Genomic DNA, 115,343 nt, shown 5'->3' with positions numbered 1-115,343 from the left:
CAAAGCGTCCGCCAATGAAGCCGCTTGCGCCGGTGACCAGAATTTTCATGTAACGCTCCGATGTCTTTCGTTTACCTGATACGTCTTTCTTGACGCTGACCATCAGCCCAAGGGCACCAGCCAGCGCGGTGAAGAACGTAGCAATTGCTCGGTCAGCAAGGCCAGCAGCTGACCGCCATTGCGCCAATGATGCCAGTACAACGGCACATCGATCGGTTTATCTGGCAACAGTTCGCGCAATACGCCGCGTTGCAGCTGATCACGCACTTGCAGTTCCGGCACCAGGCCCCAACCGAACCCGGCTTCGGTCAGACGCACAAAACCTTCGGAGGACGGGCACAAGTGGTGCTCGAAACCACCGTCGACACCAAGCGATGCGAGGTAGCGATGCTGGAGAAAATCGTCCGGGCCGAACACCAGCGCCGGGGTGCGCGGCAGCTGCTCGGCGCGCACCCCGTCGGGGAAATGCCGCTCGATAAACGCCGGACTGGCCAGCGCCCGATAGCGCATCGCCCCGAGCAACACGCTACGCGCACCGGCCACCGGGCGCTCGCTGGCGCAGACACACGCCGCCACTTCCCCGGCACGCATGCGCTTGAGGCCGACGGTCTGATCTTCCACCACCAGATCCAGCAATAAATGCTGCTCGGCGCAGAAATCGCCCACGGCTTCGGCCCACCAGGTGGCGAGGCTGTCGGCGTTGATGGCGATGCGCAAACGCTCCGGCAGGCCTTCTTCGTCGAGCGCCGGCACCAGGGTCTGCAAGTCACGTTCGAGCAGGCGCACCTGCTGCACATGGTTGAGCAGCCGCCGGCCAATTTCCGTCGGCGATGGCGGCGTGCCGCGTACCAGCACCGGTTGGCCGACCCGCGCTTCCAGCAATTTGATCCGCTGGGAAATCGCCGATTGCGACAAGCCCAGCACCTGCGCGGCGCGTTCGAATCCGGCCTGCTCGACCACAGCGGCCAGCGCGGAAAGTAATTTATAGTCGAACATCAGTTTTCCTAATGAGCGATCAGCACTATTGGTTTTTCTTATACCGCTTTCGACCGGAGAATAGCCAGCAAGCACTCTTTATCAAGGAACACGGCAATGGCTGGCGAAACCTCACTCACAACTCTGCTGCGCAGCATGAGCCCGCAGCTCAACGCCGGCGAATATGTGTTTTGCACCCTGCGTGACGGCCAGTTGCCGAGCGGTGTGGAGATTGTCGGCAGCTTCCGCGAGCAGGAAGGCCTGACCGTGATTCTGGAGCGCTCCCAGGCCGAACGTGCCGGGTTCGCTTTTGATTATGTGGCGGCGTGGATCACCCTCAATGTGCATTCGGCGCTCGAAGCCGTTGGCCTCACCGCCGCGTTCGCCAGCGCGCTGGGCAAGGCCGGAATCAGTTGCAACGTGATCGCCGGTTATTACCACGACCATTTGTTTGTCGGTCAGGCCGACGCCGAGCGCGCCATGCACGTGCTGCGCGATCTCGCAGCCAACGCGGAGTAACTCTTATGTGGCAAAGCTATGTGAACGGCCTGCTGGTGGCCTTGGGGCTGATCATGGCGATCGGTACGCAGAACGCTTTTGTGCTGGCGCAGAGTCTGCGCCGTGAACATCACCTGCCGGTGGCGGCGTTGTGTGTGGCGTGCGATGCGCTGCTGGTGGCGGCCGGGGTGTTTGGCTTGGCCACCGTGTTGGCGCAGAACCCGACATTGCTCGCGGTGGCACGCTGGGGCGGCGCGGTCTTTCTGATCTGGTATGGCAGCCAGGCGCTGCGAAGGGCGTTCTCGAAACAGAGTCTGGATCAGGGTGAAAACCACACCGTACGCTCGTTGCGCGCGGTGATGCTCAGCGCGCTGGCAGTGACACTGCTCAACCCGCACGTTTATCTCGATACGGTGCTGTTGATCGGTTCTCTCGGCGCACAGCAGTCGGTGCCGGGCGCTTATGTAGTGGGCGCTGCCAGTGCCTCGCTGCTATGGTTTTTCACCCTCGCCCTCGGTGCCGCATGGCTCGCGCCGTGGCTGGCTCGGCCGAGTACCTGGCGGATTCTCGATCTTCTGGTGGCAGTGATGATGTTCACGGTGGCAGGGCAATTGATATTGGCGCAGTGATTTATTCCAAACAGCTCTGGAACCTCTATCCCACACAGTTGTTGCGTGGTTAAGCCTTGACCCCGGTGCTATGATCCGAACCCTGCGCCGCAAAGAGTAAAAACTCGTCGGTGCATTTCTGGCCGCCCGTGATCGGCCTTGCGCTCACCGCAACAGACCTGATTAGGAGAATCATCATGGCTTTCGAATTGCCGCCGCTGCCTTACGCACACGATGCCCTGCAGCCGCACATTTCCAAGGAAACCCTGGAATTTCACCATGACAAGCACCACAACACCTATGTCGTGAACCTGAACAACCTGGTGCCAGGCACCGAGTTCGAAGGCAAGACCCTGGAAGAGATCGTCAAGACTTCCTCGGGCGGCATCTTCAACAACGCCGCTCAGGTCTGGAACCACACTTTCTACTGGAACTGCCTGGCGCCAAACGCCGGCGGTCAACCAACCGGCGCACTGGCTGAAGCCATCAACGCGGCTTTCGGTTCGTTCGACAAGTTCAAGGAAGAGTTCAGCAAAACCTCGATCGGCACCTTCGGTTCCGGCTGGGGCTGGCTGGTGAAAAAGGCTGACGGTTCCCTGGCCCTGGCCAGCACCATCGGCGCCGGTAACCCGCTGACCAGCGGCGACACCCCGCTGCTGACCTGCGACGTCTGGGAACACGCTTACTACATCGACTACCGCAACCTGCGTCCGAAGTACGTTGAAGCGTTCTGGAACCTGGTCAACTGGAAGTTCGTCGCTGAGCAGTTCGAAGGCAAAACCTTCACCGCTTAAGCTACGCGCCAGATAAAAAACCCGGCTACGGCCGGGTTTTTTTATGCCTGCTTTTTTTTCACGATGAACGATGGCTCCGGCCGCTTGCCGGTGCAGCACAGCGGGCTACCATCAAATCAGCGAAAATTTGTTCCAGACTGCTCAAGTTGAGGGCCGAAACTACCGACACAGTACAAATAGAGCTGAGACTCCAGACAGCAGTATTTCGGTCAAGGCAACGGGCAAATGTTCCGAGGCTTGATTGTCCCTTTGACTGCCAACACGGGATTGCCAATACTCATGGCAACTTGACGCTACCCGCACGGAACAAGGAATAACCCTTTGAAGCTGGAACTCAAGAACAGCTTGTCGGTGAAGTTGCTCCGGGTCGTGCTCCTTTCGGCATTGATCGTCGGCGTGGTCTTGAGCTGCGCCCAGATTGTTTTCGATGCCTATAAAACCCGCCAGGCGGTGGCCGGCGACGCCCAGCGTATCCTCGACATGTTCCGCGACCCATCCACTCAGGCGGTCTACAGCCTCGACCGGGAAATGGGCATGCAGGTGATCGAAGGCCTGTTCCAGGACGACGCGGTGCGCCAGGCTTCCATCGGCCATCCCAACGAAGCGATGCTCGCGCAGAAATCCCGTGAGTTGCAGCACTCCAACAGCCGCTGGCTGACTGATCTGATACTCGGTCAGGAACGCACCTTCACCACTCAATTGGTCGGTCGCGGTCCCTACAGCGAGTATTACGGCGACCTGAGCATCACCCTCGACACCGCCACCTATGGCGAGAGTTTCATCGTCAGTTCGGTGATCATTTTCATTTCCGGCGTCTTGCGCGCCCTGGCCATGGGCCTGGTGTTGTATCTGGTTTATCACTGGCTGCTGACCAAGCCGCTGTCGCGGATCATCGAGCACCTGACCGAAATCAATCCCGATCGCCCCAGCGAGCACAAGATTCCACAGCTCAAGGGTCACGAAAAAAATGAACTCGGCATCTGGATCAACACCGCCAACCAGTTGCTCGAATCGATAGAACGCAACACCCATCTGCGCCACGAAGCGGAAAACAGCCTGCTGCGCATGGCCCAGTACGACTTCCTCACCGGCCTGCCGAACCGCCAGCAATTGCAGCAGCAACTGGACAAGATTCTGGTCGACGCCGGCAAGCTGCAACGCCGGGTCGCGGTGTTGTGCGTAGGGCTGGATGATTTCAAAGGGATCAACGAGCAGTTCAGCTACCAGACCGGCGACCAGTTGCTGCTGGCGCTGGCCGACCGCCTGCGCGCCCACAGCGGTCGCCTCGGCGCCCTCGCCCGTCTGGGTGGCGACCAGTTCGCGCTGGTGCAGGCCGATATCGAACAACCTTATGAAGCGGCAGAGCTGGCGCAGAGCATCCTCGATGATCTGGAAGCGGCGTTCGCCCTCGACCATCAGGAAATCCGCCTGCGCGCGACCATCGGCATCACCCTGTTCCCCGAGGACGGCGACAGCACCGAGAAGCTGTTGCAGAAGGCCGAGCAGACCATGACGCTGGCCAAGACCCGCTCGCGCAATCGCTATCAGTTCTACATCGCCAGCGTCGACAGCGAAATGCGTCGGCGTCGCGAACTGGAAAAAGACCTGCGCGACGCACTGATTCGCGACCAGTTCTACCTCGTCTATCAGCCGCAGATCAGCTACCGCGATCACCGCGTGGTCGGGGTCGAAGCGCTGATTCGCTGGCAGCATCCGGAACACGGTCTGGTGCCGCCGGACCTGTTCATTCCGCTGGCCGAACAGAACGGCACGATCATCGCCATCGGCGAGTGGGTGCTGGATCAGGCCTGCAAGCAATTGCGCGAATGGCACGATCAGGGCTTTGTCGATCTGCGCATGGCGGTCAACCTGTCCACCGTGCAACTGCACCACGCCGAGTTGCCGCGAGTGGTCAACAACCTGCTGCAGATCTACCGCCTGCCGCCGCGCAGCCTCGAACTGGAAGTCACCGAAACCGGCCTGATGGAAGACATCAGCACCGCCGCCCAGCATCTGCTGAGCCTGCGCCGCTCCGGCGCGCTGATCGCCATCGACGACTTCGGCACCGGCTACTCATCACTGAGTTACCTGAAAAGCCTGCCGCTGGACAAGATCAAGATCGACAAGAGCTTCGTTCAGGATCTGCTGGATGACGACGATGATGCGACCATCGTTCGCGCGATCATTCAACTGGGCAAGAGCCTGGGCATGCAGGTGATCGCCGAAGGCGTGGAAACTGCCGAGCAGGAGTCCTACATCATCTCCGAAGGCTGTCACGAAGGTCAGGGTTACCACTACAGCAAACCGCTGCCTGCCCGGGAACTGACGGCCTACCTCAAACAGGCGCAGCGTAGCAACGCGGCGATCCTTTGATGCCGCGCATAACAACCGGCTAAATAAGAAATATTTCCAGCCACAGCCCTTTACACATAATGCGAAAGATTTGCATTATGTCGCAGCTTTGCGCACCCCCGCGCCCTGTCCATTCCATTACCGAAGCAGGATGTTCGCCATGATTCGTATGCCTCTGGCTACCGCCAGTCTGCTGGCCATCGCTATTTCTCTCGCCGGTTGCGGCGAAGGCAAAGACAAGGCTGCCGCCCCGGCCGCGCCGACGCCGGCCGCCAGCACCGCCGCCGCTCCAGCACCTGCCGCTGCCGGTAAAGTCGATGAAGCCGCCGCCAAGGCTGTGGTCGCGCATTACGCCGACATGGTCTTCGCCGTCTACAGCGATGCCGAATCCACAGCGAAAACCCTGCAAACCGCGGTCGACGCGTTCCTCGCCAAGCCGAACGCCGATACCCTGAAAGCCGCCAAGGCTGCCTGGGTCGCTGCGCGCGTGCCTTACTTGCAGAGCGAAGTGTTTCGCTTCGGCAACACCATCATCGACGACTGGGAAGGTCAGGTGAACGCCTGGCCGCTGGACGAAGGCCTGATCGACTATGTCGACAAATCCTACGAGCATGCGCTGGGCAACCCGGGCGCCACCGCCAACATCATCGCCAACACTGAAGTGCAGGTCGGCGAAGACAAGGTCGATGTGAAAGACATCACCCCGGAAAAACTCGCCAGCCTCAACGAGCTGGGCGGTTCCGAAGCCAACGTCGCCACCGGCTACCACGCGATCGAATTCCTGCTCTGGGGCCAGGATCTGAACGGCACCGGCCCGGGCGCCGGCAACCGTCCGGCGTCGGACTACCTGGAAGGCGCTGGCGCCACCGGCGGTCACAATGATCGTCGCCGTGCCTACCTCAAAGCCGTGACCCAACTGCTGGTCAGCGACCTGGAAGAAATGGTCGGCAACTGGAAGCCGAACGTGGCCGACAACTACCGCGCTACCCTGGAAGCCGAGCCGGCTGAAAGCGGCCTGCGCAAAATGCTCTTCGGCATGGGCAGTCTGTCCCTGGGCGAACTGGCGGGCGAGCGCATGAAGGTTTCCCTGGAAGCCAACTCCCCGGAAGACGAACAGGATTGCTTCAGCGACAACACCCACAACTCGCACTTCTACGATGCCAAAGGCATTCGTAACGTGTACCTGGGCGAATACACCCGCACCGACGGCACCAAAATGACCGGTGCCAGCCTGTCGTCGCTGGTGGCCAAGGCCGACCCGGCTGCCGACACCGCGCTGAAAGCCGATCTGGCCGCTACCGAAGCGAAAATCCAGGTCATGGTCGATCACGCCAACAAGGGTGAGCACTACGACCAGTTGATCGCTGCGGGCAACACCGCCGGCAACCAGATCGTGCGTGACGCCATCGCCGCACTGGTCAAGCAGACCGGTTCGATCGAAGCCGCCGCCGGCAAGCTGGGCATCAGCGACCTGAACCCGGACAACGCTGATCACGAGTTCTGATCAACGCTGACTGCACAAGAAGGCGACCTCCGGGTCGCCTTTTTCATGCCTGCCGTACACAAAACCCTGTGGGAGCGGGCTTGCTCGCGAAAGCGCTGGGTCAGACACAGATGAATTGACTGACACACCGCTTTCGCGGGCAAGCCCGCTCCCACAGGCGGACTGCGTTTCTCCAAATCACTGCGCCATATCAAGCAAACGATAATTCCTCTTATTCAAACTCACTCGCCCTGTTAGACTTTGCGCCTTTGTTTTCGCTCGTCCGCAGGATGTCTGATGCCCTCGCTGCCGCTTCGCTTGTCCGCACTGTTTCTGGCCCTGGGCCTGAGTGCCTGCGATGACGCCCCGCGTTTTACCAAGGCTGAGCCCGGTGAAGCGCGTTCGGGCGGGGCGGCGACCGTGCGCAAGACCGATCAGAACGCATTCTCGCTACCTTCGGCCAATCTGCCGCCGTCGCGTCGGGTCGACTTCAGTGTCGGCAACAGCTTCTTCCGCAGTCCGTGGGTGATCGCCCCGTCAACCACCACCGCCCGCGATGGCCTCGGCCCGCTGTTCAACACCAACGCCTGCCAGAACTGCCACATCAAGGACGGTCGCGGACACCCGCCAGCGCCGGATGCGACGAACGCGGTGTCGATGCTGGTGCGTCTGTCGATCCCTGATTCACCGGCCTATGCCAAAGTCATCGAGCAACTCGGCGTGGTGCCCGAGCCGGTCTACGGCGGCCAGTTCCAGGACATGGCCGTGCCCGGGGTCACCCCGGAAGGCAAGGTGCGCGTCGAGTACACCCCGGTGCCGATTCGTTTCAAGGACGGCACCGAAGTGGAGCTGCGCAAACCGGTTCTGCAATTCACTCAGTTGGGCTACGGCCCGATGCACCCGGACACGCGTTTCTCGGCCCGCGTCGCACCGCCGATGATCGGCCTCGGCCTGCTCGAAGCCATTCCCGAAGAAGCGATCCTCGCCAACGCCGCCGCGCAGGCCAAAGAGAACAACGGCATTAAGGGTCGCGTAAATCGGGTCTGGGACGATGAGTTACAGAAAACCGTGGCCGGCCGTTTTGGCTGGAAAGCCGGACAACCGAATCTCAATCAGCAGAATGTCCACGCGTTTTCCGGGGACATGGGCCTGACCACCAGCCTGAGACCCTTCGATGACTGCACCGACGCGCAAACCGCGTGCAAGCAGGCGCCGAATGGCAATGGCCCGGACGGCGAGCCGGAAGTCAGCGACAACATCCTGCGTCTGGTGCTGTTCTACACACGCAACCTCGCAGTGCCGGCACGTCGTGGCGTCAACGACGAACAAGTGCTGGCTGGCAAGAATCTGTTCTTCCAGGCCGGTTGCCAGTCCTGCCACACGCCGAAATACACCACCGCCGCCAACGCCGCCGAACCTGAACTGGCCAATCAAGTGATTCGCCCGTATAGCGATCTGCTGCTGCACGACATGGGCGACGGTCTGGCCGACAACCGCACTGAATTCCAGGCCTCCGGCCGCGACTGGCGCACCCCGCCGTTGTGGGGCATCGGCCTGACGCAGGCGGTCAGCGGCCACACTCAGTTCTTGCATGATGGCCGCGCCCGCAATCTGCTTGAAGCCGTGCTCTGGCATGGCGGCGAAGCGCAGAAGGCGCAGCAACAGGTTTTGTCTTTCAACGCCGAGCAGCGTGCCGCGCTGCTGGCGTTCTTGAACTCACTTTAAACACTTAAAAGAATCGGGAGCCCGACATGTTCCGTCCCAAGTTGTTGTTCACCAGCCTTGCCGCACTCGCCCTCGGCGCCTGCTCGCCGCAGGATCCGCAAGCGGTCACGTCGGCGGCCATCGCCAAATCGGTGATCCTGCCGACTTACACCCGTTGGGTCGAAGCCGACAAGCAACTGGCCGTGAGCGCCCTCGCCTACTGCCAGGGCAAGGAAACCCTGGAAACCGCCCGCGCCGACTTCCTGCACGCGCAGAAAGCCTGGGCCGAGCTGCAACCGCTGCTGATCGGCCCATTGGCCGAGGGCAACCGTTCGTGGCAGGTGCAGTTCTGGCCGGACAAGAAAAACCTCGTCGGCCGTCAGGTCGAGCAACTGGTCGTCGCCCAGCCGCAAATCGACGCCGCCGCCCTGGCCAAATCCAGCGTCGTGGTGCAGGGTCTGTCGGCTTACGAATACATCCTGTTCGACGAAAAGCCAGACGTCGCCAATGCTGATCAGAAGGCCAAATACTGCCCGCTGCTGATCGCCATCGGCGAGCGTCAGAAGCAACTGGCCGAAGAGATTCTGCAGAGCTGGAACAACACCGACGGCATGCTCGCGCAGATGAGCAAATTCCCTAACCAGCGCTACGCCGACTCTCACGAAGCGATCGCCGATCTGCTGCGTGTGCAGGTCACCGCCCTCGACACCCTGAAGAAAAAACTCGGTACGCCGATGGGCCGTCAGAGCAAGGGCGTGCCGCAGCCGTTCCAGGCTGATGCGTGGCGCAGCCAGTCGTCGCTGACCGCGCTGGAAGCCAGTCTGGCTGCAGCCAAAACCGTCTGGGAAGGCGTCGACAACAAAGGCCTGCGCGGTCTGCTGCCGGCCGAGCAGAAGCCCCTGGCGGACAAGATCGACGCCGCCTACGCCGCGTCGCTGAAACTGTTTGACAGCAGCCAGCGCTCGCTGACCGAAATGCTGCAGGACGACGCCGGTCGTCAACAACTCAACGATCTCTACGACAGCCTCAACGTCGTCCATCGCCTGCACGAAGGCGAACTGGCCAAGGCGCTGGGCATCCAACTGGGCTTCAACGCCAACGACGGTGACTGATGAGGGCAAGTGCCATGCTGCGACGCCAGGCTCTGACTTTAGGTAGTTTGCTGCTGGGAGCAGTGACACTGGGCGGCTGGACGCTGTTCAAGCGCAAGGATCAGAGCCCGTTGTTGCTCTCGGCGCGGGACGACACCGACGGCAAGCATTACGCCGTCGGTTATCGGCTGGACGGTACGCAGGTGTTCGCCACCGAGGTCGGCCAGCGCTGCCACGACATCATCAACCACCCGACGCTGCCGATCGCGCTGTTCGTCGCCCGCCGCCCGGGCACCGAGAGCTACCTGATCGATCTGCGCGACGGGACGTTGCTGCAAACCGTGACGTCGCAGCCGAACCGGCATTTCTACGGTCACGCCGTGGTGCACAAGGACGGCGAATACCTGTACGCCACCGAGAACGACACCACGGATCCGGGGCGTGGCCTGCTCGGGGTGTACAAGTTCGAAGGCGAGCGGCTGGTGCACAGCGGCGAGATTTCCACCCATGGCCTCGGCCCGCATCAGGTGTCGTGGATGCCCGATGGCGAAACCCTGGTGGTGGCCAACGGCGGGATCCGCACCGAGGCCGAAAGCCGCGTCGACATGAACCTCAACGCCATGGAACCGAGCCTGGTGCTGATGCAGCGTGACGGCACCCTGCTGAGCAAGGAAACCCTTTCCCAGCAGATGAACAGCGTGCGTCACCTGGGCATCGCCAGCGACGGCACCATCGTCGCCGGCCAGCAGTTCATGGGCGCCTCGCATGAGCGTTCCGAGCTGTTGGCGATCAAGCGTCCGGGCCAGCCCTTCGTGGCATTCCCGGTGCCAGAGCATCAGTTGCAGTCGATGGGTCATTACACCGCCAGCGTCGCAGTGCACAGCGATCTGCGGCTGGTGGCGCTGACCGCGCCGCGTGGCAATCGCTTCTTCATCTGGGACCTGGACAGCGGCGAAGTGCGCCTCGACGCGCCGCTGCCCGATTGCGCCGGTGTTGGTGCGGTGCAGGACGGTTTCGTCGTGACCTCGGGTCAGGGCCGCTGCCGCTACTACGATTGCCGCCAGGATCAACTGCAGGCCAAGCCGCTGGAGTTGCCGGCAGGGCTCTGGGATAACCATCTGCACTTGATCGCATAATCCACCTGTTCTGAGTACGACTCATAACCTGTGGCGAGGGGATTTATCCCCGATCGGCTGCGCAGCAGTCGCAAAACCATCGCACACGGTTCAATTGACAGACCGCGGTTTCAGGTTTTGGGGCGGCTTCGCCACCTATCGGGGATGAATCCCCTCACCACAGGTTCAGTGTTTAGACTTCCTCACTCCGTCCTCCCCTGTAATAACTGCCAGTTGGAATCCCCACCTGACTCGGAGTAATGTGCCCGCCTGTCTCACCTGATTTATCCAAGGAACTGGAAATATGCTGCGTCGCCGCATGCTGATCATGTTGGGTGTTGTCTTGCTGGTCGTCCTGGTATTGGGCGGGTACAAAGCCTTTTCGATCTACACCATGATCCAGGGCTTCTCCAAACCAAAACCGCCGATCAGCGTCGCCGTGGCTCGCGCCAGCGAACAGCCGTGGCAGATGCGTTTGCCCACCGTCGGCTCGCTGAAGGCCTTGCAAGGCGTCGAGCTGAGTCTTGAAGTCGCCGGCACCGTCACCGAACTCAAATTCGAATCCGGACAGAAGGTCAAGGCCGGGCAACCGCTGCTGCAGCTCGACAGCGCGGTCGAGACCGCCCTGCTGGAAACCGCCAAGGCTGACCTGGGACTGGCGCAACTGGATTTCGGTCGCGGCAGCCAACTGGTCGACAGCCGCGCGATCTCCAAAGGCGAGTACGACCGTCTCTCCGCCGTGTTGCAAAAGAACAAGGCCACGGTCAATCAGCTCAACGCTTCGCTGGCGAAAAAACGCATCCTTGCGCCATTCAGCGGCACCATCGGCATCCGTCAGGTGGATGTCGGCGACTACCTCGCCAGCGGCACCAAAATCGCCACCCTGCAGGATCTGAGCAGCCTCTACGCCGACTTCTATGTGCCCGAGCAATCGGTGCCAAAACTGGCCATCGGGCAACCGGTGCAGATCGGTGTCGCAGCCTATCCCGGGCAGAACTTCCCCGGCGCCATCAGTGCGATCAACCCGATTGTCGAGAGCACCACGCGCAATATTCTGGTGCGCGCGACCCTGGCCAACCCCGACGGCAAATTGCTGCCGGGCATGTTCGCCAGCCTCAACGTGTTGCTGCCCGACCCGCAGAAACACATCGTGGTCCCGGAAAGCGCGATCACCTACACCCTCTACGGCAACTCGCTGTACGTGGTCGGGCAGAAAAAGGCCGAGGACGGCAGCGTCGAAAAAGACGACAAGGGCCAACCGGTACTGATCGCCGAACGTCGCTTCATCGAGACCGGTGAGCGCCGCGATGGCCTGGTGATGATCAACAAGGGCGTGCAGAGCGGCGAACAAGTAGTGACCGCCGGCCAGATCAAACTGGACAACGGCGCACACATTGCCATCAGCGACGACAAGACCCTCGGCGAGCAGAACAGTCCGCCTCGCGCCGACTGATCAAGGAATCCCCATGGCTTTTACCGATCCGTTCATCCGCCGCCCGGTGCTCGCCACCGTGGTCAGCCTGCTGATTGTGCTGCTGGGTTTCCAGGCCTGGAGCAAACTGCCGCTGCGCCAGTACCCGCAAATGGAAAACGCCCTGATCACGGTGACCACCGCCTACCCCGGGGCCAACGCCGAGACCATTCAGGGCTACATCACTCAACCGATGCAACAGAGCCTGGCGAGCGCCGAAGGCATCGACTACATGACCTCGGTCAGCCGCCAGAACTTCTCGGTGATCTCGATCTACGCGCGCATCGGGTCCAACACCGACCGTTTGTTCACCGAACTGCTGGCCAAGGCCAATGAGGTGAAGAACAAACTGCCGCAGGACGCCGAAGACCCGGTGCTGAGCAAGGAATCGGCCGACGCCTCGGCGCTGATGTACATCAGCTTCTTCAGCAAGGACTTGAGCAACCCGCAGATCACCGACTACCTGTCGCGGGTGATCCAGCCGAAACTGGCGACCCTGCCGGGCATGGCCGAGGCGGAGATTCTCGGTAATCAGGTATTCGCCATGCGCCTGTGGCTCGACCCGGTGAAGCTCGCCGGTTTCGGCCTCAGCGCCAGCGACGTGACCAACGCCGTGCGCCAGTACAACTTCCTCTCCGCCGCTGGCGAGGTGAAGGGCGAGTACGTGGTCACCAGCATCAACGCCAACACCGAACTGAAATCCGCCGAAGCCTTCGCGGCGATTCCGCTCAAGGTCAGTGGCGACAGCCGCGTGCTGCTCAGCGATGTCGCGCGGGTCGAGATGGGCGCGGAAAACTACGACTCGATCAGCTCGTTCGGCGGCACGCCGTCGGTGTACATCGGCATCAAGGCCACGCCGGGCGCCAACCCGCTGGACGTGATCCGGGAAGTGCGCAAGCTGATGCCGGAGCTGGAAGCGCAATTGCCGCCCAACCTCAAGAGCGAGATTGCCTACGACGCCACCCAGTTCATCCAGGCCTCGATCGACGAAGTGGTGAAAACCCTGTTCGAAGCGGTGCTGATCGTGATTGTGGTGGTGTTCCTGTTCCTCGGCGCGTTGCGCTCGGTGGTGATCCCGGTGGTGACCATCCCGCTGTCGATGATCGGCGTGATGTTCTTCATGCAGATGATGGGCTACTCGATCAACCTGCTGACCCTGTTGGCGATGGTGCTGGCCATCGGTCTGGTGGTGGATGACGCGATTGTGGTGGTGGAGAACATTCACCGACACATCGAGGAAGGCAAGACGCCGCTGGAGGCCGCGCTGGAAGGTGCGCGGGAAATCGCCATGCCGGTGGTGTCGATGACCATCACCCTGGCGGCGGTGTATGCGCCGATCGGCTTCCTCACCGGGCTGACCGGGGCCTTGTTCAAGGAGTTCGCCCTGACCCTGGCCGGCGCCGTGGTGATCTCCGGGATCGTTGCACTGACCCTGTCGCCGATGATGTGCGCCCTGCTGTTGCGCCATGAAGAAAACCCCAGTGGCCTGGCGCACCGCCTCGACCGCATTTTCGACGGTCTCAAGCGCCGCTACCAGAGCATGCTCCACGGCACATTGAACACGCGGCCGGTGGTGCTGGTGTTCGCGGTGATCGTGTTGTGCCTGATCCCGGTGTTTCTCAAGTTCACCAAGTCGGAACTGGCGCCGGACGAGGATCAGGGCATCATCTTCATGATGGCCACGGCCCCCCAGCCGACCAACCTCGATTACCTGAGCACTTACACCGACGAATTCATCAAGATCTTCAAGGAGTTTCCGGAGTACTACTCCTCGTTTCAGATCAACGGCTACAACGGTGTGCAAGCGGGCATCGGCGGCTTCCTGCTCAAGCCATGGAACGAGCGCAGCCGCACGCAGATGCAGATCCTGCCCGAGGTCCAAGGCAAACTGGCGAGTATCCCCGGCCTGCAGATTTTCGGTTTCAACCTGCCCTCCCTGCCTGGCACCGGTGAAGGTTTGCCGTTCGAATTCGTGGTCAATACCGCCAACGACTACGAATTGCTGCTGCAAGTGGCCGACCGGATCAAGAAACGTGCGATGGAGTCGGGCAAGTTCGCCTTCGTCGACCTCGATCTGGCGTTCGACAAGCCGGAAGTGGTCGTCGATATCGACCGTGCCAAAGCCGCGCAGATGGGCGTGTCGATGCAGGATCTGGGCGGCACCCTGGCGACGCTGCTGGGTGAGGCGGAAATCAACCGTTTCACCATCGAAGGCCGCAGTTACAAAGTGATTGCCCAGGTCGAACGACCGTACCGCGAAAACCCTGGCTGGCTGAACAACTACTACGTGAAGAACACCCAGGGCGAGCTGCTGCCGCTGTCGACGCTGATCAAGGTCAGCGACCGGGCGCGACCGCGCCAGCTCAACCAGTTCCAGCAACTCAACGCGGCGAAGATTTCCGGATTCCCGTTGGTCAGCATGGGCGAGGCCATCGACACCGTGCTGCAGATCGCCCGGGAAGAAGCGCCTGCCGGGTTTGCCTTCGACTATGGCGGCGCCTCGCGCCAGTACGTGCAGGAAGGCAGCGCTCTGTGGGTAACCTTCGCCCTGGCGCTGGCGATCATTTTCCTGGTGCTGGCGGCGCAGTTCGAGAGCTTCCGTGATCCGCTGGTGATTCTGGTGACGGTGCCGCTGTCGATCTGTGGTGCGTTGATTCCGCTGTTCCTTGGCTGGTCGAGCATGAACATCTACACCCAGGTCGGACTGGTGACCCTGATCGGGCTGATCAGCAAGCACGGGATCCTGATCGTCGAGTTCGCCAACCAACTGCGCAAGGACAAGGGCCTGACCGCGCGCGAAGCGGTCGAGGAAGCGGCGGCAATCCGCTTGCGCCCGGTGTTGATGACCACGGCGGCGATGGTGTTCGGCATGGTGCCGTTGATTCTGGCGACCGGTGCGGGCGCCGTGAGCCGGTTCGATATCGGCACCGTGATTGCAACGGGGATGTCGATCGGCACCCTGTTTACGCTGTTTGTGCTGCCGTGCATCTACACCCTATTGGCGAAACCCGATCCGAAATAACAGCGATTTACCCTTGTGGGAGCGGGCTTGCTCGCGAAAGCGTCAGGTCAGTCAACAGCAATGCTGAATGTGCCGGCCCCTTCGTGAGCAAGCCCACTCCCACCCTTGATCGCGGCCAGCCCCCCCAATCCTTCATCCACCACAGTCCCCTGTGGCAGCGGGCTTGCTCGCGAAAGCGTCAGGTCAGTCAACAGCCATGCTGAATGTGCCGGCCTCTTCGTGAGCAAGCCCACTCCCACCCTTGATCGCGGCAAGCCCCCCAATCCTTCATCCACCACAGTCCCCTGTGGGAGCGGGCTTGCTCGCGAAAGCGTCGGGTCAGTCAACAGCAATGCTGAATGTGCCGGCCCCTTCGTGAGCAAGCCCACTCCCACCCTTGATCGCGGCAAGCCCCCCCAATCCTTCATCCACCACAGTCCCCTGTGGGAGCGGGCTTGCTCGCGAAAGCGCCAGGTCAGTCAACAGCAATGCTGAATGTGCCGGCCCCTTCGTGAGCAAGCCCACTCCCACCCTTGATCGCGGCCAGCCACAAACCTGCCATCCATCGCCGATCCCACAGGGGAATGGTGTGATCCCTGGAACACGCGCAATAAAAAAGGCCTCGCATCTGCGAGGCCTTTCATTTTGGCTTCAATCGGTTCAACTCTGTGGCCTCATCCCTTGAGAAAGTCCGAACATGAACAACAACAGATCATGGTCAGGTTTAGTGGCCACGGAGGCTTTCGCCACCCGTGGTACTGCGCAGTGAGCATCGCCTGTGGTAGCACCGATCACCTGCATGCGGGGCTGCTCCCAGGCCGCCACCGCCAATGAAGCAACTGCCAAGGCTCCAACCAAAAACAAACCTCGTGCAATTTCGAGTTTCATCGCTATAAACCTTTGATAGCGCTGCCAAACGCCGTCTCATAAAAGTAGACGAGTTTTTTCCAGTCCGTGTCGCTGAACGACGAATGGCGACGCAATTGCTTCATGTCATGGGAGGCCGCGCGATAAGCGGTCAGACGCTGACGGCATTTCTCCAGATCGATCAATGCCACTTCGACCTGAGCCGAATCACCTTCGCCGGTCACCCGTACAAAAACGTGTTTGATGTAGATACAGCTGTGCTGCCAACGGCCCTTGTGCATGCGCGCGAGGTTTTCGGCCAGGTCTTTGAGGACGCGCTCGTAAACCGCTTCGCCATATTGGGCACGGCCACCGGCGGCTTCCCACTTCTCGAGTTCGTCGAAACCGTCCAGCGACTTGGTCACCAGCAGCGCACGCCACTTGTGTTGCGGATCGGGCTGCGCACCGCAGAAGACGATTTGCGGGACGCGTACGCCGAGGCGGCTGACACCGGTCAGGGCATCCAGCTCTCGCAAGACTGTCGGCCGGCCGAAGGGATGCAGCCAACTGCGATAGATATGTCCGGTCTGGCGCTTGGCATACAGTAACTGGCCGTCACGGCCCACGACTCGTTGCACACCACTTTCCCCGCCACGGCGCACGTTGGGTTCTTCCACCCATTCACCGCGCTGGTTCCAGTAGTAGTCGAAGCGATCTTGGGGAGCGACTTCCGTTTCTGCTGCTATTTGCACCGCCATCCTGTTACCTCTTGCGTAATACGTAAACCCGCCACATGGCATAGAGCGGAATGAAGTCCAGTTGTTCCTGAATGCGAAAACCTGCCTCTTCGAACTCTTTTTCTACTGTCACAGCCGGTAACACAAACCGGTTTTGGTAACCTTCCTGCCCGCGCCGCTGTTCAGCGCGTTTGCGTTTCCAGGCCTTGAAATTACCGTCCACCCACAACGAAATGATTACGCTGTCACGGGTGACACGCTCGAATTCGCGCAAAATCGTCCGCCGATGTTCGGCTTCACCGATGTGATGCAGCAAACGCATGCAGAAAATGCTGTCGACGGCGTTATCCGGCAAGGCAATGTCGAACGCTGACGTGTGCAAAGGTTGTACCCGTTTCACCACATCAGCCGGCTGCGCCTGCAGCGCGGTCTTGATCATAGACTCGGAATTGTCCGCGCCAATAATCACCCGATTGGGTTTTTCCGCCAGCAACGGCCAGAAACGCCCTGCACCACACGGCAGATCCAGAACCAGCCCCGGCTCGCCCGCCAGCGTCAACGCCCTGCGGGCCAGTTGCTCGTCCCGCCAATGTGACAACCGACGACCGAGACCGTCCTGATGCTTGCGCAAATATTTTTGTGCATGCTGGTCATCATACTTTTCGGAAAAATCGAGCTTGATCGGTCTGCTCATTTTCAGGACTCCTGAATAACTGATGCCCCTACCATAGGTAGTGGCATGTCAGCGTCAGGTCGTTCCTTTGTGAAAATTACGTCAGGTAAACCGGCAAACTATTACAGGGTTTTACAGGGAGAAAGCAATAGCGCGGGGCCATCAGCGACCGTCAGCACGGCCCAGCGTCACCTCAAAGCGGCAACCATTGGGCTGCATGGTGCTCAATGTCACCTCCCAGCCCTGGTTCTCGCAGATCCGCTGCACCAGCGACAAGCCCAGGCCCAGGCCTTCGCCGCGCTTCTCATTGCCGCGCACGAAGGGCTGGAACATGGCCTCGCGTTTTTCCTCGGGAATGCCGACGCCCGAATCTTCGACGACGAAGCCGTTGTCGTTGAGCGTCAGGCGGATGAAGCCCTGCTCGGTGTAGTGGCAGGCGTTGCGCAACAAATTGCCCATGACCGCGCTGAGCAGAGTCGCGTTGAAGCGAGTGTCCGGCGGATTGCCCGGCTCGAACATCAGCCGCAGCCCTTTCGATTCGATCGGTTCACGCCAGATACTCAACAAGCCATCGGCCACCTGACTGATGTTCTGCTGCGGTGCCGAACCGGCGTCTTCACGCTGGGCGCGGGCGAGCATCAGGAAGGTCTGCACCAGTTCACGCATTTCTTCGCTGGCGCGGGCGATGCGCTCGACCTGGGCACGACCGCGTTGATCCAGCCCCGGATTTTCCAGCAGCAGTTCGCAGGAACTGGCCAGCACCATTAACGGCGTGCGCAGTTCGTGGCTGACATCGCTGGTGAACAGCCGCTCGCGGGTCAGCGCCTGACGCAGACGACCAAGCGTTGCATCGAACGCCACCGCCAGTTCGCCGACTTCGTCAGCCGCATAGTCCGGCGCCAGTGGCGGCGCCAGACCGAGCAACTGATCGCGATGCCGTACTTGCCGTGCCAGGCGCACCACCGGCGCCATGACCTTGCGCGCCAGCACCCAGCCGAGGAATACCGCCAGCGCCAGACTGAGCACAAAGCCCACCAGCACCACGGCAAACAGCACGCGCTCGCGTTCTTCGAAATCGCTTTGATCCTGCAGCAGCACGTAGCGGCGACCGTCGACGATCTCGACCATCGCGTGATACGACAGCTGCTCGCGGAACACTTCGTGGAACCCCGCATCGAGGTGACGCAGATCCTTGGGCAGCTCGAAATCACCCGGTCCGCCGCTGAAATAGAACAACTGGTCCGGTTCCGGGCGATGGCTCCAGTCCGAGACGTTGTCCATCAGCAGCAGACGCTGCAGGTCGCCGCCCAGCCCCGCCGAAATCAGTTTTTCCTCCACCAGGTGCACGGTCGCCACGATGCCCATGGCGAAGGCCCCGGCCACCAGCGCACTCATCAGCGCAAAGGCGATGATGATCCGCTGGGAAAGGCTTTGCTTAAACTCCATCACGCCCCTCGGCCAGGCGGTAACCCACGCCGTGCACGGTTTGCAGCAACGGCTTGGCGAATGGCTTGTCGATCACCTGACGCAATTGGTGGACGTGGCTGCGCAGGCTGTCGCTGTCCGGGCAGTCATCGCCCCACAGCGCTTCTTCGAGAATTTCCCGGCGCAGGACATGCGGACTCTTTTGCATCAAGACTGCCAGCAGCTTGAGGCCGACCGGGTTGAGCTTGAGCAGCTTGCCCTCGCGGGTCACTTCCAGCGTGTCGAGGTCGTAGGTCAGGTCACCGACCTGCAGCGCGCGACGGCCGCCGCCCTGGGTGCGACGCATCACGGCTTCGATGCGTGCCGCCAGTTCCGACAGGGCGAACGGTTTGACCAGATAATCGTCGGCCCCGGACTTGAAGCCCTGCAGCCGGTCGTCCAGTTGATCGCGGGCGGTGAGCATGATCACCGGCGTATCGCGTCGGGCGTCTTCACGCAGGCGCTTGCACAGGGTGTAGCCGTCGATCCCCGGCAGCATGATATCGAGCACGATCAGGTCGTAATGCTCGGTGGCAGCCAGATGCAGGCCCGACAAGCCGTCCTGGGCGCAATCGACGGTATAGCCTTTGAGCCCCAGGTAATCGGCCAGGTTGGCCAGGATATCGCGGTTGTCTTCGACCAATAGAATTCGCATTGGCATCTCCTCCGTACACAGTTACGGCCGTCATGGCCCGCGCAGCTTAAGGCCAACGCCGTTTCAGGGCTAGGGCCGGCAGGCACGCCGATCCATTTGCCTAACCAAATTAAATATTTAACAAAGTTTTCACTATGGATTCACAACCTGATTACAGTGGCGCCGTGACACTCGCGCGCCATTGATATAAGGAAAACGAGACAATGGACCCTTTCAAGACTGCGCCCATGCGCTTTCTGCTGCTCATCACCGGCGCCTGGCTGGTCATCTTTCTTCTGACTCGAGCGGTACTGCTGCTGACTCACCTGGATGAGGCCGGCGGCTTCGCCCTGTCGGTGTTCGGCATCGGCGCGCTCTACGACCTGGGTTTCCTGGCCTATGCGGCATTGCCGATGGGCTTGTACCTGCTGCTCTGCCCGCCGGGCCTGTGGCGTCGTCGTGGGCATCGCGGGTTCCTGCGCGCCCTGCTGACCATCAGCCTGTTCGCCATGCTGTTCGTGGCGGTGGCCGAATGGCTGTTCTGGGACGAGTTCGGCGTGCGTTTCAACTTCATCGCCGTCGATTACCTGGTGTATTCCGACGAAGTGCTGAACAACGTCCTCGAGTCGTACCCGATCGGCAAACTGCTGAGCCTCCTCGCGGTACTGGCCGTGGTTATCAGCTTTGCCTTGGGCAAGCCGTTCAATGCTGCCATGAATGCCCCGCTGCCAGCGCTGCGCGGGCGTCTGCTCAGTGCCTTGGGCCTGTTGATCGTCGCGGGTCTGAGCCTGCAACTGCTCAGCCAGGACGCCCCACGTGCCCAGGGCGGCAACGCCTACCAGAACGAACTGGCCAGCAACGGCCCGTATCAGTTCTTCGCCGCGTTCCGTAACAATGAACTCGACTACACCCAGTTCTACAAGAGCCTGCCGGCAGAAAAAGTCGCCAGCCAGATCCGCGCCGAGCTGAGCGAAAGCGACGCGCGCTTCATCGGCAAGGATCCACAGGACATTCGCCGGGTGATCGACAACCCGGGCACCCCGCGCAAGCCGAACATTGTGCTGGTGACCATCGAAAGCCTGAGCGCCAAGTACCTGGGCAGCAATGGCGACGGTCGCAACCTGACGCCAAACCTCGACGCCTTGCGCAAGCAGAGTCTGTACTTCAACAACTTCTACGCCACCGGCACCCGCACCGACCGCGGTCTGGAAGCGATCACCCTGGCCATCCCGCCGACGCCAGGCCGCTCGATCGTCAAGCGCATCGGCCGTGAAAGCGGTTTCGCCAGCCTTGGCCAGCAGTTGAGCGCGGTGGGTTACGACAGCGTGTTCGTCTACGGCGGACGCGGCTACTTCGACAACATGAACGCGTTCTTCAGCGGCAACGGCTATCGTGTGGTCGATCAGAGCAGCGTCGATGAAGCCGAGATCCACTTCAAGAACGCCTGGGGCATGGCCGACGAAGATCTGTACCGCCAGACCCTGAAACTGGCGGATGCCGACTACGCCAAACAGCAGCCGTTTCTGCTGCAACTGATGACCACCTCCAACCATCGCCCTTACACCTACCCCGACAACCGGATCGACATCAAGTCCGGCAACGGTCGTGATGGCGCGGTGAAGTACACCGACTACGCGATTGGTCAGTTCCTGGAGCAGGCGCGGCAGAAACCGTGGTTCGACAACACCATCTTCATCTTCGTCGCCGACCACACCGCGGGCAGCGCCGGTAAAGAAGACTTGCCGATCGCCAACTACCAGATCCCGCTGTTCATCTACGCGCCGAAAATGATCGAAGCTCGCGAGAGCGCGCAACTGGCCAGTCAGATCGACCTGGCGCCGACACTGCTGGGCTTGCTCAACCTGGATTACACCTCGACGTTCTTCGGTCGCAACCTGTTGCAGGACAACCCGCTGCCACCGCGCGTGGTGGTCGGCAACTACCAGCACCTGGGCCTGTTCGACGGCAAGGATCTGGCGATCCTCAGCCCGCGCCAGGGCTTGCGCCGGCATGACGATGCGCTGACCGAAAGCCGCGAGTCGCGGGTCAGCAGCGACGATCCGCTGGTCAGCCGGGCCATTGCGTATTACCAGGCGGCCAGTTATGGCTTCAAACAGCAGTTGTTGAGCTGGAAGCCGGCGAAGGACAGCACTGTCCAGGTCAGCGAGCAGTAACCGACGGTGGTTCAGGTCAGGTCAGTCAAGCTTTGTGTCGACTGCTCTGACGCCATCGCTGGCAAGCCAGCTCCCACAAGGATTGCGCTAAACCTGTGGGAGCTGGCTTGCCAGCGATGGCCCCACCTCGGTATAGCGCCAACAACAAATCGAAGGCAATAAAAAACCCCGCCTGCTCATCGCAGGCGGGGTTTTTCGTTACAGGGGTAAGGCTGGCTTACATCATGCCGCCCATGCCACCCATGCCGCCCATGTCTGGCATACCGCCGCCAGCTGCACCTTCTTTCTTCGGTGCATCAGCAACAGCTGCTTCGGTGGTCAGGATCAGACCGCCGATCGAGGCTGCAGCTTGCAGAGCGGAACGGGTTACCTTGGTTGGGTCCAGGATGCCCATTTCGATCATGTCGCCGTATTCGCCCGAAGCAGCGTTGTAACCGAAGTTACCTTTGCCGTTCTTCACTTCGTTGACGACTACGCTTGGCTCGTCACCGGAGTTGGCAGCGATCTGACGCAGCGGTGCTTCAACAGCACGACGCAGTACAGCGATACCGACGTTCTGGTCAGCGTTGTCGCCGGTCAGTTCGGTCAGGGCTTCCAGAGCACGGATCAGCGCAACGCCACCGCCAGGTACCACGCCTTCTTCAACGGCTGCACGGGTTGCGTGCAGGGCGTCTTCAACGCGGGCCTTCTTCTCTTTCATTTCAACTTCGGAACCAGCGCCAACCTTGATCACTGCAACGCCGCCGGACAGCTTGGCCAGACGCTCTTGCAGTTTTTCACGGTCGTAGTCCGAGGAAGTTTCGGCAACCTGGGCGCGGATCTGAGCGATACGGGCTTCGATGTCGCCTTGTACGCCAGCACCGTCAACGATGATGGTGTTTTCCTTGGACAGGGTCACACGCTTGGCGTTACCCAGGTGCTCCAGGGTGGTGCTTTCCAGGCTCAGGCCGATCTCTTCGGAGATCACAGTACCGCCGGTCAGAACGGCGATGTCCTGCAGCATGGCCTTGCGACGGTCGCCGAAGCCTGGAGCCTTGACGGCTGCAACCTTGACGATGCCACGCATGTTGTTCACGACCAGAGTCGCCAGGGCTTCGCCTTCAACGTCTTCGGCAACGATCAGCAGTGGACGGCCGGCTTTGGCAACGGCTTCCAGCACTGGCAGCATTTCGCGGATGTTCGAGATCTTTTTGTCGACCAGCAGGATCAGCGGGCCGTCGAGCTCGGCAACCATGGTGTCCGGCTTGTTGACGAAGTACGGGGACAGGTAGCCACGGTCGAACTGCATGCCTTCTACAACCGACAGTTCGTTTTCCAGGCCCGAGCCTTCTTCAACGGTGATCACGCCTTCTTTACCGACTTTTTCCATGGCTTCGGCAATGATGTCGCCGATGGAGTTGTCGGAGTTGGCGGAGATGGTACCTACCTGAGCGATGGCCTTGGTGTCAGCGCATGGCTTGGACAGGGCTTTCAGCTCTTTGACGATCGCGATGGTCGCTTTGTCGATACCGCGCTTCAGGTCCATCGGGTTCATGCCGGCAGCGACAGCTTTCAGGCCTTCGTTGACGATCGATTGAGCCAGAACGGTAGCGGTGGTAGTACCGTCACCAGCGTCATCGTTGGCACGGGAGGCAACGTCTTTGACCAGCTGCGCGCCCATGTTTTCGAAGCGATCTTCGAGTTCGATTTCCTTGGCGACGGAAACGCCGTCCTTGGTGATGGTCGGAGCGCCGAAGCTCTTCTCGAGAATCACGTTACGGCCTTTCGGGCCCAGGGTCGCTTTTACCGCGTCAGCCAGAACGTTGACGCCTTTGAGCATCTTGGAGCGAGCGGCATCGCCGAACTTAACTTCTTTAGCAGCCATGATCGATATTCCTTAAATACTTTGTAGTAACGGGAAAATGAACGGGGGGTATCAGCCTTCGATAACAGCGAGGATTTCGTTCTCGCTCATTACCAGCAGGTCTTCGCCGTCGACTTTCACAGTGTTGCTGCCGGAGTAAGGACCGAACACAACCTTGTCGCCTTCCTTCACGGACAGTGCACGCACTTCACCGTTTTCCAGAGCCTTGCCCGGGCCTACAGCGAGAATCACACCGTGGTTGGCTTTTTCAGCAGCCGAACCTGGCAGGACGATACCGCCAGCGGTTTTCTTTTCTTCTTCGCTGCGACGGATGACGACGCGGTCATGCAGAGGACGAAGCTTCATTGTCGATCTCTCCTAATTGTGGTTTTCATCGGCCGGTGTAGTCCCGGCGGGTTTAACAAATCCGGCCTGCGCCGGTTGCGGTTCGTCGAGCGAACCGCGGAAGTCTGTCCGACTCAAATGCCGGAAACCTTTCGGTGACCGATACATAAGGGCGCATATGCTTATTACAAGGGTGGGGGGCAAAAATTTTTCATCGATTTGCCCCTTGAATGCCGCGCATAAAGAAACGGCACCCGAAGGTGCCGTGTCGATACAGGGGTTACTTGCTGTCGCGATGTTCGAACTCGCCTTCGATCACATCACCCTCGCGGCCCAGAGGCTGGCGCGGTGCAGGACCGCCACGGGGCTGCAGGTCGTCGGCGAAGGCCCGCTGACGCATCGCCTGCTCTTCAGCGCGCTGACGCATTTTATTGGCCAGCAGACGACGGGTGAACGGCAGCAGCATCACCAGACCGACCACGTCGCTGATGAAGCCCGGCAGGATCAACAGGCCACCGGCCAAGGCGAGCATCAAGCCTTCAAGCATGGTCTGTGCGGGCAACTCACCGCGATTCAGGCTTTCACGGGCACGCAGTGCCGTGGCCAGACCGGCGATGCGCAGCACGAACACGCCGAACATCGAGCCGAGAATGATCAGCAGCAGGGCCGGGAAAAACCCGATCGCCCCTGCCACTTTGACGAATACGAACAGCTCCAGCACCGGAAACAGCAGAAAGAGCAACAAAAAAGGGCGCATCAAAGATTCCTCAACGCAAGAAATGCCTTGCAGTAAGCCTTAGATGACGTCGCCCTTTCGTGAATTCAAGCGTCGGCCACCGCATTTTTTGGCCAGACCTCGGCGTGAGCCAGAGAAACCAAGGCTTCGCGCACTTGTATCGGCGTATGACAAGGCGCTGGAAACGGCAGCCAATACAGTGCCTGACCGATGCGCAAGTGCATGCCTTCGCTGTCGATTCCGGCCAGTTGCGCCGGTACGGTTTTCGGCAACCCGCTGAGCTCCACGTAGTGGGCGATGGCTTTGGCGTGATCGCAGTTCATGTGCTCGACCATGCTGATTTCCGCCTTGCCGGCAAACGGGTTGGCCAGGGTTACTTGATCGACCCAGTGAATCGCACCGAAACCACCGATGTAGCGGTGACGCACCGGATTGAGCACCCAGAAATCAAAGTCGTGGGCCTTGTGGTAGTTCTGCGAGTCGGGGAAATACCGGTAATAACGCTCGGCGGCGGCTTCGATGGCAGCCGGGTCTTCGAGCTTCTGCGCTTCGGCCAGATAGGTCAGGCGACCAACGGCCTGCACGTCGTCGGCCTCGCGCTCGCCCACCAGTAGCGAACATTTCGGGTCCTTCTGCAGGTTGTGGGTGTGCTGGGCGATGCGGCTGATCAGGATCAGCGGGCGGCCCTGCTCATCCAGGCAATACGGCACCACTGAGCCAAACGGGAAACCGGGCATCGATTTGGAGTGGGTGGACAATACGCCACGGTATTCCTTGAGAAGCAATTCTCGGGCATTCTTGGCCGCTTCAACGCTCAATTTATGACTCCTTAAATAGAATCCGTCGAAAAAACGGACAGGCGCCTGGGGATAGGTCCCGGTCACGCCATCGGGCAATGCTCATGTGCAGTCTGGCCATAACCGGTACGGATCGAGCGTCGCCAATAACAAAAACCACTCAGACCGGCTATCGGGGCATGCGAATGCAACTCAACGACAAAATAATCATTATCACCGGCGGTTGCCAGGGTTTGGGCCGTTCCATGGCCGAGTATTTCGCCGGCAAAGGCGCGAAGCTGGCCTTGGTGGATCTCAATCAGGAAAAACTCGACGACGCGGTCGCAGCCTGCAAGGCCAAAGGCGTCGAGGCGCGCAGCTATCTGTGCAACGTGGCCAATGAAGAACAGGTTGAGCACATGGTCGCGCAGGTTGCCGAAGATTTCGGCGCGATCCATGGCCTGATCAACAACGCCGGGATCCTGCGGGATGGTCTGCTGCTCAAGGTCAAGGACGGCGAAATGACCAAGATGAGTCTGGCCCAGTGGCAGGCGGTAATCGACGTCAACCTGACCGGCGTGTTCCTGTGCACCCGTGAAGTGGCGGCGAAAATGGTCGAGCTGAAGAACAGCGGCGCGATCATCAATATTTCTTCGATCTCCCGAGCCGGTAACGTTGGCCAGACCAACTACTCTGCCGCCAAGGCTGGCGTGGCCGCAGCCACTGTGACCTGGGCCAAGGAACTGGCGCGTTATGGCATTCGCGTGGCAGGCATTGCGCCGGGCTTCATCGAAACCGAGATGACCCTGGGCATGAAGCCGGAAGCGTTGGAGAAGATGACCTCGGGAATCCCGCTCAAGCGCATGGGCAAACCGGAAGAGATCGCCCATTCGGCGGCGTACATCTTCGAGAACGACTACTACACCGGGCGGATTCTGGAGATGGATGGCGGGTTGCGGATCTGACTGCCAACACAGAAACCAATGTGGGAGCGAGCCTGCTCGCGAAGGCGGTGGGTCAGACAACATTTTCGTCGACTGACACACCGCCTTCGTCGGAACGCCGCCCGGAGCAAGCCCGCTCCCACAGTTGATTGTGTTTCAGGCTATCAATCGTCGCTGATGCTGATATTTGGCATCGCCAGTGTCGCCGCTTCCTGCAGCACAATGCGCGCGCCGACGTGGCGAGCCAGTTCCTGGTAGACCATGGCAATCTGGCTGTCCGGCTCGGCGATCACCGTTGGCTTGCCGCCATCGGCCTGCTCGCGGATCAGCATCGACAGCGGCAGCGAGGCCAGCAGTTCGACGCCATATTGGGTCGCCAGCTTTTCGCCACCGCCCTCACCGAACAGATGTTCGGCATGTCCGCAGTTCGAGCAGATGTGCACCGCCATGTTTTCCACCACGCCCAGCACCGGAATGTTGACCTTGCGGAACATTTCCACGCCTTTGCGCGCGTCCAGCAACGCCAGATCCTGCGGAGTAGTGACGATCACCGCACCGGCCACCGGGACTTTCTGCGCCAGGGTCAACTGGATGTCGCCGGTACCTGGGGGCATGTCGATCACCAGATAATCCAGGTCACCCCACGCGGTTTGCGTGACCAGTTGCAGCAGTGCGCCGGAGACCATCGGCCCGCGCCAGACCATCGGCGTGTTGTCGTCGGTCAGGAACGCCATCGACATGACTTCGACACCGTGGGCCTTGAGCGGCACGAACCACTTCTGATCCTTGACCTCGGGGCGGGTGCGCTCGGGGATGCCGAACATGATGCCCTGGCTCGGGCCATAGATGTCGGCGTCGAGAATCCCCACCTTGGCGCCTTCACGGGCCAGCGCCAGCGCGAGGTTGGCCGCCGTGGTCGACTTGCCCACACCACCCTTGCCCGAAGCCACGGCGACCACGTTCTTGACGTTGGCCAGGCCCGGGATCTGCGCCTGGGCCTTGTGCGCGGCGATCACGCTGTTGACCTCGACCTTGGCGATCGTCACCCCATCGAGGTTTTCGATGGCCAGCTGCAGCAACTGTGCCCAGCCGCTCTTGAACAGACCGGCGGCGTAGCCGATTTCCATCTGAACCTTCACGCGGTCGCCATCGATCTCGATGTGCTTCACGCAACCGGCGCTGACCGGGTCCTGGTTCAGGTAGGGGTCGGTGTATTGGCTGAGGACGGCTTCCACCGCTGCGCGAGTGACGGCACTCATGGGCAACTCCGATAACAAGACTGGGAAAAGATGGCGGGTATCGTAACCTCGACGCAGATTTGTGGCGAACTGATTACTTGAGCAAGTCAGCACCTGTGGCGAGGGGATTTATCCCCGATCGGCTGCGCAGCAGTCGCAGAACCATCACCCGCGGTGTACCTGATAGGCCCTGATATCGGGTTTGGGGGCGGCTTCGCCACCCATCGGGGATGAATCCCCTCGCTACAAATGCTCTCAAAGTACCCAGCGGCACAGGGTGAAAAATATGCGCCAGCGCTTTATAGTGGCCGACCTCCGTTTCATCAAGTAGCGAAGCCCCACATGTCCGAACCACGCAAGATCCTCGTCACCAGCGCCCTGCCCTACGCCAACGGTTCGATTCACCTTGGCCATATGCTGGAATACATCCAGACCGATATGTGGGTGCGCTTCCAGAAGCATCGCGGCAATCAATGCATCTATGTCTGTGCCGACGACGCCCACGGTTCGGCGATCATGCTGCGCGCGGAAAAGGAAGGCATCACCCCGGAACAACTGATCGCCAACGTGCAGGCTGAACACAGCGCCGACTTTGCCGAGTTCCTGGTCGACTTCGACAACTTCCACTCCACTCACGCCGAAGAAAACCGTGAGCTGTCGAGCCAGATCTATCTGAAGCTGCGTGACTCCGGGCACATTGCCCAGCGCTCGATCACCCAGTATTTCGATCCGGAAAAGAAAATGTTCCTGGCCGACCGCTTCATCAAGGGCACCTGCCCGAAATGCGGCACCGAAGACCAATACGGCGACAACTGCGAAAAATGCGGTGCGACCTACGCGCCAACCGATCTGAAGGATCCGAAGTCGGCGATCTCCGGCGCCACTCCGGTGCTCAAGGATTCCCAGCATTTCTTCTTCAAACTGCCAGACTTCCAGCAGATGCTGCAGACCTGGACCCGCAGCGGCACCTTGCAGGACGCCGTGGCCAACAAGATCGCCGAGTGGCTGGACGCCGGCCTGCAGCAGTGGGACATCTCCCGCGATGCGCCGTACTTCGGTTTCGAGATCCCGGGCGAGCCGGGCAAGTATTTCTATGTATGGCTGGACGCGCCGATCGGCTACATGGCCAGCTTCAAGAACCTCTGCAACCGCACGCCGGAGCTGGACTTCGACGCGTTCTGGGGCAAGGACTCCACCGCCGAGCTGTACCACTTCATCGGCAAGGACATCGTCAACTTCCACGCCCTGTTCTGGCCCGCCATGCTCGAAGGCGCCGGTTTCCGCAAGCCGACCGGGATCAACGTGCACGGCTACCTGACCGTCAACGGCCAGAAGATGTCCAAGTCCCGTGGCACTTTCATCAAGGCCCGTACCTACCTGGATCACCTGTCGCCGGAATACCTGCGCTACTACTACGCGGCCAAACTGGGCCGTGGCGTCGATGACCTCGATCTGAACCTCGAAGACTTCGTGCAGAAGGTCAACTCCGACCTGGTCGGCAAAGTGGTCAACATCGCCAGCCGTTGCGCCGGTTTCATCCACAAGGGCAACGGCGGCCTGCTGGTCGACAACAACGCTGCGCCAGAGCTGACCGAAGCGTTCCTCGCTGCGGCGCCAAGCATTGCCGACGCCTATGAAGCGCGCGACTTTGCCCGCGCCATGCGTGAAACCATGGCCCTGGCCGACCGCGCCAACGCCTGGATCGCCGACAAGGCCCCATGGTCGTTGAACAAGCAGGAGGGCAAGCAGGATGAAGTCCAGGCGATCTGCGCCACCGGCATCAACCTGTTCCGCCAGCTGGTGATCTTCCTCAAACCGGTGCTGCCACTGCTGGCCGCCGACGCCGAGGCATTCCTCAACGTCGCCCCGCTGACCTGGAACGACCACACCACGCTGCTGGCCAACCATCAGCTCAATGAATTCAAGCCGTTGATGACTCGCATCGACCCGGTAAAAGTGCAAGCCATGACCGACGCCTCGAAAGAAGACCTGACCGCCAGCCAGACCGACACTGGCGCTGCCGCGCCTGCGGGCAACGGCGAACTGGCCAAGGATCCGCTGTCGCCGGAAATCGACTTCGACACCTTTGCTGCCGTCGACCTGCGCGTGGCTTTGATCGTCAAGGCTGAACACGTGGAAGGTGCGGACAAGCTGCTGCGCCTGACGCTGGACATCGGTGACGAGCAGCGCAACGTGTTCTCCGGGATCAAGAGCGCTTACCCGGATCCGTCGAAACTCGACGGTCGCCTGACCATGATGATCGCCAACCTCAAGCCGCGGAAAATGAAGTTCGGTATTTCCGAAGGCATGGTGATGGCCGCCGGCCCTGGCGGTGAAGAAATCTACCTGCTGAGCCCGGACAGCGGCGCCAAGCCGGGTCAACGCATCAAGTAAGACCCAGCGCTGAAACGATCCCACAGGCATGTTCTGCAGGCCTGTGGGATTTTTCATATCTGGCCCACCCATCGCGGGTGCCGGATAATGCCTAACCTTAAGTGACACCCGCCCGTTGCTGCCGGCAGAACCATGACCGAACTTGCGCTTACGCTGATCAGTGCCGCCCTGCTCAACAACTTCGTGTTGCACTGGCCGCTGGGTGTCGATCCGCTGCTGGCCGGCAGTCGGCGCCAGGTGCATGCGCTGGGGTTGGCGACGGCGTGCCTGATGCTGAGCGTCGGCTTCATCGGGTACGTGCTCTGGCACTGGCTACTGGTGCCGCTGCAATTGCAGGCACTGCAGCTGTTTGTATTCTTGCCGCTCAGCGTGCTGCTGATCGCGCCGCTGCTGAAGCTGTTGGCTCGTGCGCTGCCAGACTGGCCGTTCGACGGACTGTGGCCGCTATTGCTGGGTAATGCCGGCGTACTGGGGCTGGCCTTGATCAACGCGCAAAATGATCGCGGCCTGCTGCAAGCAACAGCGCTGAGCATCGGCGCCGGGCTGGGTTTCTGGCTGGTGCTGAGCCTGTTCAGCGACTTGCGTGAACGCACGGCGGACAACGACATTCCCCTGCCCTTTCGCGGCTTGCCGATCGACCTGATCGGCGCCGGACTGATCGCAGTGATTTTTCTCGGATTCAGTGGACTGATCAAAACATGAGTCTGATTCAACTCATCGATGCCCTCCTGCCGCAGACCCAATGCGGCAAATGCGGCCACCCCGGGTGCAAGCCGTATGCGCAAGGCATCGTCGATGGCGAACCGATCAACAAGTGCCCGCCCGGCGGTGACGAAACCGTCGCCGCCCTGGCTGAACTGTTGAACGTGCCGGTGCTGGAACTGGACGTCAGCCGTGGCTCGGCACCGCCACAAGTGGCGTACATCCGCGAGGCCGAGTGCATCGGCTGCACCAAGTGCATCCAGGCCTGCCCGATCGACGCCATCGTCGGCGCGGCGAAACTGATGCACACCGTACTGATCGACGAATGCACCGGTTGCGACCTGTGCGTGGCGCCGTGCCCGGTGGACTGCATCGAAATGCATCCGCTGCCACTCGGCACCTTGCCGGTGGTCGGTGGCCTGGCTTCCAGCCTTGAAGAACTGCGCGCACGCGCGGCCAAACGCGATCATGCGCGCCAGCATTTTGAACGCCGCAACGCCCGCCTGCAGCGCGAAGAACAGCAGAAACAGGCTGAGCGCGAAGCCCGGGCGCAGCGTGCAGCGCAACCGGCGGTGGTTACTCTCGATCCGGTGCAGGCCGCTCTGGAACGGGTGCGCGCGCAGAAAGCCGCAACCGCCGACGCGGCATTGAAAAAAGCCAAGATCGATGTCGCCATGAGTCGCGCGCAATTGCACAAATCGCTGAAAGCCTTCGGCCATCCGCCGACCTTCGAACAGCAATCGCAACTGATCGTGTTGCAACAGCAGTTTGAAGCCGCCGAACAGGCGTTGGCGAAACTCGAAAGCAGCGCCGCCACCGCTCCAGCCGCTGCGGCCCCGGTTCCGGCGAAAGACGCCGACCTGAAACGGGCGAAAATCCAGTTGGCGATGCGGCGCGCCGAATTGAAAAAGGCCCAGACCGCCGAAGCGCCAGCCGAGCAAATTGCCACGCTGGAACAGGCACTGCGTGACGCCGAGCAAGCCCTTCACGCCGCCGAGACGGCGAGCGAGCAGCCTGCGCCTGACCTGCTGCGGGTGGAAAAGCGCCCGATCGACAATCAGCTCCGCCAGTTGAAAACCGAACTGGCCTACGCCCGCGCCGACCTGAACAAACTCGAACGCCGCGCCGACACGCCGGGCGAAGTCCTCGACAAGGCCCGCGCTCGCCTGCAGGCCGCCGAGCGTCAGGTGCAAGATCATGTCGCCCCGTGAAGCACCGGATGATCGCCTGCAACAGGCGATGAAGCGGGTGCTGCTGGCCACGCTGCCGGGGCTGTTGGCGTTGTTCTGGTTCTACGGCTGGGGCGTGTTGATCAACCTGATCCTGGCGGCGAGCACCGCGCTGCTGATCGAGGCCGGCGTCGCCCGCCTGCGCCGACAACCACTGCAACCAACGCTCAGCGATGGCAGCGCACTGGTCAGCGCGACACTGCTGGCCGCCGCCCTGCCACCCTATTGCCCATGGTGGCTGACAGTTACGGCGGTGGCTTCGGGCCTGCTGTTCGGCAAACATTTATACGGTGGCATCGGCAAGAATCCGTTCAATCCGGCCATGCTCGGTTTCGCCCTGGCGATGCTGCTGTTCCCGCAGCCAATGACCCACTGGCCGGCGCATGGCATGAGTCTGCAGGCCGCTTTTGCACAGGTCCTGAATCTGGGTCAGGCCCCGGATGCCTGGGTTCAAGCCACCGCGCTGGACAGCCTGCGCATCAACAAAAGTCTGACCATGGATGAATTGTTCGCGGCCAATCCGGCGTTCGGCCGTTTCGGTGGACGCGGCGTGGAGTGGATCAATCTGGCGTTTCTCGCCGGTGGACTGTTTTTATTGCAGCGCCGGGTGATTGCCTGGCAAGCGCCAGTTGGCATGCTGACCAGCCTGTTTGTAGTCAGCCTGCTCTGCTGGAACGGTTCGGGTTCCGATTCCCACGGCTCGCCGCTGTTTCATCTGCTGAGCGGCGCGACCATGCTCGGTGCCTTTTTCATCATTACCGAACCGGTATCCGGCGCCAAAAGTTCGCTGGCCCGGCTGCTGTTCGGCGTAGGTGTCGGCTTGCTGACCTACCTGATCCGCACCTGGGGCGGCTACCCGGACGGTGTCGCGTTTGCCGTGTTGCTGATGAATCTGTGTGTACCGGCTCTGGAACGTTTTGCCGCTGCCCGCCAGACGCAGGTGCAATCATGAGCCGCGCAGCTGCTTTCGTGGCGCTTGTGCTGCTGGCCGGTGCCGGTCTCGGCCTGACCTATGTCGTGCAGCGCGCCAGTGCGCCGCAGATTGCCAGCGAGCAACGCCTACTCGACAGCCGCAAATTGCTGGATCTACTCGCGACCGATGCCTACGACAATCAGCCGCTGGAGCAGCCGCTGGCGCTGACTGATACAACGTTGAGCCACAGCACGCTGCTGGCTGGTTACCGCGCAAGCAAATCCGGTCAGCCAGTGGCAGTGTTGTTGCGCACCCAGACCGAGGGCTATGCCGGCGCTATCGAACTGCTGATCGCCATCGATGCCAACGGCAGACTGCTGGGGGTAAAAACCCTGCGGCACAACGAAACCCCGGCGCTCGGCGGACTTATCGGCGACTGGCCGAACCAATGGCTGGCGACTTTTACCGGTAAATCACGCAACGCACCTGACGACGCAGGCTGGGCGCTGAAAAAAGATCAGGGACAGTTCGATCAACTGGCCGGGGCAACCGTCACTTCCCGGGCCACCGTCAATGCCATTCATGACGCCCTGCGTTACTTTGATGAGCACCGCGCAACCTTGCTGGGGAGCGGATCATGATCCGGCCAACGAATCTGACAAACACGTTGATGCTGATGCTGCTGCTTGGCACCAGCGCGACATTGGCTGGCGCGCTGGGCATGCTGTTGATGTCGAGCGTTGTGGTGGTGGTTTACGGCGCATGCATCGGCCCGCTGCGCTCACGGTTGTCTGGCAACAACCTGATGCTGGCCAGTCTGCTGCTGGCCGCCGCCCTGACCAGTTGCGCCAATATCCTCGCGCAGCGCTGGGCGTTGCAGTGGCAACAGTCAGTCGGAATCTATGCCGGGCTGATCGCCTTGCAATGCGTAGTGCTGGAATACAATGGATTCTTTCGTCAGGCATTTGGCCTGCGCCTGACGTTTTTTGGCCTGTCGAGCGGGCTGCTACTGGCGCTGGCGGTACTGCGTGAACTGTTCGGCCAGGGCCACATCGGCCGTGGCCTGTCGGAACACTGGCAAGGCCTGGTTCTGTTCAGCGACGGGCTGCACTTGCTCACCCTGGTTCCCGGCGCCTTCATCGTGCTCGGACTACTGCTCGCCGCCCGCCAGGCCTGGACCCGCTCGACCGCTCTCTCCAAGGAAACACATCACCCATGAATGCCGCCAAACGTCTGGAAATTTTCCGCAGACTTCATGAAGACAATCCCGAGCCGAAGACCGAGCTGGCCTATTCCTCACCGTTCGAGTTGTTGATCGCGGTCATTCTTTCGGCGCAGTCAACTGACGTCGGCGTCAACAAGGCTACGGCCAAACTGTTCCCGGTGGCCAATACCCCGGCGGCGATCCACGCGCTGGGCGTCGAAGGGCTGTCCGAATACATCAAGACCATCGGCCTCTATAACAGCAAAGCGAAAAACGTGATCGAGACCTGTCGCATGCTGGTCGAGTTGCACAATGGCGAAGTCCCGCAGACGCGTGAAGAACTGGAAGCGCTGCCCGGCGTCGGTCGCAAGACGGCCAACGTGGTCCTCAATACCGCTTTTCGCCAGTTGACCATGGCGGTCGACACGCACATTTTTCGCGTGAGCAACCGCACCGGCATTGCCCCGGGTAAAAATGTGGTTGAAGTGGAAAAGAAGCTGATGAAGTTTGTGCCAAAAGACTACCTGCTGGACTCCCACCACTGGCTGATTCTGCACGGTCGCTATGTGTGCCTGGCGCGCAAGCCACGCTGTGGCAGCTGCCGCATCGAAGATTTGTGTGAGTACAAACACAAAACCTCGGACGATTGATTGGCTATTGGAATAATTGATTCTTCGATTGAAAAAATCTTTTTTACCCGCAGCAGGAATATCGATATAAGGGGCGCCAAAGGCAGTCTTAGCCTGGAGTTCACCTTATGACTGACAGCAAAGAACAACTGGACGTAGATGAAGATTTTACCGTTGTGGATACCGACGACGCCGAACCGGTGGTCGAGGTCGCCAAGACCAATCTGAGTAAACGTCGCACCATCGATAACCTGCTTGAGGAGCGCCGACTGCAAAAGCAGTTGGCCGATTACGATTTTGATCTCTGACACTTGAAAGCCTCCCGAACCGGAGGCTTTTTACTTTCTGCTGAATCCGACACTGAGCGGCCCATGCCCCGTCGGTATTCCTGATCATCAGACCAGTCCGTTGCGTTGTGCCAATTCAATCAGGTCCACCAGCGAGCGGGCATTGAGCTTCAATAACAGACGGGTCTTGTAAGTGCTGACCGTCTTGTTGCTGAGAAACATGCCGTCGGCGATTTCCTTGTTGGTCTTGCCACGCGCCAATTGCTGCAACACCATCATTTCCCGCCCGGAGAGGCGATCCACCATATCGGCCTCACTGGCATTACCAAGACTGGTACGCACGGTGTGCAGGGCCTGGTTTGGAAAATAGCTGTAGCCGGACAGTACCGCTTTGATCGCACTCAGCAACTCAGTCAAATCCTGTTGCTTACATACATAACCCGCAGCACCTGACTGCATGCAGCGCATTGAAAAATGACCCGGTGCCTGGGAGGTCAACACCAGTACTTTCAACGGCATGGGTGTCGAGTTCAGACGCGCAATAACTTCAAGACCATCGAGTTTCGGTATTCCAATATCCAGAATAACGATATCCGGCATCTGTTCACGCGCAAGTTGCAAAGCATCCACACCATTATCCGTTTCTGCAATGACTTCGTAGCCATGACGCTCCATCAGCATACGCACAGCAAGACGAATGACGGGATGATCATCCACGATCAGCACTTTATTCATGGGCAAGTCCAGTTTCGCTGTTCGAATTTTTAGAGCACGCACAATAGCCCAGTCACTTCTGACATGGCACAAGAGAGTTTCATTGCAATCCCAGCAAAAGACATTCCCTACAGCAAATAAAGATTATTCCTACAAAAAAACCCATACGGCCGACTTTCAAATGGTATGACGTATCTTCTGGCCTTCACATCGACGCAAAAAACATGTCGTCCTGAAAGCCACGCAAACTCTACTTTCGAGGCAGACGGCTCAGCGAGCGGCTGAAAAAACGCGATAATCCATTGACTGCACATCGCTACACAGCGCCAGCCCCGGCAGCTTATAAGTTGAAAAAAACAACGTAAAACCAATCAAAAATACTTTGATAAATCAACATCTGAAACAAGATACTTCTATCCAAGCGTTATCATTTAATATAAAAATTATCTCGACCAGCAAGTTGCAACACCCCATACAAAACAACTCAACATACGTATTGGAAATACATAATTAATGAGCACATCCCATGATAAAAATCAGAAGAAAAATAACCAACCCCATGACTGTAATTGCGATATTTGCATTTATTTCCGAATCATCGGCTGCCATTTCCTTACCCTTTCTTGATAACGCCGAAAGAGAAGTCTACATCTGGTTCCTGATCAGCTTTCCGTTTTACTTGCTATTGCTATTCTTTTTAACGCTGAACTTCAACTACCGTTCGCTCTATGCGCCCTCGGACTTCGATAAGGACGACAGTTTTCTAAAAAGTTTCGAGGAGTTGAAACAGCCCGAGCTCCACTCCTGTTCGCCTCCAGCAAGAGCGTCTGTGGTAGGCGAAGTATCAACTGCCAACGGATTGGAGTGGACGTTGTCTGTACATAGCGTTGACCTCAGGCAACTCCCTCCTTGCAGCGCTGACGAATCCTGCCCGGAGCGACCGTGGATTGAGCACAACATTCAGCTGCCTAAATCCATCGGCACATTGTGCGCCATAGACGTACGTCGGTTGAGTAGCCCACAGGCGTTCAATGCACTGGCAGAACACTTTCCGCATCTTGGCAAACACTCAGCCAAGGCAGTGGTATTTTTGACCGACTCTGCGTGCGACGTTTTGCTCAAGCAAATTATCCCGAGCCTTATCAAACAGTCGAAAAAAAGCGGAGGCGCCAAACTTCTCGTTGCTTACAACGTGAGCACACAAAGCACCACGGTTTTGAGAGGAGCATGAGCGCAGAGTAGATGCCTGAAGTGGACATTCAAGAAAATGCTGGAGTTGGCGGCAATGACCAAAGCTCTGGATTAACGTCAGACAAACACAGAAAAGAAAATGGCGGCATTGTCATTGAGACAAGCCGCCATTTTTACAGCCCTGCAAGGCTTAGAACAGCTTGCGGCCTTTGTTGGCAGCAATGCGCATGCGCAGCGCGTTGAGCTTGATGAAGCCCGCCGCGTCGGCCTGGTTGTAAGCGCCGCCGTCTTCTTCGAAGGTGGCGATGTTGGCGTCGAACAGCGAGTCGTCGGACTTGCGGCCGGTAACGATCACGTTGCCCTTGTACAGTTTCAGGCGAACCACACCGTTCACGTTGACCTGCGAAGCATCGATCATCTGTTGCAGCATCAGACGCTCCGGGCTCCACCAGTAACCGGTGTAGATCAGGCTGGCGTATTTCGGCATCAGCTCGTCTTTGAGGTGAGCGACTTCGCGGTCCAGGGTGATCGATTCAATGGCGCGGTGCGCGCGCAGCATGATCGTGCCGCCCGGGGTTTCGTAGCAGCCACGGGACTTCATGCCCACGTAACGGTTTTCAACGATGTCCAGACGACCGATACCGTGAGCGCCACCGATCTTGTTCAGCGTTGCCAGTACGGTGGCCGGAGTCATTTCGACGCCGTCCAGCGCGACGATGTCGCCGTTGCGGTAGGTCAGTTCCAGGTATTGCGGGGTGTCGGGAGCCTTCTCCGGGGAGACGGTCCAGCGCCACATGTCTTCTTCGTGCTCGGTCCAGGTGTCTTCCAGCACGCCGCCTTCATAGGAGATGTGCAGCAGGTTGGCGTCCATCGAGTAAGGGGACTTCTTCTTGCCATGACGCTCGATCGGGATCGCGTGCTTCTCGGCGTAGTCCATCAGCTTCTCGCGCGACAGCAGGTCCCACTCGCGCCAAGGGGCAATCACTTTCACGCCAGGCTTGAGTGCGTAGGCACCCAGTTCGAAACGCACCTGGTCGTTGCCCTTGCCGGTGGCACCATGGGAAATGGCGTCGGCGCCGGTTTCGTTGGCGATTTCGATCAGGCGTTTGGCGATCAGCGGACGTGCGATGGAAGTACCCAGCAGGTACTCGCCTTCGTAAACGGTGTTGGCGCGGAACATCGGGAACACGAAATCACGCACGAATTCTTCGCGCAGGTCGTCGATGTAGATTTCTTTGACGCCCATGGCCTGAGCCTTGGCGCGAGCCGGCTCGACCTCTTCGCCCTGACCCAGGTCAGCAGTGAAGGTCACCACTTCACAGTTATAAGTATCCTGCAGCCACTTGAGGATCACCGAAGTGTCCAGGCCGCCGGAATACGCCAGAACGACCTTGTTTACGTCCGCCATGCCATCACTCCACGGGGTTCTACGGAAAGCCGAGGAGTCTACCGCTCAAATCCGATAATTTACAGAGGCGCGACAGCTTAAGACGACAAAGCGACAGAATCTGTCGACAGCGCGACGATGACCGGCGGGTCAGGAAGTCGCCGCAGCGTTGGCAGGTGTGCTGGCTTGCGGTGCTGGCGCGGTAGTCGGCGCCACTCGTGCAAGCTTCACGCTGACCCGGCGATTCTTCGCCCGGTTGGCCGCATTGTTGTTCGGCACCAGCGGGTATTGCTCGCCGTGGAAACGCACGGTGATCTGCGATTCGGCGATGCCGTTGGCCTTGAAAAAGTCGACCACCGCCAGCGCGCGACGACGCGACAGCTCACGGTTGGTCAGACGGTTGCCGCTGTTGTCGGAATAGCCATCCAGTTCGATGTGATTGACCGTCGGATCGGCCTTCATGAACTCGAGCATCACCTGCAGCCTGGCCTTGGCGGCGGCATCCAGATCGGTGCCTTCGCCAGGGAAGCCGATCTGCGATTGCTTCACCTGATCGAAATTCTGCGGCAGCAACTTCGCCACACACGTCTGGTAATCATTGAACGCTTTGCTGAACTTCACCGGCAGCAGACGCACTTCCGAAACCCGGCCATCGCCAGACGCACGGCGCACCACCGGACTGCGACCGTCCAGCAAACCGCTGATCAGCCCGCCGGCCTGCGATTGCGAACTGTTGAACAGCACGTTGCCGGTGCCGATCCTGACGCTGCCCAGATTGATGTCGTTGCGCCCCGGCTGCCATGGCGCCGCCGCCGCAAGCAACGTCGCCGAACCGCCGCCGAGCATGGCGTTGTAGGCATTGAGGCGGAATATCGCTTGTTCGCCGGCCTTACGCACGAACTGGCCCGAGCCGAAATCGGTGATCGGCTGGGTCAGGCGGCACTCGAACTTGTCGCCCTCGACCGTCCACTCAATGTTCTCCAGACGCGTCTGGTAGGTCAGCGCCATCGCAGGGAGGCTGGCAAACACACTGAGCAAGGCTAAATATCGCTGGCGCACGGGAGGCTCCATTGGCTTCTGTAACACAAAGACCGATTCACACTATGTTTACGGCATACCTACGGGATATCGGAAGGTTCCTGCAAAACTTGATAGCGGGTGCCTGCAAGAGTCTTTTCCGGTAGCATTCCCCTCAGTTTGACCCGCCTGGAATCCCCTCATGTCCGACCGCCTGACCCTGCTGCGTCCCGACGACTGGCACATTCATCTTCGCGATGGTGCCGTGTTGACCAATACCGTTGCCGATGTTGCGCGCACCTTTGGCCGCGCCATCATCATGCCCAACCTGGTACCACCGGTGCGCAACGCCGCTGAAGCCGACGGCTATCGCCAGCGGATTCTCGCTGCCCGCCCGGCCGGCAGTCGCTTCGAACCGCTGATGGTGCTGTACCTCACCGACCGCACCCAGCCCGAAGAAATTCGTGAGGCCAAGGCCAGCGGTTTCGTGCACGCCGCCAAACTGTACCCGGCCGGCGCCACCACCAACTCCGATTCCGGCGTGACCAGCATCGACAAGATCTTCCCGGCGCTGGAAGCCATGGCTGAAGTCGGCATGCCGCTACTGATCCACGGCGAGGTCACCCGTGGCGATGTCGACGTCTTCGACCGCGAAAAGATCTTCATCGATGAGCACATGCGCCGTGTGGTCGAGCGTTTCCCGACGCTCAAAGTGGTGTTCGAACACATCACCACCGGCGACGCGGTGCAGTTCGTCAACGAGGCTTCGGCCAACGTCGGCGCCACCATCACCGCGCATCACCTGCTGTACAACCGCAACCACATGCTGGTGGGCGGGATCCGGCCGCACTTCTATTGCCTGCCGATCCTCAAGCGCAATACCCATCAGGAAGCCCTGCTCGACGCCGCCACCAGCGGCAGCGCGAAGTTCTTCCTCGGCACCGACTCGGCGCCGCACGCCCAGCATGCCAAGGAAGCCGCCTGCGGCTGCGCCGGCTGCTACACCGCGTACGCCGCCATCGAGCTGTACGCCGAAGCGTTCGAACAGCGCAACGCGTTGGACAAGCTCGAAGCGTTCGCCAGCCTCAACGGCCCGCATTTCTACGGTCTGCCGACCAACACCGATCGCATCACCCTGGTTCGCGAAGAATGGACCGCCCCGACCAGCCTGCCATTTGGCGAGCTGACCGTTATTCCGCTGCGCGCCGGTGAAAAACTGCGCTGGCGCCTGCTGGAGGAACACGCGTGAGTGAAGACCATTTCGACGACGAACTGGACGGTCAAGGTGGCGGCGGCGGTTCCCGTCACCCAATGGCAGCGCGTTTTCGCGGTTACCTGCCGGTTGTCGTCGACGTAGAGACCGGTGGCTTCAATTCGGCCACCGACGCTCTGCTGGAGATTGCCGCGACCACCATCGCCATGGACGAAAAGGGTTTCGTTTACCCGGACCACACCTACTTCTTCCGTGTCGAACCTTTCGAAGGCGCCAACATCGAAGCGGCAGCGCTGGAATTCACCGGCATCAAGCTCGACCATCCGCTGCGCATGGCCGTCAGCGAAGAAACTGCGCTGACCGACATCTTCCGTGGCATCCGCAAGGCGCTGAAGGCCAACGGCTGCAAGCGCGCGATTCTGGTCGGCCACAACAGCAGCTTCGACCTGGGCTTCCTGAATGCTGCGGTTGCGCGTCTGGACATGAAGCGCAACCCGTTCCACCCGTTCTCCAGCTTCGACACCGCGACACTGGCCGGTCTGGCTTACGGTCAAACCGTCCTGGCCAAAGCCTGTCAGGCAGCGGACATCGACTTCGACGGCCGTGAAGCGCATTCGGCGCGTTACGACACCGAGAAGACTGCCGAGCTGTTCTGCGGCATCGTCAACCGCTGGAAACAGATGGGCGGCTGGGAAGACTTCGACGACTGATCCTCGTCGGGTATTTCCCGCGCATAAAAAAACCGGCCACATGGGCCGGTTTTTTTGTACCGCGACGTTGCGCCTTACAGGGCTGCAGCGTTCTCGGTCAGGTAAGCCGCAACGCCTTCTGGCGAAGCGTTCATGCCTTTGTCACCTTTTTTCCAGTTGGCAGGGCAGACTTCGCCGTGCTCTTCGTGGAATTGCAGCGCGTCGACCAGACGGATCAGCTCTTCCATGTTACGGCCCAGCGGCAGGTCGTTGATGATCTGCGAGCGAACAACACCCTTGTCGTCGATCAGGAACGCGCCACGGAAAGCCACGCCGCCTTCGGACTCAACGTCGTAGGCCTTGGCGATTTCGTGCTTCATGTCGGCAGCCATGGTGTATTTCACCTGGCCGATGCCGCCATTGTTGACCGGAGTGTTGCGCCAGGCGTTGTGGGTGAAGTGCGAGTCGATCGACACGGCAACCACTTCCACGTTGCGCGCCTTGAAGTCGGCCATGCGGTTGTCCAGAGCGATCAGCTCGGACGGGCAGACGAAGGTGAAGTCCAGTGGGTAGAAGAACACCAGGCCGTATTTGCCTTTGATGGCCGAGGACAGGGTGAAGCTGTCAACGATCTCGCCATTGCCGAGTACGGCCGGGACGGTGAAGTCTGGGGCTTGTTTGCCTACGAGTACGCTCATGGATATCTCCTGGTGAATAACTTGAAGTTCAGGGCCCGGGCCAGCCTGCCACCTTGAGGCGACAGCCCTGTGACACGAACCCTCTTCGCAAGGGCCGACCATCATACACTGCGTTTTTCGCCTGTCCTTAACGGTTTTTTGCCCAAGGCGGATAACGGACCAGCATTTTCGGGGCCAGGCAATTCGCCATTAATCACCGTTCGTCAGTGACCGGCCTTTCGATCGAAAACCATTCAGAAAGCACTTTGACAATCATTCTCGTTAACATTAAGATCCATCGCAATTGAGTCACAACCAGCGACGGTTCTCACTTATGTATGTTTGTCTCTGCACTGGCGTCACCGACGGACAAATCCGCGAAGCGATCTATGAAGGTTGCTGCAGCTACAAAGAAGTCCGCCAGGCCACCGGCGTCGCCAGCCAATGCGGCAAATGTGCGTGCCTTGCCAAGGAAGTGGTTCGCGAAACCCTGACCAAGCTGCAAACCGCTCAGGCTGCGATCCCCTACCCTGTAGAATTTACGGCGGCATAATTACCCCCCCATTTCAAAAAACCGGGCATATGTCCGGTTTTTTTATGCCCGCAAATCAAGCGCTTAGGCGTTAGACGCGGAACACAAACATTCTTATTCAGATTTAATTTCATTTATTATTCAATAACTTAGGTTTGACACTTATAAGTACCAAGCTCAAACTCCGCCTTATATACAGCTAATACAGGGCAGGACTCCCATCATGAAAGGCGACATTACAGTCATCCAGCATCTCAACAAGATCCTTGCCAATGAACTGGTCGCGATCAATCAGTACTTCCTGCATGCACGCATGTATGAAGATTGGGGCCTGAACAAGCTGGGCAAGCACGAGTACCACGAATCCATCGACGAGATGAAACACGCGGACAAGCTGATCAAGCGCATTCTGTTCCTCGAAGGCCTGCCGAACGTGCAGGATCTGGGCAAGCTGCACATCGGCGAGCACACCCAGGAGATGCTGGAATGTGACCTGCGTATCGAGAAGACCGGCCACGCCGATCTGAAAGCCGCCATCGCCCATTGCGAATCGGTTGGCGACTTTGGCAGCCGTGAACTGCTCGAAGACATTCTCGAATCCGAAGAAGAGCATATCGACTGGCTGGAAACCCAACTGGGCCTGATCGATAAAGTCGGTCTTGAGAACTATCTGCAATCGCAGATGGGCGAAGAGTAAATAAGCGCCCGCTGAATTCGCGACACTAAAAAGCCCCGCCCTCTTTCGAGATGCGGGGCTTTTTATTGGCAAATCCCGGATCAGATGCAGATCCCTGTGGGAGCGAGCTTGCTCGCTCCCACAAAAGCCGGATCAGGCTTCGGACTTGGCCGCAGCAGCCTTGGCCGATGCTTCCTTGACCAGAGTCTGCAGCTCACCGTTGGCGAACATTTCAGCCATGATGTCGCTACCGCCGACCAGCTCACCGCCGACCCACAGTTGCGGGAAAGTCGGCCAGTTGGCGTACTTTGGCAGGTTGGCGCGGATTTCCGGGTTCTGCAGGATGTCGACGTAGGCGAACTTCTCGCCACAGCCCATTACAGCCTGCGCAGCTTTCGCGGAGAAGCCACACTGCGGGGCATTCGGCGAGCCTTTCATGTAAAGCAGAATGGTGTTGTTGGCAATCTGCTCTTTAATCGTTTCGATGATATCCATGGAGCACCTCGGCTGAACTTTCCGACTCATGGGTCGGCACGGTGACGCATTGTAACGGAATCCCGAGCGCCATGCTCGGTCTCCCCGACGGTCACGTTCAGGCCGCCGCCACCGTCACCGGTACGCCATTGAGCGCGGCGTTACCCGACAACTCGTCGAGCTGGCATTCATCGGTCAGGTCGTTGGCACTCGATCCCGGCTGCCCACTGGCGATTGCCATTTGCACGCCCGGCCGAGCATGTCCCCAACCGTGCGGCAGGCTGACCACGCCCTTCATCATGTCCAGACTGCCGAGCACCTCGACCTCGATCTGCCCTACCCGCGAGCTGACGCGAACTAACTGACCATCGTTGAGCCCACGGCTGGCGAGGTCATCCGGGTGCATCAGCAATTGATGCCGTGGCTTGCCCTTCACCAGACGATGATAGTTATGCATCCACGAATTGTTGCTGCGCACATGGCGCCGGCCGATCATCAGCAGCTCATCGGCCGCCGGCGCCTGCAAGGCCGCAAAGCGTGCGAGATCGGCGAGAATTTCCGGCGGCGCAGCCTGCACCCGTTGATTCGGCGTCTTGAGGCGTGCAGCCAGATTAGGCTTCAACGCCCCAAGATCAATCCCGTGCGGATGATCGAACAATGTCGCCAATGACAGCTTTTGCTCGGACGCATCGCCATACAGGCCCATGCGCAGCCCCATGTCGATCATCTTCGCCGGCGGCATCGTCGGTTTCAGCTCCTTGCCGGTCTTCTCGGCAAACGCCTTGGCTAGACCGACAAAGATCTCCCAGTCGTGTAATGCGCCCTCGGGCTTGGCGAGAATCGCCCGGTTGAAGCGGGTGACGTTGCGTACCGCGAATAGATTGAAAGTAGTGTCGTAATGATCGTTCTCCAGCGCCGAGGTCGACGGCAGAATCAGATCGGCGTAGCGCGTGGTTTCGTTAATGTACAGGTCGATGCTGAGCATGAACTCCAGACCATCGAGCGCCTGCTCCAGTTGCCGGCCGTTCGGCGTCGACAACACCGGATTGCCGGCCACGGTGATCAGTGCGCGAATCTGCCCTTCGCCTTCGGTGAGCATCTCTTCGGCCAGCGCCGACACCGGCAACTCGCCGCCGTACTCGGGTCGCCCGGAGACCCGGCTTTGCCATTTGTTGAAATGCCCGCCCGAGGTCGATGCCACCAGATCCACCGCTGGCTCTGTGCACAAGGCACCGCCGACGCGATCGAGATTGCCAGTCACCAGATTGATCAACTGCACGACCCAATGGCATAGCGTGCCGAAGGCCTGAGTGGAAACGCCCATCCGGCCGTAGCAAACAGCGCTTGGTGCAGCGGCGAAGTTCCGGGCCAGTTGGCGGATCTGTTCAGCGGGAACGGCGCACAGCGGGCTCATGGCTTCGGCAGTGAAGGTTGCGACGGCTGCGCGCACTTCATCAAGGCCATCAACCGGCAAGTGGCTGTCACGGGTCAGCCCTTCGCTGAAAAGCGTATTGAGTAAGCCAAACAACAGCGCCGCGTCGCCACCCGGCCGCACAAACAAGTGCTGATCGGCGATAGCTGCCGTTTCGCTGCGCCGGGGATCGACCACCACCACTTTGCCGCCACGCGCCTGAATCGCCTTCAGGCGTTTCTCGACATCCGGCACGGTCATGATGCTGCCGTTCGATGCCAGCGGGTTGCCGCCGAGGATCAGCATGAAATCGGTGTGATCGATGTCCGGGATCGGCAGCAGCAAGCCATGGCCGTACATCAGGTAACTGCTCAGGTGATGCGGCAACTGATCGACCGAAGTCGCCGAGAAGCGATTGCGCGTCTTCAGCAGGCCGAGAAAGTAGTTGCTGTGGGTCATCAGCCCATAGTTGTGCACGCTCGGGTTGCCCTGGTAGACCGCCACCGCATTCTGCCCGTGACGCTCTTGAATCGCCGCCAGACGCTCGGCCACCAGCGCAAAGGCCTCGTCCCACTCGATCGGCAGCCATTCGCTGCCGACCCGGCGCATCGGCTGGCGCAGGCGGTCGGGATCGTTCTGGATGTCTTGCAGGGCTACGGCCTTGGGGCAGATGTGCCCGCGACTGAACGTGTCGAGCGCGTCGCCCTTGATCGAGGTGATCGCGACGTTGCCATCGGTTTCGGTGGTCTCGATGGTCAGGCCGCAGATGGCTTCGCACAGGTGGCAGGCACGGTGATGGAGAGTCTTGGTCATGGCCAGTCTCTGTCTTGTTCTGGGCAGGCAATCAGGCCCGCGGGAACAAAACTATGGCCCCGGCGCAGATCCTGCGCCAGCGACGTTCGTCTTGTGAATCGACGGTTATCAGGCGAGCCGATACACCGCCATGCTCAGTTCGACGGCAGCTGCGGCGGCGCGGCCAACTGAATTTCCTGAATGGTTTCGATCTGCTCGTGGGCAACGTGCACGCCGGTGAGTTCGCCGATCAACCGCCAGTGCTCGTCGAGCCCGGCACTGATGGTCGCCATGCGATCGATCATGTGGCGGCCGGCGGTCTTGACCACTTCGTCCTCGCTGCGCAGCAGCTCGAAAGACATCGAAGTGACCGACGCGGTGAGATGGGTCAGTGAGCGAGCTGTGTGGCCCAACAGTTCCATTAACAGTTTTTCTTTCGATTCCATGCGGAAGCTTCCTGCGTCGCTCGAAACTTATTTATAACCCAGCACTTTGCTTTAGCAAATGTTTCAGTCTGAGCATCCGACCAAGTGATGGCATGGCGCCACGCTCGTAAACCGACCTGGTCGACGTGATCCCCGCCACGCCGCATTGCCAAGCCCCGCGAGGCCGGTGTACAAAGAGGCTTGCTGCTGTCCTGAACCCGGCTTCACATGCGTACTGCAACATCCCGTGCGCCCTCCGAATCCCGCAAAAACCGTAGCCTATTGGCGTAACGCGACATTTAGTGTCAATATCGCGCCTTCCCCAATTTCGTCGCCCCGTGCGGCTTACGCCGCAGGTCTCGCCCGTTGTTCCGTTAAACAAGGCTTTGAGCATCTGCGGTCTGTAGCAAAAAGGTAGTCAATGATGAGCGCAAGGCACTTTCTCTCCCTGATGGATTGCACGCCCGAAGAGCTGGTCAGCGTGATCCGTCGAGGCGTTGAGCTCAAGGACCTGCGTAACCGCGGCGTACTGTTCGAGCCGCTGAAAAACCGCGTCCTGGGGATGATCTTCGAGAAGTCCTCGACCCGTACCCGGATTTCCTTCGAGGCCGGCATGATCCAGCTCGGTGGCCAGGCGATCTTCCTGTCGCCACGCGACACCCAACTGGGCCGTGGCGAGCCGATCGGCGACTGCGCCATCGTCATGTCGAGCATGCTCGACGCGGTGATGATCCGTACCTTTGCCCACAGCACCCTGACCGAATTCGCCGCCAACTCGCGCGTGCCGGTGATCAACGGCCTGTCCGATGACCTGCACCCTTGCCAGTTGCTGGCCGACATGCAGACCTTCCTTGAGCACCGTGGCTCGATCCAGGGCAAGACCGTGGCCTGGATCGGCGACGGCAACAACATGTGCAACAGCTATATAGAAGCGGCGATCCAGTTCGACTTCCAGTTGCGCGTTGCCTGCCCGCAGGGCTACGAGCCTAATCCGGAATTTGTCGCCCGCGCCGGCGATCGCGTGACCATCGTCCGTGATCCGCAAGATGCCGTGCGCGGTGCGCATCTGGTGAGCACCGATGTCTGGACTTCGATGGGTCAGGAAGAGGAAACTGCCAAGCGCCTGAAGTTGTTCGCTCCGTTTCAGGTGACCCGCGCCCTGCTCGATCTGGCGGCCGAAGATGTGCTGTTCATGCACTGCCTGCCGGCGCACCGCGGTGAAGAAATCAGCCTCGACCTGCTTGATGACCCGCGCTCCGTCGCCTGGGATCAGGCAGAAAACCGTCTCCACGCACAGAAGGCCCTGCTCGAGTTCCTCGTCGAACCGGCATATCACCACGCATGAGCCATGAATTACTGCTGAATCTGCGCAACCTCGCTTGCGGCTATCAAGATCAACGCGTGGTGCAGAACCTCAATCTGCACCTCAACGCCGGTGACATCGGCTGCCTGCTCGGCTCGTCCGGCTGCGGCAAGACCACCACCCTGCGCGCGATTGCCGGTTTTGAACCGGTGCATGAAGGGGAAATCACCCTGGGAGGTGAAACCATTTCCAGCGCCGGTTTCACCCTGGCACCAGAGAAACGCCGGATCGGCATGGTGTTTCAGGATTACGCGCTGTTCCCGCACCTGAGTGTTGCAGACAACATCGCCTTCGGTATCCGCAAGCACCCGAACAAGGAGCGCGTCACCGAGGAGCTGCTGGAACTGGTCAATCTGAAGAATCTAGGCAAGCGCTTTCCCCACGAGTTATCGGGTGGCCAGCAACAGCGTGTTGCCCTAGCCCGGGCACTGGCGCCGGAGCCACAATTGCTGCTGCTCGACGAGCCATTCTCCAACCTCGATGGCGAACTGCGGCGCAAGCTCAGCCACGAAGTGCGCGACATCCTCAAGGCCCGTGGCACCAGCGCGATTCTGGTGACTCACGATCAGGAAGAAGCCTTCGCCGTCAGCGATCACGTTGGTGTATTCAAGGAAGGTCGCCTGGAGCAATGGGATACGCCCTACAACCTTTACCATGAGCCGGCGACGCCGTTTGTCGCCAGCTTCATCGGTCAGGGTTATTTCATCCGCGGCCAGCTCGGCAGCCCGGAGTCGGTGCAGACCGAACTCGGCGAACTGCGCGGCAACCGCGCCTACACCTGGCCGGTGGGCGGTGCGGTGGATGTATTGCTGCGTCCGGATGACATCGTTTATGCGCCGGACAGCGGGTTGAAAGCGCGGATCGTCGGCAAGACTTTCCTGGGTGCCTCGACCCTGTATCGCCTGCAACTGCCGACCGGTGCGCAGCTGGAATCGATCTTCCCGAGCCATGCCGACCATCAGGTGGGGGCGGAGGTGGGGATTCGCGTCGCCGCCGAACACCTTGTCCTGTTCCAGGCCAGCGGCAGTACCGCGGCACAAATCCCGGCGGTGGAAAACGGCGTCCGCCGCTACAGCGCCGCCCTCTGATCCGCCCCGGATCAAAACTGTGGGAGCGGGCTTGCTCGCGAATGCGCTGTGTCAGTCAACGAAGAGGTCGTCTGACACCCCGCATTCGCGAGCAAGCCCGCTCCCACAGTTGGTTTTGGGTTCAACCCAGGATCAGCGTGCCGCTTGCCACCAGCGTCGCATTCCCGCCGATCTTCACCCGCTCCCCCTCCAGCCGACAGAACAACTCCCCGCCCCGCGCCGAACGCTGGCACGCGGTCAAACTGGATTTGCCCAAACGTTTCGACCAATACGGAATCAGGCTGCAATGCGTCGAGCCGGTCACCGGATCTTCGTTGATACCAATCGCCGGAGCGAAATAACGCGAGACGAAATCGTGCTGATTGCCGCGCGCCGTCACGATGGCGCCGAGCCACGGCAGTTTCGCCAGCGCTACCATGTCCGGCTTGCAGTCGAGCACTGCCTGCTCCGACTCCAGCACCACAAACAATTCGTTGGAACCGAGCACATCCACCGCCTCGACGCCCAGCGCACGCTCGACATCCAGCGTCACGCCAATTTCTGACGGCACAATCGACGGGAAGTCCAGCCACAGGCGATCGCCCTCGCGGCTGACGCTCAGCGGCCCGGACTTGCAGATGAAGTCCAGTCGCTCGGCATTTTCCTTGTAGACCTCGAACAACACATAGGCGCTGGCCAGTGTGGCATGCCCGCACAGCGGCACCTCGGTGGTCGGGGTGAACCAGCGGATGTGCCACGCCGCGCCTTCGCGCACCACGAACGCGGTTTCTGCCAGATTGTGTTCGGCGGCGATCTTCTGCATCAAATCGTCCGCGAGCCATGCATCGAGCCGATACACCATCGCCGGGTTGCCACTGAACGGCCGATCACTGAACGCATCAACCTGATGAAATTCGAGCTGCATAACCTTCTCCCTAAGTGAATCGGCAGAGCATGCAGCCACGCTGCGCTCAGCGCCAGTGACAGAACCGGGCAATTTTCTTCATACAGAACGCAAGTTCATGCACGACCGATGTCGGCAAATTTGGCTTGGGTGTGTTCAGCCAGAACCGCCGGCGCCAATTCGACTTCCAGACCGCGTCGGCCAGCACTGACATAAATAGTCGCAAAGCCCTGGGCCGAGTTATCGATGAAGGTGCGCAGACGCTTCTTCTGCCCCAGCGGACTGATGCCGCCCAACAGGTAACCGGTGGAACGCTGTGCCGCAGCCGGGTCAGCCATTTCGACTTTCTTCACGCCCGCCGCGTGTGCCAGACCTTTGAGATCAAGACTTCCGACGACCGGCACCACCGCCACCAGCAATTCACCTTTTTCGCTGGCAGCGAGCAGCGTCTTGAACACCTGCGCCGGCTCCAGCGCCAGTTTCTCGGCGGCCTCCAGCCCATAGGACGCGGCCTTGGGATCATGTTCGTAACTGTGCACGCGATGTTCGGCACGAACTTTTTTCAACAAGTCCAACGCAGGGGTCATGGCAGCTCCAGGCTCGGCATCAACAGAAAAATCCTGCGCCGGATTCTAGGCCATCACATCGCAAAAGGCTCTAGCGCGAGCCCCGTTTTCCGGGCGTTGCAGGCGAATCGCCGGACTATCGCCGCCATCTTCCGCAGGATCATTCAGCAGGCTGATAGTTTAATTGTGACCGATGGTTCACTTTCGACCTTTGACAGGTTTGTTTCTTGTCTATATTTTTTCGAATCTGAATAATGTAAGAATTATCATCACCGCAGCACCCAGCAGTAAACCGGGAACAGGATGGGGATCCTGCCCCGGGGAAAATCGCGCCTTGCCCTGACGGCAAATGCGCCAGACAACAACAAAAATCGAGGTTTTCAATGACAACTGCTTTACAGCAACCATCGCTTTCCGGCCAATGCCTGGCCGAGTTTCTGGGGACTGCACTTCTGATCTTTTTCGGCACTGGCTGTGTCGCCGCGCTCAAAGTCGCGGGCGCCAGCTTCGGTCTGTGGGAAATCAGCATTATCTGGGGCGTCGGCGTGAGCATGGCGATCTACTTGACCGCCGGGGTTTCCGGCGCGCATCTGAACCCCGCCGTGAGCATTGCCCTGAGCATTTTCGCCGACTTCGAAAAGCGCAAACTGCCGTTCTATATCCTGTCGCAGATCGCCGGCGCGTTTTGCGGTGCGCTGTTGGTGTACACGCTGTACAGCAATCTATTCTTCGATTACGAACAAACTCACCACATGGTGCGTGGCACCGCCGCCAGCCTTGAGTTGGCCTCGGTGTTCTCGACCTTCCCCAATCCGGTACTGTCCACCGCTCAGGCATTCCTGGTCGAGATGATCATCACCGCGATCCTGATGGGCGTGATCATGGCCCTGACCGATGACAACAACGGTCTGCCGAAAGGCCCGATGGCTCCGCTGCTGATCGGCTTGCTGATCGCCGTGATCGGCAGCTCGATGGGCCCGCTGACCGGTTTTGCGATGAACCCGGCGCGTGACTTCGGTCCGAAACTGATGACTTTCTTCGCCGGCTGGGGTGAAATTTCCTTCACTGGCGGCCGCGATATTCCGTACTTCCTGATTCCGATTTTTGCACCGATTGTCGGTGCCTGCCTCGGCGCTGCCGGGTATCGCGGGCTCATCGCCCGTCACCTGACCGGCGCCACACCTGCTACAAAGGATGCAGAACCGGCCATTGACGGCAAACCAAGAACTTCTTGAAACAGTCGGCGCGGGCTCCTGCCCTTTTAGAGCCCGCGCCACGGCCCACTCTCCCTTATTTCGTCCAAGGCAATCGACATGACCGACATTCAGAATAAGAACTACATCATTGCCCTCGATCAGGGTACGACCAGCTCCCGCGCGATCATTTTCGACCGCGATGCGAACGTGGTCTGCACCGCCCAGCGCGAATTCGCCCAGCACTATCCGCAAGCCGGTTGGGTCGAACACGATCCAATGGAAATATTTGCGACCCAGAGCGCGGTAATGGTCGAAGCACTGGCCCAGGCCGGTCTGCATCACGATCAGGTCGCCGCCATCGGTATCACCAACCAGCGTGAAACCACCGTGGTCTGGGACAAGACCACCGGTCGTCCGGTGTACAACGCCATCGTCTGGCAGTGCCGCCGCAGCACCGAGATCTGCCAGCAGCTCAAGCGCGATGGCCACGAAGAGTACATCCGCGACAACACCGGTCTGGTTACCGACCCGTACTTCTCCGGCACCAAGCTGAAGTGGATCCTCGACAACGTCGAAGGCAGCCGCGAGCGTGCGCGCAACGGCGAACTGCTGTTCGGCACCGTCGATAGCTGGCTGATCTGGAAATTCACCGGCGGCAAGGTACACGTCACCGACTACACCAACGCCTCGCGCACCATGCTCTTCAACATCCATTCGCTGGAGTGGGATTCGAAGATGCTGGAAATCCTCGACATCCCGCGCGAAATGCTCCCGGAAGTCAAAGCCTCTTCGGAAATCTACGGTCGCACCAAGAGCGGCATCGCCATCGGCGGTATCGCCGGTGACCAGCAAGCGGCACTGTTCGGCCAGATGTGCGTCGAGCCGGGCCAGGCTAAAAACACCTACGGCACCGGCTGCTTCCTGCTGATGAACACCGGCGACAAAGCGGTGAAATCGCAACACGGCATGCTCACCACCATCGCTTGCGGCCCGCGTGGCGAAGTGGCTTACGCCCTGGAAGGCGCGGTGTTCAACGGCGGTTCGACCGTGCAGTGGCTGCGCGATGAACTGAAGATCGTCAACGACGCTCACGACACCGAATACTTCGCCAATAAAGTGAAGGACAGCAACGGCGTGTACCTGGTACCGGCCTTCACCGGTCTGGGCGCTCCGTACTGGGACCCGTATGCCCGCGGTGCACTGTTCGGCCTGACGCGCGGCGTGCGCGTGGATCACATCATCCGCGCCGCGCTGGAATCGATCGCCTACCAGACCCGCGACGTGCTCGACGCCATGCAACAGGACTCCGGCGAACGCCTCAAGGCCCTGCGCGTGGACGGCGGCGCGGTCGCGAACAACTTCCTCATGCAGTTCCAGGCCGACATCCTCGGCACCCAGGTCGAGCGTCCGCAAATGCGTGAAACCACTGCACTCGGCGCGGCGTACCTGGCCGGTCTGGCGTGCGGTTTCTGGGGCAGCCTCGACGAACTGCGCGGCAAGGCCGTGATCGAGCGTGAGTTCGAACCGAGCCTGGACGAAGCCGAGAAAGAGAAGCTGTACAAAGGCTGGAAAAAAGCCGTCAGCCGCACCCGTGACTGGGCACGTGAAGACGCTGAATAAGCCAGTCTGAAGACTGACTTAAGCTGTCCAAACAGCGTGAAAGCGTAGCGAGCGAAGGCAAGACAAGGCAAAAACAGGCGAGGACGCGGAGTTTACGGGTTTGTAAATGAGCAGTCCGAGCCTGTTTTTAACGCAGGATTGCCGAGCGCAGTAGCTTTCACGTTGTTTGGAAACTGGTCGGGAGGAGATTCCTGCGTCATCATGGGCAAATTTTGCACGGCAGCCCAAAGGAAGCCCCATGAATCTGCCTCCCCGTCAGCAGCAAATCCTCGAGCTGGTCCGCGAACGCGGCTATGTGAGCATCGAGGAAATGGCCACGCTGTTCGTTGTTACCCCGCAAACCATCCGCCGCGATATCAATCAGCTCGCGGAAGCCAATCTGTTGCGTCGCTACCATGGCGGCGCGGCCTATGACTCCAGCGTCGAAAACACCGCCTATGCGATGCGCGCCGACCAGATGCGCGACGAAAAACAACGCATTGGCGAAGCCATCGCCGCGCAGATCCCCGATCACGCCTCGCTGTTCATCAACATCGGCACCACCACCGAATCGATTGCCCGCGCCCTGCTCAATCACAACCATCTGAAGATCATCACCAACAACCTGCACGTCGCCTCGATGCTCAGTGCCAAGGATGATTTCGATGTGCTGCTGACCGGCGGCAACGTGCGCCGTGACGGCGGTGTGGTGGGTCAGGCGAGCGTGGACTTCATCAACCAGTTCAAGGTCGATTTCGCACTGGTGGGTATCAGCGGCATCGACGAAGACGGCAGCCTGCTCGACTTCGATTATCAGGAAGTGCGCGTGTCGCAGGCGATCATTGCCAATGCGCGGCAGGTGATTCTGGCGGCGGACTCGAGCAAGTTCGGGCGCAATGCGATGATTCGATTGGGTCCGATCAGCCTGATCGACTGCCTGGTGACCGATCAGCAGCCAGTGCCGGCACTGGCGCAACTGCTGAGCCAGCACAAAATTCGTCTGGAAGTCGTTTAAACCCGTTCAACATCCCCTGTGGCGAGGGGATTTATCCCCGATGGGCTGCGAAGCAGTCCTAAAACCACCCAATGCGGTGTGCCTGAGACTCCACGGTAGTTGATTGAGGGGCCGCTACGCGGCCCATCGGGGATAAATCCCCTCGCCACAAAGATCATCTCCGCCTCAATAATGTTCGAAAATTTTCTTTTAGCCGCCCTTCGATGAGTTTTTTCAATCGAACGCGACTGGCTGCGCGCGTCTTTATGGGCTACCATTTTCGCAAATGAACATTTATGTTCGATTTCCAAGACAGAAAATCAAAAGAGCCCGAGGCCAGCCGATGTCCACATCTACCTTGCGTACGCCCCCTATCTCCGAGATCTACGACGTTGCCGTAATTGGCGGCGGGATCAATGGCGTGGGGATCGCAGCGGATGCCGCCGGTCGCGGTCTCTCGGTGTTCCTTTGCGAAAAGGATGACCTGGCCAGCCACACCTCGTCGGCCAGCAGCAAGCTGATCCACGGCGGCCTGCGCTACCTCGAACATTACGAATTCCGTCTGGTGCGTGAAGCGCTGGCCGAGCGCGAAGTGCTGCTGGCCAAGGCGCCGCACATCGTCAAGCCGATGCGTTTTGTGCTGCCGCACCGCCCGCACCTGCGTCCGGCGTGGATGATCCGCGCCGGCCTGTTCCTTTATGACAACCTCGGCAAGCGCGAAAAACTGCCAGGTTCGAAAAGCCTGAAGTTCGGTGCCGACAGCGCGCTGAAAAGCGAAATCACCAAGGGCTTCGAATACTCCGATTGCTGGGTCGATGACGCCCGCCTCGTCGTTCTGAACGCCATGGCCGCCCGGGAAAAAGGTGCCCACGTACACACCCAGACCCGTTGCGTCAGCGCCCGCCGCGCCAAGGGCCTGTGGCACCTGAATCTGGAACGCGCCGACGGCAGCCTGTTTTCGATCACTGCCAAAGCCTTGGTGAACGCCGCCGGCCCGTGGGTCGCCAAGTTCATTCGTGACGACCTGAAAATGGAATCGCCGTACGGCATCCGCCTGATTCAGGGCAGCCACATCATCGTGCCGAAGCTGTACGAAGGCGATCACGCGCATATCCTGCAAAACGAAGATCAGCGCATCGTCTTCACCATTCCATACCTGAACCACTTCACCCTGATCGGCACCACCGACCGTGAATACACCGGCGATCCGGCGAAAGTGGCAATCACCGACGGCGAAACCGATTACCTGCTGAAAGTGGTCAACGCGCACTTCAAGAAGCAGATCAGCCGCGACGACATCCAGCACAGCTACTCGGGCGTGCGTCCACTGTGCAACGACGAATCCGACAACCCGTCCGCCGTGACCCGCGATTACACCCTGGCATTGTCTGGCGGTGGCGAAGAAGCACCGCTGCTGTCGGTGTTCGGCGGCAAACTGACCACCTACCGCAAACTCGCCGAGTCAGCGATGGCCCAGTTGATGCCGTACTTCACCCAGATGCGCCCGAGCTGGACCGCCACCGCGACCCTGCCCGGCGGCGAAGACATGACTACGCCGCAAGCCTTGAGCGCGCAGATCCGCGACAAGTTCGATTTCGTCCCGACCGAGATCGCCCGCCGCTGGGCCACCACCTATGGCAGCCGCACCTGGCGCATGCTCGAAGGCGTGGAAACCCTCGCCGACATGGGCGAACACATTGGTGGCGGGCTCTACACTCGCGAGGTCGATTACCTGTGCAGCGAAGAATGGGCCACCAGCGCCCACGACATCCTGTGGCGCCGCAGCAAGCTGGGCCTGTTCACCACCCCGGCCGAGCAAGAGAAGCTGGCGGCCTACCTGGGCAAGGTCGAGCAGAACCGCAAGATTGAAGCGGCCTGACGTTTACAGCGCTTGAAACGAAGCCCCTGAATCTCACGATTCAGGGGCTTTTTTTATGGGGCGTACACGTTCCCTGTAGGAGTGAGCCTGCTCGCGATAGCAGTGCATCAGGCACCCTCCATTTGACTGTTCGACCGCTATCGCGAGCAGGCTCACTCCTACAGGGCATCGATTCTCACTGAACTGCGTTCGGATTTCCGAACGCGACCTCCCGGTCGATTCGGATAACCGGATCAGTTTCATCGAAAAACACCGACACAAAACTTTAATCACCTTATAAATCAAGCCATTAGCCACTATCGACTGCTCTGGCACGACTCATGCTCTACACTCTCTCGACGAATGCCTGCCGTGCCAACACTTCAGGAGCCGTCAGGCATTCGAAGCACAAAAGGGCCGACGAACTGGCCCCATAAAAAAAACAATTCGAGGAAAATTTGATGCGCATCGTTCCCCATATCCTGGGCGCAGCCATTGCGGCCGCTCTGATCAGCACGCCAGTTTTCGCCGCCGAACTCACCGGCACCCTGAAGAAAATCAACGATTCCGGCACCATCACCCTCGCTCACCGCGACAGTTCCATTCCGTTTTCCTACATCGCGGATGCTTCCGGCAAGCCAGTGGGCTACTCCCACGACATTCAAGTGGCCATCGTTGAAGCCCTGAAAAAAGACCTGAACAAGCCAGACCTGCAGGTCAAATACAACCTGGTGACCTCGCAAACCCGTATCCCGCTGATCCAGAACGGCACCGCAGATATCGAGTGCGGTTCCACCACCAATAACGCCGAACGCGCCCAGCAAGTCGACTTCACCGTCAACATCTTCGAAATCGGCACCCGCCTGCTGGTCAAGAAAGACAAGGATGGCAACCCGTCCTACAAAGACTTTGCCGACCTCAAAGGCAAAAACGTCGTGACCACCGCCGGCACCACGTCCGAGCGCATCATCAAAGCGATGAACGCCGACAAGCAGATGGGCATGAACATCATCTCCGCCAAGGACCACGGCGAATCCTTCAACATGCTGGAAAGCGGCCGCGCCGTTGCCTTCATGATGGACGACGCCCTGCTGGCCGGCGAAGAAGCCAAGGCCAAGAAGCCGGACGACTGGGTCATCACCGGTACTCCGCAATCCTTCGAAGCCTACGCGTGCATGGTTCGCAAAGACGACCCGGCCTTCAAGAAGGCTGTGGATGACGCCATCGTCGGCCTGTACAAGTCGGGCAAGATCAACGAGATCTACAAGAAGTGGTTCGAAACCGCGATTCCGCCAAAGGGCCTGAACCTCAACTTCCCGATGAGCGACAAGGTCAAGGAACTGATCGCCAACCCGAGCGACAAGCCGGCGCCTGACGTAAAAATCTGATTCCTGACTAACCTTATCCCCTGAGGGAGCCACCCTCCCTCAGGCGTCTGTTACCTGCTGGTTTTACAGTGGAACACTCGACCTGGCGGTTTTCGAGCCGATCGCGTGTGCCCGGCGTTCAACGTCGGACGGGAAAGGATCTTCCCCAAGCGGGTGCTTGTACATCGATCGATTTCGAGGGGAGACCCTAATGAATTACAACTGGGACTGGGGCGTGTTCTTCAAGTCCACCGGCGTGGGCAGCGAGACTTATCTCGACTGGTACATCGCCGGCCTGGGCTGGACCATTGCCATCGCCATCGTGGCATGGATCATCGCCTTGCTACTGGGCTCCATTCTGGGGGTCATGCGCACGGTGCCGAACCGCCTCGTATCGGGCATCGCCACCTGCTACGTCGAACTGTTTCGTAACGTGCCGCTGCTGGTGCAGCTGTTCATCTGGTACTTCCTGGTGCCCGACCTGCTGCCGCAGAACCTGCAGGACTGGTACAAACAGGATCTGAACCCGACCACCTCGGCCTATCTGAGCGTGGTCGTGTGCCTGGGTCTGTTCACCGCCGCCCGGGTCTGCGAGCAAGTGCGCACCGGCATCCAGGCGTTGCCACGGGGCCAGGAATCCGCCGCCCGCGCCATGGGTTTCAAGCTGCCGCAAATCTATTGGAACGTGCTGCTGCCCCAGGCCTACCGCATCATCATTCCGCCGCTGACCTCGGAATTCCTCAACGTGTTCAAGAACTCCTCCGTGGCGTCCTTGATCGGCCTGATGGAACTGCTGGCGCAAACCAAACAGACCGCCGAGTTCTCGGCCAACCTGTTTGAAGCCTTCACCCTGGCCACGCTGATCTACTTCACCCTGAACATGAGCCTGATGTTGCTGATGCGCATGGTCGAGAAGAAAGTCGCAGTGCCCGGCCTGATCTCCGTGGGGGGTAAATAATGGACTTCGATTTCAGCGGCATCATCCCCGCGATCCCGGGCCTGTGGAACGGCATGGTCATGACCTTGCAACTGATGGTCATGGGCGTGATCGGCGGCATCGTGCTGGGGACGATCCTCGCGCTGATGCGCCTGTCGTCGAGCAAACTGCTGTCGCGCGTTGCCGGCGCCTACGTGAACTACTTCCGCTCGATCCCGCTGCTGCTGGTGATCACCTGGTTCTACCTGGCGGTGCCGTTCGTGCTGCGCTGGATCACCGGCGAAGACACCCCGATCGGCGCGTTCACCTCCTGCGTCGTGGCTTTCATGATGTTCGAAGCCGCGTACTTCTGTGAGATCGTCCGGGCTGGCGTGCAGTCGATCCCCAAAGGCCAGATGGCCGCCGCGCAAGCGATGGGCATGACCTATGGCCAGACCATGCGGCTGATCATCCTGCCCCAGGCGTTCCGCAAGATGACCCCGTTGCTGCTGCAACAGTCGATCATCCTGTTCCAGGACACCTCGCTGGTCTACACCGTGGGCCTGGTGGACTTCCTCAACTCCGCCCGCTCCAGCGGCGACATCATCGGTCGTTCCAACGAGTTCCTGATCTTTGCCGGTGTCGTCTACTTCATCATCAGCTTTTCCGCCTCGCTGCTGGTCAAGCGTCTGCAAAAAAGGTTTGCCGTATGATCTCCATCAAGAACATCAACAAGTGGTATGGCGACTTCCAGGTGCTGACTGATTGCAGCACCGAGGTCAAAAAAGGCGAAGTGATCGTGGTCTGCGGCCCGTCGGGTTCGGGCAAGTCGACCCTGATCAAGTGCGTCAACGCGCTGGAGCCGTTCCAGAAAGGCGACATCGTCGTCGACGGCACTTCGATTGCCGACTCCAAGACCAACCTGCCGAAACTGCGCTCGCGCGTCGGCATGGTGTTCCAGCATTTCGAGCTGTTCCCGCACCTGACCATCACCGAAAACCTGACCATCGCGCAGATCAAGGTGCTGGGCCGTAGCAAGGAAGAGGCGACCAAGAAAGGTCTGCAACTGCTGGAACGCGTCGGCTTGTCGGCACATGCGCACAAGCATCCGGGGCAACTGTCCGGCGGTCAGCAGCAGCGTGTGGCGATTGCCCGTGCACTGGCGATGGACCCGATCGTCATGCTGTTCGACGAACCGACCTCGGCGCTCGACCCGGAAATGGTCAACGAAGTGCTCGACGTGATGGTGCAACTGGCCCACGAAGGCATGACCATGATGTGCGTGACCCACGAGATGGGCTTCGCGCGCAAAGTGGCTGATCGCGTGATCTTCATGGACGCCGGCAAGATCATCGAAGACTGCCCTAAAGAGGAATTCTTCGGCGACATCAGCGCCCGCTCCGAACGCGCGCAGCACTTCCTCGAGAAAATCCTGCAGCACTAAAAGCAACACACCGAACTCTGTGGCGAGGGCGCTTTGTGGCGAGGGGATTTATCCCCGATGGGCCGCGAAGCGACCCCAGCATTTCAAAATCAAACCGCATCTGCCGGTTTGACGACTGCTTCGCAGCCGATCGGGGATAAATCCCCTCGCCACAGGTTCCGCGCTCGAACAAACCAGGATGCTGTTAGCCACGCTGGTTGACCCAAGGCAACTGTGATGAAATGCGACCCCAATCTCTATCGCGCAGCGCCGCCATCACTTGCCGTGAAGCCCCGTCTGATTCGCCATCTGTTCCTGCCGCCGCTGATCATCATCCTGATGATCGGACTGGGTTACATCGGCTTCTGGACCAGTGAACATTTCGGCATCCGCAGCCTCAGCGAAAACGGCCAGCGTCAGCTCGAACTGCACGCGCGTACCGTCGAAAGCGAGATCAGCAAATACACCTACCTGCCCAGCCTGCTGGAACTGGAAACCAGTGTCCCGCAACTGCTGGCCGACCCGACTCCGGAACACCGGCAAACGGTCAATGCTTACCTTGAAGGCCTGAACCGGCGCAGCCGCAGTCGGGCTATCTACGTCATGGACACCACCGGCCGGGTGATGGCTACCAGCAACTGGCGCGACGTCGACAGTTACCTCGGTGAAGACCTGTCCTTTCGCGCCTATTTCCAGAACGCCGTGCGCGGCGAGCCCGGACGTTTCTACGGCATCGGCAGCACCAGCGGCGAGCCCGGTTACTACCTGGCCCATGGCCTGGAAGAACACGGCAAGATCATCGGCGTCGCCGTGGTCAAGGTGCGCCTCGAAGCGCTGGAAGAGCGCTGGCAACGCGCCCGCCTGGAAGCCTTCGTCAGCGATGAGAACGGCATCATCATTCTTTCCAGCGATCCGGCGCGGCGCCTGAAATCGGTGGTGCCGCTGAGCGATGAAACCAAAGAAAAACTCGCGCGCAGCCTGCAGTACTACTGGTTCCCGCTCAACGAACTGCAACCGCTGGCCCGCGAAACCCTGGCCGACGGTGTGGAGAAACTGACCTTCCCGGCCAACAGCGAACTGAGCGCCGATGACGACAGCATCAGCTATCTGGCGCAGACCCGGCCGCTGAGCGACACACCATGGAATTTCACCCTGCTCACACCGTTGCAGGACTTGCGTCGTGAAGCGATCAATCAGGGAATCCTGGTGGCCGTGGCCTTCGCCCTGGTGGCGTTCCTGCTGATCGCCTGGAACGAACGGCGCAAGGTCATCGCCACCCGCCTCGCCGCCCGCGAAGCCTTGCAGGAAGCCAACAATCAGCTGGAGCGTCGGATTACCGAACGCACCGGCGATCTGCGCGCCAGCAACGAACGGCTGAAGAGCCAGATCCGCGAACGGCGCCAGGCCGAGGAAACCCTGCGCCGCGCTCAGGACGAACTGGTGCAGGCCGGCAAACTCGCGGCCATCGGCCAGATGTCGACCAGCATCGCCCACGAACTGAACCAGCCGCTGGCGGCAATGCGCACCCTGTCCGGCAACACCATTCGCTTTCTGGAACGCGGCCAGCTCGATGTCGCCAGCACCAACCTCAAGACCATCAACGACCTGATCGACCGCATGGGCCGGATCACCGCCAGCCTGCGCTCGTTCGCCCGGCGCGGCGACAATGAAGGCCAGGCCAGCCTCGGCAAAGCGGTGGACGCGGCCCTGCAACTGCTCGGCGCGCGGGTCGAGAGCATAACGCTGCAACTGCATCGTCAGTTCAGCGACGTACAGGTGCAGATCGACCAGACCCGCCTCGAACAGATACTGGTCAACCTGATCGGCAACGCCCTCGACGCCATGCAGATGCAACCTTCACCGCAGCTGTGGCTGGAAGGCGAAGAGTTCAACGGCAAATATCGCCTGCGGGTGCGCGACAACGGCCACGGTGTCGACGCCGAAGCACGCAAGCATCTGTTCGAGCCGTTCTTCACCACCAAACCCGGCGAACAGGGTCTGGGCCTCGGCCTGACCCTCTCCGCCAGCCTCGCTGCCGCCACCGGCGGGCATCTGGGTGTCGAACACCCGGCCAGCGGTGGCACCACCTTCGTCCTCAGTTTACCGTTGGTAAGCCCTACTCCTGCCGAGCCAATATGAACCACGACCTTAGTGTGCTGATCGTCGAAGACGACCCCCATGTGCTGCTCGGCTGCCAGCAGGCGCTGACCCTGGAAGACATTCCCTGCATCGGCGTCGGCAGTGCCGAAGAAGCGCTGGAGCGGGTCGGCGACAACTTTGCCGGGATCGTCATCAGCGACATTCGCCTGCCCGGCATCGATGGCCTGGAACTGCTGACCCGCCTCAAGGCGCGCGACCGCAGTCTGCCGGTGGTGCTGATCACCGGTCATGGCGATATCTCCATGGCGGTCGGCGCGATGCAGAAAGGCGCCTACGATTTCATGGAGAAACCGTTCTCGCCGGAGCGCCTGGTGGACGTCGCTCGTCGCGCACTGGAACAACGCAGCCTCGCCCGGGAAGTGTCTTCGCTGCGTCGGCAACTGGCCGAACGCGACTCCCTCGAAGGCCGGATCATCGGGCGCTCGCCAGCCATGCAGAACCTGCGCGAGCTGATCGCCAACGTCGCCGACACCTCGGCCAACGTATTGATCGAAGGCGAGACCGGCACCGGCAAGGAACTGGTCGCCCGTTGCCTGCACGACTTCAGTCGTCGGCATGCCAAGCAGTTCGTCGCGCTGAACTGCGGCGGCCTGCCGGAAAACCTCTTCGAAAGCGAGATCTTCGGCCACGAGGCCAACGCCTTCACCGGCGCCGGTAAACGGCGCATCGGCAAGATCGAACACGCCGACGGCGGCACGCTGTTCCTCGATGAAGTGGAAAGCATGCCCCTGCCCTTGCAGATCAAACTGCTGCGGGTGTTGCAGGAACGCACCCTCGAACGCCTCGGTTCGAACCAGAGCGTAGCGGTGGATTGCCGGGTGATTGCCGCAACCAAATCCGACCTCGACGAAGCGAGCAAGGCCGGCGAATTTCGCAGCGACTTGTACTACCGCCTCAACGTGGTGACGCTGGAATTGCCGCCGCTGCGCGAGCGCCGTGAAGACATCCTGCAACTGTTCGAACACTTCACCCAGCAGTCGGCGCTGCGTTTCGACCGGGTATTGCCCGAGCTGGACAACCAGACCCTGTCGAACCTGATGAGCCACGACTGGCCGGGCAACGTGCGTGAGCTGCGTAACGTCGCCGAGCGCTTTGCCCTCGGCCTGCCGGCGTTCAAGAAGTCCGGCGCCAGCAGCGGCGGTCAGGGGCTGGCGTTCGCCGAAGCGGTGGAAGCCTTCGAGCGCAACCTGCTCAATGACGCCTTACAACGCAGTGGCGGCAACCTGACCCAGGCCAGTCAAGAACTGGGCATGGCCAAGACCACGCTGTTCGACAAAGTGAAAAAGTACGGGTTGAGCCACTGATGGATCTGATACTCAAAGCGGCACTCGGCGCGGCGGTGGTGCTGATCCTCGCCGCGCTGTCGAAGACCAAAAACTATTACATCGCCGGACTGGTGCCGCTGTTTCCGACCTTCGCCCTGATCGCCCACTACATCGTTGGCAAGGGCCGTTCGATTGACGACTTGAAGGCGACCATCGTATTTGGCATGTGGTCGATCATTCCGTATTTCATCTATCTGGCGACGCTGTACGTGATGGTTGACCGCATGCGCCTGGAGGCGTCACTGGCGGTTGCGGTTGTCGCGTGGTTGATCGCCGCCAGCGTGCTGGTTTCGGTGTGGGTGCGTCTGCACGCCTGAGACAACGGCTGGCCCGTCCCTTGCATTTACCCCCGAAAGCCCTGCCCGGCTGGCGCTCATGCTCGATGAGGCCGGTGTCTGGCAGGGTCTGCCAAGGGTAAATAGCGACCTTGAATATTTTAGATCTCGACCACAGCCTGACCGCCCAGGCGCCGATTGCGCGACTGCTCGACAGTGGCCGCGCCAAACGCCTGGACCTGCTCGACCTCGGCCCGAAACTCCGGCTCTGGTCCAGCGAACGCACTTGGCGACGCTTCGCCGAACGCTTGCAGCAACGGCCACGGCACAGCGGCCCGGCACCGGAAATCTTCTTCGTCGGCTCCGGTGACTATCACCACCTGACCCCGGCGTTTCTCACCGACCTGCCCGAGCCGGTCAGCCTGATCCATTTCGACAATCACCCTGACTGGGTGCGGTTTGCGCCGCGTCGGCATTGCGGTTCCTGGGTCAATCAGGCCCTGAAACTGCCGGACATCCGCCGCATCGTCACCCTCGGCCCGTGCAGCGATGATCTGCAAAATCCACAACTGAAGGGCGGCAACCTCGCAGCGCTCAAACGCGGGGTTCTGCAGCTGTTTCCGTGGCAGCACGCACCCTCCCGAGTCTGGGGGCGAGTCGGTGATGGCGCCGGCCATGAACAGCAGGAAAACATGCTGCACTGGCGCAATTTGTCCGAGGTCGACTGGACGCTGTTCCTCGACAAAATGATCGCCAGCCTGCCGACCGATGCGGTGTGGATCACCATCGACAAGGACGTGCTCGCCAGCGAAGACGCCGCCACCAACTGGGATCAGGGCGGCATGCGCCTGAGCCATATGCTTCAGGCCCTGCGCGCGCTGGCGGCGAGCAAGCGAATCATCGGCATCGACATCTGCGGCGAATACGCCCGTCCGGCCTTCAGCAACGTATTCAAACGCTGGGAGGCGAAGACCGATCAGCCGCCGGCCGAGCGCTGGAGCGACACCGATATCCTGCGCAACTCCACCACCAATCAAGCCTTGATCGACCTGTTCGAGGAACTGTTTCCATGACTTTCACCGTGATTGTGCTGGTGGCCCTGTCCATCGTTCTGGATGTGATCGGCCAGCTGTGTTTCAAACTGGGCCTGGATCGATTACCGGAGCTGGAGGGTGGTTTTCGGCTTCAGGTGTTTTGGGGCCAGGTGTTCAACGCACCGCTATTGTGGTGCGGGATAGGCGCTTACGCGATCGAGTTTTTCGTCTGGCTCGGCGCTCTGTCGCGGGCACCGCTGAGTCTGTTGTTTCCGGCAGCCGCGCTGGCCTATTGCGGCGTGGTGCTGGCGGGCAAACTGGTGCTTGGCGAAACCGTCAGCCGGCGGCGCTGGCTGGGCACGCTGGTGATTACGGCGGGCGTGATGCTTGTGTGTGCCGGCCATGTCTGAAGCTCGCCTGGAACTGCAAAGGAACGACGCAATGCATTGGCTACACGGGCGCGTGGGCACCATCGTGCTCTGGGCGCTGTTGATTATTCTGGAAAGTGGCGGACAGATCGCGAGCAAGGTCGGTGGTGATCAACTGGGGCAGATGGACCTCAGCCTGCAATGGCTGCAAGGCATCGTCATGACGCCCGGGGTGTGGGTGGCGGTTGCCTGCTACATCGGCGCGTTTTTTGTCTGGATGCTGATTCTGCGACGCAGCAGCCTGTCACTGGCGTTTCCCCTGAGTTCGCTGGTGTTTGTCGGGGTGCTGCTGGGGTCGTGGCTGGGACTGGGCGAGCAGATCAGTCTGCTGCACTGGCTCGGCGTGGCGGTGATCATGGGCGGGATAGCCTTGCTCGCCGAAGGCGAAGAGCACTGAAATGCTCCGTGTAGGAGCTGCCGCAGGCTCGGGCCGCGATCGGACGATCTTTGCTTTTCAAGATCAAAAGATCGCAGCCTTCGTCAGCTCCTACACAAATCGGTCAGGCGTCAGGCTTTTGGTGGTTCAGCAGGAAGCCCAAACCGTGCGCCAGCGGAATATCCTTCACCCCCGCTTCCTGCTGTTGCCGGGCGATCTGCCGGTGATAGGCCTTGACCTGAGTCCAGTGCATTTTCGGCCGGTAGTGGTGCTCGGCGTGATAGCCGTTGTTCATCCACAACAGGTTGTACAGCGGGCTGTAGGCACTCACGCCCCAGGCAATCGGCAAATCCGGGTTGCCGCCAAAATGCTCGTAGTAACCGTTGAGCGATGACAGCGCCTGGCCCAGATACCAGAACGGCAACAACACCAGCACCGCCTGCCAGTCATACACCGCCAGCAGCAGATAAAACGCCACCGTCACATAGATCTCGACCTGAACCCAACGCGCATCCTTCGGGCGTTTGCGGCGCATTTCGTTGTAGATCGGCTTGGGGTCGTCGCGGAAAAAACTCAGGAAGGTGTAGGCCCAGGGATTCTCCGGCTGACCGTTCTTGCCGCGCAGATAGATCGACAGCGGATCAATGGTCTTGCCGTCCGGCCCCGGCAGATCCGAGTTGCCGCGGTGATGGCGGTTGTGGATATCGCGATAGAGGGTTTGCGAAAAACCGATGGTCACCGACAACAACAGATCGAATGCCCGGTTCAGCCACGCCGGGGTGAAGTAGGCGTTGTGAATCTGGTTGTGGGAAATGCTGTTGATGCTCCACGACAGGCTGATTGCGTAGCCCAGCGCCAGCGGCACATAAGTCCACCAGGACAGGTCGTGAAAGGCCGCAACCAGCCACAGGACAAAAGCGAAATGGGCCAGGCCCAAAGCGACGGGGATCAGGTCCCACAATGAATGAGCCAGCAGACGGTTAGCAGGGCGAGCCATGAAGAACATCCTGAAGGAATGGATTCGACATGGCTGTCTGCAAACCGCAGACCAATTTGCCCGCGCGCGTAATCAGTCGAATTTGTAGGCGATGGCCGCCTGCACTTCGCCCTGATTGGTATCGCCCACCGCTTTGACGATGCTGCTGTCCGCCGCCGAGCGAGTCAGGTGAATCCAGCTCGCGCTGGTGACCAGCGACCAGTGTGGCGCCAGAGGGAACTCGAAGCTCTGGGTCAGCGCCACGTTCTGCAAACCGCCGCCGGCGTTGTACGCGCGGATGCCCGAGGCCTGCGCCTCGCGATCACTGACACCGAAGAAGGTCTGGGTGCCCTGCGCATCGGCAAAATGCGCGGTCAGGTTGCTGCTGCCGATCACCCCGCCGCCCAGTGGATAGCCAATTTCACCGCCCACTTTGCCAAACACGCCGCCCTGCCCGCTGCCACCGCCGACGGCCTGGCCAACGAAGGCGAATACGCGCCAGAAATCGGCCGGAGCGTATTGCACGAAGCCGCCAGCCTCGGCCATGTCGGGCACATCACGCAGGCCGCGCAACTCGCCGTTGGCGGTGCGCCCGGAGAGGTAATTGACGTATGGCCCGGCGCTGAAACCGTTGCTTTTCAAGGCGCTCCAGGTCAGGCCATCGTCGGTACCGAGGCTGACATCGCCCCAGTCCAGATCCAGATACGGGATCGGTCGGGTTTCGTAGCGGCTGCCGCTCGGATCATGCGGTTGGTACCCCACCCCGATTCCTGCTTCACCTGTAATGCCATCCGCCAGGGCGGGCCCGGAAAAGCAGGCCAGTGCGGCCAATAACGCCAGTGTCTTCCTCTGCATGAGGTCATTCCTTTTCTGAACCTGCGCGCATCAATCCCCGGATACCGCCCTTGGCGCAAGCACTCATGTTGTTTGTAGCAAGCTACAAAAATTGTAGCTCCACTTTTCGAAAACCGCGCATCGCCCCCGCCAGCACGGGGCTTTGGCCAATTGGCACAGTCCCTGCTCCCACCCTTGCCAGGCGCAGACCGCGCACCCTGACAACTGCCTCGACCCAACAGGTACTGCAGATGATTGACTGGCATATCGTGTGTGATTTCGACGGGACGATCACCCGTACCGACGTAATCGACAGCATCCTTGAACGCTTCGCCGACCCGAGCTGGGAAGCCATCGAAAATGAATGGCTGGAGGGCAAGATCGGTTCCCGTGAATGCCTCAGCCGTCAACTGGCGCTGATCAAGGCCACGCCGGCACAACTGCTGGAATTCTTCGACAGCATCGACATCGACCCGGACTTCCCCGATTTCGTCGACCACGTGATCGGCCTCGGCGCTTCGCTGGAAGTGGTCAGCGACGGCATCGAACAAGGCATCGCGCGGATTCTGGCGCGCAACTACGTGACGCTGCTGCCGATCCTCGCCAACCGCCTGCGCCAGATCGATCACGACAAATGGCGCATCGATTTTCCTTACGCCAGTGACGCCTGCCGCGCGGCCTCCGGCAACTGCAAATGCAAATCCACCCCCGGCAGCAAACGCGTGCTGGTGATCGGTGACGGCCAGTCCGACATGTGCGTGGCGTCCACCGCCGATTTCGTCTTCGCCAAGGATCGCCTGGCCGAGCACTGCGAGCGCAACGGCATCGCCTACGCGCGCTTCGACAGCTTCGCCGAACTGCCACAACTGCTGGCCCGCCTGCCGCTGGCCCCGGCCGCCAACGCCGTCACGTTCAGCACCGAATCCACTTCTGAAGCACAGGAAACCCTGCACCATGTCTGATATCCGCATCGCGACAGCCGAAGACCAGGTCCTTCTGGAAAAAGAAGCCAGATACTGCTCCTACGGCGACACCGTTCACTACATCGAACCGCCGCGCATCTTCAGCCGCTGCGAAGGCTCCTACGTCTGGGACACCGAAGATCAGGCCTACCTCGACCTGCAAATGTGGTACTCGGCGGTCAACTTCGGTTACGCCAACCCGCGTCTTAACAATGCGCTGAAACAACAGATCGACACCCTGCCGCAAATCGCCAGCCAGTACCTGCACAAGGGCAAGATCGAGCTGTCGGAGATGATCGCGGTCGACGCCAAGAAAAAATTCGGTCTCGACGGCCGAGTGCACTTCAACGTCGGCGGTTCGCAGTCGATCGAGGACTCGCTGAAAGTCGTGCGCAACGCCAGCAACGGCAAGAGCCTGATGTTCGCCTTCGAGGGCGGCTACCACGGGCGCACCCTCGGTGCTTCGTCGATCACCTCCAGCTATCGCTATCGCCGCCGCTACGGTCACTTCGGTGAGCGCGCGCAATTCATCCCGTTCCCGTATCACTTCCGGGGCCCCAAAGGCATGACCAAGGAAGAGTACGGCAGCCACTGCGTGCAGCAATTCGCGCGGTTGTTCGAGACTGAATACAACGGTGTCTGGGACCCGAAAGTCGGGCAGAGCGAATACGCCGCGTTCTACGTTGAGCCGATCCAGGGCACCGGCGGTTACGTGATCCCGCCGATGAACTTCTACAGCGAACTCAAGCACGTGCTGGATCAGCACGGCATCCTGATGGTGGTCGACGAAATCCAGATGGGTTTCTACCGCACCGGCAAGCTGTGGTCGATTGAACACTTCGACGTCAAACCCGACGTGATCGTCTTCGGCAAGGCGCTGACCAACGGCCTCAACCCGCTGGGCGGCATCTGGGCCCGTGAAGAGCTGATCAACCCGAAAGTCTTTCCGCCAGGCTCGACCCACTCCACGTTCGCCTCCAACCCGCTGGGCACTGCGGTGGGTCTGGAAATGTTCAAGATGACCAGCGAAGTCGATTACGGCGCAATGGTCATGGCCAAGGGCAAATACTTCCTTGAAGGCCTGCAGGATCTGCAAAAACGCTACCCGATCATCGGCGATGTCGACGGCCTCGGTCTGGCGCTGCGCTGCGAGATCTGCACCGCAGACGGTTTCACCCCGGACAAGGCCACCCTCGACTTCATGGTTGAAGAAGGCATGAAGGGCGACATCGAAATCGACGGTCGTCGTCTCGGCCTGATCCTCGACGTGGGCGGCTACTACAAGAACGTCATCACCCTGGCACCGTCGCTGGAAATCAGCTATCCGGAAATCGATCTGGGCCTGGCCCTGCTCGACCGCCTCCTGCATCGGGCGATGAAACGATGATCGACGCTGAGATCGACATGGGCGAAGGCAACGCCGGTTTCGTTCTCGGTGACGGGGAGGTCGCGGTGCTGTTGATCCACGGCCTCACCGGCACCCCGACGGAGCTGCGTCGGGTGGCCGTGGGCCTGGCGAAAGCCGGACACACGGTCTATGTGCCGACCCTGGCCGGGCACTGCGGCGGCAATGCCGACCTGCAAGCCACCGGCTGGCGCGACTGGTACGAAAGCGCACGCAACACCTTCGTCGGCGTACGCCGCAAACACCGCAAAGTGTATGTCGGCGGCCTGTCCATGGGCGCCGTGCTGTCGATGTACTTGGCCGCCGAACACCCGGGACAGATCGAAGGTTTGCTGCTGTATTCGACCACCCTGCGCTACGACGGCTGGAGCATCAACAAACTCGCGTTCCTCACCCCGTTGCTGATGAAAATCCCGTTCGGCGTGCACCTGTGCAGTTTCGAAGAAAAGCCGCCCTACGGGATCAAGAACGAGCGCCTGCGCGCCATCGTCGAACGCCAGATGAAAGAAGGTCAGAGCAGCCAGGCCGGGTTGCTGACCATGGAAGGCGTCACCGTGCGCGAACTGCACCGGCTTAACGCCGTGGTGAAAAAACGCATGCCGTCGATCACCACGCCGGCGCTGGTGCTGCACTCCATCGAGGACGACATCACCAGCCGCTGGAATGCCGATTACGTCGAACGCACACTCGGCGGGCCGGTGACCAAGGTGCTGCTCGACGACTGCTATCACATGATCACCGTGGATTTGCAGTACCGCCGGGTCGTGGAGTTGAGCGCCGATTTCATCGAGCGCGGCGTCACGCAACCGGTCGCCGTAGCCGATACGCCATCACTGGAAACCCGGCAACTGGCTTGAGCAGTTGCAGTCCGACTCGCCGACACAAGGAACCGACGTGATCACCGCTCAAGCCTTTTCAACGATCGAAGCGATCGACCGCTGCGCCTGGAATGACTGCTTCGTCGATGAGCTGGAGGACTGGGATTACTACCGCGCCGTGGAACGGGCCGGCATCGACGGCTTTCACTGGCGCTATCTGACGCTGCACGAGGATGGCCGCCTGGTCGCGGCCACCGTGGCGTTCACCACCGCCTATTCGCTGGACACCACCCTGCGAGGTGCGGGCAAACGGGTCAGCCAATGGCTGCGCCGGCGTCTGCCCGGACTGTTCGATATCCGCCTGTACGCCCTCGGCTCGCCGGTGGCGGAGCAATGCCATGTCGGCAGCGCTTCGCACATTGCCTCGACACAGCGCCCGGCACTGCTCAGGCAATTGCTCGAGCTGGCCCGGCAAGATGCCGAGCAGGCCGGGATCGGCCTGCTCGCGGTCAAGGACGCCTCGCATCGCGATCGACAATGGCTCGACGTCTGCCGCCAGGCCGGCCTGCAAAGCATGCCCGGTCTGCCCGGCGCCGAATTGCCGATCAACTTCGCCTCGGTGGACGCGTATCTGGGCAGCCTCGGCAAATCCACGCGCAAGGACCTGCGTCGCACCCTGCGCAATCAGGGCCCGCGCACGGAATGGCGGCGCTCGGTGCACGACCTGCTGCCGCGCATGATGGAACTCTACGAAGCCACTCTGGCCCGCAGTGATCTGGCCTTCGAATGCCTGCCTGCGGCGTATTTTCGCGAAGTGCTCAATCACCTCGATGACCGCGCAGCCTGTGTGCTCTATTGGGTCGAGGATGAACTGGTGGCGTTCAACCTGCTGTTGCTCGACGGGCAACGGATGGTCGACAAGTTTTTCGCCCATGATCTGGCCCGCACCCGCCAGTACAACCTTTACACTCGTAGCTGGCTGGAAAATGTCGACTACTGTATTGAACACAAACTGGCGATCTATGTGTGCGGGCAGGCCGGCTATGCCAGTAAGCTGCGTCTGGGTTGCTCGTTTGTCGGTAACACCGTGTTCTTCCGCCATCGCAATCCACTGCTCGACCAACTGTTGCGTCTGGTGAAAATATTCGTCCGCCCGGATCGCAGCGATCCGGCCCTGGCCGCTGCAATAAGCGAAATCCAATGATCAATGACCGACGCGCCACGCCCCGCCCTTTCGCCCTCTCCGGCTGGAGCCTGCAACGCAAACTGGTGCTGGCCTTCTGGCTGGTCAGCGTGATTCCGACCATGATCGCTGCGGAACTGGCGGCCACCACGCTGTCGCAGATCTTCGACAGCAACGTGCGCATCTGGCTGCAGGAATCCTCGAAGATCGTCGAGGATGAAATCAGTGAAATCCTCCGCGAAAACGCCCGGGCCGCGAAGCTGTTCATGCGCCACGCCCGCCCGCCCACCGACCGCCAGTCCGCCAGGCACGACAAGCTGACCGCCGATATCGCCGACTCCATGGGCATCGATGTGGTGACGCTGATCCGCAACAGCGATAACAGAGTGGTGTTCAGTACCGCCGCCGACGATATCGTCAGCCAGATCAGCACCGCGCCGAAGGCTGTGCTGCAGACCCTGCAAGTCGGCGGCGTACCCACCGGCACGGTGATTTCGACCTTCGAGACCGATCAGGGGGGCGTGGACTACAAGATGATCGTCGGCACTTATCTGGACAACAGCTTCCTGACCAGCGTCGCCGATGTGCACTCGCTGGACCTGCGCCTGTACCTGGCCAAGGGCGAGGACTTTTCCGAGATCTTCTCGACCCAGCGCTTCCAGGATCACCCCTCGCAAGTGCCGAAGAAAATCGAGCAGATCCTGCGCGAGACCAAAGGCCCCTACGAACAATTCACCAATAACTACAGCGGCATCTACCGGCCGATCTTCAATGAAAACGGCCAACTGCAAGGCGTCATCTTCAGCGGTCTGCTGCGCCACACCAGCCTGGTCGGCCTGGTCAATCAGAGCAACCTGTTCATTCTGATTTTCCTGCTCAGCTCGGCAGCGTCGCTGGCGGTTGGCTGGCTGGTCTCGCAACGCCTGACCAAACCATTGCGCGGTCTGGCCCGTGGCGTACAGGCGGTGATCGCCGGCGATTATCATCAGCGCCTGAGCGTGAATGGCGGCGACGAACTGGCAGAACTGAGCAGCACGTTCAACCACATGAGTGAACGTCTGGAAGAGTTGCAGCATCTGGAGTCGCAACTGCGCCGCCGTGATCGCCTGCACGCGCTGGGCGAAGTCGCCATGGGTCTGGCCCATGAAATCCGCAATCCGCTGGGCATCATCAAAACCGCCACGCAACTGCTGCATCGCCGTGCCGATCTGCCGGAAACCGACAAGCGTCACCTGGAATACGTGGTCAAGGAAGTCAGCCGTATCAACGACCTGATCACCGAGTTTCTCGACTTCGCCAAACCCAGCGCGCCGATCCGCGCTACGCAATCAGCACGCACCCTGGTCGACGAACTGGCCGGATTCTGCGAGCCGGAACTGGCCAGCCACAACATCGATCTGCACATCGCCGATCACGCGCCGGGGGCGACGATCTACGCCGATGCCAAGCAACTCAAACAGGTGGGCCTGAACCTGATCGTCAACGCCATCGACGCAATGCCCGACGGCGGTCGCCTGACCCTGAGCATCGCCAACGCTGGAAAATTCACCATCATCGGCGTCGCGGACACTGGTCAGGGGATCGAAGCCGACATGCTCGAACGCATCTTCACCCCGTTCGTCACCACCAAGGCCTCGGGCACCGGGCTGGGCCTGGCCAAGGTGTTTTCGGTCATGGAAAGTCATAACGGGCGCGTAGAATGCGTCAGCGAAAAAGATGCCGGCGCCACCTTCAGCCTGTACATTCCGGCCAATGGCGAAGACTTCGACGAGAGCGACGATGACGCATAACATTCTGGTAGTGGACGACGAACCGAAACTCTGCGACCTGCTGGCCTCGGCCCTCGGGCAGAACGGCATCAGCGTGTTCACCGCCGGCAATGGCCTGCACGCACTCAAAGTGCTGGAAAGTGAAGACATCGATCTGCTGATCAGCGACTGGCGCATGCCCGGCATGGACGGCCCGCAGTTGCTGGCTGAGGTGAAGACCCGCTATCCGCAGTTGCCGGTGATCGTCATGACCGCCTACAGCACGGTGAAAAACGCCGTGGAATCGATGCGCAACGGCGCGTTCGACTACATCGCCAAGCCGTTCGACATCGACGAGCTGGACATCACCGTCAGCAAGGCCCTGCAGTTTCGCGACATCCTCAAAGACAACCAGCGCATGCGCGCCGAGCTCGACGAGCATCAGCAGATCGACAGCCTGATCGGTGACAGCCCGAGTTTTCGCAGCGTGCTGCAAGCGGTGGACTCGGTACGCGAAAGCGCCGCCACCGTGCTGCTCAGCGGCGAAAGCGGCACCGGCAAGGAAATGGTCGCCCGGGCCATCCACAAGCATGGCAACCGCGCCGACAAACCGTTCGTGGCGGTGAACTGCGCGGCCATCCCTGAAGGGCTGCTGGAAAGCGAAATGTTCGGTCACCGCAAAGGCGCGTTCACCGGTGCCGTGGCCGATCGCATCGGGCGCTTTCAGCAGGCCGACAAGGGCACGTTGTTTCTCGATGAAATCGGCGAAATGCCGCTGGCACTGCAGGCCAAGATCCTCCGTGCCCTGCAGGAGCGGGTGATCGAGCCGGTGGGCGATACCAAGGAGCGCAAGGTCGATGTGCGGGTGATCGCCGCCACCAACAAAGACCTGCTGCAAGCGGTGGCGAATAAGGAGTTTCGCGAGGATCTCTACTACCGCCTCAATGTCTTTCCCATTCCGCTGCCGGCATTGCGCGAACGGGTCGAGGACATCGCGCCGCTGGCCCGCCACTTCGCCCACACGCTGGGCGCCGCTGCCGGCAAACGCATCAGCGGCTTCAGCGCGCAGGCCTTGCAGGCCATGACCCGCTATTCATGGCCGGGCAACATCCGCGAACTGCAGAACTGCGTGGAGCGCGCGACCATCGTCGCCTCCGCCAACATCATCGAGGAGCACGATCTGCCGGCTTACCTGTTCGCCGCACAGGCCTCGGACAGCAGCGGCCCGCTGAGCGAAATCAACGGTGTCCCGGCGGATCTGGACGCAGCACTCGCCGAAGTCGAGAAGGCCTACATTCTGGCGGCCCTGCAACAGAGCAATGGCGTGCAGGCTGCCGCCGCGCAGTTGATCGGGATCTCCGAGCGCAGCTTCTGGTATCGCCTGAAGAAGCTCGGGATTCACGTCGACAAGATCGTGCGCTGACCCCGCAAGGTCAGTTGACGGTGCCGCCGCGGGCTTCACTGATGATCTGCCGAATCGCCCCGACAAAGGTGTCCACCGGTTGCCCGCCCGTGACCGCGTACTGACCGTTGAACACCACGGTCGGTACCGAACTTACGCCGCGTTGCAGCCACAGCTGCTCTTCTGCACGCACGTCATCGGCAAACTCGTCAGAAGCCAGAATCGCCTCGGCACGCTGCCGATCCAGACCCACACTTTCGGCAATCTGCGCCAGTTGCGCGTGATCGGACGGATTACCGCCATCAGTGAAATAGGCTTTGAACAGCGCCTGCTTCAACGGCAACTGCCCCCCCTCAAGCCCGGCCCAATGCAACAGACGATGAGCATCAAAGGTGTTGTAGATGCGGCTGTTGCCATCGGTGCGAAAGGCAAATCCGACCTCGGCGCCACGGGCACGAATCGCCTCGCGGTTCTTCTGTGACTGCTCCGGAGTCGAGCCGTATTTTTCGCTGATGTGTTCGGTGATGTTCTGCCCGTCCGGGCCCATCTTCGGGTTCAGTTCGAACGGCTGGAAATGAATCTCGGCCTGCACTTCATCGCGCAGAATCTCCAGCGCCTGCAGCAGGCCATTCAGGCCGACGACGCACCACGGGCAGGAAACGTCGCTGACAAAATCGATTTTCAAAGCGGAACTCATCACATACCTCGCGGGCGGAAATCGTGCGGGAAAGTTTGCACGATACACCTGCCTGCTCTTGCGATGACAGTGATGGCCCCTTCGCGAGCAAGCCCCCTCCCACATTCGGAATACGGTTCCCCTTGTGGGAGCGGGCTTGCTCGCGAAGAGGCCCGAGTCAACACCGCCAAAACCTCAGCTACAGCAGGTTGCCGCTTGCCACCGGCTCAATCTGCGCCCAGTGCGAGGTATCTTCACGGTGCTCTTGCAAATACGGCAACACCGCCGCCAGCAAGGGCGCCTTGAACGCCTCCTGAAAGCGATGAGCCAGCCCCGGAATCAGCTTCAACTGACTGCCACGAATGTGCGCCGCCAGATGCACGCCGTGCATCACCGGCAACAGCGGATCGGCCGTGCCGTGCACCACCAGCGTCGGCACCCGCAGTTGATTGAGCAAGGCCACCCGGCTCGGCTCGGCAAGTATCGCCATGATCTGCCGTTTCACACCTTCAGGGTTGAACGCCCGGTCATAAGCAATCGCCGCCTGATGCAACAACGCTTGCCGGTCATCGGTCACCGCGGGGCTGCCAAGCGCCGCCAGCAGATCGGCCTGCTGTTCCAGCGCCACCTCGCGATTCGGTGCGCCACGCCGCGCCAGCAATTGCACGAGCGCCGCACTGGGCGCCGGCAAACCTTCAGCGCCGGAACTGGTCATGATCAGCGTCAGACTCTCTACCCGCTGCGGTGCCATCGCCGCCAGATGCTGGGCGATCATTCCGCCCATGCTCGCGCCCAGTACGTGAAACTGGTCGATGTGCAGCGCGTCCATCAAGCCCAGCGCATCGTCGGCCATGTCCGTCAGCGAATAGGGCGCCGACACCGGCAAGCCGAGCTTGTAGCGCAGCACTTCAAAGGTCAGGTTGGCGTCGGCCGGGGCCTGACGCCAGGTCGACAGGCCGACATCGCGGTTGTCGTAGCGGATCACCCGAAAGCCTTGCTGACACAGCGCAACCACCACTTCGTCCGGCCAGTGGATCAACTGACCACCCAGGCCCATGACCAGCAACAGCGCCGGATCCGAGGCACGGCCGATGCTCTGGTAGGCAATGCTCACTTGTTGCAGATCGACATGCGCGGTCGGCACATTCACATCGCAACGCGCCGCCGCGAACGCTGACGTACCGAATAAAAACGCGACCAAAACGGCCGCGAGTGAAAAAAATCCCTTGCTCATGAAAAACACCGAAACGCAGAACCCCAGTAGAGCGCGAGTCTGATGAAGTTTGTTCAAGCGCGCTGCCACAGTTGCGTGACAGTTTGATGAAGATTGCCGAGCGGTCATTTGTGCAGGCCGTTGAGCAGGCGGACACACTCTGCAAAACAGACCAGGGCAAAGCGATACCCCAGTACCACACCCGCCTCCGACGTCTGACCTCTAATGGCTTGAAATCCGGCTCAGCCCGGTCTTTCAAGCCATTGGAATCCTTTCATCATGTTCGACCTCCCCACCCCCGCCACGGTTGATTTCGGCCTGCCCCATCCGTTGCCGAAAAATCTCGATCAGAACCTCCACCAGCAGTCCAGCGCGTGTTTGCGCGATTGTCATCGGCAGTGGCGGGCATTGATGGCGCAAGCCGCGCGCGACGATTGGGATCAGCGCGCAACCGGCACGCCGTTTTCGCGTCGGGATCAGGCGCTGCTTATCTATCGCCAGCACTTCGAGGCGAGCTGCCTGAATGCCCATGCACAAGGAACGCTGCAGGCCGCGCCCCTGCAGAGGCTGCTGACAAGCGTTGACCCGCAGACCACACACAGCGACGTTGCCATCCGCCAGCCACGACTCGCACGCCGCGATGACAGCCAGGTCACGTTGCCCGGTGCGCTGCTGATTCGTCTCGACCCGACGCGACATTTACTGTATCTGCCCTCGCACGACCCGGCACTGCAGCTGTTCCGGCAACACGCCGATCTGCAGGACTGGCTGATCAGTCATTGCCGGCAGAGCGGGCAATACTCACGGCTGGAGACGGTGACACTGGTCGAGCCGGTGCTCGGTCAGGATCCGCTGCGCCTCAACCTGCAAATGCTGTTCACGGGTTCAGCGTCGACGAGTGACTTCCACGAGCTGATCGGCGCACCGTCCGAACTTGCGATCGACGCGTTGCCTGCCTCCGATGACGTCGCGCTGTTCGGTCTGCTGAGTCCGGACATTCCCTTCAACCAGCGCAGTCGGGCGCTTGATGTTGAGCAGCGGGCCCTCGAGCGCTTGCTCGGCGAAGCCGCTGCAGCAGAGCTGAACAACCCGCAACGCCAACAACTGGCGCAGCATTTCGACGCACTGAGTGAAGCCCGGCAAGCCAGCCACGCTGCCGCTTCAGCACTGCTTGAGAGTCGCGATCCGCTGAAAATGCTCGAGCTGCGTCATGCCACGAATGTCCATCACCACGCCCTGCTTCAGGCCCGTATCGCAGGGCTGCGCGCCGAGGTCGAACTGCAAAGGGCGCTGGATCATCTGACCGTCGAGGAGCATCGGCGAATCATCGCGATGCTGGACGCACCGGCGCGCCATCTGCCGACAGCGGACGGGGTTATCGCCCGCCTATCGATGGCGGCGGCAGATCAGAACATGACCGCCGTCGAGGAGCTGCATGGCGTACTGATCATAGCGACGACCGCCGCACTGGAGCCTGACTCGAGCGACAGCCTGCTGCTTTACTGGCCGGGCGAGTTCGGCGGGCTGCAACGTTTTACTTCACGTACAGCGCTGGAACAGGACCTGTTCAAACGCTCGCCGAACGACGGCGGGCTGACCCTGTACCTGACGCCGCTCACGGGGGACCCTCTGGCCTGGTCCCTTGATCGACAGCTCTATCAATGCGAACAACAGGCCGCGCAGATCCTGCGGGACAACCCGCTGCCCGGCAGTGCCGACGAACGCCGGGCCGAGATGGAAAAGCTGCGCGAACAACACCTGCCACGCCTGACCGTAGCGGTCGCACAGGCCCGCGAACAGGCATTTGCCGAACGTCAGGCGCAAGACCGCAGCGCAGCGCTGGCCGGCAACCTGCCGGCATGGTTTGAAAAGCTGGAAGAAGCGCCACGTGCACGGATCAAAACGCTGATCAGCCAGTACCTCGGCGCCATGCAACGCGCCCATGCGTTGCTCGAACGGGAATTGCCGCCGCGTCAGGCCTTCGCCGAACAGCGCATCGACGCCCGCTTGCGCGCAGACTTCGCGCTCAAACAAAGCGTGAGCGTGAGCCTCGATCTGCCCGACTCGACTTTCTGGCAAAAGACCGTGATGGAAGGCGCCGCGCCTGGCACACCGCAACGCAATATTCTGACCGCGAGCGACCAGCGCGGCGACCTCACCCTTGAACAACTGGCACAGGAAAACATCGATCAGGACATGGAGTGGCGCCTGTCCTTCATGCGGGTCAGGATCAGCGCCGAGATCGCCACTGATCGACAGCGCCTCGAAGCCGGGATCACCCCGGTCTATTTGCGCAAACTGGTAACGGAGCTGGATCTGCCCGGACGTTACGAAGAACTGATTCGCCAGGCATTTTTCGGCGCGCCGGGAGAACCGGCGTTTCAGCAGGCCTGGCGCCGTGAATGCCTGAGCGAACCGTGGCGGCTGATGCTCCGGTTGCAAGGTGAGTTCGCGCTGCTGCAACGGCACATCGACAGTGCCGGCCATGCCGTGCTGAAAGTCGCTATCGAGGCGAATACACCTCAGGCGTATGCCGTTAATGGACAACGCATCGCGCTGCTGCCGGTGCACCTGACGGTCGGTGGAGAGGACACCGCGCATCAGGGGCCGAGCACGCTCGCGGGTGTCACGTTCATTGTCGAGCAAACCAGTGGCCTGACCCTGCTCTACTTGCCCGACAGCACCGACGCCATCTTCCTGCGTCAGTACGACACACTGGAACAGGCGCGGGTGGATCTGTTCAAGCGTTGTGTGGACAGCAAAATGGTCAGCTACCTGGCCGGACGCGCGGTGAGCGGCGAGTTTGCCAGCCATGTCAGCCGGATCAACCAGGCACAGCTGCGCAATTTCGATGCGCTGATCGGCGTCGGGATGGCCTGGCCGGCGACCACATCGCTGGCCACTCATTTACTGAACGTGCACATGGGCCGGTTGCTGGAGGCCCATCGCAGCAGTTCACGTTCCAACGATGCGTTGTATCTCGAACGCTGTGCACTGAAGTCCGGGGCGTTGTTCAACTATCTGAAAATGGCCATCGGCATGTTGCCGTTCGTGGGCACGGCGGTGGCCCTATATGACGCCTGGAACAGCGCCAATCTGGCGGTCGCGGCGTTCTTGCGCGGCGAGCTCGGACATGGTCTGGCGGAGGTGGAAGCGGTGCTGCTGTCGCTGATCGACGCGGCAATGGATGTGCTTCCCGGAACCGTTTCGGCACCCGCAGCCGCTCGTCTGGCCAGCCGCCAGCGGCAACGCGCGGCATTGGGCAGATCCGCCGCGATACCAACATCCTGGCAATATGCCAGGCAGTCGATCGAGCGCTTCACGGGATACGAGTACGAATTCGACATCTCCCTCGCCGGCCTGCACCCGGCCACCCACGGTGTCTATCGCAACGTCTACCGCCACGCCGATGGTGACTTCATCATTCGTCAGGGCCGCATCTATCGGGTTCAGCTCAGCGACGCGCCACGTGGCTGGAGGCTTTACGGCTCACGGCTGCGCAGCTACAAACAACCGATCGCCCTCGACGAATACGGCCAGTGGAACACCCATTACGCGGTGTACGGCACCGTTATGGACGGCGGCGGTGCTGGCGGCGGCGCCGTGCTTGGACATCTGGCCGACGGTATGGACCCGCTCTGGCCCGCGCCAATTCGCCAGTGGTTACCGCGCTGGTGGACCGATCGGCAACTGCGCAGGCAATTGACCCTGACCAACACCGCCGACGCCTATACCCGGCGCCTTGATACCCAGACACGCGCTTCCAACCAGTTGCTGGAGAACTACCAGAAACTCGACGTTGCCCAGCGCAAGCCACTACACACAGCAGTCGACGCAGCATGCCTGAATGACATCGACCTCGCGATCGCCCAATACGACAACCTTGCCGAACTGTTGCCCTTGAGCCATGGCCGCAAGCGTCTGCAGATCGAAGACATCCGCAGCCGCTGTGCCTGGATCGTGGTCGACCGCGCCGTGCAGCGCGTCACCGTCGCCCGCGACCGCTTGCTGGAACACCTGAACCGGATCGACGCACTGGTCGCCGAATCCGATGCCACCCCTTTCGGCAATACAGCGGCCCATATAAAACTCATGGCCCGACGCAAGCAGGTACGCAAGGATTTCCTCAAGGAGTTCGATCAACTGCACGCAATCACCGAGCAGGCCAACCTGTGGAACAACCGCATCAGCAATCGCGCGCAGAAAACCCAGATGGCGAAAGACATGACCGCGCTCAACCGCAACCTGGGCGACAACACGCACCACTACCTGAGAACTGCACATCTGCTGGAAATCATTACTCGCTACGATGCGGTCAGCGACCTGTCCTGGGTGTATTTTCATACCCAGCTCAAAGACGCCCGGGTCAAGGTCGGGCGCGCACTGCTGACCCAGCATCACCTGCCAGAAGTCAGCGCCAGCCTGGTCGAGCGCAAACAGGTGATCGAGGATTGCCTGCAGATCTATGCCGGTTTCCGTCGTCAGCTCAACGCCTGGACGCTGGGTTATGCGCAGCATCTGGATCTGGAACAGGTCGAGCCATTCCTCGATGGCCTGACCAAGGTCGAAGCACACGCGCGGCACTCGATCAAACAGCGCCCGCCGATCAAACCGCGAGAGCCGGGCGGCAGGCAACTGTTCCAAACCGAGGACAACCAGTTGCTGATCGGTACCGAAAGCATTGACCCCGGCACCCGGGAAAAACGCTTTACCGTCGAAGGCATCGACGGTTTCCGCGAAACCTGGCTGCCGCGCTCCAGCGGCAAATATCATCTGCAAGCCCGCCCCGCACCTGCCACAACACCGCTGCCGACCGATGTTCAACCATTGCTCGCGGAAGCGCGAAAACGTCTGGAGGCGGTTGCGGCCTACAGCGCCAAGGTGCAGGGCTACACCCGTCAGGACATGTTGCCGGTGGATCTGGAACACATGTTCAGCAGCGAAGCGACCGAGCTGAGCATCCGCGCCCAGGCCATCGAACGGTTATCGCCGACCGAACCACTGGTGGTGCAATTGCACGCCAAGGCCAGTGAGCTGCGACGTACCGGTCGTACCCTGCGCATTGATCAGTCACTGCGCAGCAAGACACCCACCGAAGGCTATCTGGACTATTTGCTGCAACAGCAAGTGGTGGATATCCGCCGCGAAGGTTCATTGCGGGCACTGGGCAAACGCGCTGACGGACGCAAGGATTTCCTTCAGGAATACCAAGTGCGCGACCTCACCAGCACCCCACCGCGCACGCTGTGGTTCGCCCACTTTCACTACACCTCGGACAAGGTGCCGTTCGCCGACTTCGTCAAAGCCCACCTGAAATTGCCGGAACAACGCAATCTCGGCATGCAATGGCAGCAGGCCCAGGCCGCCGGCGGTGCGCAGGTCGAAGCGATCTGGCGTGGCGATATCGGCAAACCGCTGGGCATTCGGCATTTCGCAGATCTCTAAGGCAAAAAACAGCGGGGCACTGACTGTGCCCCGCTGCTTGAGCGGTCGACAGCGCCGTCAACATGAGACAAACTCACCGCTTTCGTCATGATCACAAATTTTCTTCATGGGGCCAGCAGTGCTTGAAATCCGTCATCTGAAAACCCTGCACGCCCTGCGCGAGGCTGACAGCCTGGTCGATGCCGCCGACCGTCTGCACCTGACCCAATCGGCGCTGTCGCACCAGTTCAAGGAACTGGAGGAACGCCTGGGCATGCCGTTGTTCGTGCGCAAGACCAAACCGGTGCGTTTCACCAGCGCCGGCTTGCGCCTGCTGCAACTGGCTGACGCGACCCTGCCGCTGCTACGCGCCGCCGAACGCGACATCAGTCGTCTGGCCGGGGGTACCGCCGGGCGTTTGCACATGGCGATCGAATGCCACAGCTGTTTCCAGTGGCTGATGCCGACCATCGACCAATTCCGCGACGCCTGGCCGGAAGTCGAACTCGACCTCGCCTCGGGCTTCGCCTTCGCCCCGCTGCCGGCGCTGGCCCGCGGCGATCTGGATCTGGTGGTGACCTCCGATCCGCTGGACATCGCCGGCATCACTTACGTGCCGCTGTTCACTTACGAAGCGATGCTCGCGGTGGCCAACCAGCACCCGCTGGCGAGCAAACCGTACATCGTTCCCGAAGACCTGCTGACTGAAACGCTGATCACCTATCCGGTGGAGCGCGATCGGCTGGACATCTTCACCCGCTTCCTCGAACCGGCCGACATCGAACCGGCGCAAGTGCGCACCTCGGAGCTGTCGGTGATGATGATGCAACTGGTCGCCAGCGGCCGTGGCGTCTGCGGCATGCCGCACTGGGCGCTGCACGAATACAGCTCACGCGGCTACGTAAAGGCCAAGCGCCTGGGTGAGAAAGGTCTGTTTGCCACGCTGTACGCGGCGATTCGTGCGGACATGCTCGATGCGCCTTACATGCGCGATTTCCTGCTGACCGCCAAGGACACCTCGTTCTCGACGCTGGATGGGGTCAGCGCGGTTCGCTGACACCAAGGTGCCTCATGACTGACGGTAAACCGAGAACATTTGCGAGACAAAAAGATTCATTGTGGTGAGGGGATTTATCCCCGATGGGCTGCGCAGCAGCCCTGAGACCTGTGCACTCGGTGTTTCAGATAGCCCGCGTTTGTAGGATTTGGGGCTGCTTCGCCGCCCATCGGGGATAAATCCCCTCGCCACAAAAACCTCTCACTTAGGGGGACGATCAGAGTTGTCGCCACATGTGAATCTTGTCGAAGTAGTCTTCGCCGACCCGCACCGCCAGCGGCTCAAGGCCGAACTGGATGAAGCCGCAGCGTTGGTACAGGGAGAACGCGGCGGCGTTGCCGGCGGTGACGGTCAGTTGGATGAGTTTCAGTGCAGGATGGGTGTGTGCTTCGGCGATGGCGGCCTGCACCAATGCATGGCCCAGGCCGTGCTGGCGAAAATCGGCTGAGACGTACATGCCGAACAGGGTCGACTTATGGCGGGCCTTTTCTCGCGGCTCGAATGCCAGGCCGACGATGCCGGCCAGTGTGCCTTCCTCGAACGCACCGAGCACCACGTCGAGCTTGCTGGTCAGCCGCGCTTCCCACCAGCTCAGCGGCATCACCGCGCGCTCGCGCACGCTGGAGGTGAAGGCCTGCGGATGGCGGTCGTAGGCTTCGAGCATCAGCTCGCGATAAGCCAGGGCATGACTGGCGTCGAGGCGTTCGATCCACATGTTCAGGCCGTCCTGCGTTGTTCAAGCATCAGACGCACCGCCAGACCGGCGAGTACAAATCCCATGAAGTAACGCTGCAGCGCCAGCCATGTCGGATTGCGCACGAACCACGACGCAATGCCCGCCGCGAACAGCGCGATCAGCAGATTGACGCTGAAACTGACGCTGATCTGGGTCAGGCCAAGAATGATGCTCTGGGTAAATACCGAACCGTGTTCAGGGCTGATGAATTGCGGAAACACCGAGAGGTAAAACACGGCGATTTTCGGGTTCAGGGCGCTGGTAAGAAAGCCCATGGTGATCAGTTTGCGCGACGAATCCGCCGGGAGTTGCTGCGCTTCGAACGGCGAGCGCGCACCGGGTCTGACCGCTTGCCAGGCCAGCCACAGCAGATACAGCGCACCGGCCCACTTCAGCACTTCATAAGCCAGCGGCACCGCCAGAAACACCGCGGTCAAACCGGCGGCCGCGGCAAACATATGCACGAAAAATCCCGCGACCACACCGAGCAACGAGGTGACTCCGGCCTTGCGTCCCTGACAGATCGAACGCGAGATCAGGTAGATCATGTTCGGCCCCGGCGTCAGTACCATCAACAGCGCGGCGGCGGCGAAGATCAGCAGGTCTTGAAGCGGGATCATGGCAATGTCCTTTGCGTGAATGATCAGGCGAGCGCCGTCAGTGAGCTGCGATAAAACGGCAGGATCAGGTCGCGTGTCAATGGCGCCAGAACCACAGCAGGATCAGTGGCGGGATCAATCCAGAGCACTTCCTCGATTTCGGCCGCGGGCTTCACATCGGCGTCGATGGTCAACTGAAAAATCTCCGCTTGCACGACGAATCCAGGCTCGTTGGCTGCCGGCGCCGAGAACTGGCCAAGGAAGCAGGCCTGCGCCGGGTCGATCCGCAGGCCCAGCTCTTCTTCCAGCTCGCGGGCCAGTGCGTGCACCGGCAACTCATGGGCTTCGATCTTGCCGCCCGGTTGCATGAACGCCGTGGTGCCGCGCTTGCGCACCAGCAGGGTCTGGCCTTCGGCGTTGAGCAACAGCGCCGCGGCGATACGGATGAGGTTTGGAGCGACAACGGATGCAGAGGTCATGGGTCAGCCACCGGCCTGGAAAAACCGCAAGGATCCCATGCCCGGCCTGATTCAGTCACCTCACAGGTCACTCCCCCTGAGCCTTGAGCGCGGTTTCATCCTCCTCGGGCAGCTTGACGAATATCTTGTATTTGCCGCCCTCCATGGCTTCGAAGGCAATCAGCTTTTCTACCAGCAGCGCGCTGAGCACCTTGCCGGCGTTGAGCAGCAGCATGCCGTTATCGGCATTCAGATTACGCGCCAGAATCATCCCTGCCGCCAGGTCGCGGGTGGTCAGCACCTTGACCGACGGGTCGGCGAGGGTGACGTCGCCCAGAAATGCCGCGCACACCTGAATGAAATCCTCGACCAGCTCGGGATCATACAAACGCCCGGCGTACTGCCGCAGATAGAGCAACGCTTCGTCGCTGTTCAAATGCCGTTCGAGGATCAGGCCGCGTTGCAACTCGACGAAATCCACTGCCAGTTTCAGCAACCGCGACCCCAACGGAATCGCCTCGCCCTTGAGCCGGTCAGGAAAACCGCTGCCGTCCCAGCGCTCCTGGTGATGCAGGATCAGGCGCGCCGCGTCCTTCATCGGGTCAAGCGTCATCAACAGCGATTCGCTCTGCTTCGGATAGCTGCGATAACGCTCGCGATCGGTATGGCGCAGCAAGTCCGAAGGCGTGGTCATCATGCCGTCGGTCCAGCTCAGTTTGCCGATGTTATACAGCGCGGCGGCCATGGTCAGATCGCGGCTTGAGGCCTCGTCCAGACCGTGCTGTTTGCAGTAGCTGCGCACCAGTTCGATGATCTGCCGATTGGTCTGCTTCGCAGGTGGCAGACGCAGATTGGCCAGCAGCGAGAACACTTCGGTGCCGGTGACATAGCTGTGTTTGAGTTCTTCGTAGGCCAGGTCAAGCATGTCGGCGGTCTGCTGCAGTTCGGCAGTGCGCGCCGCGACGTGCTTTTCCAGGGTGCTGTTGAGCAGCTTGAGCTGGTCGTTCTGCACCTGGGTCAAGCGCTCCAGACGTAGGCGCTCCTGCTCGGAATGCTGATGTTCGAGGGCTTGGCGCAGGATCAGCAGCAACTCCTCGTCATTCCACGGTTTGCTGATGTAGCGGTGAATCTGCCCGTCGTTGATCGCCTTGATGATTGCCGACGGGTCGGCATAACCGGTGAGCATGATGCGCACGGTTGCCGGATAGCGTTGACGGACATGCGCCAGTAACGAGGCGCCATCCATGTTCGGCATGCGCGCATCGCTCATCACCAGGTCCACTGGCTGTTGCTCCAGCATCTCCAGCGCCTGGGCACCGCTGGTCGCCAACAGGACGTCATAGGGTTGTCCCCGCAGCAGACGACGCAGGCTGTTGAGGATCGATTCCTCGTCATCGACCAGCAACACCTTGGGTCGATGTACCGGCAAAGGGGCGGATTGCTCTTCCATGGCTTGGCCTCAAGAAACAGGGTTGACGACACATCGACCGACCGCCTCACTGGCCCGCGCCTGAGTCCAAGGCTAGATGATTTTTGACTGCATTCACGCAAATCTTCGCTCACAGGCCACGGCGTCGCGCCGGGACGACTATGCTGAACACGGCGCAATACTCCATCGGTCGAACCGACAAGTTGCGAGGGAAAAGGATGCCCCGGATGACACCCGCCAGCGGCCTCATGGGCGGCGCGGCATGAACCAGCCAACAGCGCAGATCAATCGCCGAGTGCTCATCGTCGACGACAGCCCGTCGATCCATGGCGATTTCGCCAAGATTCTCTGCCCGCTCGTCCCCGCTGATGACGGCCTGGGCGAAACCGAGAATCTGTTGTTTGGCACCCCATCCGCCACACCGTCCCAGCATTTCGAGCTGGACTCGGCCTTTCAGGGCCGCGAAGCGCTGGAAAAACTCGAAGCCGCGCTGGCTGAAAACCGCCCCTACGCCATGGCGTTCATCGACATGCGCATGCCGCCAGGCTGGGATGGCCTGGAGACCATCGAACGGCTGTGGCAAGTCGACCCCAAGCTGCAAGTCGCGCTGTGCACGGCGTATTCCGACTATTCCTGGGAAGACATCGACCAGCGTCTGGCACTCAATGACCGCTTGCTGATTCTGAAAAAGCCGTTCGACGCGATCGAGATCCGGCAGATGGCCAGCGCGCTCACGGTCAAATGGCAGATGACCGAAGACGCCGAGCTGAAAATGAACCAGCTGGAACAGGCGGTTCAGGCGCGCACCCGCGAGCTGTCCGACGCCAACATGATTGTGCAGAACAGCCCGACCATCCTGTACCGGCTGCGCGGCGATCCGTCGTTTGCCCTGATGTACATCTCCCACAACATCACCCGTTACGGCCATGTCGCCGCCGACCTGCTGCGCTCGCCCAACTGGGCGCAGGAACTGATTCACCCGGACGATCAGGCCAGCGTCGATGCCGCCATGGCGCGGGTGCTGGATCGGCATGCGTCGGGCGCGTCGATCGAATTTCGCCTGAGAACCGGCCAGGGCACCTGGCGCTGGGTGGAAAACCGCTACATCCCGGTGCGCAATGATGACGGCCGTCTGCTGGAAGTCGAAGGCATCATCCTCGACATCACCGAGCGCCGCGTGGCCGAGGAAAAACTGGCGTTGCTGGCGCGCTCCGACGGCCTCACAGGCCTGGCCAATCGCGCCACGCTGATCGAACGCCTGCATCAGGCCTTCGCCGCCGCTCGTCGGGGGGCCGCGCCGTTTGCGGTGTTTTATCTGGATCTTGACCACTTCAAACGGATCAACGACACCTTGGGCCACCCGGTGGGCGATCTGCTGCTGCAGGAAGTCGCCCGCCGCATCAAATCAGGCGTGCGCGAAAGCGACGTGGTGGCGCGCCTGGGCGGCGATGAATTCGCGATCCTGCAACTGGACGTCAGCGATCCGACCCAATCAGCCGCCATGGCGGCCAATATCCGCGACACGCTGCTGGCGCCCTACAACCTGGCCGGCAATGCGTTGCACATTTCGGTGAGCATCGGCATCAGCAGTTACAGCGAGCTCAGTCTCGACGCCGACAGCCTGCTGGGCCAGGCCGACATGGCGCTGTACCGCGCCAAGGAAATGGGGCGCAACCAGTATCACTTCCACTCCGAGGACATCTCGCGGGAAGTGGCCGAACGCATGACCCTCGTCGACGAATTGACCAGCGCCCTTCAGGGCAATCAACTGTTGCTGCATTACGCACCGGAGATTGACCTGCACAGCGGCAGGATTCTGGGCATGGAGGCGCAAATCCTCTGGCAACATCCGCGCCTCGGCCTGCTGCCGGCCTCCGCTTTCGTACCGATAGCGGAGAAAACCGGCGCGATCATTCCGCTCGGACGCTGGGTACTGAATCACGCCTGCCACCAGATGCACCTGTGGCGAAATGACGGGGTCGCCCCGCCGGTGATGGCGATCAAGATTTCCCTGGCACAGCTCAAAAGTGGCCCCGAACTGATCTACGACGTTCTGCGCACCACCGCACGCTGGGAACTCGCCCCCTGGGACCTGCGATTCGATGTCACCGAAGCCACGCTGGCCCAGACCAAGTGGACCCACAACGATGCATTGCCGCGCCTGCGTGAGCTGGGCGTGGCGATTGCCATCGATGATTTCGGCACCGAATATTCCTCGTTCGATTACCTGAAAACCTACCGGGTCAATCACCTCAAACTGGCCCAGAGCTTTATCGCCAGTGCGTCCCAGGATGTGGCCGGAGCCAACGCCCTGCGAGCGATCGTCAATTTCGCCCGGGATCTGGACATCGGCATCATCGCCGAAGGCCAGACACCCCTGAATCGACCTGATGTTCCCCGTGCCGAAGCACCGCTGCCCAGCGCACAGGGGTTGTATTTCAGCGAAGCGGTCAGCGCCGAACAGGCGGGCCGGCTGCTCCGGGACGTGCCCCGCGCGGCGCCCTCCCCCAAGGAGGATGAGGCATGAAAACGGCCTTCCCCCAGACCAACCGGCGCATCCTGATCATCGATGACACGCCAGCGATTCATGAAGACTTTCGCAAGATTCTGGCCCCGCAGGCGCAGGACGACGTCGACTTGCATCAGTTGGAGCAGACGCTGTTCGGTACCCGCCAATCGCCGCACCTGACCTTCCAGCTCGACTCCGCCTATCAGGGCCAGGATGCCCTGGCCCTGGTCAAACACGCGCTGGCCAGCGGTAACCCGTATGCTCTGGCGTTCATCGACATGCGCATGCCACCGGGCTGGGATGGCCTGGAAACCATCGAGCAGCTATGGCGTGTCGATCCAAATCTGCAGGTTGCCCTGTGCACTGCGTACAGCGACTACAGCTGGGAAGCGATGGCCGAACGGCTGGAATTCGGCGACCAGTTGCTGATCCTGAAAAAGCCGTTCGACAGTCTGGAAATCCGTCAGATGGCCAACGCCCTGACCTGGAAATGGCAACTGGCGCAGGACGCGGCGCTGAAGATGCTCAGCCTTGAGCAGACCATCGAGGCGCGGGTTCACGAATTGCTCAAGGTCTCGCATCTGTTGCAATACGACAGCCTCACGGAGCTGCCCAACAGCACCCTGCTGGGTGATCGCCTGAGCCAGGCCATGGCTGCCTGCCGGCGCCATGACAAGCAACTGGTGGTGATGTTTCTCGGTCTGGATCGCTTCAAGCGCATCAACAATGCGCTGGGCCATCCGGCGGGCGATGAAATGCTCAAACGCACCGCCCGCCAACTGCTGTCATGCGTGCGTGATTCCGACTCGGTGTTTCGCTATGGCTCGGACGAGTTCGTGGTGATCCTCGGCGACATCAACCATCCCCAGCAAACCCACGGCGTCGCGGAAAAACTGCTGGCCGCCATTCGCCTGCCGCAGACGATAGCCGGGCATGACGTCAGCGTCACCGCCAGCGTCGGCATCAGCGTCTACCCCGATGACGGCCTCGAAGCCACCGAGCTGATCAAGAAAGCCGAGACGGCGATGCGCAACGTCAAGGAACACGGCCCTGACAGCGTTGGCTTCTTCATCGAAGCCATGAACCAGCACGCCCGCGAGCAGCACAGCATCGAGTCGGGCATTCGCCGCGCTCTGCACGAGCACGAGTTTGTCCTGCACTATCAGCCGAAAATCGACCTGCGCAGCGGCACCGTGGTCGGCGCCGAAGCGCTGATACGCTGGCAGAAACCGGGACACGGCTGGATCTACCCGGCGGAGTTCATTCCGGTGGCCGAAGACAGTGGACTGATCGTGCCCTTGAGCAAATGGGTACTGGGCGAAGCCTGTCGCCAGACCCGTGCCTGGCAAACAGCCGGTCTGCCGCCGATCCGCATGTCGGTGAACATGTCACCCATCGATTTTCGCCAGCGTGACTTCGTTGCGGGCGTCGAACGCGTGCTTGAGCAGACAGGCCTGGCCCCTGACTGGCTGGAGATCGAGATCACCGAAGGTGTGCTGATGCAGAACGTCGAAACAACGATGGTAGCGCTCAATCGTTTGAAGGCGCTGGGCACCCGCCTGGCCATCGATGACTTCGGCACCGGCTATTCCAGCCTGAGTTACCTGCGCCGGTTTCCGATTGATGTGCTGAAGATCGACCAGTCGTTCATTCGCGGCCTGTGCAATGACAGCAATGATGCCGCACTGGTCAGCGCCATCATCAGCCTGGGCAGGAGTCTGGGGCTCAACGTCATCGCCGAAGGCATCGAAACCGCCGAGCAACTGGCGTTCCTCAAGGCCCACGACTGCGAAGAAGGTCAGGGCTACTTTTTCAGCAAGGCATTGCCGGCTGACGACTTTGCGCACTGGCTGGCCAGCGCAGCCCCGCCACCGTGGACGGCGCGATGAACGCCTCGATACCGGCCTTGAGTCAAGGAGACGATTGCCGATGAACCTGTTCCGTCCCGCCATGACGCTGCTGCTGTGCGGACTCTGCGCCGGGGCCAGTGCCGACCCGCTGGACGAGCCGCTCAAACCGTTGCCCGCCGTGCCACAGCAGGACGCCCGGCGCGTGGAACTGGGACGTCGGTTATTCCACGAGCCACGCTTGTCGATCAACAACACACTGTCCTGTGCCAGTTGCCACCAACTGGACAAGAACGGTGCCGACAGCCGGGCGCTCTCGCTGGGGTTCGACGGCAAACCGGTGGCGGTCAACACACCGACCGTGTTCAACGCCAGCCTGAATTTCCGCCAGTTCTGGGACGGCCGCGTCGAGACGCTGGAAGAACAGAGCAATGTCGTCATCACCAGCCCCCATGAAATGGGCAGCGACTGGAGCACGGTCGTCGAGCGGATCGCCAACGACGCCGATTACCGCCGCGATTTCGCCGCCACCTACCCGGACGGCGTGACCAAGACCAACATCCAGCAGGCGCTGGCCAGTTTCGAACGTACCTTGCTGACCCCCAACTCACGCTTCGATCAGTACCTGCTGGGCAATACCGACATCCTCACGCTGGACGAAAAATACGGTTATCAGCGCTTCAAGGAGTACGGCTGTATCTCCTGTCACCAAGGGGTGAACATCGGCGGCAACATGTTCCAGAAGTTTGGCGTGTTCGGTGATTACATTGCCGATCGCGGCAACCCGACCGTGGCCGATCAGGGCCGCTTCAACGTCACTCGAGACGAAGCGGATCGTGAATTTTTCAAAGTGCCGAGCCTGCGCAACGTCGCGCTGACCGCACCGTATTTTCACGACGGGTCAGCGCCTACCCTCGAACGAGCCGTGGATGTGATGTTCCAGTATCAGTTGGGACGCAAGCCGACCGAAGACGACAAAATGCAGATCGTTCTGTTTCTCAAGACCCTGACCGGCCAAAGGGAAGGCAAGCCATGATCAACATTTCCCGTCGCCGTAGTCTGTTGTTGCTCACACTGGTCGTCCTCGCGTTGGCCTCGATCCTGCTGTTTCTGTACTTCAAGTCCAGCTCCGACCAGACCATGACATACACCGAGTCGCGGGATCTGATCCGGCAGATCAAACAGCAGAATTCGCTGTGGGAAAACGAGATCCTCAAGGCGCGGGTGGCGCTGACCCACAACTATGATCCGCTGGTGTCGCCGATGAACGAGATGAACCGGCTCTGGGAGCGCTTCGACGCCATAGAATCGGGGCATGGTCGAAACGATTCGACGCAGTGGAACGAGGCCTATGAGAGTTTCCTGCAAGCGATGCAGGAAAAAACCCGGCTGGTCGAACAGTTCAAATCGCACAACGCCTTGCTGCGCAACTCTCTGGCGTTTTTGCCCACCGCCGAAGACGACATTCAGCAACAACTGGCCAACCTGTCGGACTTCGATAAATCCCAGTTGGAGAACATCACCACCGATACCTACGACCTGCTGCTCAGTGCGCTGGAGTTTGCTCAAGTCACCTCCGATGACCGGGCCGCCGACATCGAGGTGGGTCTGAACAAACTGACCGTCAACGCACAGCGCCTGCCGCAGGCGTTTCAAACCCCGGTCAAAATCCTCAGCAACCACATCAGCCTGATCGCTCGCGAGCAGCCACTGGTGAATCAGTTGCTCGAAAACATCGAAAACATTCCCGTCGCCGAACGCCTCGACAACATCACCACCATGCTCGATCGCGATCAACAGCGTGTCGATCAGGTCGACCGCCAATACCATTTCTACCTGCTGCTGTTCTCGGTGCTGCTGATGTTGTCGCTGGTGTGGCTGGCCATCCGCCTGATCGGCAGTTTCGCCGAGATCAATCGGGTCAATACGGCCCTGCAAACCGCCAACGATGCGCTGGAGCAACGCGTCGAGGAGCGCACCCGGGAACTCAAGAACGCCCAGAGCGAGCTGCTCGACGCTGCACGTCAGGCCGGCATGGCGGAAATCGCCACCAACGTGCTGCACAACGTCGGCAACGTGCTCAACAGCGTGAACATTTCCAGCGATCTGATCGCGCGCAAGCTGCGCAGCAGCAAGACTCAGGGCCTGGGCAAGGCGATGCAACTGATCAACGAGCACCCGCACGACCTCGGCGCCTTTCTCAGCGAAGACGCCAAGGGCAAATTGCTCCCCGGTTATCTCAACCAACTGGTCGGCGCGATTGCCCAGGAACAGCAGGAAATGGTCGACGAACTGAACCAGATGAACAAAAGCGTCGATCACATCAAGGACATCGTCGCCACCCAGCAATCCTATGCCGGCGCCAACAGCATGACCGAGCCGCTGTTTATCAACGAGCTGCTCGAAGATGCGCTGCGCATGAACGCCGGGGCCCTGACCCGGCATCACGTCACGGTGGTCAAGGAGTACGCCGAGGTGCCGCAGGTGATGGGCGACAAACACCGTTTGCTGTTGATCCTGATCAACCTCATCAGCAACGCCAAATACGCGATGTCTGACCTCAGCAACCGCCCCCGCACCATGACCCTGGCGGTAAGGATCGTCGATGACAACTTCCTCGAAATCAGCGTCAGGGACGACGGCGAAGGCATCGCGCCGGAAAACATGACGCGGATCTTTGCCCACGGTTTCACCACCCGCAAGGAAGGTCATGGCTTCGGTCTGCACAGCTGCGCGCTGGCGGCCATCGAGATGAACGGGCACCTCACCGCGCACAGCGACGGACCGGGCAAAGGCGCGCTGTTCACCTTGCAGATCCCCCTGATCAGCGTCACGGAGAACGCATGAGCGAGCTTGTGAACCGCCGCATTCTGCTGATCGACGACATGCCGTCGATTCATGAAGACTTCCGCAAGATCCTCGCGCCACCGGCAGCACAGTCAGTGGAACTGGACGAGATGGAAGCAGCACTGTTTGGCGCTCAGATTCGCGCCGAACGTCCGCCGTTCGAGCTGGACTCGGCCTACGGCGGCGAGGAAGGTCTGGGCAAACTGATGCAGGCCTTGCAGGAACAACGCCCTTACGCGCTGGCCTTCGTCGACATGCGCATGCCCGATGGCTGGGACGGCGCGAAAACCATCGAGCATCTATGGCAGCAAGACCCGCTGTTGCAGGTGGTGGTGTGTACCGCCTACTCGGATTATTCCTGGGATGAACTGCTCGAACGTCTGCAAGCGCATGACCGATTGCTGATCCTGAAAAAGCCGTTCGACAACATCGAAGTGCAGCAGATGGCCAACACCCTGCTGACCAAATGGCAGATGACCGAACGGGCCTCGTTGCAGATGCATCACCTGGAACATCTGGTGGATCAGCGTACCGCGCAGTTCAAGCAGGCCAGCGAAGAACTGCAGCGCGAAATAGATGAACGCAAGCAACTGGAAAGTCAGTTGGTGCAGTCGGAAAAGCTTGCGTCACTGGGGCAAATGGCGGCCGGCGTGGCCCATGAAATCAATAACCCGATCGGATTCATCTCCTCCAACCTCGGCACCCTCGACGGCTACTTCAACCAATTGTTGAGCGTACTCGATGCCTGGCAGACGCTGGGGCCCACGCCGGACAGCGAATCCGTGGCCCGGCTTGAGCAACTGCGCAAAGACGCCGATCTGGATTTTCTGCTCGAAGACATCCCGGTGCTGATCCGCGAATCCAAGGAAGGCATCGGCCGGGTCGGACAGATCGTCAAGGATCTGAAAGATTTCTCCCGGGTCGATACCCATCAGCAATGGCAGTGGGCCAATCTGCAACAAGGCATCGACTCGACGCTGAATATTGTCGCCAGCGAACTCAAGTACAAGGCCGATGTGATCAAGGAATATCAGCCACTGCCGGACATCGAGTGCCTGCCCTCACAAATCAATCAGGTGATCATGAATCTGGTGGTCAACGCGGCGCAGGCCATGGGGCCCGAGCGCGGCACCATCACTTTGCGTACCGGGCAGCAGCAGGACACGGCCTGGGTGGAAGTCGCGGATACCGGCGCGGGGATCGCGCCGGACATCCTGCAGAAAATCTTCGATCCGTTTTTCACCACCAAACCGGTCGGTCAGGGCACCGGGCTTGGCCTGTCCCTGTCTTACGGCATCGTGAAAAAACACGGTGGCGACATTTCAGTCCGCAGCGAACCGGGCGTAGGCACAACCTTTCGCATCGAGTTACCGATGCGCCAGAGCCGACCCGCAGCCTGAGGTGTCTCAGGTCGCTTCCTGAAAATCCATCTCCGGCGGCTGACGACGAAAGCCCCCCGTGAGCACCGCCAGATACACCACGCCAATCGCCAGCCAGCTCAGGCCCAGATACACCGCCAGGTGATCCAGGCTGACCATCAGCCACAAGTCCGCCACCAACCCGATGAACGGGAAGATCAGAAACAGCACCAGCTCACGCGGGCCCTTTTTCTCGCCGCCGATCCAGTAATGAAAGATCACCGACAGGTTGACCAGACTGAACGCCAGGAACGCGCCGAAGTTGATGAACGAAGTGGACGTGGTCACGTCGAGTTTCAGCGCCAGCAACGCCACCACTGCACACAGCAGGATGCTGTTGACCGGTGTGCCAAAGCGCGCATGCAAGGTGCCGAAAAATGACTTGGGCAACACGCCGTCGCGGCCCATCGCAAACAGCAGACGCGAACCGCTGGCCTGGGCCGACAACCCCGAGGCGAACTGGCCGACGATCAAGCCAATGAGGAAGATCGAGACGAACAGATCGCCGCCGATGTTGCGCGCAATTTCATAGGCCGCCGAATCGACGCTGTCGAATTCAAACGACGGATGTGCGATCTGCACAAAGTACGACACCCCGACGAAGATCAGCCCGCCAATCAGCGTAATCAACATGATCGCCCGTGGAATGGTGCGGCGTGGGTCGCGGGTCTCTTCGGTCAGCGTGCTGACCGCATCGAAGCCAAGGAACGAGTAGCAGGCGATGGCCGCGCCACTCATGATCAGCGGCATCTGCATGTCGCCATTGAAGAACGGTTTGATCGACCACAACGGCGTGCGCGCATCGCCGCCGACGTAGTGCACGCACAGCGCGACGAAGGCGATCAGCACCAGAAATTGCACCAGCATCAGCAAGGCGTTGATGCCGTTGGCCAGTTTCAAACCGATGATGTTGATCGCGCTGGTGATGCCGATGAACGCCAGTACCCAGATCCACTGCGGGATCGACGGGAACGCCGAAGCGAGGTACGCCGCGCCGATCAGCCAGATCGCCATCGGCAAAAACAGATAATCGAGCAGCACCGCCCAACCGGCGATGAAGCCGAGCTTGGGGCTGATCGCCTTGCGCACGTAGCTGTAGGCGGAACCGGCGACGGGGAACGCGGCGGCCATGCGCCCGTAGCTCATGGCGGTGAAGAACATCGCCACCAGTGCCGCCAGATACGCGGCCGGGACCATGCCGGCGGTGGATTGCGCGAGGATGCCGAAAGTGCCGAGGACAATGATCGGCGTCATGTAGGCGATGCCGAACAGCACCACCGACCCTAATGACAGGGTGCGTTGCAAACGAGCCATGGGCGACTTACTCCGAATGTTATTGGATTTATGGCAGAGCCGAGTTCGGCGTATGTTTCGGGTGTGGCTTTGTTGTTTTGGGTAAAACTCAAAGGTGCGTCAGAGTCAAAATCCACCCCTCATCGGAACGCCCCCCGCCCAGCCCTCTCCCCAAGGGGGAGAGGGGGAGAGGGAGCAGATCTCCATGATTTTCAGATCCTGAGTTCGACTGGGTATTTCAGGTCGATGTACTTCAAAAGAACACCTCGGTCAGTCCCCTCTCCCTCCGGGAGAGGGTTAGGGTGAGGGCAGCGGTCAACAGGCAGGAATCAAAAGCTCCCGGACCCCACCCTCCCGCTCCACCACCTCCCCCGGCAGTTTCAAACGCTGATCATCCAGGTAGTGGTAATCCTTGCGCGCAATCACCAACCGGTCGAAATCCAGCTCGACGCTGAACTGCCCCTCTTCCCGCCCCGCTTCGAACAGCAATTCCCCCAGCGGATCCACCAGCGCACTGCCACCGGCAAACATCAAACCGTCATCCCCGGCCTCGACGCGGTTGACCATCAGCGCAAACGCCTGGTTTTCCTGGGCGCGGGCCATGATTGCGGTGCGGTGAGTCGGGGCGTACGGGTCCATGTTGCCGTTGGTCACGATCAGCAATTCGGCACCCAGTTGCGCCAGTGCGCGGGCGGATTCGGGAAACTCGATGTCGTAGCAGATCAGCAGGCCGACGCGCACGCCGTTCCACTCGCAAGTGGCATAGCGGTCGCCGGGCTCGAACACGCCGCGATCCGAAGCCCAGAGGTGGGTCTTGCGATATTTGAGCGCGATGCCTTCGGGGGTGATCAGCAGCGTGGTGTTGTAGAAGCGCCCGTTGTCGCTTTCGGCCATGCCGATCACCACAGCGATATTGCGCTCGCGGGCGGCGGCCAGCACCGCGCTGACGGTCGGGCCATCCAGCGGCTCGGCGATCTGCGCCACAGTGTCGGCGCTCGGAAAGCCCATCAGGTGGGTTTCCGGGAACACGATCAATTGCGTGTCGGCCGCGCACGCGGCAATCGCCGCGAGGGTATGTTCGAGGTTGTACGCCGTGTCTTTGTCACGGCCCGCCAGTTGGGCGAGTTCGACTTTCATCGCGAGTCCTTATGTTCATGGCCGGGCGCTGAAAGATTGCCCGGTGGCTGTCTGTGGGCCAGTATGCGCAGCAAGCAACCGGCCAGGGAATCACGCGGCCGGGGTAACCCGATAGGGGTAGATCCATGACCGTTTCGTTTGATGACATCACCTGGCACCGCGCCGTCGGGCAACTGATCGACGCGCTGGACAAGCCGAATTTCTGGGCGCAACTGGTGCGTCTGCTCGACCAGTACGTGGCGTTCGATAGTTGGGTGGTGCTGCTGTTCAGTGCCGATCAGCACCCGCAGGTATTCGCCGAATGCCCCGGCGAGGACGGCAGCCCCGACCCGCTGTTTCAGGATTATCTGCGCGGCTTGTACCTGCTCGACTCGTTCTACATCGCCTGCCGCGAGCAGTCGCGCACCGGGTTGTATCGCCTGTCCGAGGTGGCGCCGGAGCATTTCGAGCTGACCGAGTATTACCAGCGATACTTTCGTCTGAATGTGGTCGCCGACGAAATCCAGTTCAATTGCCAACTCGAAGGCGAGCGCACGTTGTGCCTGTCGCTGGGCAGTGAAAAACGTTTCACTGGCGAACAGATCGCTTTGCTGTCTTTGATCCAGCCGTGGGTGCTGGGCCTGTTGCGTCAGCGCCTGCCGTACGAGATCAACCAGACCGTGGCCCTCGCTGCCGCGCCAGCTGCGGCCGACTGGCGCGTGCAGCTGGAAGCCTCGGTGCAACAACTCAAGGGTGCGCAACTGACCGCCCGGGAGCTGGATGTCGGGCGTTTGATGCTCAGCGGTTGCTCCAGTAAAGAAATCGCCCGTAAGCTGGAAATCTCCGTAGAAACCGTGAAAGTCCATAAGAAACACATGTACAGCAAGCTGGGGATCAAATCCCAGTCCGAGCTGTTTTCGATTTTTCTCCAGGCGCAGAACGCCTGATAACGCGTGGAAATGCTTTCCTGTGTCGATAGATTCTCTGTGGTGAGGGGATTCATCCCCGATGGGCTGCGCAGCAGCCCCAAGTCTATGCATGCGGTCTTTCAGTTAAACCGCAGTGAATGGTTTTGGGGCGGCTTCGCCACCCATCGGGGATAAATCCCCTCACCACAATAAATCTCTTCAACAGGCCCGCCTGCTGCCACAGGTTTGCAAACCATTGAGTCCGAACCAAGGAAACCGTATGAGCCTGTCACTCCTGAGCCGCTACGCCTTCTTTGCCGTCTGCGTGATTTTCACCCTCGCCAGCCTGCCCTTTCTCGAACACGACTGGCTGTGGCCGATCACCGCCGTCACCGGCGTGCTGAGCCTGCTCGGTCTGTTCGACCTGCTGCAGAGCCCGCACGCGGTGCGCCGCAACTACCCGATCCTGGGCAACATCCGCTATCTGGTCGAAGGCATCCGCCCGGAGATCCGCCAGTACCTGCTGGAATCCGACAGCGACGCCCTGCCCTTCTCCCGCGCCCAGCGTTCGCTGGTGTACTCGCGGGCGAAAAATGAAAGCGCCGACAAACCCTTCGGCACGCTGATCGACGTGTATCAATCGGGCTTCGAATTCATCGGCCACTCGATGCGCCCGGCGCCGTTGAGCGACCCGAGCGGTTTCCGCGTCACCGTCGGCGGCCCGCAGTGCACCCAGCCGTATTCGGCCTCGGTGTTCAACATCTCGGCGATGAGCTTCGGCTCGCTCAGCGCCAACGCCATCCGCGCACTGAATCAGGGCGCCAAGCTCGGCAACTTCGCCCACGACACCGGCGAAGGCAGCATCAGCCCGTATCACCGCGAACACGGCGGCGACCTGACCTGGGAACTGGGCAGCGGCTACTTCGGCTGCCGCACCAGCGACGGCCGTTTCGACCCGGAGCGCTTTGCCACCCAGGCGCAGAACCCGCAGGTGCGGATGATCGAAATCAAGATGAGCCAGGGCGCCAAACCGGGCCACGGCGGGATCTTGCCAAAACACAAGGTGACCCAGGAAATCGCCGACACCCGCGGCATCATGATGGGCGAAGACTGCATCTCGCCGTCACGCCACAGCGCGTTTTCCACGCCAATCGAAATGATGCATTTCATCCAGCAACTGCGTGAACTGTCCGGCGGTAAACCGGTGGGTTTCAAGTTCTGTCTCGGACATCCGTGGGAGTTCATGGGCATCGCCAAGGCCATGCTGGAAACCGGCATCCTGCCGGACTTCATCGTAGTCGACGGCAAGGAAGGCGGCACCGGTGCCGCACCGGTCGAATTCACCGACCACATCGGCGTGCCGATGCGCGAAGGCCTGCTGTTCGTGCACAACACCCTGGTCGGCCTGAATCTGCGCGACAAGATCAAACTCGGCGCCAGCGGCAAGATCGTCAGTGCCTTCGACATCGCCAGCGTGCTGGCCATCGGCGCCGATTGGGCCAACTCGGCACGCGGTTTCATGTTCGCCATCGGCTGCATCCAGTCGCAAAGCTGCCACACCAACAAATGCCCGACCGGCGTCGCCACCCAGGACGCTCTGCGCCAACGCGCCCTCGTCGTCCCGGACAAGGCCCAGCGCGTCTTTAACTTCCACCGCAACACGCTCAAGGCGCTGGCAGAAATGCTCGCCGCCGCAGGCCTTGAGCATCCGTCGCAACTGTCGGCCAAGCACCTGGTGCGCCGCATGTCGGCGACCGAGATCAAACTGTTTTCGCAGTTGCATGTGTTTCTGAAACCGGGTGAGTTGCTCACGGGTGAGGTGAATGGCGAGTTCTATTCGCGGATGTGGCAGATGGCGCGGGCGGACAGTTTTGAGCCGCAGGAAGTGGCGGCAGCCTGAGCCTCGTCACCAACTGAGCAGGCGGTGAGGCGGCGGCTCTTTCATGACGATGAAACCGTAATCGCCAATCAGGTAAATCCGGTAATACAGGCTGTCCACCAGCGCTGGAAACCCCTGATAACCGACGCGGGTGGCGTTGCGCCGCTCGCGTTCGGCGACCACGTTGGTAATGCCTGCTGACGGCAGATTTTCCGCGAGCATGAAGTAGTCGACGTTGAGCAAATACTTCAGAACCGGTAGCCGTTTGAATGAACCGGTCGCACTGGCCAGCCAGCGCTCGGAGTAGCTCACCGAGAGATAGATCCGCTTGGCTTCACGCAACTCGCGATGGGCGGCGATGTCGTGGCTCAGGCTGTACAGCGCGCTGTTGGCGAAGGTTTTCTGCAGGCTCAGCACCCGGCCATACGCGAAGGACAGCGAGAGAGTCGCCAGCAGCGCAATGATCAGCAGCAAGGGCAAGCGACGGTGCGCGGATGCCAACGCAACGTGAGATAGATAGAACAACCCCAGCAACAACACGCCGAACCCCATCAGGGTGCGCGCGCCCTCATTGAAGTCACGGAACAGCAGCGTGATCCCCGGCACCAGCAAGACCAGCACTGGCAGCGTCAGCAAGCACAGCAACAGGGTTGACCAACGGTTCTGGCGGTACTGAATCAGGCGCACACAGCCGGCGATCGCACACAACACCAGCGCAGCGAAAACCCACGGGTAGCCGCCGTGAAACAACAGCGCAACTTTATCCAGGACCCGAGCGAAATTGATGCCGATCTGCAACAGCGGATCGGCGTCCAGGTTCAACAGATCCGTTTTTCGCAACGTTTCCATGAATGGGTACGCCGTGGCGCTGTAGATCAGGATGCCCAGGCCCGCTTGTGCGAGTTTCCAGCCCAGCATCCGCAGAATCTCCGGCCACTGCGTTCGCCGCTGAACAGCCCTGATCAACTCGACACAACACAGCCCGAGAAACACATTGAAGCTGATCTGATAAAGACCGATTGCCAGCGCCAGCAACGCCGCCGGCACCAGCCAGCGCTGCACCCGCGATGAACCTTCGAACGTGATGGCGTAGATCGCCGCGACCATGCTCAGGGCCATGATCGGGCCGTCGTATTGATAGGACAGATTCTGCAGCAGGAACGGGTTATACCAGAGCGGCAACGGCACCAGACAGCAGGCCAGCGTCGGTTCTGCAAAGTAGTGAAAGGTCAGGCGCGTCAGGGCCAGACTCATCGCTACGACGGCGAGCAACAGCGGCAACGGAAAGATGTTCGGCGCGGCGCCGGTGAACGTCAGCGCTTGATAAAACCAGTCGGCAAACAATCGCCCCTGCCCGGCCCAGGCATTGCCGGCGGCCAGCGTGCGCCAGTTGTCGTCGATGTAGGGAAAGTCGGCGAGGATCAGGGGCAGGACGTACAACGCGGTAGCCAGCAGGAAAAACAGCGCGACCTGACGCTGACTGAGTTCTCGTTGGAGAAATGCGCTCGTTCTCATGTGCGCGCCCCGTTTCAATGCCGCGCGAAATTGCGAAGTGATACAGGTTTGAGCCTTGCTTCGAGGTTTTTATCACGCTTTCAGACCGGCGGTTAAAGCACCTGAAGCACCCATGAAAAAAAGCCCCGACCAATGGGCCGGGGCTTGTTTGTTACCGTACTGTCGACTTACGAGACCGAACGCACCGCACCCTGCGTTTCACCAGTCGGCTGCAGCTTGAACACGTAGAACAACACGGTCAGCAGCACCAGAAACACCGGCCCCACATATAGCGCCACGCGGGTGTCCGGGAAGTACGCCATCAGGCCGACCACCAGCACCAGAAACGCCAGCGCGAAGTACGAGCTGACCGGGTACAACCACATCTTGTATTTCAGGCCGGCACGTTCGCTGGCGCTCAGGCCTTTGCGGAATTTCAGTTGCGCCAGCAGGATCATCACCCAGGTCCAGATCGCGCCGAAGGTGGCGATCGAGGTCACCCAGACGAAGACTTTCTCCGGCACCAGGTAGTTGAGCAGCACGCCGATCAGCAGCGCGAAAATCGACAGAAGCAATGCCCGACGCGGCACGCCGTTGGAGGTCTTCGCGAAACCGGCCGGGGCCTGGCCGTTCTGCGCCAGGCTGTAGAGCATGCGCCCGGTGCTGAAGATGCCGCCGTTGCACGACGACAGCGCCGCAGTGATCACCACGAAGTTGATGATGCCGGCGGCGGTCTTGATGCCCAGACGCTCGAAGGTCATCACGAACGGGCTGCCCTGAGTGCCGATTTCGTTCCACGGGTAGATCGACAGGATCACGAACAGCGCGCCGACGTAGAACAGCAGAATGCGCCAGAACACCGAGCCGATCGCATCGGGAATGGTCTTCTGCGGGTTCTTCGCTTCACCGGCGGTCAGGCCGATCATCTCGACACCCAGATAGGCGAACATGACCATTTGCAGGGACATCAGCACACCGGTCACGCCGTTGGGCATGAAGCCACCGTGGGCCCACAGGTTGGAAATCCCCAGCGCCACGCCGTCGTTGCCGAAACCGAAAGCGATGATGCCGACGCCGCCGATGACCATGGCGATGATGGTGACGATCTTGATCAGGGCGAACCAGAACTCGAATTCACCGAAGGCTTTTACCGCGATGAGGTTGATCGAGCCCATGCTGATCAGCGCCGCGAGGGCCCAGATCCAGCGCGGTACATCGGGGAACCAGATGCCCATGTACACGGCGACGGCGGTGATTTCCGCGACGCAGGTCACCAGCCACAGGAACCAGTAGTTCCAGCCGGTGAGAAAGCCCGCCAGCGGACCGAGGTAATCCTGGGCATAGCGGCTGAACGAGCCGGCCACCGGGTTGTGTACGGCCATTTCGCCGAGGGCGCGCATGATCACTAGGATCGCCAGACCGCCGAGAATGTAGGAAAGCATGATCGCCGGGCCGGCCATTTCAATGGCCTTGGCCGAGCCGAGAAACAGGCCGACGCCGATACAGGCACCGAGTGCCATCAGGCGAATATGCCGTTCGCCGAGTTCGCGTTTAAGCGGGCCGCCGTGAGCGGTCTCGCCATGGGGCAGGTGATTGCCGACTGGCATAGGGATACAACCTCGTCTTGTTATTGGATATGACCACCGTGTGTCGAAGCCTCGACCGATAGGCCTCAGCTTCCCGACACCGCACCTGCTTCGTGGGCAGACACGTCATGCAGGACCCTGCCTGCAAGATCAGCGGGGCGTGCAGTATAGAAAGCTTGTCACAGGGCTTTTCACTCTATAAGTGACAACATTCAGCTAGAAGTCTCGGCAAAAAGCCGCTTTGCGGAGAGATATTACCTGATATGCGTAGGAATATTCACCACAAAAAATCCCGGCGAGTATTGCACGATGATGGTGCACCGTCATGGCCCTGCTTTGGTGGTATTGAAGATTAAAGAGCTCTAAACCGGTACTCCTCAGTTCATATGGCCTATTGCGTTGAAAGCTTTCTGTGGTGAGGGGATTTATCCCCGATGGACTGCGCAGCAGGCCCAAGCTCTTAAAATGTGATCACCCTTGGTCAGGGCCGCTTCGCGCCCCATCGGGGATAAATCCCCTCGCCACACGTGACGTCAATATTCCCCGCCCCGCCTGAAAAACGAAAATTCCTACGGCATTTACAGACCCGGCTCAAGTAATCCGCCACTAGCCTTCAGGCCTTGATGACTGAACGCAGGGAGCGAACATGCCAGTCAAACCAAATACTTACCGTCTTCGTTTAGGCCGACATTCCGAAACAGACCGAGCCTATTTCGTTACTTCAGTTGTATATGACCGCCAACCCGTATTTTCCGACTGGCGCACAGGCCGATTATTGGTTACAGAGTTCCGCCACGCCCATGAACAAGGCTTAGTGGAGTCCATCGCCTGGGTGGTCATGCCTGATCACTTTCATTGGTTGATGCAGTTGAAAAGCGACAACCTTGGCACAGTCATTGGCGCGGTAAAGGCGCGCTGCACCCAAGCCGTTAACAGGAAAACCGGTCGGCGCGGTCGATTGTGGCAAACCGGTTTCCACGACCGCGCTATCCGTGATGGTGAGGACTTGAAACCATTCGCCCGGTACATCATCGCCAATCCGCTACGGGCGGGATTGGTAGAGCGGATTGGCGACTACCCGCTTTGGGACGCCTGCTGGCTCTAGGTCCATTACCTAAACTCAATCATGTCAATTCATCTGTGGTCAGGAGATTTGAATGTGGTGAGGGGACTTATCTGTGGCGAGGGGATTTATCCCCGATGGACTGCGCAGCAGGCCCAGCTATTAAAATGCGTAGCCCCTTGTTCAGGGGCCGCTTCGCGCCCCATCGGGGATAAATCCCCTCACCACAGTTAACCTCCACTCAAAATAGCCAGCGACTCCAGTTTTGTTCAGATGGCTTCCCCGCACTTTTTTTTCCCCATCACCAACCACCGTCTAAGCTTCAGTCAAGTCCGATCAATCTGCGTGAATGGATCAATCGACTATGGGCGCTTTGTGGCAAACCGATTCGAGTAAAGCCGTGGTTCCGACTGAACGTGTGGATGAAGCGCCTGTCCCCCCAAAAAAACGCCGCAGCCGACATGGCTGGAAGGCGTTCTGGTTATTGCTGCTGATTATCGCCATCGTGGTGGGTCTGGCCGCGAGTAAGGAGATGCGTACCTCGCGTTTCCAGTCCCGGGAGCTGAGCCAGTACGCCGCCTCGCTCAAATATCAGTTGGAGCCCGGTCCCAGCGAAGCGATCCGCTATCCGGGCAACGGGCCGTTCGATCTGCGTCTGGGCTACAGCTCTCTCGATGAATTCCTGCCACGCCTGCTCAAGCGCAATTACGTGATCACCGAGCAGACACGATTTTCACCCGCGCTGCTGAGCTACACCGACAAGGGCCTGTTCGTGCCCTATTCGGAAAAGATCCAGGCCGGGCTGTCGATCACCGATTGCCGCGCTGCGCCGTTGTATCAGTACAAGTACCCGCAGCAGCTGTATTCGAGTTTTGCGGCGATTCCGCCGGTGGTGGTCAGCAGTTTGCTGTTCATCGAAAACCGCTTTCTGCTCGACCCCAAACAACCGCTGGCCAACCCGGCGGTGGACTGGCCGCGTTTCGGCATGGCCGCGTGGTCGCAGGTAGCGAAGTTGCTGCACCTGCCGGGGCAATCGGCGGGCGGCAGCACCCTGGCGACACAGCTGGAAAAGTACCGGCATTCGCCCGATGGCCTGACGGTGTCTGGCGCCGAGAAGATCCGCCAGATGATTTCCGCCAGCGTGCGTGCCTATCAGCCCGGCCCGCAAACCCTCGGCGCGCGGCAGAACATCATCCGCGACTACCTCAACAGCGTGCCGCTTTCCGCTGTGCCGGGGCACGGTGAAGTACACGGCATGGCCGAAGGTTTGCGGGTTTGGTACGGCAGCGATTTCAACCAGGCCAATGCACAGCTGAACAGCCCGGCCACCGATGCGAAAACCATGGCCGACAAAGGCCTGGCCCTGCGCGAAATGCTCTCGCTGATGATCGCCCAGCGCCGCCCTTCGCATTACCTGACCAAAGGCCGCGAAGAACTCGCCGACCTCACCGACAGCCACTTGCGCCTGCTCAAACAGGGCGGCGTGATCGACAGCGCGCTGGCCGATGCCGCACTGGCGAGCAAGGTCACTTACCGCGACTGGCAGACCCAGCCGACCCTTCAGCCGATCGAAACCAACAAGGGCATCAGCGTCGCCCGCAGCCGTCTGGCGAGTATGCTCAACCGTCCGCTGTACGACCTTGATCGCCTCGACCTCTCAGCCACCAGCACCTTGCAGGGCGAGTTGCAGACCCAGGCCACCGATTACCTGAAAAAACTCGCCGACCCCACGTTTGCCGGGCAGATCGGCCTGATTGGCGAACGCCTGCTCACCCCCACCAGCACCACCCAGGTGCGCTACAGCTTCACCCTGTTCGAACTGACCCCGGACGGCTCGCGGGTGCGCGTGCAGACCGACAGCACCGACCAGCCGTTCGACATCAACGAAGGCAGCAAGCTGGAGCTCGGCTCGACGGCGAAGATGCGCGTGCTCACCACTTACCTGCAGATCATCTCCGAACTGCACGACAAGTACGGCGCCATGAGCGTGCCGGAACTGAAGAAGGTCGAAGTACCGGATCAGGACCGCCTCAGCCAGTGGGTGATCGATTACCTGATCCAGAACAAGGACCACGACCTGTCGAAAATGCTCGGCGCTGCGCTCGACCGCAAATATTCGGCCAGCCCCGGCGAGGCGTTTTTCACCGGTGGCGGCCTGCATGTGTTCCACAACTTTCGCAAGGAAGACAACGGCCGCCTGCCGACTCTGCGCGATGCGCTGCGCGAGTCGATCAACCTGCCATTCATTCGCCTGATGCGCGACGTGGTGCGCTACGTCACCTACTCCGGCCCCAACAGCAGCGCCGAACTGCTCAAAGACGACCGCGATCCGCGACGTCAGGAATACCTGGCCAATTTCGCTGACCGCGAAGGCACCTCGTTCCTGCTCAAGTTCTGGAAGAAGTACAAGAACAAGGACACCCAGGCGCGCCTCGACACCTTCCTCGACAGCATGCGCCCGACCCCGATCCGCATGGCCGCCGTGCACCGTTATCTGCTGCCCGATGCCAGTCAGGAAGATTTCAACAGCTTCGTGCGCGCACACCTCAAAGGCGCCAAGCTCAACGAGAAACTCACCGACGACCGTCTGATCCGGCTGTACGACGCTTACGGCCCGGGTACTTACGATCTGCCGGATCAGGGCTTCATTGCCAAGGTTCACCCGCTGGACCTGTGGCTGATGGGCTACCTGCTGCACAATCCGGACGCCACCTTCAGTCAGGTGGTCAAGGCCAGCCAGTTCGAGCGTCAGGAGGTCTACAGCTGGCTGTTCAAAAGCAAACACAAGGGCGCCCGTGACAGCCGCATCCGCACCATGCTCGAGATCGAGGCGTTCCTGGAAATTCACCAGCGCTGGCAGAAAGTCGGCTATCCGTTCGACCATCTGGTGCCGTCGCTGGCCACCGCCATCGGCAGCTCCGGCGATCGTCCTGCCGCGCTGGCCGAACTGATCGGCACCATCCTCAACGACGGCGTGCGCATGCCGACCCTGCGCATCGACAGCCTGCACTTTGCTGCAGACACCCCGTATGAAACGCGTCTGACCAATGACCCGCATGTGGGCAAACGGGTGATGCCATCGGAGGTCGCCACAGCGATGCGCGAGGCTCTTTCACAAGTGGTGGACTCGGGTACGGCGAAACGGGTGTCCGGCAGTTTCAAAACCGCCGACGGCACCCCGCTGGTGATGGGCGGCAAGACCGGCACCGGCGACAACCGCATCGAAGCCATCGGCTCCGGCGGGCGCATCCTCAGTTCGAAGTCGATCAACCGTACCGCGACCTTCGTGTTCTACATCGGCAACAACCACTTCGGCACGCTCACCGCGTTCGTCCCCGGACGCTCGGCGGAGAACTTCAAGTTCACCTCGGCACTGCCGGTGCAAGTGCTCAAGGGCATGGCGCCGATCCTTTCGCCATACCTGCAACCGGGCACGCACACGCTGTGCCAGGCGCCGGAGGTCACCGCCGCCCGGTAAGCCACGAAAGCAGCGTGGCGTGGTGGTAACTGTGTATTTTTCCCTCCGTGTTTTTCGAAGGCTCCGTACGCAACCCCGGCGCTTTCAACCGGGTATTTGCGCTTTTTTCGCCCACTGTCCTTGCCTAGGCTGATCGCTCCATTTTTGATCAAGGACGATCCAGCAATGCCCACCCTTTCCCCGCAGGGGCAACCGCCACGCACGGCGCCCCTCGTTTCACCGGATGTCAGTGTTCATTATCAGACGATCGAAAAAGCCATCCCGGCCTGGCTGCGCGCAAGCTCAGCAAAGCGGGTCAATGAATTGCAGCTGCACCGACTGAAACTGCCGGCCTGGTATCAAGAGGTATCGGACGCCGAACATCGGCGTCTGCAACAGCAGATGCAAAATGCCTGGAAAGCACAAAACGACGTGGACAAGGCCTTGAGCAGCCTGCAAGACGTCTACGCCTTCGCCAAACCGTTATTACAGCAGGCGTTGCGACAGCGCTTCGGCGTCGAGGACGACGTCGAGAACACCTGGCTGCGCCTGTACGCCCCCGTCAACAGCGCGTGGTGGGCCCATGACTTTGCCGGTGCAACCACCAGCCGGACCGTCTCGCTGCTCGACGCTGCATTGCATAATTTTTCCCGTGATGAAGCGTTCAGCCCGGCCTCGGAGTTCATTACCCGCCCCGATGCCAACGGCCACTTCACGGTCAGGCCGCTCAAGCACAAAGTGAGTATCGAGCAGTTCAAGTCACTGTGCCGCGAGCTGAATATCGGCGCCCGATACGAGCAGCATCTCAACGATTTTCTGCGCTCGGGCAACCGTGTCGCCCGCCAGGTTTTGCAATACCGGGTCATCTTCAGCCAGAAAAGTACATTGAGCGTCTGTGCCCAGCTGGTCCTGGCGAAAAAGGACATTGACCGCGACGCCTACGAGGTCATCCAGGGCATGCTCGATGATCGGCGCAACCTGCGCTGGCGCGGGCGAGCCATCAACTACTACAACCTCGCCATGATGGATACGGCGCTGACCGGTATCACCCTAATAGCCCCTGACGTGGACACCGCCAATACCCCGGTTCCGGTGATTGCCTATGTGCCCCATGACCCGGAACACCCGCTCAAACAATACCCCTCGGCGCTGGACTTCATGGCGGAACTGACGCGGCAACTGCGCGACCGCGACGCTGCTGGCAGCTATCAGCGGTTTTTCAGCCAGTTCGTCAACCATCAGCAACGCGGGCATTTTTTTGCAGGGTTGAACGCCCGCCTGAGCACCGTGAAATGGCACGCCGTACCGCCGGGAACCCACCTACCCAGTTGGCGCGAAACGCCTGTGGATCACCCCGACCTGCGCTTTCGCCTGACAAAAGTCCAGGACGACCGCGATACCCGTTACACCGGCAGTCTCTGGGCTTACTTCCACCAGCAGAAGCTCAACAAGATTTTCAATGACGCCCGGGAGATCGCCATTTCCACCGAGTATGCCGACCGCATGGCCCGCTGGGCCTGGTGGGACAATCTGGGGAAAATCCTCTCGGACATCTTCAACGTGGCGCTGCTGGTGGTGACCCCGCTGGTGCCGGGGCTCGGCGAATTGATGCTGGCCTACACCACGTATCAACTGCTCGACGGCGTCTTTGAAGGCATCGTCGACATGGCCGAAGGGCACTTGGCCGAAGCGGGTGAGCAAGCCATCGGCGTGCTGCAAAGCATCGTCCAGCTCGGCGCCTTCGCCGCTGGCGCCAGCCTTGGACGTGTCGCACGGGTCAAGCTGTCGTCGTTTGTCGAAGGCCTGAAACCGGTGCAGTTGGCCGATGGCCAGACCCGCCTGTGGAATCCGGATCTGGCGCCCTATCGTCTGCCGGAACAAACCCTGCCGAGCCCGGCCCGCCCCGATGCGCACGGCGTTCATACGCTGGGGGACAAACACCTGTTGCGCCTGGATCAACACCTGTTCGAGGTGACCAAGGATCCGGCTTCCGGGAAACACCGCCTGCGCCATCCGCGACGTCCCCGGGCCTACGCACCGACGCTTGCGCACAACGCCGACGGGGCCTGGGTCTGTGAAACGGAAAACCCGCGTCTGTGGGACGGGCGAAAACTGATGCGGCGCATCGGCCATCGCACCGATGGTTTCAGCGACGCGCAACTGGAGCACATGCGCCTGCTGACCGGCACTGACGAGGACATGCTGCGCCGCATGCACGTCGACAACACCCCGCCGCCGCCATTGCTCAGCGACACGCTGGATCGACTTGGCCCGGCGCGTCCGGTGCAGCCCGACGCGCCACTGTCGCCGGCGGCCAGCCAGGTGCTGGTGGATTGTCCACAGTTGACGCCGGTTCTCGCCGAACGGGTGGTGTCTCATGCCCGGCCGCTGGAACAGCAGCAAGCCACGGCGCAACGTCGTTTGCCCTTGCGTTTGCGCACGACCGCCCGCGAGGTGCAGTTTGAATTGCAGTCCGTGCGCGCCGCCCAGGGTTTGCAGCAGGAAGCCCTGAGCAATATCGACAGCGAACGGCTGATCCTCGGCGCGCTGCGGCATTACAGCGATACTTTCGGGGCGCTGCGGATTGAAATCCGTGAAGGCACGTTCGATGGCGAGTTGCGCTGCGAAGCCGGTGCTGCGGTCGCCGAGCGCGTCCGGGTGCTGGTGCGGGTCGCTGCCGATCGCTATCAAGTGCGCGATGGCGCGGACCTGCCGATCCACCCTGCCAGTGGCCTGTACGAGGCATTCCTGCAGGCAATCAATCACGATGGCCGCAGTGCCCTGGGGTATCGAACCGACGACATCGAACCGTTCAAGCAGTGGATCATCGCCAGAACCCAGGCCCCCAGCGAGCGGCGCACGCTACTCGCCAGTCCGCCGATCCGCCCGATCGCTGAATACAACACCCTGTTTCTGGTGCGCGGCCCGGGCCTGAGCCGCAATGCCGCCACGCTGGAGCAACGCATCCAGGATCTGCATCCGCATTTCAGCCCGAGCGAGGTCGAAGCGTTTGCCAATGCCCTGACCGAACGCGGCGAGCCGCTCAAGGCCATCGAGGCACATGAAGATGAACTCGATGAACTGCGGGTCATCGTCCATCGCTGGCGCTATCAGCAACCGGAGAGCTGGGGGCCGGGCAGTCAGGGGTTCCGTGACGGTGGCGGGCTGCATATCTACGAAAGTCTGCTGAACTGCTTCGAACGCAAGAACGCGCACCTGGGCAACCGCGCCGATCCGTCGGCCTATGCGCTGGACCTCTCGCGGGAACTGCTCTCCACGAATCTGGAAACCTGGTGGGCGAAGCGTCCACCGCTGAAGAAGTTTCTCGACAAGGTCACGCTGCTCAACCTCGACAACGCGCGGTTTTCCCCCGACGCCAACGGCCTGCTCAAAGACTTTCCGAACGTGGTCGAGCTGAGTGCCAAATACTGCGAGCTGACGCGCTTGCCGGACCGCATCGGGAGCACGATGCCCCGCCTCGAACGTCTGCGTCTGAACAACAACCACATTGTGCTGGACCGTGCCGCCGTGGAACGGCTAGGCAACCTGACCTACCTCGAAGTGCTGAGAATGGACGACAACCCGCTGGGGCTGTCGCCTGATCTGTCACGCATGCCGCGCCTCAAGGTGGTGGCGCTGAAGAACACCGGCCTGACCACCTGGCCTGACGGCATTCTGGCCAAGCCTCGGCCACGCGGTCTGCTGCTCGATCTTCGCGGCAACCCGCTGACGGTAATCCCCGACGTGCCGAGCGGTTCCGATGGGCAATGGCTGGTGGCGCGCACGCGTCTGGACGTCGCGGCCCTGTCTGATCTCAACCAGTTGCGTTACCAGGACAGTCGCCGTTCGATGGCACTGCCACCGGAGCCGATCATGCCGGTCGCCATCCCGGGCACCTCGATCATCTCCAACTATGGCGCCGACTACTGGTCCGACGTGCCGGGCTGGGGCATTGATCGCGAAACACCGTGGACAGAGCTGGTGGAAGATCCCATGGCCGCACCGTTCATGGCGACGTTGCTCAGCGTGCGTGAGTTTGCCGATTTCCGCGCTGGCGGAGCGGCGCGCGAGCAGTTGATGCAACGCGTCTGGCGCATGCTCGACGCCGTGCACGTCGACAGTCGCTTGCGCGAAAAACTGTTCACCATGGTGGTGGCGCCGGTGGACTGCGCCGATGCCGGTACGCAGCTGTTCAACCACATGGGGGTGAACGTGCTGGCCTACGAGGCGCATGCCTATTCGGTCGAGCCGAAGGAACTGGAACTGAAACTGGTGACGCTGGCCAAAGGCGCGGCGCGCCTGGAACAGGTCAACGAAATCGCCCGGGCCGATGTCGCCAGCCGTGGCGGCAATCCCGACGACGTGGAAGTTTATCTGGCCTACCAGACCGGCCTGGCCAAACGTCTCGGCTTGCCCTGGCAGTCCGAGGGCATGCTGTACCGGGCGGTGTCCGGCGTCACTGACGCGATGATCGATCAGGCCTGCGACACGGTACTGGCGCTGGGTGAAGGTGATGGCCTGGTCAACCAGATGCTTGAGCTCGACTTCTGGAAAGAGTATTTGAGCGAGCGCTATCCCGTGCGCCTGGAAAGCAACAAGCGTCTGTTCCAGCACCGCTACGAAGCCCTTGAATCGCTGCGCGAGATCCAGCGCCAGTGGGTGCAATCGACCGTGGCCGAGGAACGCGCAGCCTTGCGCGAACAGCTCAAGACGTTGATGAACGATCTGCCGGCGCCGGCAACCGTGGTGTTCAATGAAGAACCGATCAGCGACACGCTGTTCGAGCGGCTGCTGGTCGATCTGGCGGATGACGAAAAAGAGCTCGCGCGTCGCCTGACCCGTGAAGCCCTGACCCGCGCCGGGCTTTGATGACGGCGCGTCGGTCTGCCCGTTGCACATCGGGCAGGCCGGGCAACCTCAGGGTGCCGCCGCATTAAAGATCAGGTGCACGTTGCCATAGTAATTCCCCGGCTTATAGCCGCCGGCGGGCGTGATCGGCTGGATCTCCAGCGCATAACGCCCGCCGGCCCTGGCCTGCTCTGCAGAAACCACCTGACGCGGCGTCTCGTGAGTCAGCACAGTATCGGCGAAGCTGACGCGCAGATAAATGTTCTGCTCCTCGCGACCATTGGACAGAAACGCTACGTTCTCCAGGCGGGCCTCGATGGCACTGGTGTCGTGCCTGAGGTCGAAGTGTTTGCGCAATCTGCCGAGGCTCTTGGTGCTGATATTCCACGGCAGAATCTGTTCACGATGAATCCAGTCCGTTTCGGCCGGTATTACATAAAAACCCAGCGTCGGAATATCCACCGACACCTCGAACCGGTGCTCTTCGCGTGCCGCAAACGATTCTGCACTGAACAGGGTCAGGACGCCCGCGCACAGGATCATCAACGATGGCTTGATCATTTCAGGCCCCCCCTGATGATTGGCCGGCTACACGCAGGGACTTCTTGCTCTCGCCTTCCACCAGATTGAAGCGGTATTCGCGTCCGGCCTGCTTGTCGAACTCGAAACTGTTGCCTGCGCGGATGTGGTGTTTGGTGGTTGGCTGGCAGGCGGTTTCGTCTTTCAGCGCACAATTGCGGAACTCGTCGATCAGCACCACGGTGTTGCCGTTATTGCGCACTCGATAGCTTGTCGGGGTGTCTTCGATCACGCTGTCGAAACGGCTGTTTTTCGGGCGCACAAAGAACACCGTACCGAAACCGGTCATGACGTTGACCCCGGCCGACAAGGTGGTTTTGTATTGCTCACGCTCCTCGGCGGACACGGCGAATTCGTCTTCCTTTTCCGGGACAACGGGGATGAACCGCACGCGGAAATAGCGCTCCCGGTCACGCTCACCCATCATCAACAGACGCGTACCCTGCATGCCGTTGGCCGGCACGATCAGTCGCGCGGGGCTGGCCATCAGGCCGTCACGACTGCTCATGTCGGCCTGGCTCCTGACCTCGATTTCCCGCGAGGTGCCGTCGGCGTCGTAGAGGATTTCGAGGATGTTGACCTTGACGAATGCAGTGCTGTCGCCGCTGTTGAATACCCGCTTGAGGTACGTGCTCTTGTCACCGTCGAGGTAGTCGTAGACCGTCCCGACATTGATCTGCGGGCCGGCCTGCAGGGCAAAGGGCAGCCCGCTCAAAACCATCAATAACACCAGACGCTTCATCACCTTGATTCCTTGGTCGTTGAACACAATGCCGACTCGACTCATCGCTGAATGGCCCATCAGATATCCGAATCCCAGATCACAATGACAGTGCCGGAATAGCTGTCGCTCACGCCGGGCTGCAGCATCTCTGCCATCGAATGCGGCCGAACTTCGAAATGCAGGGTTCCCGGGGCTCGATCCACATAAAAACCCGGCTTGAAATACAGGGCACTCCCGACGCCGGGCTTCAATGGCATGCGCCGCACCGGCTGGCCGGCCAGATCGGTTATGCCATTGGGCATGCTGACGCTGACGTACAGCTGGACTCGACGGTAATTATTACTGTCCTGCAATCCGCACTCGGCACCTACTCCGGGACCGCAATTGATCAGCATCTTGAAACGCGATGACGCCGAGATGTTGAAAGTCTGGTCGCGAAACAGGCTGACCGGCCGCCGTCCGGCCTGCAGCCAGCTCTGCCAGCCACCGTTGGGAACCAGGCGGACTTTCTCGCCACCGGGCGGGATGTCGACCTTGAGGGTGTGCTGCACATTCAGATTGAAATTCAAGGTCAGAGACGAACTCGACGGCAACATCACATCGCCAAAATCGAAATCCGCATTCGGCCCGACGCTGTAGGTCAGCGAACCGCTGTAGTCCCCCGACGACATCCCAAGCGGGTCGGGGGTGACCAGTTCATAGGCAAAATCGAGGTGTTCCAGACGCAACCACGGCACATCGAACTTCGCCTGTTTGGTACAGGCAGCGGCCGCTGGCGTTTTCCAGAAAAACGAGTATGAATCGGGGGAGTACCACCCCACACCGCTGTACTGACAGGGTGCGGGTGCATAGACCCAACTCAAGCCCCACAACAGGTTGTGGGCGCTGCGATCGTCTTCGGCGCCCTCCACCAGTTTCATCAAGTTCTCGGTCACATAGCGCGAACCGATACCGACGATCCGCACCTTGACGATTTTTGGCTCGCGGGTGGTCTCGTGATAGACCGTCAGCTCACGCCACTGCACGGGTACCTGAAACGTTGCCCCTTGCCGCGGCGAAGGATGATTCGCCGCAATCGGCGCACGAGCGTTGAACTGAATCGGCACCTGCAAGCTGAATATTTCGTGCTGCTCGCACTGCGCCGGATCGTAGGTGCAGTAACCACTGGAAGGCGTGGTGTTGTGGAACTTGTTGCGGTGCGGATAAGACGAGTCCGGCTTGAACTCGGCGGTGATCGACACCTGTTCGGCGTGAGCCGCAGATACCGTGCCGGCGACCAGCACAACAGCGGCCAGCCCGCGACGCAGGTATGTAGCAAAGGGTGAGACGTTCATGTCTGCAAATCTCCTGAAGCAGGCCGGATCAACCCGCGGTGTGAGCCTTTTGGGTGACGTCGGCCAACGTGTCCGGCGAGCAGCGCAAATCGCCGATCATCAGCACGTTGTTTTCGCTACGGTGTTGGTCGGGGTCGAGCCGGAACTGGCACAGCAGTTGATCGGCGTAGCGCACTTCGAGGGTCGGGGAGCCGGCGTGCATCTCCATCGAGAAAAACCCGTCGACTTCGCTGACCCCGCGACTGGCGTGATTGATCACGTGATGGCCTTTGAGCGGCTGGCCTTGGGGGTCGAGCAGGCGTCCGAGTACGGTGACGGTTTTCATCACCCGCACCTTGCGGTACTCCACGCCGCCCTTGTTCAGGTGATAGCGGGCGCGAGACGGTTCGATGTTGGCGGCCGGAACGTGATTGCCTTCGAAATCGAAGCCCACCGAGCTGTTGCGGTACGCCGTGAGCGGGATGAAATTGCGCCCCGGCCGCAGCGCTGAACTGCCGCCGCTGAGGTCGTCGGCGCGCAGGGTGATGTCGGCGATATCCGACTCGACATCGACGATCATTCCGGCGCCACGGCCCTGATGCTGGCTGGTCATGACCAGTTGCTGACCGCCGA

At 60.5% G+C, this 115,343-nt stretch carries 96 protein-coding genes (2 of these 96 cut by a window edge); 59 read left to right on the top strand and 37 right to left on the bottom strand.

Annotated elements, in window-relative coordinates:
* Nucleotides 1–49: the 5' end (the start) of an NAD-dependent epimerase/dehydratase family protein gene (locus KCG87_RS17465; protein WP_098965333.1), read on the bottom strand. 944 nt of this gene lie to the left of the window's left edge; the window shows 49 of its 993 coding nt (coding positions 1–49); it begins with the start codon at nt 47–49; its stop codon lies off the left edge, out of view.
* Between the two features lie 53 nt (nt 50–102).
* Nucleotides 103–996 carry a LysR family transcriptional regulator ArgP gene (locus KCG87_RS17460; RefSeq protein WP_095136979.1) on the bottom strand — a complete coding sequence of 298 codons (894 nt, stop codon included), beginning with the start codon at nt 994–996 and terminating at the stop codon, nt 103–105.
* A 96-nt stretch (nt 997–1,092) separates the two neighbouring features.
* On the opposite strand from KCG87_RS17460, the gene KCG87_RS17455 reads away from it, so the two are divergent.
* The 10 genes from KCG87_RS17455 (at nt 1,093) to KCG87_RS17410 (ending at nt 15,113) form a co-directional block, all read left to right on the top strand.
* Nucleotides 1,093–1,494 carry an ACT domain-containing protein gene (locus KCG87_RS17455; RefSeq protein WP_027612477.1) on the top strand — a complete coding sequence of 134 codons (402 nt, stop codon included), beginning with the start codon at nt 1,093–1,095 and terminating at the stop codon, nt 1,492–1,494.
* A 5-nt stretch (nt 1,495–1,499) separates the two neighbouring features.
* On the top strand, nt 1,500–2,102 hold the full coding sequence (locus tag KCG87_RS17450) for a LysE/ArgO family amino acid transporter (RefSeq protein WP_202368903.1): 603 nt from the start codon (nt 1,500–1,502) through the stop codon (nt 2,100–2,102).
* Nucleotides 2,103–2,278: 176 nt separating this feature from the next.
* The gene (locus KCG87_RS17445; RefSeq protein ID WP_003227660.1) at nt 2,279–2,875 is read left to right on the top strand and encodes a Fe-Mn family superoxide dismutase; all 597 of its coding nucleotides are present in this window, start codon (nt 2,279–2,281) and stop codon (nt 2,873–2,875) included.
* Nucleotides 2,876–3,196: 321 nt separating this feature from the next.
* Complete coding sequence (locus KCG87_RS17440) at nt 3,197–5,248, top strand: bifunctional diguanylate cyclase/phosphodiesterase (protein WP_096795124.1); 2,052 nt, start codon at nt 3,197–3,199, stop codon at nt 5,246–5,248.
* 139 nt (nt 5,249–5,387) lie between these two features.
* Nucleotides 5,388–6,731 (top strand): imelysin family protein, encoded by a 1,344-nt coding sequence (locus KCG87_RS17435; RefSeq protein WP_134787216.1) that lies wholly within the window; start codon nt 5,388–5,390, stop codon nt 6,729–6,731.
* 276 nt (nt 6,732–7,007) lie between these two features.
* Nucleotides 7,008–8,435 carry a di-heme oxidoredictase family protein gene (locus KCG87_RS17430; protein ID WP_210558460.1) on the top strand — a complete coding sequence of 476 codons (1,428 nt, stop codon included), beginning with the start codon at nt 7,008–7,010 and terminating at the stop codon, nt 8,433–8,435.
* Between the two features lie 26 nt (nt 8,436–8,461).
* On the top strand, nt 8,462–9,526 hold the full coding sequence (locus KCG87_RS17425) for an imelysin family protein (protein ID WP_134787218.1): 1,065 nt from the start codon (nt 8,462–8,464) through the stop codon (nt 9,524–9,526).
* 14 nt (nt 9,527–9,540) lie between these two features.
* On the top strand, nt 9,541–10,641 hold the full coding sequence (locus tag KCG87_RS17420; RefSeq protein WP_210558462.1) for a DUF1513 domain-containing protein: 1,101 nt from the start codon (nt 9,541–9,543) through the stop codon (nt 10,639–10,641).
* A gap of 283 nt (nt 10,642–10,924) precedes the next feature.
* On the top strand, nt 10,925–12,073 hold the full coding sequence (locus KCG87_RS17415; protein WP_097086027.1) for an efflux RND transporter periplasmic adaptor subunit: 1,149 nt from the start codon (nt 10,925–10,927) through the stop codon (nt 12,071–12,073).
* A gap of 13 nt (nt 12,074–12,086) precedes the next feature.
* Nucleotides 12,087–15,113 (top strand): multidrug efflux RND transporter permease subunit, encoded by a 3,027-nt coding sequence (locus tag KCG87_RS17410; protein ID WP_135296456.1) that lies wholly within the window; start codon nt 12,087–12,089, stop codon nt 15,111–15,113.
* A 639-nt stretch (nt 15,114–15,752) separates the two neighbouring features.
* Here the strand turns inward: KCG87_RS17410 and KCG87_RS17405 are convergent.
* From KCG87_RS17405 to colR, 5 genes are all read right to left on the bottom strand, one after another.
* Nucleotides 15,753–15,980 (bottom strand): hypothetical protein, encoded by a 228-nt coding sequence (locus KCG87_RS17405; protein ID WP_025111684.1) that lies wholly within the window; start codon nt 15,978–15,980, stop codon nt 15,753–15,755.
* Nucleotides 15,981–15,982: 2 nt separating this feature from the next.
* The gene (locus KCG87_RS17400) at nt 15,983–16,696 is read right to left on the bottom strand and encodes a lipopolysaccharide kinase InaA family protein (RefSeq protein ID WP_096795130.1); all 714 of its coding nucleotides are present in this window, start codon (nt 16,694–16,696) and stop codon (nt 15,983–15,985) included.
* Nucleotides 16,697–16,700: 4 nt separating this feature from the next.
* Entirely contained in the window at nt 16,701–17,369 is a 669-nt protein-coding gene (locus KCG87_RS17395; protein ID WP_210558464.1) for a class I SAM-dependent methyltransferase, read from the bottom strand.
* Between the two features lie 141 nt (nt 17,370–17,510).
* Nucleotides 17,511–18,794: a HAMP domain-containing sensor histidine kinase gene (locus KCG87_RS17390; RefSeq protein ID WP_098965347.1), complete on the bottom strand. Its 1,284-nt coding sequence runs from the start codon at nt 18,792–18,794 to the stop codon at nt 17,511–17,513.
* The gene (gene colR, locus KCG87_RS17385; protein ID WP_007964011.1) at nt 18,784–19,467 is read right to left on the bottom strand and encodes a two-component system response regulator ColR; all 684 of its coding nucleotides are present in this window, start codon (nt 19,465–19,467) and stop codon (nt 18,784–18,786) included. The genes KCG87_RS17390 and colR overlap by 11 nt, the downstream gene beginning before the upstream one ends.
* 203 nt (nt 19,468–19,670) lie before the next feature.
* On the opposite strand from colR, the gene KCG87_RS17380 reads away from it, so the two are divergent.
* Nucleotides 19,671–21,620 carry an LTA synthase family protein gene (locus tag KCG87_RS17380; RefSeq protein WP_210558466.1) on the top strand — a complete coding sequence of 650 codons (1,950 nt, stop codon included), beginning with the start codon at nt 19,671–19,673 and terminating at the stop codon, nt 21,618–21,620.
* 217 nt (nt 21,621–21,837) lie between these two features.
* On the opposite strand, the gene groL is transcribed toward KCG87_RS17380, so the two are convergent.
* From groL to KCG87_RS17360, 4 genes are all read right to left on the bottom strand, one after another.
* Nucleotides 21,838–23,484 (bottom strand): chaperonin GroEL, encoded by a 1,647-nt coding sequence (groL, locus tag KCG87_RS17375; RefSeq protein ID WP_039765873.1) that lies wholly within the window; start codon nt 23,482–23,484, stop codon nt 21,838–21,840.
* Nucleotides 23,485–23,535: 51 nt separating this feature from the next.
* On the bottom strand, nt 23,536–23,829 hold the full coding sequence (locus KCG87_RS17370) for a co-chaperone GroES (protein WP_007916610.1): 294 nt from the start codon (nt 23,827–23,829) through the stop codon (nt 23,536–23,538).
* Nucleotides 23,830–24,088: 259 nt separating this feature from the next.
* Nucleotides 24,089–24,565, bottom strand: coding sequence for an FxsA family protein (locus KCG87_RS17365; RefSeq protein ID WP_202368913.1), 477 nt, complete (start codon nt 24,563–24,565; stop codon nt 24,089–24,091).
* Nucleotides 24,566–24,630: 65 nt separating this feature from the next.
* Nucleotides 24,631–25,362 carry a HugZ family protein gene (locus KCG87_RS17360; RefSeq protein ID WP_210558468.1) on the bottom strand — a complete coding sequence of 244 codons (732 nt, stop codon included), beginning with the start codon at nt 25,360–25,362 and terminating at the stop codon, nt 24,631–24,633.
* Nucleotides 25,363–25,526: 164 nt separating this feature from the next.
* Between KCG87_RS17360 and KCG87_RS17355 the strand changes: the two genes are divergently transcribed.
* The gene (locus KCG87_RS17355) at nt 25,527–26,285 is read left to right on the top strand and encodes an SDR family oxidoreductase (RefSeq protein ID WP_098965353.1); all 759 of its coding nucleotides are present in this window, start codon (nt 25,527–25,529) and stop codon (nt 26,283–26,285) included.
* A 143-nt stretch (nt 26,286–26,428) separates the two neighbouring features.
* Here KCG87_RS17355 and apbC read toward each other — a convergent pair whose 3' ends face one another.
* A complete protein-coding gene (gene apbC, locus KCG87_RS17350) occupies nt 26,429–27,523 on the bottom strand; it encodes an iron-sulfur cluster carrier protein ApbC (RefSeq protein WP_210558470.1) in 1,095 nt (364 codons plus the stop codon).
* A gap of 321 nt (nt 27,524–27,844) precedes the next feature.
* Between apbC and metG the strand changes: the two genes are divergently transcribed.
* The 8 genes from metG (at nt 27,845) to KCG87_RS17310 (ending at nt 34,881) form a co-directional block, all read left to right on the top strand.
* Nucleotides 27,845–29,896 carry a methionine--tRNA ligase gene (metG, locus tag KCG87_RS17345; RefSeq protein ID WP_134787223.1) on the top strand — a complete coding sequence of 684 codons (2,052 nt, stop codon included), beginning with the start codon at nt 27,845–27,847 and terminating at the stop codon, nt 29,894–29,896.
* A 132-nt stretch (nt 29,897–30,028) separates the two neighbouring features.
* Nucleotides 30,029–30,598 (top strand): Rnf-Nqr domain containing protein, encoded by a 570-nt coding sequence (locus tag KCG87_RS17340; protein WP_103367379.1) that lies wholly within the window; start codon nt 30,029–30,031, stop codon nt 30,596–30,598.
* Complete coding sequence (gene rsxB, locus KCG87_RS17335) at nt 30,595–31,809, top strand: electron transport complex subunit RsxB (protein ID WP_210558471.1); 1,215 nt, start codon at nt 30,595–30,597, stop codon at nt 31,807–31,809. The genes KCG87_RS17340 and rsxB overlap by 4 nt, the downstream gene beginning before the upstream one ends.
* A complete protein-coding gene (locus KCG87_RS17330) occupies nt 31,796–32,779 on the top strand; it encodes an RnfABCDGE type electron transport complex subunit D (RefSeq protein ID WP_210558473.1) in 984 nt (327 codons plus the stop codon). Before rsxB ends, KCG87_RS17330 begins: the two co-directional genes overlap by 14 nt.
* Nucleotides 32,776–33,381 (top strand): RnfABCDGE type electron transport complex subunit G, encoded by a 606-nt coding sequence (locus tag KCG87_RS17325; protein ID WP_210558475.1) that lies wholly within the window; start codon nt 32,776–32,778, stop codon nt 33,379–33,381. The genes KCG87_RS17330 and KCG87_RS17325 overlap by 4 nt, the downstream gene beginning before the upstream one ends.
* Nucleotides 33,378–33,959, top strand: a complete 582-nt coding sequence (locus KCG87_RS17320) for an Rnf-Nqr domain containing protein (RefSeq protein ID WP_210558476.1) — start codon at nt 33,378–33,380, stop codon at nt 33,957–33,959. Before KCG87_RS17325 ends, KCG87_RS17320 begins: the two co-directional genes overlap by 4 nt.
* The gene (gene nth / locus KCG87_RS17315) at nt 33,956–34,594 is read left to right on the top strand and encodes an endonuclease III (RefSeq protein WP_003227707.1); all 639 of its coding nucleotides are present in this window, start codon (nt 33,956–33,958) and stop codon (nt 34,592–34,594) included. Before KCG87_RS17320 ends, nth begins: the two co-directional genes overlap by 4 nt.
* Before the next feature lie 107 nt (nt 34,595–34,701).
* A complete protein-coding gene (locus tag KCG87_RS17310) occupies nt 34,702–34,881 on the top strand; it encodes a hypothetical protein (RefSeq protein ID WP_027612063.1) in 180 nt (59 codons plus the stop codon).
* A gap of 87 nt (nt 34,882–34,968) precedes the next feature.
* On the opposite strand, the gene KCG87_RS17305 is transcribed toward KCG87_RS17310, so the two are convergent.
* Nucleotides 34,969–35,595, bottom strand: a complete 627-nt coding sequence (locus KCG87_RS17305) for a response regulator transcription factor (RefSeq protein ID WP_003227711.1) — start codon at nt 35,593–35,595, stop codon at nt 34,969–34,971.
* 505 nt (nt 35,596–36,100) lie between these two features.
* On the opposite strand from KCG87_RS17305, the gene KCG87_RS17300 reads away from it, so the two are divergent.
* On the top strand, nt 36,101–36,805 hold the full coding sequence (locus KCG87_RS17300) for a hypothetical protein (RefSeq protein WP_210558479.1): 705 nt from the start codon (nt 36,101–36,103) through the stop codon (nt 36,803–36,805).
* A 150-nt stretch (nt 36,806–36,955) separates the two neighbouring features.
* Here KCG87_RS17300 and KCG87_RS17295 read toward each other — a convergent pair whose 3' ends face one another.
* Nucleotides 36,956–38,173: an argininosuccinate synthase gene (locus tag KCG87_RS17295; protein WP_027612065.1), complete on the bottom strand. Its 1,218-nt coding sequence runs from the start codon at nt 38,171–38,173 to the stop codon at nt 36,956–36,958.
* 129 nt (nt 38,174–38,302) lie between these two features.
* Nucleotides 38,303–39,211 carry an OmpA family protein gene (locus KCG87_RS17290; protein ID WP_098965368.1) on the bottom strand — a complete coding sequence of 303 codons (909 nt, stop codon included), beginning with the start codon at nt 39,209–39,211 and terminating at the stop codon, nt 38,303–38,305.
* A gap of 160 nt (nt 39,212–39,371) precedes the next feature.
* On the opposite strand from KCG87_RS17290, the gene pyrC reads away from it, so the two are divergent.
* Nucleotides 39,372–40,418, top strand: coding sequence for a dihydroorotase (gene pyrC / locus KCG87_RS17285; RefSeq protein ID WP_098965370.1), 1,047 nt, complete (start codon nt 39,372–39,374; stop codon nt 40,416–40,418).
* Entirely contained in the window at nt 40,415–41,092 is a 678-nt protein-coding gene (rnt, locus tag KCG87_RS17280; protein ID WP_007963973.1) for a ribonuclease T, read from the top strand. The genes pyrC and rnt overlap by 4 nt, the downstream gene beginning before the upstream one ends.
* 74 nt (nt 41,093–41,166) lie before the next feature.
* Here the strand turns inward: rnt and KCG87_RS17275 are convergent, their stop codons facing one another.
* The gene (locus KCG87_RS17275) at nt 41,167–41,769 is read right to left on the bottom strand and encodes a peroxiredoxin (protein ID WP_007963972.1); all 603 of its coding nucleotides are present in this window, start codon (nt 41,767–41,769) and stop codon (nt 41,167–41,169) included.
* A 313-nt stretch (nt 41,770–42,082) separates the two neighbouring features.
* Here KCG87_RS17275 and KCG87_RS17270 point away from each other — a divergent pair, with 313 nt between their 5' ends.
* Nucleotides 42,083–42,301, top strand: coding sequence for a bacterioferritin-associated ferredoxin (locus KCG87_RS17270; RefSeq protein WP_003227725.1), 219 nt, complete (start codon nt 42,083–42,085; stop codon nt 42,299–42,301).
* 202 nt (nt 42,302–42,503) lie between these two features.
* Nucleotides 42,504–42,977: a bacterioferritin gene (gene bfr / locus KCG87_RS17265; RefSeq protein ID WP_003227727.1), complete on the top strand. Its 474-nt coding sequence runs from the start codon at nt 42,504–42,506 to the stop codon at nt 42,975–42,977.
* Nucleotides 42,978–43,109: 132 nt separating this feature from the next.
* Here bfr and grxD read toward each other — a convergent pair whose 3' ends face one another.
* From grxD to KCG87_RS17250, 3 genes are all read right to left on the bottom strand, one after another.
* Complete coding sequence (gene grxD / locus KCG87_RS17260) at nt 43,110–43,451, bottom strand: Grx4 family monothiol glutaredoxin (RefSeq protein WP_003227729.1); 342 nt, start codon at nt 43,449–43,451, stop codon at nt 43,110–43,112.
* A 97-nt stretch (nt 43,452–43,548) separates the two neighbouring features.
* Entirely contained in the window at nt 43,549–45,654 is a 2,106-nt protein-coding gene (locus KCG87_RS17255; RefSeq protein ID WP_134787229.1) for a molybdopterin oxidoreductase family protein, read from the bottom strand.
* A 134-nt stretch (nt 45,655–45,788) separates the two neighbouring features.
* On the bottom strand, nt 45,789–46,079 hold the full coding sequence (locus KCG87_RS17250; protein WP_027612069.1) for a hypothetical protein: 291 nt from the start codon (nt 46,077–46,079) through the stop codon (nt 45,789–45,791).
* 403 nt (nt 46,080–46,482) lie between these two features.
* Here KCG87_RS17250 and argF point away from each other — a divergent pair, with 403 nt between their 5' ends.
* The gene (argF, locus tag KCG87_RS17245; protein ID WP_047296204.1) at nt 46,483–47,403 is read left to right on the top strand and encodes an ornithine carbamoyltransferase; all 921 of its coding nucleotides are present in this window, start codon (nt 46,483–46,485) and stop codon (nt 47,401–47,403) included.
* Nucleotides 47,400–48,509 (top strand): ABC transporter ATP-binding protein, encoded by a 1,110-nt coding sequence (locus tag KCG87_RS17240; protein ID WP_096795147.1) that lies wholly within the window; start codon nt 47,400–47,402, stop codon nt 48,507–48,509. The genes argF and KCG87_RS17240 overlap by 4 nt, the downstream gene beginning before the upstream one ends.
* A gap of 121 nt (nt 48,510–48,630) precedes the next feature.
* Here the strand turns inward: KCG87_RS17240 and KCG87_RS17235 are convergent, their stop codons facing one another.
* Nucleotides 48,631–49,413, bottom strand: coding sequence for a PhzF family phenazine biosynthesis protein (locus tag KCG87_RS17235; RefSeq protein WP_123588589.1), 783 nt, complete (start codon nt 49,411–49,413; stop codon nt 48,631–48,633).
* Between the two features lie 95 nt (nt 49,414–49,508).
* On the bottom strand, nt 49,509–49,979 hold the full coding sequence (gene ybaK / locus KCG87_RS17230) for a Cys-tRNA(Pro) deacylase (RefSeq protein WP_003227741.1): 471 nt from the start codon (nt 49,977–49,979) through the stop codon (nt 49,509–49,511).
* 362 nt (nt 49,980–50,341) lie between these two features.
* Here ybaK and KCG87_RS17225 point away from each other — a divergent pair, with 362 nt between their 5' ends.
* The 14 genes from KCG87_RS17225 (at nt 50,342) to KCG87_RS17160 (ending at nt 64,930) form a co-directional block, all read left to right on the top strand.
* On the top strand, nt 50,342–51,193 hold the full coding sequence (locus KCG87_RS17225) for an MIP/aquaporin family protein (RefSeq protein WP_027612073.1): 852 nt from the start codon (nt 50,342–50,344) through the stop codon (nt 51,191–51,193).
* A 78-nt stretch (nt 51,194–51,271) separates the two neighbouring features.
* Nucleotides 51,272–52,774: a glycerol kinase GlpK gene (gene glpK, locus KCG87_RS17220; RefSeq protein WP_027612074.1), complete on the top strand. Its 1,503-nt coding sequence runs from the start codon at nt 51,272–51,274 to the stop codon at nt 52,772–52,774.
* Nucleotides 52,775–53,012: 238 nt separating this feature from the next.
* Entirely contained in the window at nt 53,013–53,768 is a 756-nt protein-coding gene (locus KCG87_RS17215; protein WP_007916700.1) for a DeoR/GlpR family transcriptional regulator, read from the top strand.
* A gap of 322 nt (nt 53,769–54,090) precedes the next feature.
* Nucleotides 54,091–55,626, top strand: a complete 1,536-nt coding sequence (gene glpD, locus KCG87_RS17210) for a glycerol-3-phosphate dehydrogenase (RefSeq protein ID WP_210558481.1) — start codon at nt 54,091–54,093, stop codon at nt 55,624–55,626.
* Nucleotides 55,627–56,066: 440 nt separating this feature from the next.
* Nucleotides 56,067–56,993, top strand: coding sequence for a glutamate/aspartate ABC transporter substrate-binding protein (locus tag KCG87_RS17205; RefSeq protein ID WP_027612076.1), 927 nt, complete (start codon nt 56,067–56,069; stop codon nt 56,991–56,993).
* A 190-nt stretch (nt 56,994–57,183) separates the two neighbouring features.
* Nucleotides 57,184–57,930, top strand: coding sequence for an amino acid ABC transporter permease (locus KCG87_RS17200; protein WP_027612077.1), 747 nt, complete (start codon nt 57,184–57,186; stop codon nt 57,928–57,930).
* The gene (locus tag KCG87_RS17195) at nt 57,930–58,601 is read left to right on the top strand and encodes an ABC transporter permease subunit (protein WP_007963949.1); all 672 of its coding nucleotides are present in this window, start codon (nt 57,930–57,932) and stop codon (nt 58,599–58,601) included. The genes KCG87_RS17200 and KCG87_RS17195 overlap by 1 nt, the downstream gene beginning before the upstream one ends.
* On the top strand, nt 58,598–59,332 hold the full coding sequence (locus KCG87_RS17190; protein WP_007963947.1) for an amino acid ABC transporter ATP-binding protein: 735 nt from the start codon (nt 58,598–58,600) through the stop codon (nt 59,330–59,332). Before KCG87_RS17195 ends, KCG87_RS17190 begins: the two co-directional genes overlap by 4 nt.
* Before the next feature lie 216 nt (nt 59,333–59,548).
* The gene (locus KCG87_RS17185; protein WP_210558483.1) at nt 59,549–61,450 is read left to right on the top strand and encodes an ATP-binding protein; all 1,902 of its coding nucleotides are present in this window, start codon (nt 59,549–59,551) and stop codon (nt 61,448–61,450) included.
* A complete protein-coding gene (locus KCG87_RS17180; protein ID WP_027612079.1) occupies nt 61,447–62,775 on the top strand; it encodes a sigma-54 dependent transcriptional regulator in 1,329 nt (442 codons plus the stop codon). The genes KCG87_RS17185 and KCG87_RS17180 overlap by 4 nt, the downstream gene beginning before the upstream one ends.
* 8 nt (nt 62,776–62,783) lie before the next feature.
* On the top strand, nt 62,784–63,113 hold the full coding sequence (locus KCG87_RS17175) for a GlpM family protein (RefSeq protein WP_171061851.1): 330 nt from the start codon (nt 62,784–62,786) through the stop codon (nt 63,111–63,113).
* A 110-nt stretch (nt 63,114–63,223) separates the two neighbouring features.
* On the top strand, nt 63,224–64,144 hold the full coding sequence (locus KCG87_RS17170; RefSeq protein ID WP_134787236.1) for an arginase: 921 nt from the start codon (nt 63,224–63,226) through the stop codon (nt 64,142–64,144).
* Nucleotides 64,141–64,515: a transporter gene (locus KCG87_RS17165; protein ID WP_098965385.1), complete on the top strand. Its 375-nt coding sequence runs from the start codon at nt 64,141–64,143 to the stop codon at nt 64,513–64,515. Before KCG87_RS17170 ends, KCG87_RS17165 begins: the two co-directional genes overlap by 4 nt.
* A 31-nt stretch (nt 64,516–64,546) precedes the next feature.
* The gene (locus KCG87_RS17160; RefSeq protein ID WP_134787237.1) at nt 64,547–64,930 is read left to right on the top strand and encodes an EamA family transporter; all 384 of its coding nucleotides are present in this window, start codon (nt 64,547–64,549) and stop codon (nt 64,928–64,930) included.
* A 103-nt stretch (nt 64,931–65,033) separates the two neighbouring features.
* On the opposite strand, the gene KCG87_RS17155 is transcribed toward KCG87_RS17160, so the two are convergent.
* Entirely contained in the window at nt 65,034–65,906 is an 873-nt protein-coding gene (locus tag KCG87_RS17155; RefSeq protein WP_134787238.1) for a fatty acid desaturase, read from the bottom strand.
* A gap of 72 nt (nt 65,907–65,978) precedes the next feature.
* Entirely contained in the window at nt 65,979–66,740 is a 762-nt protein-coding gene (locus tag KCG87_RS17150; RefSeq protein WP_134787239.1) for a MipA/OmpV family protein, read from the bottom strand.
* A 230-nt stretch (nt 66,741–66,970) separates the two neighbouring features.
* On the opposite strand from KCG87_RS17150, the gene KCG87_RS17145 reads away from it, so the two are divergent.
* From KCG87_RS17145 to KCG87_RS17120, 6 genes are read left to right on the top strand one after another with little or no spacing between them, the layout of a single operon-like run.
* Nucleotides 66,971–67,681 carry an HAD-IB family phosphatase gene (locus KCG87_RS17145; protein WP_098965392.1) on the top strand — a complete coding sequence of 237 codons (711 nt, stop codon included), beginning with the start codon at nt 66,971–66,973 and terminating at the stop codon, nt 67,679–67,681.
* Entirely contained in the window at nt 67,674–69,068 is a 1,395-nt protein-coding gene (locus KCG87_RS17140; protein ID WP_098965393.1) for an aminotransferase class III-fold pyridoxal phosphate-dependent enzyme, read from the top strand. The genes KCG87_RS17145 and KCG87_RS17140 overlap by 8 nt, the downstream gene beginning before the upstream one ends.
* Entirely contained in the window at nt 69,065–69,943 is an 879-nt protein-coding gene (locus tag KCG87_RS17135) for an alpha/beta fold hydrolase (protein WP_098965395.1), read from the top strand. The genes KCG87_RS17140 and KCG87_RS17135 overlap by 4 nt, the downstream gene beginning before the upstream one ends.
* Nucleotides 69,944–69,980: 37 nt before the next feature.
* A complete protein-coding gene (locus KCG87_RS17130; RefSeq protein ID WP_210558485.1) occupies nt 69,981–71,108 on the top strand; it encodes a GNAT family N-acetyltransferase in 1,128 nt (375 codons plus the stop codon).
* On the top strand, nt 71,105–72,877 hold the full coding sequence (locus KCG87_RS17125) for an ATP-binding protein (protein ID WP_139054267.1): 1,773 nt from the start codon (nt 71,105–71,107) through the stop codon (nt 72,875–72,877). Before KCG87_RS17130 ends, KCG87_RS17125 begins: the two co-directional genes overlap by 4 nt.
* Nucleotides 72,867–74,258: a sigma-54 dependent transcriptional regulator gene (locus KCG87_RS17120; RefSeq protein ID WP_098965400.1), complete on the top strand. Its 1,392-nt coding sequence runs from the start codon at nt 72,867–72,869 to the stop codon at nt 74,256–74,258. Before KCG87_RS17125 ends, KCG87_RS17120 begins: the two co-directional genes overlap by 11 nt.
* A 10-nt stretch (nt 74,259–74,268) precedes the next feature.
* Here KCG87_RS17120 and KCG87_RS17115 read toward each other — a convergent pair whose 3' ends face one another.
* Together KCG87_RS17115 and KCG87_RS17110 are read right to left on the bottom strand one after the other, a co-directional pair.
* Nucleotides 74,269–74,934 carry a DsbA family oxidoreductase gene (locus KCG87_RS17115; RefSeq protein ID WP_134787243.1) on the bottom strand — a complete coding sequence of 222 codons (666 nt, stop codon included), beginning with the start codon at nt 74,932–74,934 and terminating at the stop codon, nt 74,269–74,271.
* Between the two features lie 178 nt (nt 74,935–75,112).
* Nucleotides 75,113–76,147, bottom strand: a complete 1,035-nt coding sequence (locus tag KCG87_RS17110; RefSeq protein ID WP_210558487.1) for an alpha/beta hydrolase — start codon at nt 76,145–76,147, stop codon at nt 75,113–75,115.
* A gap of 258 nt (nt 76,148–76,405) precedes the next feature.
* On the opposite strand from KCG87_RS17110, the gene KCG87_RS17105 reads away from it, so the two are divergent.
* A complete protein-coding gene (locus KCG87_RS17105) occupies nt 76,406–81,571 on the top strand; it encodes a DUF6543 domain-containing protein (RefSeq protein ID WP_210558488.1) in 5,166 nt (1,721 codons plus the stop codon).
* 118 nt (nt 81,572–81,689) lie between these two features.
* Entirely contained in the window at nt 81,690–82,607 is a 918-nt protein-coding gene (gene metR / locus KCG87_RS17100) for a transcriptional regulator MetR (protein ID WP_007968856.1), read from the top strand.
* Between the two features lie 217 nt (nt 82,608–82,824).
* Here metR and KCG87_RS17095 read toward each other — a convergent pair whose 3' ends face one another.
* From KCG87_RS17095 to KCG87_RS17080, 4 genes are all read right to left on the bottom strand, one after another.
* Nucleotides 82,825–83,322: a GNAT family N-acetyltransferase gene (locus KCG87_RS17095; RefSeq protein WP_103367367.1), complete on the bottom strand. Its 498-nt coding sequence runs from the start codon at nt 83,320–83,322 to the stop codon at nt 82,825–82,827.
* Nucleotides 83,323–83,324: 2 nt separating this feature from the next.
* On the bottom strand, nt 83,325–83,963 hold the full coding sequence (locus KCG87_RS17090; RefSeq protein ID WP_096795594.1) for a LysE family translocator: 639 nt from the start codon (nt 83,961–83,963) through the stop codon (nt 83,325–83,327).
* A gap of 23 nt (nt 83,964–83,986) precedes the next feature.
* On the bottom strand, nt 83,987–84,421 hold the full coding sequence (locus KCG87_RS17085; RefSeq protein ID WP_098965410.1) for an NUDIX domain-containing protein: 435 nt from the start codon (nt 84,419–84,421) through the stop codon (nt 83,987–83,989).
* A 67-nt stretch (nt 84,422–84,488) separates the two neighbouring features.
* A complete protein-coding gene (locus KCG87_RS17080; protein WP_210558490.1) occupies nt 84,489–85,850 on the bottom strand; it encodes an HD domain-containing phosphohydrolase in 1,362 nt (453 codons plus the stop codon).
* A 241-nt stretch (nt 85,851–86,091) separates the two neighbouring features.
* Here KCG87_RS17080 and KCG87_RS17075 point away from each other — a divergent pair, with 241 nt between their 5' ends.
* Genes KCG87_RS17075 through KCG87_RS17055 form a run of 5 tightly spaced genes read left to right on the top strand, consistent with a single transcriptional unit; the run spans nt 86,092 to nt 94,432 of the window.
* Nucleotides 86,092–88,356: an EAL domain-containing protein gene (locus tag KCG87_RS17075; protein ID WP_210558493.1), complete on the top strand. Its 2,265-nt coding sequence runs from the start codon at nt 86,092–86,094 to the stop codon at nt 88,354–88,356.
* A complete protein-coding gene (locus tag KCG87_RS17070; protein ID WP_210558494.1) occupies nt 88,353–90,227 on the top strand; it encodes a GGDEF and EAL domain-containing protein in 1,875 nt (624 codons plus the stop codon). The genes KCG87_RS17075 and KCG87_RS17070 overlap by 4 nt, the downstream gene beginning before the upstream one ends.
* 40 nt (nt 90,228–90,267) lie before the next feature.
* Complete coding sequence (locus tag KCG87_RS17065; RefSeq protein WP_134787250.1) at nt 90,268–91,221, top strand: cytochrome c peroxidase; 954 nt, start codon at nt 90,268–90,270, stop codon at nt 91,219–91,221.
* Nucleotides 91,218–93,032, top strand: a complete 1,815-nt coding sequence (locus KCG87_RS17060) for a DAHL domain-containing protein (protein ID WP_210558495.1) — start codon at nt 91,218–91,220, stop codon at nt 93,030–93,032. The genes KCG87_RS17065 and KCG87_RS17060 overlap by 4 nt, the downstream gene beginning before the upstream one ends.
* The gene (locus KCG87_RS17055) at nt 93,029–94,432 is read left to right on the top strand and encodes an ATP-binding protein (RefSeq protein WP_210558496.1); all 1,404 of its coding nucleotides are present in this window, start codon (nt 93,029–93,031) and stop codon (nt 94,430–94,432) included. Before KCG87_RS17060 ends, KCG87_RS17055 begins: the two co-directional genes overlap by 4 nt.
* 6 nt (nt 94,433–94,438) lie before the next feature.
* Here KCG87_RS17055 and KCG87_RS17050 read toward each other — a convergent pair whose 3' ends face one another.
* Both KCG87_RS17050 and KCG87_RS17045 read right to left on the bottom strand, forming a co-directional pair.
* Nucleotides 94,439–95,764 carry an APC family permease gene (locus tag KCG87_RS17050; RefSeq protein WP_210558497.1) on the bottom strand — a complete coding sequence of 442 codons (1,326 nt, stop codon included), beginning with the start codon at nt 95,762–95,764 and terminating at the stop codon, nt 94,439–94,441.
* A 294-nt stretch (nt 95,765–96,058) separates the two neighbouring features.
* Nucleotides 96,059–96,880 (bottom strand): carbon-nitrogen hydrolase family protein, encoded by an 822-nt coding sequence (locus tag KCG87_RS17045; RefSeq protein ID WP_210558498.1) that lies wholly within the window; start codon nt 96,878–96,880, stop codon nt 96,059–96,061.
* Between the two features lie 125 nt (nt 96,881–97,005).
* Between KCG87_RS17045 and KCG87_RS17040 the strand changes: the two genes are divergently transcribed.
* Together KCG87_RS17040 and KCG87_RS17035 are read left to right on the top strand one after the other, a co-directional pair.
* Nucleotides 97,006–97,806, top strand: a complete 801-nt coding sequence (locus KCG87_RS17040; RefSeq protein ID WP_210558499.1) for a LuxR C-terminal-related transcriptional regulator — start codon at nt 97,006–97,008, stop codon at nt 97,804–97,806.
* Between the two features lie 241 nt (nt 97,807–98,047).
* Entirely contained in the window at nt 98,048–99,667 is a 1,620-nt protein-coding gene (locus KCG87_RS17035; RefSeq protein WP_210558500.1) for an FMN-binding glutamate synthase family protein, read from the top strand.
* A 6-nt stretch (nt 99,668–99,673) separates the two neighbouring features.
* On the opposite strand, the gene KCG87_RS17030 is transcribed toward KCG87_RS17035, so the two are convergent.
* Both KCG87_RS17030 and KCG87_RS17025 read right to left on the bottom strand, forming a co-directional pair.
* Nucleotides 99,674–101,161, bottom strand: a complete 1,488-nt coding sequence (locus tag KCG87_RS17030) for a glucosyltransferase domain-containing protein (RefSeq protein ID WP_210558501.1) — start codon at nt 101,159–101,161, stop codon at nt 99,674–99,676.
* Between the two features lie 167 nt (nt 101,162–101,328).
* A complete protein-coding gene (locus KCG87_RS17025; RefSeq protein ID WP_027612097.1) occupies nt 101,329–102,747 on the bottom strand; it encodes an amino acid permease in 1,419 nt (472 codons plus the stop codon).
* Nucleotides 102,748–103,372: 625 nt separating this feature from the next.
* Here KCG87_RS17025 and KCG87_RS17020 point away from each other — a divergent pair.
* The 3 genes from KCG87_RS17020 (at nt 103,373) to KCG87_RS17010 (ending at nt 112,115) form a co-directional block, all read left to right on the top strand.
* Entirely contained in the window at nt 103,373–103,831 is a 459-nt protein-coding gene (locus tag KCG87_RS17020) for a transposase (RefSeq protein WP_098965430.1), read from the top strand.
* 322 nt (nt 103,832–104,153) lie between these two features.
* Nucleotides 104,154–107,267 (top strand): transglycosylase domain-containing protein, encoded by a 3,114-nt coding sequence (locus KCG87_RS17015; RefSeq protein WP_210558502.1) that lies wholly within the window; start codon nt 104,154–104,156, stop codon nt 107,265–107,267.
* 165 nt (nt 107,268–107,432) lie between these two features.
* Complete coding sequence (locus tag KCG87_RS17010) at nt 107,433–112,115, top strand: NEL-type E3 ubiquitin ligase domain-containing protein (protein ID WP_210558503.1); 4,683 nt, start codon at nt 107,433–107,435, stop codon at nt 112,113–112,115.
* A 48-nt stretch (nt 112,116–112,163) separates the two neighbouring features.
* Here the strand turns inward: KCG87_RS17010 and KCG87_RS17005 are convergent, their stop codons facing one another.
* The 4 genes in view from KCG87_RS17005 to KCG87_RS16990 are tightly spaced (at most 59 nt apart) and all read right to left on the bottom strand, a layout consistent with a single transcriptional unit that may run on beyond the window.
* Nucleotides 112,164–112,655 (bottom strand): CS1 type fimbrial major subunit, encoded by a 492-nt coding sequence (locus KCG87_RS17005; protein ID WP_210558504.1) that lies wholly within the window; start codon nt 112,653–112,655, stop codon nt 112,164–112,166.
* A 1-nt stretch (nt 112,656) separates the two neighbouring features.
* On the bottom strand, nt 112,657–113,415 hold the full coding sequence (locus KCG87_RS17000) for a molecular chaperone (RefSeq protein WP_210558505.1): 759 nt from the start codon (nt 113,413–113,415) through the stop codon (nt 112,657–112,659).
* Between the two features lie 59 nt (nt 113,416–113,474).
* A complete protein-coding gene (locus tag KCG87_RS16995) occupies nt 113,475–114,731 on the bottom strand; it encodes a hypothetical protein (RefSeq protein ID WP_210558506.1) in 1,257 nt (418 codons plus the stop codon).
* Nucleotides 114,732–114,759: 28 nt separating this feature from the next.
* Nucleotides 114,760–115,343 carry the final stretch of a CS1-pili formation C-terminal domain-containing protein gene (locus tag KCG87_RS16990; protein WP_210558507.1) on the bottom strand. It continues 1,939 nt past the right edge of the window, so the window shows 584 of its 2,523 coding nt (coding positions 1,940–2,523); its start codon lies off the right edge, out of view; the stop codon is at nt 114,760–114,762.

The organism is Pseudomonas sp. MWU347, from assembly GCF_017947305.1.
GTDB classification, from domain to species: domain Bacteria; phylum Pseudomonadota; class Gammaproteobacteria; order Pseudomonadales; family Pseudomonadaceae; genus Aquipseudomonas; species Aquipseudomonas putida_A.
The sequence above is the reverse complement of the archived record's forward strand: the minus strand, read 5'-3'. Positions and strand labels throughout refer to the sequence as shown.

Bases quoted from the DNA above. Each gene is read 5' to 3' on its own strand.
- KCG87_RS17460 (WP_095136979.1), bottom strand. From the start codon at position 996: ATGTTCGACTATAAATTACTTTCCGCGCTGGCCGCTGTGGTCGAGCAG.
- KCG87_RS17455 (WP_027612477.1), top strand. From the start codon at position 1,093: ATGGCTGGCGAAACCTCACTCACAACTCTGCTGCGCAGCATGAGCCCG.
- KCG87_RS17450 (WP_202368903.1), top strand. From the start codon at position 1,500: ATGTGGCAAAGCTATGTGAACGGCCTGCTGGTGGCCTTGGGGCTGATC.
- KCG87_RS17445 (WP_003227660.1), top strand. From the start codon at position 2,279: ATGGCTTTCGAATTGCCGCCGCTGCCTTACGCACACGATGCCCTGCAG.
- KCG87_RS17435 (WP_134787216.1), top strand. From the start codon at position 5,388: ATGATTCGTATGCCTCTGGCTACCGCCAGTCTGCTGGCCATCGCTATT.
- KCG87_RS17430 (WP_210558460.1), top strand. From the start codon at position 7,008: ATGCCCTCGCTGCCGCTTCGCTTGTCCGCACTGTTTCTGGCCCTGGGC.
- KCG87_RS17425 (WP_134787218.1), top strand. From the start codon at position 8,462: ATGTTCCGTCCCAAGTTGTTGTTCACCAGCCTTGCCGCACTCGCCCTC.
- KCG87_RS17420 (WP_210558462.1), top strand. From the start codon at position 9,541: ATGCTGCGACGCCAGGCTCTGACTTTAGGTAGTTTGCTGCTGGGAGCA.
- KCG87_RS17415 (WP_097086027.1), top strand. From the start codon at position 10,925: ATGCTGCGTCGCCGCATGCTGATCATGTTGGGTGTTGTCTTGCTGGTC.
- KCG87_RS17410 (WP_135296456.1), top strand. From the start codon at position 12,087: ATGGCTTTTACCGATCCGTTCATCCGCCGCCCGGTGCTCGCCACCGTG.
- KCG87_RS17405 (WP_025111684.1), bottom strand. From the start codon at position 15,980: ATGAAACTCGAAATTGCACGAGGTTTGTTTTTGGTTGGAGCCTTGGCA.
- KCG87_RS17400 (WP_096795130.1), bottom strand. From the start codon at position 16,696: ATGGCGGTGCAAATAGCAGCAGAAACGGAAGTCGCTCCCCAAGATCGC.
- KCG87_RS17395 (WP_210558464.1), bottom strand. From the start codon at position 17,369: ATGAGCAGACCGATCAAGCTCGATTTTTCCGAAAAGTATGATGACCAG.
- KCG87_RS17390 (WP_098965347.1), bottom strand. From the start codon at position 18,794: ATGGAGTTTAAGCAAAGCCTTTCCCAGCGGATCATCATCGCCTTTGCG.
- colR (WP_007964011.1), bottom strand. From the start codon at position 19,467: ATGCGAATTCTATTGGTCGAAGACAACCGCGATATCCTGGCCAACCTG.
- KCG87_RS17380 (WP_210558466.1), top strand. From the start codon at position 19,671: ATGGACCCTTTCAAGACTGCGCCCATGCGCTTTCTGCTGCTCATCACC.
- groL (WP_039765873.1), bottom strand. From the start codon at position 23,484: ATGGCTGCTAAAGAAGTTAAGTTCGGCGATGCCGCTCGCTCCAAGATG.
- KCG87_RS17370 (WP_007916610.1), bottom strand. From the start codon at position 23,829: ATGAAGCTTCGTCCTCTGCATGACCGCGTCGTCATCCGTCGCAGCGAA.
- KCG87_RS17365 (WP_202368913.1), bottom strand. From the start codon at position 24,565: ATGCGCCCTTTTTTGTTGCTCTTTCTGCTGTTTCCGGTGCTGGAGCTG.
- KCG87_RS17355 (WP_098965353.1), top strand. From the start codon at position 25,527: ATGCAACTCAACGACAAAATAATCATTATCACCGGCGGTTGCCAGGGT.
- apbC (WP_210558470.1), bottom strand. From the start codon at position 27,523: ATGAGTGCCGTCACTCGCGCAGCGGTGGAAGCCGTCCTCAGCCAATAC.
- metG (WP_134787223.1), top strand. From the start codon at position 27,845: ATGTCCGAACCACGCAAGATCCTCGTCACCAGCGCCCTGCCCTACGCC.
- KCG87_RS17340 (WP_103367379.1), top strand. From the start codon at position 30,029: ATGACCGAACTTGCGCTTACGCTGATCAGTGCCGCCCTGCTCAACAAC.
- rsxB (WP_210558471.1), top strand. From the start codon at position 30,595: ATGAGTCTGATTCAACTCATCGATGCCCTCCTGCCGCAGACCCAATGC.
- KCG87_RS17330 (WP_210558473.1), top strand. From the start codon at position 31,796: ATGTCGCCCCGTGAAGCACCGGATGATCGCCTGCAACAGGCGATGAAG.
- KCG87_RS17325 (WP_210558475.1), top strand. From the start codon at position 32,776: ATGAGCCGCGCAGCTGCTTTCGTGGCGCTTGTGCTGCTGGCCGGTGCC.
- KCG87_RS17320 (WP_210558476.1), top strand. From the start codon at position 33,378: ATGATCCGGCCAACGAATCTGACAAACACGTTGATGCTGATGCTGCTG.
- nth (WP_003227707.1), top strand. From the start codon at position 33,956: ATGAATGCCGCCAAACGTCTGGAAATTTTCCGCAGACTTCATGAAGAC.
- KCG87_RS17310 (WP_027612063.1), top strand. From the start codon at position 34,702: ATGACTGACAGCAAAGAACAACTGGACGTAGATGAAGATTTTACCGTT.
- KCG87_RS17305 (WP_003227711.1), bottom strand. From the start codon at position 35,595: ATGAATAAAGTGCTGATCGTGGATGATCATCCCGTCATTCGTCTTGCT.
- KCG87_RS17300 (WP_210558479.1), top strand. From the start codon at position 36,101: ATGATAAAAATCAGAAGAAAAATAACCAACCCCATGACTGTAATTGCG.
- KCG87_RS17295 (WP_027612065.1), bottom strand. From the start codon at position 38,173: ATGGCGGACGTAAACAAGGTCGTTCTGGCGTATTCCGGCGGCCTGGAC.
- pyrC (WP_098965370.1), top strand. From the start codon at position 39,372: ATGTCCGACCGCCTGACCCTGCTGCGTCCCGACGACTGGCACATTCAT.
- KCG87_RS17275 (WP_007963972.1), bottom strand. From the start codon at position 41,769: ATGAGCGTACTCGTAGGCAAACAAGCCCCAGACTTCACCGTCCCGGCC.
- KCG87_RS17270 (WP_003227725.1), top strand. From the start codon at position 42,083: ATGTATGTTTGTCTCTGCACTGGCGTCACCGACGGACAAATCCGCGAA.
- bfr (WP_003227727.1), top strand. From the start codon at position 42,504: ATGAAAGGCGACATTACAGTCATCCAGCATCTCAACAAGATCCTTGCC.
- grxD (WP_003227729.1), bottom strand. From the start codon at position 43,451: ATGGATATCATCGAAACGATTAAAGAGCAGATTGCCAACAACACCATT.
- KCG87_RS17255 (WP_134787229.1), bottom strand. From the start codon at position 45,654: ATGACCAAGACTCTCCATCACCGTGCCTGCCACCTGTGCGAAGCCATC.
- KCG87_RS17250 (WP_027612069.1), bottom strand. From the start codon at position 46,079: ATGGAATCGAAAGAAAAACTGTTAATGGAACTGTTGGGCCACACAGCT.
- argF (WP_047296204.1), top strand. From the start codon at position 46,483: ATGAGCGCAAGGCACTTTCTCTCCCTGATGGATTGCACGCCCGAAGAG.
- KCG87_RS17240 (WP_096795147.1), top strand. From the start codon at position 47,400: ATGAGCCATGAATTACTGCTGAATCTGCGCAACCTCGCTTGCGGCTAT.
- KCG87_RS17235 (WP_123588589.1), bottom strand. From the start codon at position 49,413: ATGCAGCTCGAATTTCATCAGGTTGATGCGTTCAGTGATCGGCCGTTC.
- ybaK (WP_003227741.1), bottom strand. From the start codon at position 49,979: ATGACCCCTGCGTTGGACTTGTTGAAAAAAGTTCGTGCCGAACATCGC.
- KCG87_RS17225 (WP_027612073.1), top strand. From the start codon at position 50,342: ATGACAACTGCTTTACAGCAACCATCGCTTTCCGGCCAATGCCTGGCC.
- glpK (WP_027612074.1), top strand. From the start codon at position 51,272: ATGACCGACATTCAGAATAAGAACTACATCATTGCCCTCGATCAGGGT.
- KCG87_RS17215 (WP_007916700.1), top strand. From the start codon at position 53,013: ATGAATCTGCCTCCCCGTCAGCAGCAAATCCTCGAGCTGGTCCGCGAA.
- glpD (WP_210558481.1), top strand. From the start codon at position 54,091: ATGTCCACATCTACCTTGCGTACGCCCCCTATCTCCGAGATCTACGAC.
- KCG87_RS17205 (WP_027612076.1), top strand. From the start codon at position 56,067: ATGCGCATCGTTCCCCATATCCTGGGCGCAGCCATTGCGGCCGCTCTG.
- KCG87_RS17200 (WP_027612077.1), top strand. From the start codon at position 57,184: ATGAATTACAACTGGGACTGGGGCGTGTTCTTCAAGTCCACCGGCGTG.
- KCG87_RS17195 (WP_007963949.1), top strand. From the start codon at position 57,930: ATGGACTTCGATTTCAGCGGCATCATCCCCGCGATCCCGGGCCTGTGG.
- KCG87_RS17190 (WP_007963947.1), top strand. From the start codon at position 58,598: ATGATCTCCATCAAGAACATCAACAAGTGGTATGGCGACTTCCAGGTG.
- KCG87_RS17185 (WP_210558483.1), top strand. From the start codon at position 59,549: ATGAAATGCGACCCCAATCTCTATCGCGCAGCGCCGCCATCACTTGCC.
- KCG87_RS17180 (WP_027612079.1), top strand. From the start codon at position 61,447: ATGAACCACGACCTTAGTGTGCTGATCGTCGAAGACGACCCCCATGTG.
- KCG87_RS17165 (WP_098965385.1), top strand. From the start codon at position 64,141: ATGACTTTCACCGTGATTGTGCTGGTGGCCCTGTCCATCGTTCTGGAT.
- KCG87_RS17160 (WP_134787237.1), top strand. From the start codon at position 64,547: ATGCATTGGCTACACGGGCGCGTGGGCACCATCGTGCTCTGGGCGCTG.
- KCG87_RS17155 (WP_134787238.1), bottom strand. From the start codon at position 65,906: ATGGCTCGCCCTGCTAACCGTCTGCTGGCTCATTCATTGTGGGACCTG.
- KCG87_RS17150 (WP_134787239.1), bottom strand. From the start codon at position 66,740: ATGCAGAGGAAGACACTGGCGTTATTGGCCGCACTGGCCTGCTTTTCC.
- KCG87_RS17145 (WP_098965392.1), top strand. From the start codon at position 66,971: ATGATTGACTGGCATATCGTGTGTGATTTCGACGGGACGATCACCCGT.
- KCG87_RS17140 (WP_098965393.1), top strand. From the start codon at position 67,674: ATGTCTGATATCCGCATCGCGACAGCCGAAGACCAGGTCCTTCTGGAA.
- KCG87_RS17135 (WP_098965395.1), top strand. From the start codon at position 69,065: ATGATCGACGCTGAGATCGACATGGGCGAAGGCAACGCCGGTTTCGTT.
- KCG87_RS17125 (WP_139054267.1), top strand. From the start codon at position 71,105: ATGATCAATGACCGACGCGCCACGCCCCGCCCTTTCGCCCTCTCCGGC.
- KCG87_RS17120 (WP_098965400.1), top strand. From the start codon at position 72,867: ATGACGCATAACATTCTGGTAGTGGACGACGAACCGAAACTCTGCGAC.
- KCG87_RS17115 (WP_134787243.1), bottom strand. From the start codon at position 74,934: ATGAGTTCCGCTTTGAAAATCGATTTTGTCAGCGACGTTTCCTGCCCG.
- KCG87_RS17110 (WP_210558487.1), bottom strand. From the start codon at position 76,147: ATGAGCAAGGGATTTTTTTCACTCGCGGCCGTTTTGGTCGCGTTTTTA.
- KCG87_RS17105 (WP_210558488.1), top strand. From the start codon at position 76,406: ATGTTCGACCTCCCCACCCCCGCCACGGTTGATTTCGGCCTGCCCCAT.
- KCG87_RS17095 (WP_103367367.1), bottom strand. From the start codon at position 83,322: ATGTGGATCGAACGCCTCGACGCCAGTCATGCCCTGGCTTATCGCGAG.
- KCG87_RS17090 (WP_096795594.1), bottom strand. From the start codon at position 83,963: ATGATCCCGCTTCAAGACCTGCTGATCTTCGCCGCCGCCGCGCTGTTG.
- KCG87_RS17085 (WP_098965410.1), bottom strand. From the start codon at position 84,421: ATGACCTCTGCATCCGTTGTCGCTCCAAACCTCATCCGTATCGCCGCG.
- KCG87_RS17080 (WP_210558490.1), bottom strand. From the start codon at position 85,850: ATGGAAGAGCAATCCGCCCCTTTGCCGGTACATCGACCCAAGGTGTTG.
- KCG87_RS17075 (WP_210558493.1), top strand. From the start codon at position 86,092: ATGAACCAGCCAACAGCGCAGATCAATCGCCGAGTGCTCATCGTCGAC.
- KCG87_RS17070 (WP_210558494.1), top strand. From the start codon at position 88,353: ATGAAAACGGCCTTCCCCCAGACCAACCGGCGCATCCTGATCATCGAT.
- KCG87_RS17065 (WP_134787250.1), top strand. From the start codon at position 90,268: ATGAACCTGTTCCGTCCCGCCATGACGCTGCTGCTGTGCGGACTCTGC.
- KCG87_RS17060 (WP_210558495.1), top strand. From the start codon at position 91,218: ATGATCAACATTTCCCGTCGCCGTAGTCTGTTGTTGCTCACACTGGTC.
- KCG87_RS17055 (WP_210558496.1), top strand. From the start codon at position 93,029: ATGAGCGAGCTTGTGAACCGCCGCATTCTGCTGATCGACGACATGCCG.
- KCG87_RS17050 (WP_210558497.1), bottom strand. From the start codon at position 95,764: ATGGCTCGTTTGCAACGCACCCTGTCATTAGGGTCGGTGGTGCTGTTC.
- KCG87_RS17045 (WP_210558498.1), bottom strand. From the start codon at position 96,880: ATGAAAGTCGAACTCGCCCAACTGGCGGGCCGTGACAAAGACACGGCG.
- KCG87_RS17040 (WP_210558499.1), top strand. From the start codon at position 97,006: ATGACCGTTTCGTTTGATGACATCACCTGGCACCGCGCCGTCGGGCAA.
- KCG87_RS17035 (WP_210558500.1), top strand. From the start codon at position 98,048: ATGAGCCTGTCACTCCTGAGCCGCTACGCCTTCTTTGCCGTCTGCGTG.
- KCG87_RS17030 (WP_210558501.1), bottom strand. From the start codon at position 101,161: ATGAGAACGAGCGCATTTCTCCAACGAGAACTCAGTCAGCGTCAGGTC.
- KCG87_RS17025 (WP_027612097.1), bottom strand. From the start codon at position 102,747: ATGCCAGTCGGCAATCACCTGCCCCATGGCGAGACCGCTCACGGCGGC.
- KCG87_RS17020 (WP_098965430.1), top strand. From the start codon at position 103,373: ATGCCAGTCAAACCAAATACTTACCGTCTTCGTTTAGGCCGACATTCC.
- KCG87_RS17015 (WP_210558502.1), top strand. From the start codon at position 104,154: ATGGGCGCTTTGTGGCAAACCGATTCGAGTAAAGCCGTGGTTCCGACT.
- KCG87_RS17010 (WP_210558503.1), top strand. From the start codon at position 107,433: ATGCCCACCCTTTCCCCGCAGGGGCAACCGCCACGCACGGCGCCCCTC.
- KCG87_RS17005 (WP_210558504.1), bottom strand. From the start codon at position 112,655: ATGATCAAGCCATCGTTGATGATCCTGTGCGCGGGCGTCCTGACCCTG.
- KCG87_RS17000 (WP_210558505.1), bottom strand. From the start codon at position 113,415: ATGAAGCGTCTGGTGTTATTGATGGTTTTGAGCGGGCTGCCCTTTGCC.
- KCG87_RS16995 (WP_210558506.1), bottom strand. From the start codon at position 114,731: ATGAACGTCTCACCCTTTGCTACATACCTGCGTCGCGGGCTGGCCGCT.